This window comes from Psychrobacter sp. 1Y4 (genome assembly GCF_051847555.1).
On record NZ_JBPYDE010000008.1, the window covers coordinates 1 to 115,343 of the forward strand.

The 115,343-nt window shown below is 42.4% G+C and carries 105 protein-coding genes and 3 tRNA genes (1 of these 108 running past the window's edge); 56 read left to right on the forward strand and 52 right to left on the reverse strand.

The window, feature by feature from the left end:
- Window positions 1-141: 141 nt before the first annotated feature.
- Window positions 142-456 (reverse strand): hypothetical protein, encoded by a 315-nt coding sequence (locus tag ACS8FC_RS08220; protein ID WP_439262962.1) that lies wholly within the window; start codon window positions 454-456, stop codon window positions 142-144.
- Between the two features lie 574 nt (window positions 457-1,030).
- On the opposite strand from ACS8FC_RS08220, the gene ACS8FC_RS08225 reads away from it, so the two are divergent.
- Both ACS8FC_RS08225 and ACS8FC_RS08230 read left to right on the forward strand, forming a co-directional pair.
- Window positions 1,031-1,186, forward strand: a complete 156-nt coding sequence (locus ACS8FC_RS08225; RefSeq protein ID WP_439262964.1) for a hypothetical protein — start codon at window positions 1,031-1,033, stop codon at window positions 1,184-1,186.
- Between the two features lie 66 nt (window positions 1,187-1,252).
- Window positions 1,253-1,477: a hypothetical protein gene (locus tag ACS8FC_RS08230; protein ID WP_439262966.1), complete on the forward strand. Its 225-nt coding sequence runs from the start codon at window positions 1,253-1,255 to the stop codon at window positions 1,475-1,477.
- A 3-nt stretch (window positions 1,478-1,480) separates the two neighbouring features.
- Here the strand turns inward: ACS8FC_RS08230 and ACS8FC_RS08235 are convergent, their stop codons facing one another.
- Together ACS8FC_RS08235 and ACS8FC_RS08240 are read right to left on the reverse strand one after the other, a co-directional pair.
- A complete protein-coding gene (locus ACS8FC_RS08235) occupies window positions 1,481-2,146 on the reverse strand; it encodes a hypothetical protein (protein ID WP_439296442.1) in 666 nt (221 codons plus the stop codon).
- A gap of 85 nt (window positions 2,147-2,231) precedes the next feature.
- Window positions 2,232-2,687 carry an Lrp/AsnC family transcriptional regulator gene (locus ACS8FC_RS08240; protein ID WP_439262970.1) on the reverse strand — a complete coding sequence of 152 codons (456 nt, stop codon included), beginning with the start codon at window positions 2,685-2,687 and terminating at the stop codon, window positions 2,232-2,234.
- A gap of 148 nt (window positions 2,688-2,835) precedes the next feature.
- Between ACS8FC_RS08240 and ACS8FC_RS08245 the strand changes: the two genes are divergently transcribed.
- A complete protein-coding gene (locus ACS8FC_RS08245; RefSeq protein ID WP_439262972.1) occupies window positions 2,836-3,753 on the forward strand; it encodes a DMT family transporter in 918 nt (305 codons plus the stop codon).
- A 201-nt stretch (window positions 3,754-3,954) separates the two neighbouring features.
- Here the strand turns inward: ACS8FC_RS08245 and truC are convergent, their stop codons facing one another.
- A complete protein-coding gene (gene truC, locus ACS8FC_RS08250; protein ID WP_439296522.1) occupies window positions 3,955-4,737 on the reverse strand; it encodes a tRNA pseudouridine(65) synthase TruC in 783 nt (260 codons plus the stop codon).
- 315 nt (window positions 4,738-5,052) lie between these two features.
- On the opposite strand from truC, the gene ACS8FC_RS08255 reads away from it, so the two are divergent.
- The 5 genes from ACS8FC_RS08255 (at window position 5,053) to ACS8FC_RS08275 (ending at window position 10,699) form a co-directional block, all read left to right on the forward strand.
- The gene (locus ACS8FC_RS08255) at window positions 5,053-5,940 is read left to right on the forward strand and encodes an ABC transporter ATP-binding protein (protein WP_439296443.1); all 888 of its coding nucleotides are present in this window, start codon (window positions 5,053-5,055) and stop codon (window positions 5,938-5,940) included.
- Window positions 5,941-6,036: 96 nt separating this feature from the next.
- Entirely contained in the window at window positions 6,037-7,719 is a 1,683-nt protein-coding gene (locus ACS8FC_RS08260; protein ID WP_439296444.1) for an ABC transporter permease subunit, read from the forward strand.
- Window positions 7,720-7,801: 82 nt separating this feature from the next.
- Window positions 7,802-8,794, forward strand: a complete 993-nt coding sequence (locus ACS8FC_RS08265; protein WP_439296445.1) for an ABC transporter substrate-binding protein — start codon at window positions 7,802-7,804, stop codon at window positions 8,792-8,794.
- A 37-nt stretch (window positions 8,795-8,831) separates the two neighbouring features.
- Window positions 8,832-9,974, forward strand: coding sequence for a TIGR03364 family FAD-dependent oxidoreductase (locus tag ACS8FC_RS08270; RefSeq protein ID WP_439296446.1), 1,143 nt, complete (start codon window positions 8,832-8,834; stop codon window positions 9,972-9,974).
- A complete protein-coding gene (locus ACS8FC_RS08275) occupies window positions 9,974-10,699 on the forward strand; it encodes an HAD family hydrolase (RefSeq protein WP_439296447.1) in 726 nt (241 codons plus the stop codon). Before ACS8FC_RS08270 ends, ACS8FC_RS08275 begins: the two co-directional genes overlap by 1 nt.
- A gap of 208 nt (window positions 10,700-10,907) precedes the next feature.
- Here the strand turns inward: ACS8FC_RS08275 and glmS are convergent, their stop codons facing one another.
- From glmS to hisF, 7 genes are all read right to left on the reverse strand, one after another.
- On the reverse strand, window positions 10,908-12,752 hold the full coding sequence (glmS, locus tag ACS8FC_RS08280) for a glutamine--fructose-6-phosphate transaminase (isomerizing) (RefSeq protein ID WP_439262980.1): 1,845 nt from the start codon (window positions 12,750-12,752) through the stop codon (window positions 10,908-10,910).
- Window positions 12,753-12,972: 220 nt separating this feature from the next.
- Window positions 12,973-14,355: a bifunctional UDP-N-acetylglucosamine diphosphorylase/glucosamine-1-phosphate N-acetyltransferase GlmU gene (gene glmU / locus ACS8FC_RS08285; RefSeq protein ID WP_439262982.1), complete on the reverse strand. Its 1,383-nt coding sequence runs from the start codon at window positions 14,353-14,355 to the stop codon at window positions 12,973-12,975.
- A gap of 155 nt (window positions 14,356-14,510) precedes the next feature.
- Window positions 14,511-15,092: a phosphatidylglycerophosphatase A family protein gene (locus tag ACS8FC_RS08290; protein WP_439262984.1), complete on the reverse strand. Its 582-nt coding sequence runs from the start codon at window positions 15,090-15,092 to the stop codon at window positions 14,511-14,513.
- A 3-nt stretch (window positions 15,093-15,095) separates the two neighbouring features.
- A complete protein-coding gene (gene thiL / locus ACS8FC_RS08295; protein WP_439296448.1) occupies window positions 15,096-16,121 on the reverse strand; it encodes a thiamine-phosphate kinase in 1,026 nt (341 codons plus the stop codon).
- 2 nt (window positions 16,122-16,123) lie between these two features.
- Window positions 16,124-16,987: a transcription antitermination factor NusB gene (gene nusB, locus ACS8FC_RS08300; protein ID WP_439262988.1), complete on the reverse strand. Its 864-nt coding sequence runs from the start codon at window positions 16,985-16,987 to the stop codon at window positions 16,124-16,126.
- A 206-nt stretch (window positions 16,988-17,193) separates the two neighbouring features.
- Entirely contained in the window at window positions 17,194-17,715 is a 522-nt protein-coding gene (gene ribH, locus ACS8FC_RS08305; protein WP_299221247.1) for a 6,7-dimethyl-8-ribityllumazine synthase, read from the reverse strand.
- A 114-nt stretch (window positions 17,716-17,829) separates the two neighbouring features.
- On the reverse strand, window positions 17,830-18,612 hold the full coding sequence (gene hisF, locus ACS8FC_RS08310) for an imidazole glycerol phosphate synthase subunit HisF (RefSeq protein WP_439296449.1): 783 nt from the start codon (window positions 18,610-18,612) through the stop codon (window positions 17,830-17,832).
- A 186-nt stretch (window positions 18,613-18,798) separates the two neighbouring features.
- On the opposite strand from hisF, the gene ACS8FC_RS08315 reads away from it, so the two are divergent.
- The 3 genes from ACS8FC_RS08315 to ACS8FC_RS08325 are packed head-to-tail and all read left to right on the forward strand — an operon-like array spanning window position 18,799 to window position 21,266.
- Window positions 18,799-19,971, forward strand: a complete 1,173-nt coding sequence (locus ACS8FC_RS08315) for a homoserine kinase (RefSeq protein WP_439262992.1) — start codon at window positions 18,799-18,801, stop codon at window positions 19,969-19,971.
- Between the two features lie 41 nt (window positions 19,972-20,012).
- Window positions 20,013-20,357 carry a putative signal transducing protein gene (locus ACS8FC_RS08320; protein WP_439296450.1) on the forward strand — a complete coding sequence of 115 codons (345 nt, stop codon included), beginning with the start codon at window positions 20,013-20,015 and terminating at the stop codon, window positions 20,355-20,357.
- Complete coding sequence (locus ACS8FC_RS08325) at window positions 20,358-21,266, forward strand: class II glutamine amidotransferase (RefSeq protein WP_439262996.1); 909 nt, start codon at window positions 20,358-20,360, stop codon at window positions 21,264-21,266.
- Window positions 21,267-21,281: 15 nt separating this feature from the next.
- Here the strand turns inward: ACS8FC_RS08325 and ACS8FC_RS08330 are convergent, their stop codons facing one another.
- Both ACS8FC_RS08330 and ACS8FC_RS08335 read right to left on the reverse strand, forming a co-directional pair.
- On the reverse strand, window positions 21,282-21,842 hold the full coding sequence (locus ACS8FC_RS08330) for a YchJ family protein (protein ID WP_439296451.1): 561 nt from the start codon (window positions 21,840-21,842) through the stop codon (window positions 21,282-21,284).
- A 59-nt stretch (window positions 21,843-21,901) separates the two neighbouring features.
- Window positions 21,902-22,618 carry a metal-dependent hydrolase gene (locus tag ACS8FC_RS08335; protein WP_439296452.1) on the reverse strand — a complete coding sequence of 239 codons (717 nt, stop codon included), beginning with the start codon at window positions 22,616-22,618 and terminating at the stop codon, window positions 21,902-21,904.
- Window positions 22,619-22,732: 114 nt separating this feature from the next.
- Between ACS8FC_RS08335 and ACS8FC_RS08340 the strand changes: the two genes are divergently transcribed.
- Together ACS8FC_RS08340 and acnA are read left to right on the forward strand one after the other, a co-directional pair.
- Window positions 22,733-23,770, forward strand: a complete 1,038-nt coding sequence (locus ACS8FC_RS08340) for a DUF3025 domain-containing protein (RefSeq protein ID WP_439296453.1) — start codon at window positions 22,733-22,735, stop codon at window positions 23,768-23,770.
- A 304-nt stretch (window positions 23,771-24,074) separates the two neighbouring features.
- Window positions 24,075-26,882, forward strand: a complete 2,808-nt coding sequence (gene acnA / locus ACS8FC_RS08345) for an aconitate hydratase AcnA (protein ID WP_439296454.1) — start codon at window positions 24,075-24,077, stop codon at window positions 26,880-26,882.
- Between the two features lie 120 nt (window positions 26,883-27,002).
- Here the strand turns inward: acnA and ACS8FC_RS08350 are convergent, their stop codons facing one another.
- The 6 genes from ACS8FC_RS08350 to gltX all read right to left on the reverse strand — a co-directional run bounded on the left by ACS8FC_RS08350 (window position 27,003) and on the right by gltX (window position 33,265).
- Complete coding sequence (locus tag ACS8FC_RS08350) at window positions 27,003-27,656, reverse strand: LysE family translocator (RefSeq protein WP_439263006.1); 654 nt, start codon at window positions 27,654-27,656, stop codon at window positions 27,003-27,005.
- Window positions 27,657-27,744: 88 nt separating this feature from the next.
- On the reverse strand, window positions 27,745-29,142 hold the full coding sequence (locus ACS8FC_RS08355) for a permease family protein (protein ID WP_439263008.1): 1,398 nt from the start codon (window positions 29,140-29,142) through the stop codon (window positions 27,745-27,747).
- 487 nt (window positions 29,143-29,629) lie between these two features.
- Window positions 29,630-30,688: a hypothetical protein gene (locus tag ACS8FC_RS08360; protein WP_439263010.1), complete on the reverse strand. Its 1,059-nt coding sequence runs from the start codon at window positions 30,686-30,688 to the stop codon at window positions 29,630-29,632.
- 454 nt (window positions 30,689-31,142) lie between these two features.
- Window positions 31,143-31,218 (reverse strand) — tRNA-Glu (locus ACS8FC_RS08365).
- A 155-nt stretch (window positions 31,219-31,373) separates the two neighbouring features.
- A tRNA-Ala gene (locus ACS8FC_RS08370) sits at window positions 31,374-31,449 on the reverse strand.
- Window positions 31,450-31,729: 280 nt separating this feature from the next.
- Complete coding sequence (gltX, locus tag ACS8FC_RS08375) at window positions 31,730-33,265, reverse strand: glutamate--tRNA ligase (RefSeq protein WP_439296523.1); 1,536 nt, start codon at window positions 33,263-33,265, stop codon at window positions 31,730-31,732.
- Between the two features lie 262 nt (window positions 33,266-33,527).
- Between gltX and rsmH the strand changes: the two genes are divergently transcribed.
- The 7 genes from rsmH to ACS8FC_RS08410 all read left to right on the forward strand — a co-directional run bounded on the left by rsmH (window position 33,528) and on the right by ACS8FC_RS08410 (window position 43,067).
- Window positions 33,528-34,712, forward strand: coding sequence for a 16S rRNA (cytosine(1402)-N(4))-methyltransferase RsmH (gene rsmH / locus ACS8FC_RS08380; protein ID WP_439296455.1), 1,185 nt, complete (start codon window positions 33,528-33,530; stop codon window positions 34,710-34,712).
- Between the two features lie 262 nt (window positions 34,713-34,974).
- Window positions 34,975-35,451 carry a cell division protein FtsL gene (gene ftsL / locus ACS8FC_RS08385; RefSeq protein ID WP_299221218.1) on the forward strand — a complete coding sequence of 159 codons (477 nt, stop codon included), beginning with the start codon at window positions 34,975-34,977 and terminating at the stop codon, window positions 35,449-35,451.
- On the forward strand, window positions 35,451-37,550 hold the full coding sequence (locus ACS8FC_RS08390) for a peptidoglycan D,D-transpeptidase FtsI family protein (RefSeq protein WP_439296456.1): 2,100 nt from the start codon (window positions 35,451-35,453) through the stop codon (window positions 37,548-37,550). The genes ftsL and ACS8FC_RS08390 overlap by 1 nt, the downstream gene beginning before the upstream one ends.
- A gap of 131 nt (window positions 37,551-37,681) precedes the next feature.
- Window positions 37,682-39,301 (forward strand): UDP-N-acetylmuramoyl-L-alanyl-D-glutamate--2,6-diaminopimelate ligase, encoded by a 1,620-nt coding sequence (locus tag ACS8FC_RS08395; RefSeq protein WP_439296457.1) that lies wholly within the window; start codon window positions 37,682-37,684, stop codon window positions 39,299-39,301.
- Window positions 39,302-39,392: 91 nt separating this feature from the next.
- A complete protein-coding gene (locus tag ACS8FC_RS08400) occupies window positions 39,393-40,823 on the forward strand; it encodes a UDP-N-acetylmuramoyl-tripeptide--D-alanyl-D-alanine ligase (protein WP_439296458.1) in 1,431 nt (476 codons plus the stop codon).
- Between the two features lie 3 nt (window positions 40,824-40,826).
- Window positions 40,827-41,945 (forward strand): phospho-N-acetylmuramoyl-pentapeptide-transferase, encoded by a 1,119-nt coding sequence (gene mraY / locus ACS8FC_RS08405; RefSeq protein ID WP_439296459.1) that lies wholly within the window; start codon window positions 40,827-40,829, stop codon window positions 41,943-41,945.
- A 126-nt stretch (window positions 41,946-42,071) separates the two neighbouring features.
- A complete protein-coding gene (locus ACS8FC_RS08410) occupies window positions 42,072-43,067 on the forward strand; it encodes a putative RNA methyltransferase (protein ID WP_439296460.1) in 996 nt (331 codons plus the stop codon).
- Window positions 43,068-43,081: 14 nt separating this feature from the next.
- Here ACS8FC_RS08410 and cls read toward each other — a convergent pair whose 3' ends face one another.
- Window positions 43,082-44,569 carry a cardiolipin synthase gene (cls, locus tag ACS8FC_RS08415; RefSeq protein WP_439296524.1) on the reverse strand — a complete coding sequence of 496 codons (1,488 nt, stop codon included), beginning with the start codon at window positions 44,567-44,569 and terminating at the stop codon, window positions 43,082-43,084.
- 359 nt (window positions 44,570-44,928) lie between these two features.
- Between cls and ACS8FC_RS08420 the strand changes: the two genes are divergently transcribed.
- Window positions 44,929-46,452 (forward strand): alanine/glycine:cation symporter family protein, encoded by a 1,524-nt coding sequence (locus ACS8FC_RS08420; protein WP_439296461.1) that lies wholly within the window; start codon window positions 44,929-44,931, stop codon window positions 46,450-46,452.
- Window positions 46,453-46,655: 203 nt separating this feature from the next.
- Here ACS8FC_RS08420 and ACS8FC_RS08425 read toward each other — a convergent pair whose 3' ends face one another.
- Window positions 46,656-46,958, reverse strand: a complete 303-nt coding sequence (locus tag ACS8FC_RS08425; protein WP_439296462.1) for a hypothetical protein — start codon at window positions 46,956-46,958, stop codon at window positions 46,656-46,658.
- 464 nt (window positions 46,959-47,422) lie between these two features.
- Between ACS8FC_RS08425 and ACS8FC_RS08430 the strand changes: the two genes are divergently transcribed.
- Window positions 47,423-47,674 (forward strand): hypothetical protein, encoded by a 252-nt coding sequence (locus ACS8FC_RS08430; RefSeq protein WP_439296463.1) that lies wholly within the window; start codon window positions 47,423-47,425, stop codon window positions 47,672-47,674.
- 257 nt (window positions 47,675-47,931) lie between these two features.
- Window positions 47,932-48,177, forward strand: coding sequence for a hypothetical protein (locus ACS8FC_RS08435; RefSeq protein WP_439296464.1), 246 nt, complete (start codon window positions 47,932-47,934; stop codon window positions 48,175-48,177).
- A gap of 95 nt (window positions 48,178-48,272) precedes the next feature.
- Here the strand turns inward: ACS8FC_RS08435 and ACS8FC_RS08440 are convergent, their stop codons facing one another.
- Entirely contained in the window at window positions 48,273-48,488 is a 216-nt protein-coding gene (locus ACS8FC_RS08440; RefSeq protein ID WP_439296465.1) for a hypothetical protein, read from the reverse strand.
- Between the two features lie 395 nt (window positions 48,489-48,883).
- Here ACS8FC_RS08440 and ACS8FC_RS08445 point away from each other — a divergent pair, with 395 nt between their 5' ends.
- A complete protein-coding gene (locus tag ACS8FC_RS08445; protein WP_439296466.1) occupies window positions 48,884-49,828 on the forward strand; it encodes a DMT family transporter in 945 nt (314 codons plus the stop codon).
- A gap of 94 nt (window positions 49,829-49,922) precedes the next feature.
- Entirely contained in the window at window positions 49,923-50,336 is a 414-nt protein-coding gene (locus ACS8FC_RS08450; RefSeq protein WP_299221188.1) for a PaaI family thioesterase, read from the forward strand.
- A 227-nt stretch (window positions 50,337-50,563) separates the two neighbouring features.
- On the opposite strand, the gene ACS8FC_RS08455 is transcribed toward ACS8FC_RS08450, so the two are convergent.
- Window positions 50,564-50,890 (reverse strand): hypothetical protein, encoded by a 327-nt coding sequence (locus tag ACS8FC_RS08455; protein ID WP_439296467.1) that lies wholly within the window; start codon window positions 50,888-50,890, stop codon window positions 50,564-50,566.
- Between ACS8FC_RS08455 and ACS8FC_RS08460 the strand changes: the two genes are divergently transcribed.
- From ACS8FC_RS08460 to ACS8FC_RS08470, 3 genes are all read left to right on the forward strand, one after another.
- Entirely contained in the window at window positions 50,889-51,317 is a 429-nt protein-coding gene (locus ACS8FC_RS08460) for a hypothetical protein (protein WP_439296468.1), read from the forward strand. The genes ACS8FC_RS08455 and ACS8FC_RS08460 overlap by 2 nt on opposite strands.
- 6 nt (window positions 51,318-51,323) lie before the next feature.
- Window positions 51,324-52,085: a M48 family metallopeptidase gene (locus ACS8FC_RS08465; protein WP_439296469.1), complete on the forward strand. Its 762-nt coding sequence runs from the start codon at window positions 51,324-51,326 to the stop codon at window positions 52,083-52,085.
- A 273-nt stretch (window positions 52,086-52,358) separates the two neighbouring features.
- Window positions 52,359-54,908 (forward strand): membrane-bound PQQ-dependent dehydrogenase, glucose/quinate/shikimate family, encoded by a 2,550-nt coding sequence (locus tag ACS8FC_RS08470; protein ID WP_439296470.1) that lies wholly within the window; start codon window positions 52,359-52,361, stop codon window positions 54,906-54,908.
- Between the two features lie 114 nt (window positions 54,909-55,022).
- Here the strand turns inward: ACS8FC_RS08470 and ACS8FC_RS08475 are convergent, their stop codons facing one another.
- The 6 genes from ACS8FC_RS08475 to pqqA all read right to left on the reverse strand — a co-directional run bounded on the left by ACS8FC_RS08475 (window position 55,023) and on the right by pqqA (window position 59,435).
- Window positions 55,023-56,084, reverse strand: coding sequence for a dipeptidase (locus tag ACS8FC_RS08475; protein WP_439296471.1), 1,062 nt, complete (start codon window positions 56,082-56,084; stop codon window positions 55,023-55,025).
- Window positions 56,085-56,094: 10 nt separating this feature from the next.
- Entirely contained in the window at window positions 56,095-57,276 is a 1,182-nt protein-coding gene (gene pqqE, locus ACS8FC_RS08480; RefSeq protein ID WP_439263051.1) for a pyrroloquinoline quinone biosynthesis protein PqqE, read from the reverse strand.
- On the reverse strand, window positions 57,273-57,551 hold the full coding sequence (gene pqqD / locus ACS8FC_RS08485; protein WP_439263176.1) for a pyrroloquinoline quinone biosynthesis peptide chaperone PqqD: 279 nt from the start codon (window positions 57,549-57,551) through the stop codon (window positions 57,273-57,275). Before pqqD ends, pqqE begins: the two co-directional genes overlap by 4 nt.
- 14 nt (window positions 57,552-57,565) lie before the next feature.
- Entirely contained in the window at window positions 57,566-58,321 is a 756-nt protein-coding gene (pqqC, locus tag ACS8FC_RS08490) for a pyrroloquinoline-quinone synthase PqqC (protein ID WP_420884212.1), read from the reverse strand.
- Window positions 58,322-58,358: 37 nt separating this feature from the next.
- On the reverse strand, window positions 58,359-59,270 hold the full coding sequence (gene pqqB, locus ACS8FC_RS08495; RefSeq protein ID WP_439296472.1) for a pyrroloquinoline quinone biosynthesis protein PqqB: 912 nt from the start codon (window positions 59,268-59,270) through the stop codon (window positions 58,359-58,361).
- A gap of 90 nt (window positions 59,271-59,360) precedes the next feature.
- Entirely contained in the window at window positions 59,361-59,435 is a 75-nt protein-coding gene (gene pqqA / locus ACS8FC_RS08500; protein ID WP_201500340.1) for a pyrroloquinoline quinone precursor peptide PqqA, read from the reverse strand.
- 933 nt (window positions 59,436-60,368) lie between these two features.
- On the opposite strand from pqqA, the gene ACS8FC_RS08505 reads away from it, so the two are divergent.
- The 6 genes from ACS8FC_RS08505 to ACS8FC_RS08530 all read left to right on the forward strand — a co-directional run bounded on the left by ACS8FC_RS08505 (window position 60,369) and on the right by ACS8FC_RS08530 (window position 68,723).
- Window positions 60,369-60,554, forward strand: a complete 186-nt coding sequence (locus tag ACS8FC_RS08505) for a hypothetical protein (protein WP_075103527.1) — start codon at window positions 60,369-60,371, stop codon at window positions 60,552-60,554.
- Window positions 60,551-60,736, forward strand: a complete 186-nt coding sequence (locus ACS8FC_RS08510; RefSeq protein WP_439296473.1) for a hypothetical protein — start codon at window positions 60,551-60,553, stop codon at window positions 60,734-60,736. Before ACS8FC_RS08505 ends, ACS8FC_RS08510 begins: the two co-directional genes overlap by 4 nt.
- Window positions 60,737-60,776: 40 nt before the next feature.
- On the forward strand, window positions 60,777-62,573 hold the full coding sequence (locus ACS8FC_RS08515; protein WP_439296474.1) for an N-6 DNA methylase: 1,797 nt from the start codon (window positions 60,777-60,779) through the stop codon (window positions 62,571-62,573).
- A 136-nt stretch (window positions 62,574-62,709) separates the two neighbouring features.
- Complete coding sequence (locus ACS8FC_RS08520; protein WP_439296475.1) at window positions 62,710-64,290, forward strand: type I restriction-modification system subunit M; 1,581 nt, start codon at window positions 62,710-62,712, stop codon at window positions 64,288-64,290.
- Window positions 64,287-65,483 carry a restriction endonuclease subunit S gene (locus ACS8FC_RS08525; RefSeq protein WP_439296476.1) on the forward strand — a complete coding sequence of 399 codons (1,197 nt, stop codon included), beginning with the start codon at window positions 64,287-64,289 and terminating at the stop codon, window positions 65,481-65,483. The genes ACS8FC_RS08520 and ACS8FC_RS08525 overlap by 4 nt, the downstream gene beginning before the upstream one ends.
- 33 nt (window positions 65,484-65,516) lie before the next feature.
- Entirely contained in the window at window positions 65,517-68,723 is a 3,207-nt protein-coding gene (locus ACS8FC_RS08530) for a type I restriction endonuclease subunit R (protein ID WP_439296477.1), read from the forward strand.
- Window positions 68,724-68,926: 203 nt separating this feature from the next.
- Here ACS8FC_RS08530 and ACS8FC_RS08535 read toward each other — a convergent pair whose 3' ends face one another.
- Window positions 68,927-69,376: a hypothetical protein gene (locus ACS8FC_RS08535; protein WP_439296478.1), complete on the reverse strand. Its 450-nt coding sequence runs from the start codon at window positions 69,374-69,376 to the stop codon at window positions 68,927-68,929.
- Window positions 69,354-70,196: a hypothetical protein gene (locus ACS8FC_RS08540; protein WP_439296479.1), complete on the reverse strand. Its 843-nt coding sequence runs from the start codon at window positions 70,194-70,196 to the stop codon at window positions 69,354-69,356. The genes ACS8FC_RS08535 and ACS8FC_RS08540 overlap by 23 nt, the downstream gene beginning before the upstream one ends.
- A 186-nt stretch (window positions 70,197-70,382) precedes the next feature.
- Here ACS8FC_RS08540 and ACS8FC_RS08545 point away from each other — a divergent pair, with 186 nt between their 5' ends.
- Complete coding sequence (locus ACS8FC_RS08545; RefSeq protein WP_439296480.1) at window positions 70,383-72,035, forward strand: RNA-binding domain-containing protein; 1,653 nt, start codon at window positions 70,383-70,385, stop codon at window positions 72,033-72,035.
- A gap of 91 nt (window positions 72,036-72,126) precedes the next feature.
- Here the strand turns inward: ACS8FC_RS08545 and ACS8FC_RS08550 are convergent, their stop codons facing one another.
- Both ACS8FC_RS08550 and ACS8FC_RS08555 read right to left on the reverse strand, forming a co-directional pair.
- Entirely contained in the window at window positions 72,127-73,026 is a 900-nt protein-coding gene (locus ACS8FC_RS08550; protein WP_299187959.1) for an SMP-30/gluconolactonase/LRE family protein, read from the reverse strand.
- A 73-nt stretch (window positions 73,027-73,099) separates the two neighbouring features.
- Window positions 73,100-74,263 carry an iron-containing alcohol dehydrogenase gene (locus tag ACS8FC_RS08555; RefSeq protein ID WP_075103518.1) on the reverse strand — a complete coding sequence of 388 codons (1,164 nt, stop codon included), beginning with the start codon at window positions 74,261-74,263 and terminating at the stop codon, window positions 73,100-73,102.
- Between the two features lie 301 nt (window positions 74,264-74,564).
- Here ACS8FC_RS08555 and ACS8FC_RS08560 point away from each other — a divergent pair, with 301 nt between their 5' ends.
- Entirely contained in the window at window positions 74,565-75,617 is a 1,053-nt protein-coding gene (locus ACS8FC_RS08560; RefSeq protein ID WP_299187953.1) for a TRAP transporter substrate-binding protein, read from the forward strand.
- Between the two features lie 82 nt (window positions 75,618-75,699).
- On the opposite strand, the gene ACS8FC_RS08565 is transcribed toward ACS8FC_RS08560, so the two are convergent.
- From ACS8FC_RS08565 to ACS8FC_RS08590, 6 genes are all read right to left on the reverse strand, one after another.
- Entirely contained in the window at window positions 75,700-75,966 is a 267-nt protein-coding gene (locus ACS8FC_RS08565; RefSeq protein WP_439296481.1) for a helix-turn-helix transcriptional regulator, read from the reverse strand.
- A 151-nt stretch (window positions 75,967-76,117) separates the two neighbouring features.
- Window positions 76,118-77,029, reverse strand: coding sequence for a recombination directionality factor (locus tag ACS8FC_RS08570; RefSeq protein ID WP_439296482.1), 912 nt, complete (start codon window positions 77,027-77,029; stop codon window positions 76,118-76,120).
- A gap of 119 nt (window positions 77,030-77,148) precedes the next feature.
- Window positions 77,149-78,261, reverse strand: a complete 1,113-nt coding sequence (locus ACS8FC_RS08575) for a YqaJ viral recombinase family nuclease (RefSeq protein WP_439296483.1) — start codon at window positions 78,259-78,261, stop codon at window positions 77,149-77,151.
- Between the two features lie 95 nt (window positions 78,262-78,356).
- Complete coding sequence (locus tag ACS8FC_RS08580) at window positions 78,357-79,349, reverse strand: DUF932 domain-containing protein (protein WP_439296484.1); 993 nt, start codon at window positions 79,347-79,349, stop codon at window positions 78,357-78,359.
- 61 nt (window positions 79,350-79,410) lie between these two features.
- The gene (locus ACS8FC_RS08585) at window positions 79,411-79,692 is read right to left on the reverse strand and encodes a hypothetical protein (protein WP_299187944.1); all 282 of its coding nucleotides are present in this window, start codon (window positions 79,690-79,692) and stop codon (window positions 79,411-79,413) included.
- A gap of 145 nt (window positions 79,693-79,837) precedes the next feature.
- Window positions 79,838-80,722 carry a YagK/YfjJ domain-containing protein gene (locus tag ACS8FC_RS08590; RefSeq protein ID WP_299187941.1) on the reverse strand — a complete coding sequence of 295 codons (885 nt, stop codon included), beginning with the start codon at window positions 80,720-80,722 and terminating at the stop codon, window positions 79,838-79,840.
- A gap of 534 nt (window positions 80,723-81,256) precedes the next feature.
- On the opposite strand from ACS8FC_RS08590, the gene ACS8FC_RS08595 reads away from it, so the two are divergent.
- Window positions 81,257-82,288 carry a hypothetical protein gene (locus ACS8FC_RS08595; RefSeq protein ID WP_299187939.1) on the forward strand — a complete coding sequence of 344 codons (1,032 nt, stop codon included), beginning with the start codon at window positions 81,257-81,259 and terminating at the stop codon, window positions 82,286-82,288.
- Between the two features lie 25 nt (window positions 82,289-82,313).
- On the opposite strand, the gene ACS8FC_RS08600 is transcribed toward ACS8FC_RS08595, so the two are convergent.
- Both ACS8FC_RS08600 and ACS8FC_RS08605 read right to left on the reverse strand, forming a co-directional pair.
- Window positions 82,314-83,690, reverse strand: coding sequence for a tyrosine-type recombinase/integrase (locus ACS8FC_RS08600; RefSeq protein WP_299187937.1), 1,377 nt, complete (start codon window positions 83,688-83,690; stop codon window positions 82,314-82,316).
- Window positions 83,691-83,973: 283 nt separating this feature from the next.
- Window positions 83,974-84,064: transfer RNA gene (locus ACS8FC_RS08605), tRNA-Ser, on the reverse strand.
- Window positions 84,065-84,192: 128 nt separating this feature from the next.
- Between ACS8FC_RS08605 and ACS8FC_RS08610 the strand changes: the two genes are divergently transcribed.
- From ACS8FC_RS08610 to ACS8FC_RS08620, 3 genes are all read left to right on the forward strand, one after another.
- The gene (locus tag ACS8FC_RS08610; protein ID WP_439296485.1) at window positions 84,193-85,089 is read left to right on the forward strand and encodes a DNA/RNA non-specific endonuclease; all 897 of its coding nucleotides are present in this window, start codon (window positions 84,193-84,195) and stop codon (window positions 85,087-85,089) included.
- Window positions 85,090-85,164: 75 nt separating this feature from the next.
- Window positions 85,165-85,428 carry a hypothetical protein gene (locus ACS8FC_RS08615; protein WP_439263059.1) on the forward strand — a complete coding sequence of 88 codons (264 nt, stop codon included), beginning with the start codon at window positions 85,165-85,167 and terminating at the stop codon, window positions 85,426-85,428.
- Window positions 85,429-85,636: 208 nt separating this feature from the next.
- Entirely contained in the window at window positions 85,637-86,020 is a 384-nt protein-coding gene (locus ACS8FC_RS08620) for a DUF2147 domain-containing protein (protein WP_439263061.1), read from the forward strand.
- Window positions 86,021-86,167: 147 nt separating this feature from the next.
- Here the strand turns inward: ACS8FC_RS08620 and ACS8FC_RS08625 are convergent, their stop codons facing one another.
- The 4 genes from ACS8FC_RS08625 to ACS8FC_RS08640 all read right to left on the reverse strand — a co-directional run bounded on the left by ACS8FC_RS08625 (window position 86,168) and on the right by ACS8FC_RS08640 (window position 91,000).
- Window positions 86,168-87,430, reverse strand: coding sequence for an ammonium transporter (locus tag ACS8FC_RS08625; RefSeq protein ID WP_439296486.1), 1,263 nt, complete (start codon window positions 87,428-87,430; stop codon window positions 86,168-86,170).
- Window positions 87,431-87,580: 150 nt separating this feature from the next.
- Complete coding sequence (locus tag ACS8FC_RS08630) at window positions 87,581-87,919, reverse strand: P-II family nitrogen regulator (protein ID WP_058369633.1); 339 nt, start codon at window positions 87,917-87,919, stop codon at window positions 87,581-87,583.
- A gap of 602 nt (window positions 87,920-88,521) precedes the next feature.
- Window positions 88,522-89,376: a universal stress protein gene (locus tag ACS8FC_RS08635; RefSeq protein WP_439263065.1), complete on the reverse strand. Its 855-nt coding sequence runs from the start codon at window positions 89,374-89,376 to the stop codon at window positions 88,522-88,524.
- A 124-nt stretch (window positions 89,377-89,500) separates the two neighbouring features.
- Window positions 89,501-91,000 (reverse strand): SulP family inorganic anion transporter, encoded by a 1,500-nt coding sequence (locus ACS8FC_RS08640; protein ID WP_439263067.1) that lies wholly within the window; start codon window positions 90,998-91,000, stop codon window positions 89,501-89,503.
- 653 nt (window positions 91,001-91,653) lie between these two features.
- On the opposite strand from ACS8FC_RS08640, the gene murD reads away from it, so the two are divergent.
- Window positions 91,654-93,090 carry a UDP-N-acetylmuramoyl-L-alanine--D-glutamate ligase gene (gene murD, locus ACS8FC_RS08645; RefSeq protein ID WP_439296487.1) on the forward strand — a complete coding sequence of 479 codons (1,437 nt, stop codon included), beginning with the start codon at window positions 91,654-91,656 and terminating at the stop codon, window positions 93,088-93,090.
- A 241-nt stretch (window positions 93,091-93,331) separates the two neighbouring features.
- Window positions 93,332-94,528 (forward strand): putative lipid II flippase FtsW, encoded by a 1,197-nt coding sequence (gene ftsW / locus ACS8FC_RS08650; protein WP_299221077.1) that lies wholly within the window; start codon window positions 93,332-93,334, stop codon window positions 94,526-94,528.
- A 131-nt stretch (window positions 94,529-94,659) separates the two neighbouring features.
- On the opposite strand, the gene gluQRS is transcribed toward ftsW, so the two are convergent.
- From gluQRS to ACS8FC_RS08680, 6 genes are all read right to left on the reverse strand, one after another.
- Window positions 94,660-95,631, reverse strand: coding sequence for a tRNA glutamyl-Q(34) synthetase GluQRS (gluQRS, locus tag ACS8FC_RS08655; RefSeq protein ID WP_439296525.1), 972 nt, complete (start codon window positions 95,629-95,631; stop codon window positions 94,660-94,662).
- Between the two features lie 275 nt (window positions 95,632-95,906).
- Window positions 95,907-96,347: an RNA polymerase-binding protein DksA gene (gene dksA, locus ACS8FC_RS08660; protein ID WP_439263072.1), complete on the reverse strand. Its 441-nt coding sequence runs from the start codon at window positions 96,345-96,347 to the stop codon at window positions 95,907-95,909.
- A 511-nt stretch (window positions 96,348-96,858) separates the two neighbouring features.
- On the reverse strand, window positions 96,859-97,704 hold the full coding sequence (locus ACS8FC_RS08665; protein ID WP_439296488.1) for a metallophosphoesterase: 846 nt from the start codon (window positions 97,702-97,704) through the stop codon (window positions 96,859-96,861).
- 192 nt (window positions 97,705-97,896) lie between these two features.
- Complete coding sequence (locus ACS8FC_RS08670; RefSeq protein ID WP_439263076.1) at window positions 97,897-98,703, reverse strand: metal ABC transporter permease; 807 nt, start codon at window positions 98,701-98,703, stop codon at window positions 97,897-97,899.
- 89 nt (window positions 98,704-98,792) lie between these two features.
- Window positions 98,793-99,566, reverse strand: coding sequence for a metal ABC transporter ATP-binding protein (locus tag ACS8FC_RS08675; RefSeq protein WP_439263078.1), 774 nt, complete (start codon window positions 99,564-99,566; stop codon window positions 98,793-98,795).
- Between the two features lie 60 nt (window positions 99,567-99,626).
- The gene (locus ACS8FC_RS08680; RefSeq protein WP_439263079.1) at window positions 99,627-100,154 is read right to left on the reverse strand and encodes a transcriptional repressor; all 528 of its coding nucleotides are present in this window, start codon (window positions 100,152-100,154) and stop codon (window positions 99,627-99,629) included.
- 355 nt (window positions 100,155-100,509) lie between these two features.
- Here ACS8FC_RS08680 and ACS8FC_RS08685 point away from each other — a divergent pair, with 355 nt between their 5' ends.
- The 13 genes from ACS8FC_RS08685 (at window position 100,510) to ACS8FC_RS08745 (ending at window position 113,489) form a co-directional block, all read left to right on the forward strand.
- Window positions 100,510-101,301, forward strand: a complete 792-nt coding sequence (locus tag ACS8FC_RS08685) for a metal ABC transporter solute-binding protein, Zn/Mn family (protein ID WP_439296489.1) — start codon at window positions 100,510-100,512, stop codon at window positions 101,299-101,301.
- 283 nt (window positions 101,302-101,584) lie between these two features.
- A complete protein-coding gene (locus ACS8FC_RS08690; RefSeq protein WP_299221064.1) occupies window positions 101,585-101,983 on the forward strand; it encodes an ATP synthase subunit I in 399 nt (132 codons plus the stop codon).
- A 728-nt stretch (window positions 101,984-102,711) separates the two neighbouring features.
- On the forward strand, window positions 102,712-103,581 hold the full coding sequence (gene atpB / locus ACS8FC_RS08695) for a F0F1 ATP synthase subunit A (RefSeq protein ID WP_058369621.1): 870 nt from the start codon (window positions 102,712-102,714) through the stop codon (window positions 103,579-103,581).
- A 33-nt stretch (window positions 103,582-103,614) separates the two neighbouring features.
- Window positions 103,615-103,863 (forward strand): F0F1 ATP synthase subunit C, encoded by a 249-nt coding sequence (gene atpE, locus ACS8FC_RS08700; protein ID WP_010197960.1) that lies wholly within the window; start codon window positions 103,615-103,617, stop codon window positions 103,861-103,863.
- Window positions 103,864-103,980: 117 nt separating this feature from the next.
- Window positions 103,981-104,451, forward strand: coding sequence for a F0F1 ATP synthase subunit B (locus ACS8FC_RS08705; RefSeq protein WP_439263083.1), 471 nt, complete (start codon window positions 103,981-103,983; stop codon window positions 104,449-104,451).
- 13 nt (window positions 104,452-104,464) lie between these two features.
- Window positions 104,465-105,088: a F0F1 ATP synthase subunit delta gene (locus ACS8FC_RS08710; RefSeq protein ID WP_299221060.1), complete on the forward strand. Its 624-nt coding sequence runs from the start codon at window positions 104,465-104,467 to the stop codon at window positions 105,086-105,088.
- A 93-nt stretch (window positions 105,089-105,181) separates the two neighbouring features.
- Window positions 105,182-106,726, forward strand: coding sequence for a F0F1 ATP synthase subunit alpha (gene atpA, locus ACS8FC_RS08715; RefSeq protein ID WP_439263084.1), 1,545 nt, complete (start codon window positions 105,182-105,184; stop codon window positions 106,724-106,726).
- Window positions 106,727-106,932: 206 nt separating this feature from the next.
- Window positions 106,933-107,814, forward strand: coding sequence for a F0F1 ATP synthase subunit gamma (gene atpG / locus ACS8FC_RS08720; RefSeq protein WP_439263086.1), 882 nt, complete (start codon window positions 106,933-106,935; stop codon window positions 107,812-107,814).
- 50 nt (window positions 107,815-107,864) lie between these two features.
- The gene (atpD, locus tag ACS8FC_RS08725; protein ID WP_299221054.1) at window positions 107,865-109,298 is read left to right on the forward strand and encodes a F0F1 ATP synthase subunit beta; all 1,434 of its coding nucleotides are present in this window, start codon (window positions 107,865-107,867) and stop codon (window positions 109,296-109,298) included.
- Between the two features lie 93 nt (window positions 109,299-109,391).
- Window positions 109,392-109,808 (forward strand): F0F1 ATP synthase subunit epsilon, encoded by a 417-nt coding sequence (locus ACS8FC_RS08730; protein WP_021812807.1) that lies wholly within the window; start codon window positions 109,392-109,394, stop codon window positions 109,806-109,808.
- Between the two features lie 546 nt (window positions 109,809-110,354).
- Window positions 110,355-111,071 carry a response regulator gene (locus ACS8FC_RS08735; protein ID WP_075103509.1) on the forward strand — a complete coding sequence of 239 codons (717 nt, stop codon included), beginning with the start codon at window positions 110,355-110,357 and terminating at the stop codon, window positions 111,069-111,071.
- Between the two features lie 353 nt (window positions 111,072-111,424).
- On the forward strand, window positions 111,425-113,113 hold the full coding sequence (locus tag ACS8FC_RS08740) for an ATP-binding protein (protein ID WP_439296490.1): 1,689 nt from the start codon (window positions 111,425-111,427) through the stop codon (window positions 113,111-113,113).
- A 196-nt stretch (window positions 113,114-113,309) separates the two neighbouring features.
- Window positions 113,310-113,489 carry a hypothetical protein gene (locus ACS8FC_RS08745; RefSeq protein ID WP_299221050.1) on the forward strand — a complete coding sequence of 60 codons (180 nt, stop codon included), beginning with the start codon at window positions 113,310-113,312 and terminating at the stop codon, window positions 113,487-113,489.
- 64 nt (window positions 113,490-113,553) lie between these two features.
- Here ACS8FC_RS08745 and ACS8FC_RS08750 read toward each other — a convergent pair whose 3' ends face one another.
- A complete protein-coding gene (locus ACS8FC_RS08750; protein ID WP_439296491.1) occupies window positions 113,554-115,014 on the reverse strand; it encodes an ATP-binding protein in 1,461 nt (486 codons plus the stop codon).
- A gap of 250 nt (window positions 115,015-115,264) precedes the next feature.
- On the opposite strand from ACS8FC_RS08750, the gene rpsP reads away from it, so the two are divergent.
- On the forward strand, window positions 115,265-115,343 hold the start of the coding sequence (gene rpsP, locus ACS8FC_RS08755) for a 30S ribosomal protein S16 (protein WP_299221048.1). The gene runs 194 nt beyond the window's last position; only the first 79 of its 273 coding nucleotides appear in the window; it begins with the start codon at window positions 115,265-115,267; its stop codon lies beyond the right edge, outside the window.

A 115,343-nucleotide genomic window follows, 5' to 3' on the forward strand; every position in this document is an offset into this window, starting at 1 on the left:
CTCAACCAAGGCAAACTCATCATGTCCCATATAACCTTGTTTGAGTTTATCAGTCAGTTCTGGATGAGAGACTTCATAGTAGGGTACTTAGAATTCGTTAACTACAAATTGACGAGAAGCTTCCCCATCTTTCATATCATACTAAATTTGGCGGATTTTACCTTTGGGGTTGGCATTAGTATCACCTTCTAAATATAGTGGGAACTGTCTAACCAATACATTCTCAACCAAGGCAAACTCATCATGTCCCATATAACCTTGTTTGAGTTTATCAGTCAGTTCTGGATGAGAGACTTCATTCCATGACATCCCTTCATTGTTCGAATAAGCAATGACATCACCATATGAGCCACTACCCACGCTTTGAGTAAAGACTAATATCTCATAGAACCCATCTTTATTAAGATCTCCTACCATGGCACTAACGACAGGATCATCAATGGATTTTTCAATCATATCTTCTCCCATTGTCTGAATTTTTAAGTTATAACCACCTTTAATATTAGGCGTACTCACTACACGCGCAGAAAAATCTGCATAGTGAAAGCTTTTATTATAGTTACCGCTTATGTTGGAAGTCGTATGATCCGCTTCAACGGTTATGGATGGTTTTGCGGGTGAGGTATCGTTCTTATCTAAGATATGTGTATTAGTATTCTGACATGCCGTTAAACTGAGTAACAGCGTGCTTAAAAGTAGTGCTTATTTCATACTAGCTTTGTTCCTTTAAAAAATTAGTATCGAAATTAATGACCGAAAAATTTCTGCTTAAGATACAACAGCAGATTGATCAAGCAATGTTGATACTTTAGAGAGCTTAATTTTCAGACTGTCTGCCGCACTAAGAATGACGTTGTCTAAACTGGTATAAACTATCGCAATATTTGCTCGTAATCTGAATTGTCCTGCAAAAAATACAATTATGAATAGTTTGTGAAAAGTACAAACTACCACTCTATTTATTTCCAACTCATATAAGATAGACCCAAATCAATATTGTTGTAGTTGCTTGTTTACTTAGGATCTCTATATGAATATTAAGATGATGATAATAATTGCTGTTACTGTCATTATTGCTTTCTGGCTAGGTATCAAAGCTCACGAATTTTATTATCATGATATTTGCTTGGATTTAGGCGGTGGTCAAAATCCAGGAAACTATCCTATTTGTGTCATTGAACGATAGCGATACTGCAATAATCTTTAAAGAAAGCATGCTTATAATTTTAGTTTATTGTCTAAAGGAGCTTTTATGAAATCTAAACTGTTTATCGGTGGCTCAATCCTGTTAGCGCTTGCTGCGTTTTTTGGACTGATGGAAACTATGTTTTATGGCGGCGTTAATTCTGAAGGTGTACTTCAAGAAAGTCTGTTTTTACCTCTAACTTTTATCTGCTTAGTCTTAGCAGTAATTTTATATGTCTCATTACTGATCAAACAGGTAAAAACAAAACTAGCCCACAATCAAAGCCATTAACGCTTATTTTACGATAGCATCATTAACTAAGATTAACCCCTCATCTACATCAAGCGTTAGCTTATGAACACTTGAGTTGATTTTTTTATTTTGGTCAGTCTCTGTTGGATATTGACGTATAACGACATTGAACGTGTCTTGTCCATTATAATCTATCGTAGTCAGTGTACTGTACTCACCCAAAAGCTGTTGCCCATACTGGTTGATATTATTAGTACGGTAATCTAGCTCAAAAGCACCTAGATAGAGTGCGCTACTAGGTAGATCAGGGCTATCTAGACTGGATTTTTTATCCGAATCAGGATTGGTTAAAGTATAAGGCGCAACAAACTTAAAAACGTTTTTATCATTTGAAATACTCAACGCAGTGATATTAGTATAGTCTAGTGACGCTGAATAATTTTTACTATCTGCTAATACACCTCTCACATAGGGTTTGCTATCTTGACTGTCATTGGCACTGACAAACTCAGTTAACGCCACTTGATTCTTGTGGTCAGGAAAAGTGATATAAAACTGTCTATCAGTTTCGACATTAAACAGTTTCTGAATGACATTAGAAGACTTAGTTTCTAGTGTCTGCTCTAACGTTTTATCGATATGTTGACACCCAGTGAGCGTGGTTAATGTTACTAATGCAACGATTGAGCTGAGTCGTAAAATTTTCATGGCATCTTAAGTTTATTAATTATTTAAGTCATTTAAATGACTGTTTTTTAAATTGAGCATAGACCCTAATAGGCATTAAAAGATATCATGTAAAAATGGGCAACGTTGTTTTATTAACCACTTTTCTTACTGATAAGTGGGTATGTATGTCTTTAACGCTAGTCAGCTTATGCAACTTACGAGTAAACTCTTCATAACCATTGAGGTCTGCGCTGACTACTTCCAATAAGTAATCATAAGGGCCCGAGACAACATGGCCATTAATGACTTCGTCCATCTCAGATAACGCATTTTCAAAAGCGATAATTGACGCTTCTTGATGATTATTGAGACTGACTTCTACAAAAAAGCTCATCTTAATGCCAGTTTTCACTCTACTGACGTTTGCTTGGTAACCCTCTATATAGGATTCATCTTCTAAACGTTTCAGGCGCCTAGCACAAGGTGAGGGTGACAGACCAATGCGCTCGGCTAATTCAGCTGTCGATAAGCGTCCTTCTTTCTGAAGCACTTCCAAAATATGACGGTCGATTTTATCCATGTATTGCCTTTCTGGTGTTTTAAGCCAATAATTCTATATTAATTGGCATTATCCACTAAATAACTATAGATTTGCAATAAAAGAATAGAGATAAAAGCGCGATGTTTGATTGATAATTAGGCTTTGTATACAAGCTTAAGATATCGACATGAACACAATCTTTCAATCATCTCCGCGCAAAAACACCTTATTTGCAATGTCTCCGCTAGCGAAAGGCTATGTGGCTATGATTGCCGTGCTACTTATCTGGTCAGGCTTTGCATTGACTGTCCGAGCTATTGGTGGGTCATCGCTAAGTATTGCTGATGTCATGCTCATTCGATTTAGCGTGCCATTACTTTTATTGACGCCTTGGGCATACTCCAGTTTGAGGGAAATTAAAAGTATTAAATGGATTGATGTCTTATTTATATTATGTGGCGGCGTTCCCTTTCTGTTACTAGCTACCTTTGGCGCAAGAACTGCTCCTGCTGCTTACGTTGGTACTATTTTGACAGGGACGCCAGTATTCTTTGCCGCCCTCTTATCTTTTATTTTTTATCGTCAAAAGATATCGCTAAAAAAGTTTTTGGCATTCATTCTGATTCTGTTTGGTGTAACCGCTATGATTATAGGGAATGCAGGGTCTCCGCCTAAAAGCTTGCTACATGGCGTGGCCTTCTTATTGCTTGCAAGCTTGGTTTGGGCAGGTTATACCTTGGGTCTAAAAAATACGAAGTTGAGTCCGATAGCTGTGGCTATCGTACTTTCTTACACGTCATTTTTTATAGTATTAGTGATGGTTCTAGCTGGCATTTTAAAGACAAATTTAGGGGTCGTTTCTTTTGACGACGCCCTACCTTTTATTTTGGTACAAGGCGTTGGTGTTGGGGTGGTCTCAACCATTGGGTTTTCTTATGCGGTCAACAAACTGGGCTCCATTCGCACCTTGCTGCTTGGCTCTTTGTCTCCTGGACTGACCGCCTTACTCGCAGCATTGATACTTCATGAACCTTTAACAATGGTAGTGGTATTCGGCATAGTATTAAGCTCAATTGGCGTTATTGCATCTAATCGAGTGAAGTAAATGAAAACCAGTGAGCTATGCTAAAAAACCATAGAGCTAATTTTGATAAACGCACGTCTCAATAAACGCACGATTTTTGGTTTGATTATTATCGTTAAGCTATATAACTAAAATCTTCCCAGTTAATATCTATGAATTTGACAGCTATGTCAGCAAGTTAAAATATTGAGACTATTAGCCTATAGCCTGATATTCAAATCCTCAATAGGGAACCAAACCCTCAACACTCTCAACCCAATCAAACGCTTCTAAAATACGCATCCATTGATCGTCTAATCCTGCCGTTAGCATTAAAGACTCACCAATGATTGGATGGCTAAACGCTAAACTTTGAGCATGTAGCAGCATGCGCGTGCAGTCATACTGACTACGGAAAAATCGATTATGCCGTCCATCGCCGTGGCTAGTATCACCCACTATAGGATGAAATAGATGTTTCATATGCCTGCGCAGCTGATGCTTGCGCCCTGTCTCAGGTATTAAGCGTATAAGACTATAGCGACTGGTATCATGCTTTCTTGATACGGAAAAGGGCAGCTCAACTTGGGCCAAACGTCGCCAATGGGTTACCGCCTCTTGAGCTGGTTTGTCCAAGTTGGCAAATTTATCAGCGATGGCATCAGGCTTAAAGCTGAGGGCATGGTCAATAGAGCCTTGCTCTGGCATGTAACCGCGTACTACCGCTAAATAGTGTTTGGTTACCTTGCGCTCAGTAAAAGCCTCAGTAAGGCTGCGCGCGACGCTTGAGCTTTTAGCAAATAGCAACACCCCTGATGTCGGTCTATCTAACCTATGTACTGGAAATACATGACACCCTACCGCATCGCGGGTGAGCTGCAGAGCAAAGCGCGTCTCGTCTTTGTCCAGCCAACTGCGATGGACGAGTAGTCCCGCCTCTTTATTAATGGCTACTAAAAACTCATCTTCATAAATGATTTCTATTTGGTCGGCGTGTTGGTCAGCGTTGCCGTTTTCGATATCCATGTTCATATTTTTGTCTTCAATGCTCATAATGTAGATGCCATCATTATATATTTACTGTCTCTTATACATATCTTTTTATCGCACCCATAATGGCATAATAAATTGGTACTGTATTTATACGCTGTACATAAAGGAACGATTATATTGAAGTATTCTGAAATTATTTATTCATAAATACATAAGCCCCCTTTGTCCTTATTGTAAATTATAAAAACCAATCTAGGCTGACGTCATTGTATTGTCATATCTGATAGATACACTGCAGACTTATGCAAGACAAGTACTTAAATTTTATAAGTGATTAGGTGAGTCGATATGTTAGAGCTAAGGCAGGTTACAAAGAGATATGATGACAAGGTGATATTCGAGGATCTTTCACTCAAAATTAATAAGGGTGAGATAGTTTCAATCTTAGGGCCATCTGGCTGCGGCAAGACTACTTTACTGCATATGATTTTGGGTTTAACTGATATTAGTGGTGGCCGAATTGCCTACAATGGTGAAGATATCACCCGAGTGCCGATGCAGGAGCGAGGATTTAATATTGTTTTTCAGGACTATGCCTTATTTCCCAATCTCAATGTTAAGCAAAACATCGAATACGGTCTACGCAATAACGCCAATCTAAGCACGCAACAAGAAGTCGATGAGCTTGTTGATTTACTTGATATAAAAGCACATCTAAACAAGCGCATTCATCAGCTATCAGGCGGTCAAAAGCAGCGTGTCGCGCTGGCACGTACGCTAGTCATGAAACCCAAGATACTACTATTAGATGAGCCTTTGTCGGCACTAGATGGGGTGATTAAAGAAACAGTCAAAGCGCGTATTCGTGAGATTGCAAAACGCTATCAGCTGACTACCTTGATCGTCACTCATGACCCAGAAGAAGCGATGACGTTATCAGATCGTATCTTACTGCTATCAGATGGCAAAGTCGCGCAATTCGCTGAACCCGCTGAAATCATACACAATCCTGCCAATGATTTCGTCACCAACTTCATTCTAAATCAGCTCAGTATCAAACGTCGCAATATCTTAAGCTTATTTGCCAATGGTATATCTGAAGCTGATCCGCTAAGTAAATACACTCAAACCCAAAACTATGGACAGTATGAGGCTGAGATTAGTCCCCGTATTACTGATTCTAAAGCTATCACTGTCCATGATAAACAAAAGTCAAAAGATACGGTGAAAGGCTGATTTTGTAGAAGCTGACAGTGACTGAATCGGCAACTGAAGTACTGACTATTGATGTCTTTCAGTAAAAACCTGACCATTTGATTGTTTTGGACGTTTATGAAGCTTAGTAATCCACCCCAAGCAAAAGCCATTTGGCTATTTGTGACGATTTTATTCATCGCTTTTCTGTTTGTACCCTTAGGTAAAATGCTGGCGTTATCATTAAATGTCGGCGATGGTATTGGCTTAGATAACTATAAAAGTATCGCAAGTAGTGATAGCTTTAAACAGGTGATGTTTAATAGTTTTTTTGTGGCGACGGTAAGTGCTCTGAGCGCCACCATGCTCGCTTTCATCTTAGCTTATACCGTGCACTGGACCAACTTACCGAACGGCTTTAAAAAGGTCATTAAAGTCGCCGCCTTATTGCCCATGTTGTTGCCCACGGTGACCTATGGCTTTGCTATTATTTATACCTTTGGCAAGCAAGGTTTATTGACGCAAATACTCGGCTTTCAGCTGTTTGAACATATATATGGCTTTCAAGGAATGTGGCTTGGCTATACCATTTATACCTTACCCATCGCCTTTTTATTACTCAATAATACCTTTCAGTATTTAGACAAAAAATTCGTTATCGTCTCAGAATTAATGGGCGATTCGTCTCTGCGCCAGTTTGACATGACGGTGATTCGCCCATTGATAGGCACCTTTGCCGCGGCCATGATTCAGTGTTTCTTTTTAGCCTTTACCGACTTTGGCATTCCGGCGTCCATTGGCGGGCAATATAAAGTCATCGCTACCGAGCTTTATACCCAAATACTAGGCGCGTCGCCTTCGTTTGAAAAAGGGGCAGTGGTCGCATTGTTTATGCTTATTCCATCGATATTGAGTATTGCCATACTCTGGTATGTCGCGCGTTTTAATGTGCGTTACGACACGGTAGCAAATATCGACCTGCCTACTTCGAAAATCAAAGACCGAGCCTTAGCGCTATTATCGAGCGCTATCTTATTTTGCTTACTGATGGTCTTTGCGGTGATATTTATCATTCCATGGATCAAGACATGGCCTTATCAAATGCAGTTCAGCACAGAAACCGTCAGCAAGGTTTTAGAATCTGCCAATCTCATGCGCGTCTATAAAAACTCGCTCATCGTCGCGGTATTGACGGCTATCTTCGGTACCTTAATCACTTACTTTTCAGCACTGTTGTGCGAGCGCTCAGGTTTATTCAAAGTTGGTAAATTCAGTATTCAGAGCTCAGCATTGGTGACCAACACCGTACCAGGGATGGTCGTGGGTATTGCTTATCTGATGGTGTTTTCAGGCTCTGCTGTCGCCAATACTATTTTTATTATCGTGATAAGCAACATCATTCACTACTTTGCCACCCCTTATCTGATGAGTAAAAATGCACTGACTAAGATGAATCTAGGCTGGGAGACGACGGCGAGCTTACTGGGTGATTCATGGTTTGCGACGCTGCGGCGTGTGGTGATTCCCAATTCATTCTTTACCTTAATTGAAGTGGCGTCCTTCTACTTTATCAGCGCCATGGTGACGATTAGTGCGGTTATCTTTATCTCTGGTGCCAAAACCATGGTGCTTACCACCAAAATCGTCGAATTGCAGCATTTTGCGCGATTTGATGAGATTTTTATCTTATCGCTGATGATATTGCTGACCAATATCTGCGCCTTGATCCTGTTTGCCAGCATTCGTCATCTATATAGCAGGCGACTCTACGGCACACCGAAAATAATCACCGAAAAAGCTGTTACCGCAAAGGCTGTTTAATCTATCGATAAGTTTTATGTAAGCCAATTTTAATAACTAATCTCTAATAATTAAACCTTCAATAAAATATATAGGATACATAATGTTTTCATTCAAAACGTTAATGGTGAGTCTTGCTTTCGGATTCACATTGGTAGGCTGTAGCTCAGCCGCTTCTAAGGACAATAGTATAGAGGAAGTCATCATCTATAGTAACGCCGACGAAGAAGCGGTAGAAGTCATCCAAGAAGTATTAGATCAAGCGGGCTATGAAGGTCAATATATCTTCCAATCCTTTGGCACCGGTGAGCTTGGCGGGCGTTTATTGGCGGAAGGTAAAAACACAGAGGCAGACTTGGTCACCATGAGCTCGTTTTATTTAGAGAGCGCGCAGGCAAAGCATTCGATGTTTAAAGAGCTAGCGTTTAAGGTCAATCCTCAAGTGACAGTACCTAATTACTATGCCCCCATTCTCAGTTTTACTGGGGCAATGATTTTAAACACGAAAGAGATGGCTGTACAAAATCTGCCTAGACCAACCAGTGCCAGAGATTTGGCAAATCCAGTCTACAAAAATAAAATTGCGATGGTTGATCCCAATGGCTCATCGACTGGTTGGTTATTTGTTCAAAACATCACATCTGCCTATGGCGAAAATGACGAAGGACAAAAAATCATGAACAGTATTCGTAAAAATGCTGGTCCCAATTTAGAGCTATCAGGATCAGGCCCATTGAAAAAAGTCATAGCAGGTGAAGTGCCTATTGGCTTTGGTATGCGTCATCAAGCTGTCGTGAATAAAGATGAAGGTCTGCCTATTGATTATATTGATCCTAGCGAAGGCAACTATACGCTGAGTGAATCAGTCGCTGTTATCGATAAAGGAAACAAAACCAATCAAAATGCAATGGAAATAGCCGAAATTATCACCAAAAATGCGCGACCACAACTATTAGAGATATATCCAAATGTCGTCTATGACGGTGAAACAGTGGCACCTGAGAACCAAGTCAAAAATGTAAAAACCTATGCTGAACCGCTGACCGCTGAGTTATTAGATAAGCATAGAGCTTTTTTTCACGGTCAAAAGATATAAGTTCTAATTTTTGAGGTTAAAACCAAGGAACATCGCTATGCAGTTATTAACCAAATTATCCCCAAAAAAATACGATGTGGTGATCGTCGGTGGTGGCATCGTCGGCCTTGCCAGTGCTTATGCTGCCGTCAAGAAGGGACTAAGTGTCGCATTGGTAGAGCGTGAGTCACAAAATAAAGATGCGTCAGTGCGTAATTTCGGTTTTGTTACCGTCAGTGGTCAGCAACGGGGCGAGCATTGGCAACGAGCCATGCATACGCGTGATGTCTGGGCAGATATTGCGCCAAAAGCAGGTATTGAGGTGGCGCATCGTGGCCTGCATATGCTCATGCAACGTCCAGAGGCGATGGAGGTCGCTGAAGCATTTTTACAAACAGAAATGGGGGAGTCTTGTCGCTTACTGACTCAATCTGAAATCGTAGAAAACGTACCTTATCTCAAAAAAGGTCTGGGTGTGTTGTATAGCCCTCATGAGCTCAGAGTTGAATCAAAAACTGCCATTGGCAAATTGGCAAATTGGCTCAATCAAGTGTACGGTGTGGACTTTTATAATAAAACGACCGTTCATTCGATTGAGCTGCCGATGGTTCATACCAGTCGCGGTACGCTACATGCAGAGCATTGTGTGGTCTGTCCTGGAACAGATTTACACAGCTTATATCCAGTGACTTTGGCGAAGGCTAAGGCCAAACTATGCACCCTGAATATGATGCGTGTGATGCCAAAAAAAGCGTTTAAGTTAAATGCTGCGGTGATGTCGGATCTCAGCTTTGCTCGTTATGATGGATTTGCCCAATTACCCGAAGCAAGAGGGCTAATCAATTTATTAGACGATATCCAGTCAGCCGAGCGCAAAGCAGGCGTACATCTGATCGTGGTGCAGTCTGCTGATGGCTCTCTTATCATCGGCGACAGTCATGACTATAGCGACAGAGAGCTGCCTTTTAGAGATGTGCGCATTGATGATTTGATTACAAATGAGTTTGATCAAATGATGAATATTGGTGAGAGTGACATTACTCAGCACTGGTTAGGTGTCTATCCCAGCGGTGATGATGTAGTGTTTAAAGCGTCTCCAGAAAAAGGTGTGGTTGTCGGCACTATTACAAGCGGCACTGGCGCGTCAACAGGCTTTGCATTTGGTGAAGAGTTAATTCATTTGGTATTGGAGTCAAAATAATGAAGGAAGATATTAATAGTATTAAAGATCCATTCGAGCAGATCAAGCTATGTGTGTTTGATATGGCAGGTACCACCGTAAATGAAGAAAATTTAGTCTACAAAACCGTACGCGATGCGATCAATCAAGCGCTTAGTTCTGACGATAAAAAGGTGGGTTTAGATCCTTGCTTAGCGTTTGGCGCTGGCAAGGAAAAACGCCAAGCGATCAACGACATACTAAATGAATTGAATATCACAGATGATGAGGTTGAATCACTTACCGATACCGCATTTACGATATTCAAAACCCGATTGACAAAGGCTTATACAGCAGAGACTTTGGCGCCCTTTGAGGGGATGCTGGAGCTGTTTGATCAGCTAAAAGCAACGGGTAGAAAGGTAGTCTTAAACACCGGCTACGATGCAACGACCGCCAATAACATATTGACTATCTTGGGTTGGTCGGTGGGCCGCGAGATTGATGCGCTGATTACAGCCGACGATGTCACTAATGGTCGTCCTGCACCAGATATGATTACGTTAGCGATGGACAAGTTTGGGGTAAAAGACTCAAAACACGTGTTAAAGGCAGGCGATAGTGGTATAGATATTGAAGAAGGCAAAAACGCCAATTGTGGTCTCTGTGTAGGCGTGCTAAGCGGCGCGCAAACCAAAGCACAGCTTGAGACGTATGCGCCAGATATCATACTAGAGACGTTGACTGATTTGGCTGAATTGATGTAGACGCTTAAGTGGTTATCAGCAGGTGTGATAAATGGTTGATAATATATCGACAGCTCCATTGCGATGGAGCTTGTTTTATTTTCATTATTCCAAAAAAACCTCCGCCATTTGTTTTGCATAAGATAGCGGAGGATTCGGTATGTTACTGTAGTATTTAAAATAAAACCTTATTTATTAATAAGTTTTAATTAAAAATCAATAACTTATACTATTCGACTGTGACACTCTTGGCCAAGTTACGTGGCTGATCGACGTCTGTACCGCGCATAACAGCGACATGGTACGACAACAGCTGCACAGGAACACTATAAACGATCGGTGCGAGTATCTCGCAGACATCAGGTACATAGACCACATGCAATCTATCTTCCGCTACCATTTGGCTAGCTTCACTGGCGAATACAAACAGCTCACCGTGGCGCGCATGTACCTCTTGCATGTTGGCTTTAAGCTTATCGAACATATTGTCTTTTGGTGCAAGTACCACAATTGGCATGTCTTTATCTACCAATGCCAATGGACCGTGTTTTAGCTCACCTGCCGCATAGCCTTCAGCGTGGATATAGGAGATTTCTTTCAGCTTAAGCGCGCCTTCTAAGGCAATTGGGAACTGCAAACCGCGACCTAAGAACAGGCAGCTCTTCTTCTCTTCAAAGCTTTCACTCATCGCTTTAATAGGAGTATCAAGCTTTAAGCTGGCATGAAGCTGACCCGGTAGCTTATGCAAGTTTTCTAGTAATGACGTCAAACGCTCATTATCGATACGCTCTTGTACGACTCCAATCTTTAACAATAATAGCACTAGCGCGACAAGCTGGGTGGTAAAGGCTTTGGTAGACGCGACACCAATTTCAGGCCCTGCAAGTGTTGGCAAGAAGATATCCGTCTCGCGTACTAATGATGACGTTGGTACGTTACACAGTGCCAAACTCACTAGACCTTCTGGTTTGTGCTTTTGAATCTCACGTAGCGCCGATAAAGTATCAGCTGTTTCACCAGATTGTGAGATACAAACGACGAGCGAATTATCGACAACAACAGGATTACGATAGCGGAACTCGCTTGCGATTTCGACCGAGCAGGGCAGACGTGTTAAATTTTCAAACCAATACTTTGCGACCATACCCGCATGATAGCTGGTACCACAAGCGAGTACTTGAATGTGTTTAACACCAGCGAGCTTGGTTTCGTGACGGTCTAAAAAGTCATCGCGTAGTTTGGTCGTTTCACCATTATCTACTGCCATCTCAACCGTACGAGCGACCGCATCTGGCTGCTCATAGATTTCTTTGAGCATATAATGCTTAAACTCGCCCTTATCGGCGTTGTGCTGCTTGGCATCTATCTCATGTACTTTGCGACTGACTTCTACGCCGTCCGCATAAACACGAATATGTTCACGCGTAATATTAGCAATATCGCCTTCTTCTAGGTACATAAATCGGTTGGTAACTGGCAATAGCGCCAATTGATCTGACGCAATAAAGTTCTCACCGATACCCACACCGATGACCAAAGGTGAGCCCAAACGTACAGCAATGAGCTCTTCTGGACTGTCTACATGGACGATGCCAAGGGCAAATGCACCATGTAATAACGGCGTAACTGTGCGGACAGCTTCTAGTAGATCAGATGTTTTTTGATAAACATCATTGATCAGATGCGCGACTACTTCGGTATCTGTCTGTGATGTAAACTCATAACCTTTGGCCATCAAGTCTTCTTTTAGCTCAGCGTAGTTTTCAACGATACCGTTATGAACGACCGCGATTTTACCTGAGACGTGGGGATGCGCATTACGTTGTGCAGGCTCGCCATGAGTTGCCCAGCGTGTGTGCGCAATACCAATATGACCATCAAAATTGGCTGGATCATTCGCGACTGCATTAACCAATGCCAGTACTTTGCCTACTTGACGTTCACGATGTAATTCACCATTACGAATGACCGTCAAGCCCGCAGAATCATAGCCTCGATATTCCAAACGCTTTAGGCCTTCAAGTAAAATATTAGCGATATTACGCTCAGCAACTGCGCCTACAATTCCGCACATAGCTATTCCTTAAGTTAAATTTTTAATGATGTTAGACAAATAAAAGTGAATCAAAAACAATGTATACAAATCAGTAGTAAGTAAATAAGCTTTGAGTATTCAAAAGTTATTTAATATATAAGTCATATTATTAAGCAGCACCGCAAAATTGCCGCGCTGCTCAAGTTGGTTATAATTTCGCTACTAAACGCTTAACTATAAACTTACTACTATCAGCTAACTATTTCGACTTTTTAGTTGGACGTTGAAAATCTGCTTTTTGTACCTGACGAGCGCGACCCAAAGCCAAGGCATTACTATCAACATCTTCTGTAATTACAGATCCTGCCGCAACTACCGCAGTATCGCCAACCGTTACTGGAGCAACCAGACTCACATTGGAGCCAACAAAAGCATTATTGTTAATAATAGTTTGCGACTTATTCACACCATCATAGTTACAGGTAATGACTCCAGCACCGATATTGACATCAGTACCTACGGTCGCATCGCCAACGTAACTGAGGTGATTGACTTTACTACCATGACCGATAGTCGACTTTTTAATCTCAACAAAGTTGCCAACTTTACTGTTGTCAGATAATACGGTTTCAGGGCGCAAGTTTGCAAAAGGACCAACATCAACACCAGCACCGACCTCAGCGCGATCAAGCACGCAGTACGGTTTGATATGACAAGCATTGCCAATCTGAGTATTTTTGATAACACAACCAGCTTCGATATAAACATTGTCGCCTAAAGTACAGTCACCTTCAAAGACCACACCGACATCGACGAATACGTCTTGCCCCACGCTTAGCGTACCACGTATATCAACACGAGTCGGGTCAGCAAACTGTACACCAGCTTCTTGCAAGTCAGCGACTAGCTTATTTTGCCAAGTACGCTCCAAGCTGGCCAATTGTTGACGGTTGTTAACCCCTTCAATCTCAAACGTATGTTCAGGCTCGATCGCTGCAATCGTTACACCATCAGCAACCGCCATTTTTACGATATCGGTCAAATAATATTCTTGTTGCGCATTGTCATTTGATAATTCAGGCAAGTATTTATGAAGCAGAGCGTTATCAACGCAATAAATGCCACTGTTGATCTCTTTAATACGCTGTTCATCGGCGCTAGCGTCTTTTTGCTCAACGATGGCTTCAACATTTCCTGATGCATCACGCTTGATACGACCCAATCCAAATGGATTATCCACTGTTAACGTCAGCATCGACATGCCATCAGTGTTGGCTGTTTGTAGTGTCGCTAAAGTCTGACAGCTTACTAAGGGTACATCACCATATAAAATAAGACTTTGGCCATCTTTTGGCAATTGCTCTAAGGCAACTTTAACGGCATGACCTGTACCCAACTGTTCAGTCTGCGCGACCCATGTAATTGGTAAATGCGCATATTGACTATCCATCGCTGTCTGTACTTGATCGCCGCCAAAACCATAAACCACAATAGTTTTAGTAACAGTCAACTCATCACAAGTGTCTAAGACGTGTCCTAATAGAGGTTTGCCTGCTAATGTCTGCAAAACTTTTGGCTTAGCAGACTGCATACGCGTGCCTTTTCCGGCAGCAAGGATAATTACAGAAAGGGAATTTGTCATAAGTACTCTATAATAGGTGTAACAGAATATGATAAGATTATAACGCAAATGTCGAGAAAAACATATTCATTTAAGTGAATATTATGATACTTTGTTATCGTTGGGTTTATAGTAATGAGGTAGTTTGTAACATAATTCGCTAAAATAGCAGTTATTTATACTAGCATGCCTATCATAACAACAATCCAAACAGCTGCGGCCATAATACCGGCAATAATGTCGTCGAGCATAATACCAAGACCGCCTGAGACTTTTTTATCTGCCCAACCAATGGGTGGTGGTTTAATGATATCAAAGAAGCGGAAAAGTACAAATGCGATTACAAGAGCAATAATAGACAAACTTTGTGAAATATCGTGCCAAAAATTCGTAACAGTAATACCTGTATAAGAAAACGGCAATAAAGTAATCCACATACCAGCCCACTCATCCCAAACGATATGCGGATCATCATGTCCTTGCATCAAATCAGAGGTACGACCGCATATCCAGATACCAATAATGCAAGATAGTATTGTGATAATCAGAAACGGTACAAAACCTAAGCTCATAAGCGGTATCGCAATGATCAAACCACCAACCGTTCCCCAAGTACCCGGAGCACGGCGAGGTAGACCGCTTCCTAAACCAATACCAAGCCAATAAACAATACGGTCAAGTAGGCTGGCATTAGCAGGTAGCGGTGGGCAATCGTTTGCTTTACGAATATCGGGCTTAGATAAGTCATGATCCGTCATGGATTAACCTGCAAAATGTTGGTAACCAGTAAGAGTAGGCCAAGTGGCAAAGGGGGTAGGGTTCGTAGGCGTTACTGGTTGGCCCTGATACAAAAGCTTTGGCCGTAAACTATCTACAATATCTGCCTCGTTTACGGCTATCACTTCACCAATACAGGTGACTGGCGTGTTACTGCTGTTAATAGTAGGCGGCTCAATATGAGCAGGTAAGGTAAACGCCAATTCATAATCATCGCCACCTGTCAGCTGACATAATAAGCGTTCAGCTAAATCAACGCTTGCTAGGGGTTGGCTAGTCGGCAGCTGCTCCAAATCAATGCGCATACCAACAGCGCTCTGCTTGCAGATATGTCCAAGGTCTTGATATAGACCATCTGAGATATCTATCATCGCCGTTGCGCCAATCTGTGCCAACGCTGAACCTAAGGCAATACGCGGCGTAGGCGTATGCAAACGATGAGCCAGCTCTAAACCTTGGCGGCTGTTGGAGTGCTGTAAAGCGTAGGCGGCATCACCAAGGGTGCCTGAGACATAGACTTTGTCACCGACTTGGGCGCCCGAGCGGTAGACTGCTGGCGTGCTTGCGGCTAATAACCCTTGTGCGCTAACGCTGAGTACTAAGTTCTCACTGCGCGTGGTATCACCGCCAATAAGGGTCACGTCAAACAGCTGGCAGGCATGAAATAAGCCTTTAGCAAAGTTTATGAGCCAAGTCTCAGTTGCCAAACGCTCAGGCAGTGCTAGCGCCAGCAAAATACTATGCGGCGTTGCCCCCATAGCAGCGATATCTGAGACGTTAACGGCGACAGCCTTGTAACCGATGGCAAACGCCAACTCGTTAATTTTCTCCCAATCGGCACTAAAGTGTCGACCTTGAACCAAGGTGTCAATACAGCTAACCAAGCGCGCGCCTACAGGTAATGCCATCACCGACGCATCATCGCCGATGCCTTTTTCGACATCATCAGCTAAAGAATGTGCTGCTTGCATTTGTGTAAATATGCGCTCGATTAGCTCAAATTCATTCATGGTCAGTCTTGGCTTTTTTCATCAGAGGTAATATCATCTTTTTTGGCATTATCTTTTTTACTCGCCTTAAAGTCACTAATGTTTGCACTGGCTTTACTAGCGCTATTGCGTTTGACGTTGGTATTATTAGCACTGATACGTGGCTTATTTGAAGCAGTTGGTTTTTCTTCAATGCTACGTGTATCGGCAGTGTTATCTATATTCGCATCAGTTTTTACTACAGGTTTAGCAGCCGTTTTTTGTGAGGTGCGTAGATTGGCTTTGGTATCTGCTTGTACTTCCACTTCGCGTAGCTCAACTGCCATTTTATCAAGAACAGCGTTAATTAATTTATGGGCGTCAGTCGCACCAAAGTGATTATTGAGCTTCATGGCTTCATCGAGCACGACTTTATAAGGAATCTCTAAGCGGTTTTGTAGCTCGTAAGCTCCAATCAATAAAATAGCGTGCTCAACGGTGTCTAATTTGTTGATGTCACGATCAAGATGCTGACTGATAAGTACGTCCAATGCCTCGATTTGCTCTGGAATATCACGCATCATTTCATGATAGTAGCCAATATGGACGGTATGCATGGCATTAGTAGCGCGCGTACGGGCAGCGATATCGTGCGGCGCATTGTCCTTCCAGCCAAGCTTGCCATCTATATCGAAACGGCGGTCAGTCACCAGCCATTCGTACAGGCCTTGCATAGCAAAACGTCGTGCTTTACGGACAGCAGTATGACTGGTCTTATAAGAAGACTCACTCATATCAAAATTTTGATCACCCGCACTACTGCTCGCTATACCGGTTGCTTTAGCTTGTTCAGTATGGGATTGCTCGGTTTTTGCCGCATTAATAGCACGTTTGAGTTGGTCAGTCATAAGGGGTTTATACCTAGTTTTAAAATAGTAAGGGTAAAAATAAGATGTTAAATAGTGGTCGACAGGCAGATATCACCAGTCAGTTTTAAATGTTTACTACAGTTTTATCAGAGCCATAGTTATGACCATCGCTCCAATAAAAATAACCGAAAATCATATGTATAGGCTAATTGATACAATTAGCAATCAATCATTTTGAAAATGAATTAAGCGTCGTCGCTGTCGTCGTCGATATCTAGCTGTGATAATACCGCCAACATCTCAAGCACCACCATTGCTGCTTCAGAGCCTTTATTACCCGCTTTAGTGCCAGAGCGCTCAATCGCTTGCTCGATACTATCGGTTGTGATCACGCCATTGGCCACAGGGATATTATAATCAATCGCAACGCTGCTAAGACCTTTGGCTGATTCGCTAGCGACAAAGTCAAAATGCGGCGTGCTACCACGGATAATTGCGCCTAGCGCAACAATAGCATCAAAGCGATCAGACTCAGCAGCACGCTGGGCAACCAATGGCAACTCAAACGCGCCCGGCACACGAATGACAGTAATATTGCTACCTAATACACCATGACGTAGTAGGGCATCGATAGCACCATCGACTAATGACTCAACGACAAAACCATTAAAACGACCGACAACGATACCGATACGGGCGTTTTCATTTTGGTGTAAGTTACCATCGATGTGGGTAACGTCATTGCGCTGCTGCTGTAAGTTTGACATAAAAAATCCTTCGCTGAATTGGTGGTAAATGAAAATATATGAATAATGAACGAAAATAAGTGGTTAGCGCTATGATAACATTTTTTACAGAGGCATTTGTATTTTACAAACGTATTATAGTCGCATCTGTATACCCTGTGCTGCCATATAGGCTTTGGCTTCTTGTACAGTGTACTCGCCAAAGTGAAAAATGCTGGCAGCCAGCACCGCATCGACGCCGCCTTGTAATACCCCTTCCGCTAAATGTTCTAAATTACCAACGCCGCCAGAGGCAATGACAGGCACATTAACGCGGCTGGTAATTTCACGCATCAGCGCCAAATCATAGCCTTTTTTGGTACCGTCACCGTCCATCGAGGTGACGAGTAATTCGCCTGCGCCAAGATCGGCCATTTTGCTCGCCCAAGCGACCGCATCAATACCCGTTGGCTTACGGCCGCCATGAGTAAAAATCTCCCAACGCGGTGTGATGATGCCATTCACTTCGATATCCGTGACGCGCTTGGCATCGATAGCGACGACGATACATTGGTTGCCAAATTTTTGCGCAGCTTCACCGACGAACTCCGGAGTAAATACGGCTGCTGAGTTAATGGCGACTTTATCCGCGCCCGCGTTGAGCAAATTACGAATATCGGCGATTTTGCGCACGCCACCGCCAACGGTTAAGGGCACAAACACCGTCTCAGCCATGCGCTCAACGGTATGATAGGTGGTATCGCGTTCATCACTGGTGGCAGTAATATCTAAAAAAGTAATCTCATCGGCACCTTGTTCATTGTAACGCTGCGCCACTTCGACAGGGTCACCTGCGTCTTTGATATCGACAAACTGTACGCCTTTGACCACGCGTCCATTGTCCACGTCCAAGCAAGGGATGATACGCTTTGCTAACATAGGGTCTTTCACCTTATAATCAATTCATTCTTTAAGCGCTAGTCTAGCAAAATCACCGCCATATCAGGCAGGTTTTCGCAAGATTATTACGCTTTTCATCATAGTTTTGTCATACGCGGTACAATTGCTGTCGTTAGCGTCTAAATTTACCTTATTTCTTTATTCTATTGCCAAAAGTGAGATGTCATGTCCGTCTATACCCAGTTAACCGATGATCAATTTGCCGCCTTTTGCTCAAGTTTTGGCGTGTCATTTAAACGCGCTATACCTATTACCCAAGGCATCAAAAACTCTAACTGGTTTATTCAGACCACTGATGACCACGACGGTCAGCACTCCTATGTTTTCACTTTATTTGAGGAGCGACCACCAGAAGATATCGAAAAAATGGCCGTTATTCTCAATCAGCTAACGGGCAAGTTACCGGTAGCCGCGCCACTAGCTTTGCTTGAAGGTCACGAAAAGCCTAGCGATAGTCAAGATGATAAACGCTATGTCATCCGCTATGAAGATAAAGCTATTACGATCGTACCATGCTTGGCAGGGGCGCACCCCAAGCAGACTACGCCGGCGATGTGTCACGAGATTGGTGCAGCGTTAGCGATGTTGCATGAGACCCTGCAAGCGCTACAGCCTGCGCAGGATTACGGCGTGCCACTTTATCCATGGGGAGAGGTACGCGACCGTGAGATGCAGTTTATGCCAGGTGATGAAGCCAAATTAATGCGCGATATTTGGCAGGCTTACTCGAACTTACCACTTACCAGCTTACCAAAAGGCTTGTGTCATCTCGATATGTTTGCGGATAATACTTTGTGGAATTTGCAAAAAGATAATGAGACATTAACGGGCTTACTTGATTTTACTGAGGTCAGCGTTGAGCATTATGTGATGGATATTGCTATTACCATTAATGATTTTTGTACCACGTGGGGTGACGCTGAGCAAAGCGAAACGGTCAATTTTGATCGTCAAAAAATGAACGCCTTTTTGCAAGGGTATGAGTCTAAACGTGCGCTTGGCGAAGATGAAAAACGTGCATTGCCAGTGATGCTTGCCAAAGCGGCCGTGATTTTTTGGCTACTGCGTCTCAACGTCATTTACTATAACCGCACTGAGGGACGGACTGGCGACAATATCATGGTCAAAAACCCTGATTTGATGAAGCGTCTGGCCGCTTATCACTGGTCGCATGTCGAAAAAGCACAAGAGACAGTATTTGTATTATTAAATGGTGAAAGCAATAATCACGTCGAGGGCATATTTAGTGATATTACCCAAGCTGAGCAAGCGTGTGCTACTTTAAACGATAATAGTAATGTTATCATCAAAGAGTATGCGCTCGATCAATTGGTATAGAGTGTTTTAACGATTTCTGTCTTAACCCCAAAGGTAACCCTATGACCGATCAAGTTGACAACTGGCACAAACTAGCACGCTATGACACCAACATCCAAGGTGAGCTGCATGCCAACCTGCTACGTAATAACGGTATTACTGTGTCTTTACAAGCCCTTAGCGCCATTCCGGGTATGAATTCTGGTATCGTGCTTTGGGTGCAAGATGAAGATTTGGCGCACGCACAGAGTATATTAGATAATATCGATAGCGAGACGGCAGGTGAAGTGCTACTGGATAATATGAGCGATGCAGAGCTTGGTATTACAACAGTGACACAGGACAATGTCATGCAAGAATACAAACACAGTTTAGACAATCAAAGTAACAAAGGCGGTAAATCATAAATGTGCCAACTCCTAGGAATGAACTGTAATACCCCAACCGATATCGGTTTTAGCTTTGCAGGGTTTCGTCGCCGCGGCGGTATGACCGATAGCCATGAAGATGGTTTTGGTATTGCTTTTTTTGAGCGTAGTGACTGCACCAATAATGGTGAGGGGGCAAATGACTCAACGGGACTACGCTTGTTTCATGACAATCGCCCAAGCCATCTGTCACCGGTGGCTGATTTGGTCAATAATTATCCGATTAAAGCCATGAACGTCATTGCTCATATTCGTAAAGCCACTCAAGGGCAGAATTGCTTAGCGAATACGCATCCATTCGTCCGTGAAGTCTGGGGTGAGCAGTGGGTATTTGCCCACAATGGACAGATGAATAGCGAATTTATCAAGCGCTGCCAGCGTCTGCAAGACAATGGTAACGCCACACACTGCCAGCCTGTTGGCTCAACGGACTCTGAAATGGCATTTTGCTATCTGGTCAATCGCTTAAAAAGCACTTTTAAGACCCGTCCTGACGACAAGACGCTGTTTAACTTTTTGACCACCCAATGCCGTTATTTATCCGCCAATGGTTTGTTTAATTGCCTAATATCCAACGGACGCTGGCAACTGGCTTATGCAGGTAGCTTGTTATTTTATTTGACCCGCCAAGCGCCATTTGGTGAAGCAAAATTGGCGGATGACGATTTGGCGATTAACTTTAGTGATGTGACTACAGATACGGATAAAGTAACGATACTAGTTACCGTACCACTCACTGAAAATGAAAAATGGCAACAATTGGCCGTCAACGAATGTCTGATATTTCAAGAGGGTGAAATTATTTATAAAGACAGCCCAAGTCAGCGTAAATTTTTGACCATTGACGAAGGCATTGCGGTGGCACGCGCGGTTGGGGCGAGTGTGTAAGGCAGTCAGTATTCGTTAAACATATAGTGCACAACAGCGTTTAAACTTCTCGCCTGAGCCGCAAATACACGGCTGCTTTTGCGTCACCGTCATGACAACCGTTGGATCTAAAAAATACCAACGTTCGTCTTTTTCTTTAGCAGTTTCATTTACTACCTTTACAAAAGCAGATAGCTCATGGTGTGCTGCTTGTTCTCCGTCTGGCTTAATATAAAATGCTTTAAACTCGACCTGCGCATGACGTTTGCCAAGCTTTGGCGTGTGTTCTACGATTTCTAGTCCTGCCCAATCGGTCTCGGTGGCCCATGTCTCAATCGCCTTGATATCAAGCAAGCTTTGCTGCGCGAGCAGGGTGGTTTTGGCAATATATTCTGGCTTGATGAGCACAAAAGCGCTATAACGCGTGCGCATCAGACGCTGCGCTGACTCCGCTCTTATACTATCTACTTTATCAACGTTGTCATTATAAAAGGCATCATGATAAGGCTGGCAGCAGTCTTGATAGGATAATAGAGCGTCTGTCGTCTCTGCTGTTGGATTGGTTTGGCAAGGGCAAGGATGTAGGGAGGTCTGCATGTTTTACTCTAATTTTCGTTTAGGCTTATTCGTTTAGGCTTAATGGTCTTATGATAACTTTATTGCAGCATACTTTTTACTAATTCTGGCAATATACCAACTCTTAGCTGTGCCCATGCTGATGGGTCACTTAACCGCGACCAAAAAATCTCAAAAGGCGGCGCTATATATATCAAGAGCAAAAGAATAGCGTACAGTAGCAGATACCACCATTTGTCTTTGTGTTGATAAAACTTCATGGCCGTGCCCGATGAGCGTTTCATTTTCATATTTGATAAATTGACGCTATACAGCTCATCCAGTGTCAAATGCACCATTGCACCGCCGAATAAAAACAGCCCATAAAACCAGCTGGCGGTCAGCGGCATCTGTAATCCATAATAGCTCAGACAAGTCATCCCAAGTCCCATTATCGCCATATAAGGGACAGAATGGATGACACCGCGGTGCACCGTCATATTGGTAAAAATATGAAATACCACATAACGCATAAAACCATAGCCTGCCAGCCATAACGCCATCAGGGCAAGTAAACTTAGCTCACTGCGCCAATGCATCACCAAACCAAAGGCAAAGACAAAAGAGATGATATTAAACCCAAGCTTGATCGGGGTTGAGTGATCAGAGTCCAAATCAGGCAATAGCCCGCCGATGGTGCCGAGCGTCACACACATCAAAAAACCTGAGTCGCCAACCAATCCAGCTTTATAGACTGCCAAACTCAGCGTGCCACTGACCATAAATGCAACATTTAAGTGGGTGTTAAAATTTGCCATAAAAACTCATTAATAAATAGCGCGCGAAAACATCGTTTCGAGCTGCTTGTCTAGCCGTAAAAAAGCGCACCATGATACCATAGAGCCGCCAGCCGCCTAATAGAGATCGTCAATATGACCGCTAGTAATTTGCCACATCTGCATCGTGCTGATGCTCTTTTTGACCAACCTTTGGTAAATGGTTCGTCTGCCCATGAGTCCGTTATATTTACCAGTAAGCTTGATGACAGCTTTGCTCAGATTGACTGGCAAGCCCCGTGGCTTAGTCATTTAAGTCAATTGAACGACATTAGTAAAAGTATAAATGAGCTAAGTCATTCACCTCAGCAGGCAGAGGTTTCGATAATCAATGACAAGTCTATAGATATTGTCGCAGGTATACTTAACACTGCCTCAAAGAAGCAAAGCGAAACTGCGCAAAGGCCATTACCGACCACTAAACCCATTAAAAATCAGCGAGCGCATACTTTGAGTTTTGTCTCACAGGATGCGCTACCAGAAGGCGAGGCTTACGAGAGTTTCATCGCCATGACTGGCAATATTCCGACGCGTGATAACTTACATGACTTATTTAACGGTAGTATTTGGCTGACCTTTCCCAAGACCAAAGCCCTGCTAAACCACTATCATATGCTTGAGATTGAACAGCAAGGGGTCAGTGCCAGTCGAGGCCGCGTCCGCGATACCATCACTGTCTTTGATGAAAATGGTGCGGTGCTAGTCACAGCTGACCCTAGTATTGGCGAGGCATTGATTGACTTTGATTGGCAGGGCAGTTTGGTACAGCCGCGTAGGCAATGGGATGACCCTATAAGTCCTAGTCCAAAGGCGCAAGCGGCGGTTTATATCTTTGGTCATGCCCTGCTTGAGCAATTGATAGCACCGCGCAAGCCTTTATGCGCGCATAGTGTGATTATCAACGTCAGCCAAGATTTCTTTGCCTTATCATTATCTGAGCGTCTGCAGTATTTAGATGATAGAGTCGCTGATTATATGAACGAGTTGCTATCATGCAATGAGGTCACACCGCGTCATTTATCGCCATTGCCTATTTTAGGCGTACCGCATTTTTGGGCGAAGAATGCAGATGCTGACTTTTATAAGGACGCTTATGTGTTTAGGAGCGGTCGCCGTAAACAGGGTAAAAGCTAAGATATATAAAGTTAATTACAATCATACTGTTAGAGCCTGGCGACGGTTACGATTGTGCCACGATTTGACTACGTCTAAGCGTTAACAAAGTCTTGAATATTTGTTATGGTAAAAACAGGTGAATATTAAATTCTAAATACGAAGTTATGTTTAGGTTTAATTGAAACTTATACCTAATTGTTTTATTACTTTACATTGCACTATTTTTCATCAAAACAATCAATAAGCTATTTAGCCACCAGTCACAAGCATAAGTTCATGATAATTTATGTTCAGGATTTATAACAACGATAAGGAAGCTACCATGAGCGATATCTTTAACGTAAAAGACACTATTTCAGTCGATGGCAAAGAGCATGCCTACTACAGCTTGCCCAAACTTGCTGAGACTTACGATAATATTAATACGCTACCATACTGTATGAAAGTAGTACTAGAGAACCTGCTGCGTAACGAAGATGGCGGCCAGTCTGTCGGTAAAAACCATATTGAGGCAGTCGCCAACTGGGATGCAGCAGCAGAGGCCTCAAAAGAGATCGCCTTTATGCCAGCACGTGTAGTACTGCAAGACTTCACCGGTGTACCATCGGTCGTCGATCTAGCAGCGATGCGTGATGCGGTAGTCGAGCTTGGCGGTAAAGCTGAGCAAATTAATCCATTTATTCCCAGTGAGCTCGTCGTTGACCACTCGGTGCAAGTCGATGTGTATGGCCGTGAAGACTCGCTTGATTTGAACGAAAAAATCGAATTTAAGCGCAATAATGAGCGTTATGAATTCTTGCATTGGGGTAAAAGTGCTTTTAAAAACTTTGTCGTCGTACCTCCAGCGACCGGTATCGTGCACCAAGTTAACTTAGAATATCTTGCGCGCGTCGTCATGGCAGCGGAAGTTGATGGTGAGTTGACTGCTTACCCTGATACCGTGTTTGGTACCGATAGTCATACCACAATGATTAATGGTATTGGTGTGCTTGGTTGGGGTGTCGGTGGTATTGAAGCGGAAGCGGCGATGCTAGGTCAGCCCTCTTCAATGCTGATTCCACAAGTCGTTGGGTTTGAGATGACAGGTGAGCTGTCTGAAGGCGTTACGGCAACTGACTTAGTATTACGTGTGGTTGAGATGTTGCGTAAACATGGCGTAGTTGGTAAGTTCGTCGAGTTTTACGGTGAAGGCTTACATCAAATGCCGCTTGCTGATCGAGCGACGATAGCCAACATGTCTCCAGAATATGGCGCCACATGCGGTATTTTCCCAGTTGACCAAATGGCGATTGATTATTTACGTCTATCAGGTCGTGACGAAGCACAAATTGAATTGGTTGAAAAGTACGCCAAAGCGCAAGGCATGTGGCATGATGCCGATACTAAAGCGGCAACCTATTCAAGCAATTTGTATCTAGATCTCAGTACTGTCCAACCAGCTCTTGCGGGTCCTAACCTACCGCAGCAGCGTATCAATCTATCTGATATGCATGAAAAGTTTGGCGAGACTTTACTAGAGATGACTAAAGGTCGTAAAGCTGAAGTCGAAGCCAAGGTGCGTTTTGATGAAGAAGGCGGTAAGCAAGAGCAAGCTAAAAAATTAGCAGCCAAACCTAAGCCTTTCTGCGCTGAAGGCAGTACCTCTTGTAAGATTACAATCGAAGACGAAGAATATAGACTGCGTGATGGTTCTGTCGTGATCGCGGCTATTACCTCTTGTACCAATACTTCAAACCCTGCCGTTATGATTGGTGCAGGCCTAGTTGCCAAAAAAGCAGCGGCTAGAGGGTTGACAGCTAAGCCATGGGTCAAAACCTCTCTTGCACCAGGCTCAAAAGTTGTGACTGATTATCTCGAAAAGTCTCAGCTAATGGATGAACTTGAAAAAGTAGGTTTCTATCTGGTCGGTTATGGTTGTACTACTTGTATCGGTAACTCAGGACCGCTGTTAGATGCGATTGAAGAGGCTATCGAAGAAAGTGATTTGGTTGCCGCAGCCGTCCTATCAGGTAACCGTAACTTTGAAGGTCGTATTCACTCACATGTAAAAGCCAGCTACTTGGCTTCACCACCATTAGTTGTCGCTTATGCGTTAGCAGGTACGGTCGATATTGACTTGACGACTCATCCACTAGGCCAAGATTTAGAAGGTAATGATGTCTTCTTAAAAGACATCTGGCCAACTTCGGAAGAGATCAACGAGCTGATTGCCAATAATATCGATGCTGAAATGTTCCGCAAAAACTACGGTGAAGTATTTGACGGTAGTGCAGCATGGAACGCTATTAGCTCGGCGGATAGCCAACTGTATCCATGGAGCGAAGAGTCTACTTACATTAAGAACCCACCGTTCTTTGATGGTATGACCATGGAGCCAGAAGGTATCCTAGATATCGAAGGCGCACGTATCCTAGGTCTATTTGGTGATTCAATCACCACTGACCATATCTCACCGGCTGGTAATATCGATGCCGAATCACCTGCTGGTAAATACTTGCAAGAGCGTGGTGTCATGGAAGCCGACTTTAATAGCTATGGCTCACGCCGTGGTAACGACGCGGTCATGACTCGCGGTACATTCGCCAACATCCGTATCAAAAACAGCATGATGGATGGCAAAGAGGGTGGTTATACGTATTACTTCAAAGACGACAAAGCCACGCTACAAGACGGTCAAGAAATGGCCATCTATGACGCGGCAATGAAGTATAAAGAAGATAAGCGTCCGCTAGTAGTACTTGGCGGTGCAGAGTACGGTTCTGGATCTAGCCGTGACTGGGCAGCGAAAGGTACGATTTTGCTTGGTGTAAAAGCAGTACTGACGACTTCGTTCGAGCGTATTCACCGTTCAAACTTAGTGGGCATGGGCGTGTTGCCATTGACCTTTAAAGATGGTGAGAATGCAAGCACTTATAACCTCGATGGTTCAGAAGTCATTAGTATCACAGGGCTTGACAATGGCGAGAGCAAAACTGCCAAAGTCACTGCTACTCGTGCCGATGGCTCAGAGGAAGTCTTTGAAGTTAACGTTGGTTTACAGACGCCGAAAGAGCGCGAATACGTGCGTCATGGCGGCGTATTGCACTATGTGCTGCGTCAGCTAGCTGCTGAGAGTAAAGAAGCTGCGTAGTGATTGATTAGAGTTAGAATAATATAAAGCCCAGTCTCCTTAATGTAGGGGACTGGGCTTTTTTTATGAGTAGGTAGATTTTATAAAAAGTAGCTTATTTGGACATTTATAGCAGTTTTCTCAACCCTTCTCAGTCAACAGCTTAATACCTAAGCCAATAAACACCACACCACTTATTTTATTCAAAATAGATTCAGTTGTTGGGTTTTCTCTCAGGCTTTTACTAAACTGTGACGCCAATAATGCCAAACACGTGCACCATATTAGGCCAGTTACGGCAAAAGTAAGCCCTAAAATTAAAAAGGACAACATGCCATGAGCGTAATTAGAATCGACAAACTGAGGAAAGAAAGCTAAAAAGAACAAAGCCACTTTAGGGTTAAAAGTATTGGTCAATACGCCTTGCTTATAGATTCGCCTATAATTCAAAGACTCAGCTTGTACAAGTTTTCCGTTATTGGGCAAACTGTCTGATAGGATAGATTTCGATTTACTGGTTAGCATTTTAAACCCTAAATAGCATAGGTAGCTGGCACCAATATATTTAACGATAGTAAATGCTAGTGGAGAGTTGGCTAAAATGATTGATAGTCCTAATGCCGCCAATACCGTGTGTACTAGTATTCCAGTGACAATGCCCAGTACAGAATAGAGACCGGCTTTGTTCCCTTGTGAGACACTACGCGTAATGATATACATGCTATCTGTGCCAGGTGTCAGGTTTAGTAAAATAGCTGCCAAGATAAAGCCCAGATAGTTTTCAATACCAAACATAGTCAACATACCTTTTAAACATCATAAAAAAGCGGGTATCAGAAGAACAAAAATGCTCTTCTGATATCCGCTTAATCAAAGCATTTTATCAATAGTCTTTATCAACAGAGTCAATTTTACTGTCTGACAGAGAATTTGCTTGCATCTCTTTGCGCTGTCTAGCATTTGGTCTTTCGATCAAGATATAGAGCACGATACCAATGGCAATAGCATAAACAGTTGACTGCGCCGCTGGCATGGCCAAAGTTACTGCTACAATACCAGCAACCCCGCGCTCAGCTGAGGTTTTTAGCTGCTCTATACCTACCATGATACAAATATAGGCAGTTAATAGTAGCGTTAGTGACAGCGCAATGGGGAGTACCGGTCTAAAGAGCGTGACCAGCGGTAATATAAATATAGCGGCAAGGCCTGTCCACCAAAAGGTGCCACCGCCGCTATAGATCGAGTCCATGGCTTTACGTCCAAGCGCATAACGCTCAGCAAGGGTAGCATGAGCTGCAGTCCAAATAGGTCCTGCTAGCCCCGGCCATGGGGCAAAAAAGGCCAGCACACCGTTACGAATACCCGTGACGATATGGATACGCGTGATATTGGTCTCAATTTTTTCATCAGGACGGATTTCATCGACACGCTCACTGAGCGCTTGACCGACCAAAATATCACCAAAAGCAATTACATAAGCGATCATCGCGGTCGGGAAGGCAAGTAAGAAAACACTGATATCAGGCAGGCCGACATTAAAAATCAGAAAGTCAGTCATCGCGCCAAAGTTAGGCTGAGTAATACCCCATTCAATATCAGGTAGCGGATACTCACCGATAACCCAGCCAATAATCATCGCCACGAACATACCTGAGATCATACCTAGGTTGGCAACCACTTTTGCGAAACGGCTGTATTGAACCATATATTTAAAAGAGACTGAGAATAGCACGTAACCGGAGATAATAGCGCCAATGATCAACGAGATCGGTGTGGCTTCTACGCGGCCACCTACTTGTATCTCTCCCATCAAGGCGGCGATACCCGCGCCAATAATGACCCCGGCTTTTAAGGAATTAGGGATAAAACCTACTATACGATTACTCAGTCCAGTGATACCAAAGAAGATAAATATCAAAAATACTTCTAATTGCAGCACAAACATTGCTTGTACCGCTTGCGGTCCTGGCTCAAAAGCTTGCAAATATAAAATGACAATGGGAATAGCTGGGGTAATCCAGCCGGGCACAAGCGGCACGCCAAGTAAGGAAGGCAGTAGATACATGAGGCCAGCAATCACACAAAATGCTAGTGCTGCATCGTACGGCATGCCTAGATACTGTTCCAGCAGTGGGATCATGGCAAGGCTAACCATAAACATGAATAATCCCTGAAGCATTTCAGGGATCTCCCAGCGGTAGTGTATAAAGGGCAGGCGTATTTTGAAGGGGCCAGCAGGCCAATAAGGCTGTTCTTCACCGTGCTTGCGAACGATAGCCATCGTCTTAAATCCTTTTAAGTGAGTTTTTTATGGAGCTAGCTTTAATTTAAATTGGTTAGAATTTTTTATTGAAATAAGGAAGAATCTCTTTGAAGAATATTGGCCAATTATAAGTACTGTTTGGCTAGACCTTTTAAAGATAAGAATTCTTATTCGAAGATTGATTATGGCTTTATTAAAATTATTCAATAAAATCAATTGTTAAATGACTTTTGGGTATTTTTCGAAAAACATAATACGTGGTTGAAATAATTAAAGCAACGATGCTTGTAAGGAAAAAACCAGTGTAAATTGGATTAGTTAAAGTGTACCCCACTATCGTGACCAGTCAAAGGTTATATATTAAATGATAAACTGGGAACAATTAAGCAGACAAAAAAAGCCCAGTTACAATATATTGTAACTGGGCTTTTTTCTATAACTAATAACTATTAATAAGCTCTATCAGAAATAAGTATTTTACAACTTCCTTATTCTTCCTAACAGCTTATCTAACATTGTCACCCCAAGTAACGATAGGCTTATCTAAACGATGCTTAGTAGCAGCGCTTTTGGCACCCATAGTAGCAGCGATGAAAGTTAAAATAGTGCTGATTAACCAAAATAGACCACTATACAAGGCAGCTTTACGAGCAACGTCTTCAGCTTGTTGTAAGTTTTGATCAACGGTTTGTTGGGCTTGCGCGATATATTGCTCAGTTTGTGTTTTATACTCATTAAATGACTGTACTACTTCTGAACGTACTTCAGTCGCTTGCGCTTCGCTCAATCCTTCTTGCTGTAAGCGGTTGATTAGCTCAGGACCTTTTAATGTCTGCTCAATAGACGCCATGCGTTGTTTTGCATACTCATCAATATTGCGCCATGTGTCGATACTGGTGAAGTCCATATCAGTAACGTCAGTTTTGGTTTCGTTAATCATCTCATCCAATACATTAGTCGTCGCTTGGATTTGTTGATCGTTTAAATCTTGAGTATTCTTGGCTACCATAGCGCTGATATCTGCTTTGCTGATGTTACCAGATACGGTTTGGTAAACTTCTTGCGCTTTTTGCTGAACCTGCGTAACAGTACTATCAGGTGCAGTGATGGCTGCTGTACTTGCCGCTGATGTACCAGCCGCTGCTACGCCACCTGCAGTTTTTGCTACTGTACTAACCGTACCACCAACAGCATTACCAGCCGTCGCTAGGATGCCAGTTGCACTACTAAAAGTGAAAAACGTGGTTACCAATACAATTAAAGCAGCAGTCAACATACCAGTCAACGTAGCGTCTTTTTGGTCGACATCTGTACCATCACCAAACAAGGCTTCGGGTGCAGAGTATTTGATAGCAAAATAGCCTGCAACATAAGCACTGACTAAGGCAGTAATAGCAGCATAGATACCAGCAGCAATACTAGTACCTTTTAAGTCAAACGGTATAAATGAGCTTAGGATTAAAGCGATGGCAATCATCGCCATGACTACGAGCAGTCCCATAATAAGACCTGCTAGCACGCCGCGCCATGAAGGGCGACGTTGAGGCGTATAGGTAGGTAACATAACAATTCCTTATCACATATTATTTAACGCTAATTTGCATATCATTATTGTTGATTTCTATAAAGAAGCTTATACAAGTCTTCACTAGGTACAAGGCAATCATAATTAATAGAGAAATATATTCATAATAGCGTTAAGTAGAGAAACACTGACTTTGTGTATAAGGGTGTTATTTTGTGTCACCAAATCCGCTAATTGTAAGCTTGTGTGGCTTTGTCGTTAAAATAGTTAAACTATTGATTGTAAAGTTAAAATTTATTACTTTTAGGTTTTTTCATATAAGAATTCGAAAATTATCAGATGTGATAGCAAGTTTGTGTCTCTATCGTACTTGTAGATAAACAGGCATAAAAAAGCCCATTCACAATGAATTGTGAATGGGCTTTTTAGTGGTGCGATTATTAGTCTAATCTAATACAAGTCTGTAAAAGTGCTAATAATTGACGCCGAATAGTGGCGTCCCCAGGGGGATTCGAACCCCCGTTACCGCCGTGAAAGGGCGGTGTCCTAGGCCTCTAGACGATGGGGACGCATAGAGTGTTATAACCTATGGTTACAACGGTACTTCACAATATCAGAGTGCTTATCTATTAATAGAACAAGCATTGCCTAGGTGCTGATATCGTCCTACTAGCGAGTATTTATGGTTACGTTTCAGTCGTACTGAGCGTTGCTATAAATAGTATGGTGGAGCTAAACGGAGTCGAACCGTTGACCCCTTGCATGCCATGCAAGTGCTCTACCAACTGAGCTATAGCCCCTCGCTAAGAGTGTGCGTATTTTAGGTAAGAGCAGCTGTCTTGTCAACTGCTATTTTAAAAATAATTCGTAAATATATAAAAAAAAGTGTTTATAGCTATTTTCTCTACTAATTCAGACCAAAATAACGCAAACTTTGCTTAATAACATGCATTAAAATTCAGAACTTCCTCCTATGCACTACTAAAACGTCAGAAGGGGTCAGCTCAATATGATCTGACCCCGGCTTTTATTCACTAGCTATGTCGTTACTCAGCAGGTTTGTTAAATGATAGTTAAAAACTACTTAGCAGCTAAAAAGTCCGGCAACTCTGCCGCTTGTTTTTCAAGTTTCTTCAGTTTCTTTTTACCGAGGCCACCTAGTACATCAACAGCATGACGCAAGCGAGTTAGGGTCATATCAGCGCCGATAATCGCCATAGAGTTCATGACGGGCGTCGATGAGGTGCTACCCGCGATAGCGATAAAGAACGGCGCCATAAAGTCGCGCATCTTAATATCGAGATGAGCAGCGAGACCTTTTAGCGTGGCATAAATATTTTCTTCCGACCATGTTGGCAAGGTTTCTAACTGCCAAAGTGCCAGCTGTAGCATCTCGATGATTTGCTCAGGCGCAAGCGACTTATGCGTAAAGCTTTCCGCGTTGATATCAGGTAAGTTCTGGAAATAAAAGCCACCCCAATTGACCGCATCAGACAATAGCTCAATACGCGGCTGAATCGCCGCTGCGATAGCAGTCAGCTTGTCGCTGTCACTGGCCCAGTCAAGAATTTTATTTTTTAGCTCTTCAGGTGTGAGCGCGCGTAGCCATTCGCTATTTAACCAATTAAGCTTTTCGATATCGAAGATAGGCCCGCCAAGTGACACACGCTGGATATCAAAGCTGGCAATCATCTCATCTAAGGTGAATTTTTCAGCTTCGTCAGGCGTTGAGTAGCCCATACGGCCTAGATAGTTGAGCAGCGCTTCAGGTAGTACGCCAGCATCACGATAGTAGGTAATCGAGGTTGGGTTTTTACGTTTCGACAGTTTTGATTTGTCCGGGTTACGCAGTAATGGCATGTGGCAAAGGGTCGGCATCTCCCAGCCAAAATACTCATAAAGCAGCTGATGTTTGGGTGCTGAGTTTAGCCATTCTTCGCCGCGCATGACGTGACTGATGTCCATTAAGTGGTCATCAACGACGTTGGCAAGATGGTAAGTTGGCATGCCGTCGGTTTTTAGTAAGACCTGCATGTCTACTTGCTCCCAAGGAATCTCAACAGTACCGCGTAGCATGTCCTCAACGCGGCAGACGCCTTCGGTTGGTACGCGCATACGAATCACATGCGGCTTGCCTTCAGCAACCAATTGCTCGGTTTTCTCTGGCGCAAGATGAGCACAGCGACCGTCGTAACGCGGGGTCTCGCCATTGGCCATTTGCTCAGCGCGCATGGTATCTAGCTCCTCGCTAGTACAAAAACAGCGAAATGCATGATTGTTATCCAATAATTTTTCGGCATGTTCTTTATAAATATCGCTGCGCTCGCTCTGACGATAGGGGGCATGTGGACCACCAATATCTGGCCCCTCGCTCCAGTCCAGACCGACCCAACGCAGTGCATCCAAAATCATTTGTTCAGACTGCTCAGTTGAGCGGGTTTGGTCAGTATCTTCAATACGTAAGATAAATTCACCACCATTGGCTTTAGCAAAGGCTAAGTTAAATAGCGCAATATAAGCGGTGCCGACATGAGGAAAGCCAGTCGGTGATGGTGCAATACGAGTACGGACAGGACGCGTGCCGTTAACAGTGGTTTGGGTAGAGGTTTGCATGATAAAGTTCTCAAAAAGTTATTTATGATGAAAAGTGACAATCAAAAGTACGCGTGAGTAAGAAATACGAATGAATAGACGTTAAAGTAGAAAAATAGCGTAAAATATAGCGCTAGTATAACAGAGAGACATGATATTTTTAACGAAAAGGCCTTCTAGCGCTTGACTACAGATGTATCCTTGCGATAATAACGCTAGACAAGTCATAACTTGTTTATTTTTATCTAATTATTGGCCTTGTTGGTCGTCATCTATTGAGTTGTTTGTGTCTGTGCCAAAATATAAGCCAAAATCTAAATTAACATCGTCAGATACCAAAGCCAACCCTTCTTCTACTACCGGAACACCTGAATCAATGGTTAGCTCATCTTCTATAAAAAACGCCTCTACTAAAGCGCCCGCCCAGCAGCTTGATCAAACGACTCAAGCGTTTAGTCAAAGTGATACAGTGGTTGATGATTCAAGCTTTGTCCATGATGCGGTGCTGCTACAAGAGACCGTCGCTGCGGTGCTCGGCGTAAAATCACTGCCCAAACAGACAGACAACGATGACCAAAATAGCTTACAGTTAAGTGGTATTTACGTTGATGCGACTTTTGGACGTGGCGGTCATAGCAGGCTACTACTAAGCCAGCTTGCTGATGATGCGCAGTTGATTGTCTTTGACAAAGACCCGACCGCTATTAGCGTGGCTCGTAAGCTTGCAAGTGAAGATAGCCGCGTACATGTCATGCATGATAGCTTTGCTACGTTGACCGATAGTCTGGCAGCCATAGGCATCATGGAAGTTGATGGGCTAATGGCAGACTTGGGTATTTCATCACCGCAGATTGATGATGGTAGTCGCGGCTTTAGTTTTATGCGTGATGGCGCGGTCGATATGCGGATGGATACCAGTCGTGGCCAGTCGGTTGCCGAATGGCTCGAGCAAGTCGATGATGAGACTTTGGCTAACGTACTTTATGAGTTTGGCGAAGAGCGTCATAGTCGCCGTATTGCGCGCGCTATCAAACAGATGGATAGTTACAAGTCCACACTTGAGCTGGCAGAAGTGATTAAAGTTGCGCACCCTAATTGGCAACGCGGTAAGCATCCAGCGACGCAAAGCTTTCAAGCCATGCGCATTTTTATTAATAACGAGCTTGGCGATGTCGATGACTTTTTAGTACAAAGTATTCCGATTTTAAAAACGGGAGGGCAGCTGGCTGTGATCAGCTTTCACTCATTAGAAGATCGGCGTATCAAGCAGTTTTTGCAGCGTCATAGTAAAGGTCAGTATCCAGAGGATGAAAACTTGCCTATGCCGCCCAAACGCCCACGTTATTTTAGTAAGCCCAAACGTATCGGCCCAAGCAAAGCTGAGACGAGCCAGAATCCGCGTGCTCGTAGTGCATGGCTACGTATGGCAACGCGTACTGATACAGCTTATCAGCAGACAGATGCATCTTAAACCTTAGGTGAAATCATTGGACGAACCACGTATGGTTGCTAATGTTTATCTAAATGGTGCGCGAATGTGTTAATCGCTACGCCACTGTTAAAAAGCTGTAAATATTGTCTGCTAGGCTCAGCAGTTAACTTTTCGTTTGGTTGTTTTTTGGTCAGTTGGCTGAGATATTTGATTTTATGTTTTATTGATGGTGCTGATAAGTTATTTGTAAATCTAAAACAGTTAGCGCTTTTATACTTCAAATCCACTTTTTGAGATCTTCATGGCAATATCTGACAAACCTGCAAACCACCACGCCGCTATGTCCAATACGACCGATGTTGGCGAACTATTCGCGCGTCGATTCAATGTCGTCAGTATCTATGTGGTTGTACTGTTGCTATTGGCAGGTGCAATCGTATGGAGCGGTATCAAAACGGCTGAAAATGTTCAGCAATATCATCAGGATTATAGAACCTTGCAAGACATGAAGAAACAAGAGCGTAAGCTACAAGTAGAACACCAGCGTTTGCTTATTGAGCAGCAAACCTTTAGTGCCACACCGCAGATTGCCAGTCGCGCTGTCGCTGAGTTAGGGATGTATTCACCAACGCTAAAGGACAAGCTGATTATTCAGCCAGGCGTCGCTACTGCGTTGGAACCAGTGGTAACTGACTCAGCTGAGAATGGTTCGTACGATATGGGACCACGAGCCACTACGGATTTATCTCCTGAAGTACCGGCTGTGGAGGCAGAGTAATGAGTGATAAAAAACCAAAAAGCACTGGCAAAAGCACAACAAAAAATACCAACAAAAAAACAGCCAGTGGTAAAGTGATTAAGCCTCTACGCCGTACTAATACTGCCAAATCAGGCAGTAAGACTTCAAACACGACATCTTCCAAAACGGGAACGAATAATCGTGCTGGTAAGCTATTTGGACGCCTAAAGAACAACGACAATCAAGGCGCTTATACCAGTGTCAAAAACCGTAAAAAAGTCATTTTTAGCAAAGCCTCTGGCGCCTCCTCACGTGGCGGTTTTGAAAACGACAAAAACCGTTTTCGTACTATTTGGGCTATTGCCTTAGTCATATTCGGCTTGTTGATAGCACGCGCCTATTATCTGCAAGTAGCCAACGCACAGTTTTATCAAGATAAAGGTAATGAGCTCATCACGAGCGTACGCACACAAAAATCCTATCGCGGTATGATTACCGATCGCAACGATTTGCCTTTAGCCGTCAGCGCACCGCTTGCGACTGTATCGTTTAGCCCGCATGATTATGCGCGCGAATACTATGAGCTCAATCGTGTCAAAATCGCCAATCCTGATAGTCCGCAGCTACAAGCGCGTATGCAAAAGCGCTTAGACAATATGGATCTAACCCGCTTAGCGGCTGCTGCCAATATTCCAGTCGCTGAGCTTGAAAAAGCGGCCGCCATTGATGAGAGTATTGACGTCACTGATGAAGAAGCGGTCAAAGCGGCACTGCCATCGGGCGCCGGCTCGCATTATTTGCCGTTGTTAAATAAGGTCACGCCTGAGATTGCTCAAAGTGTCAGCTCACTTGATTTCCCTGGTGTTTATGAAAAAAACTTTTTTCAGCGTTATTATCCTCAGCCGCAGCCCAATTCACAGCTGCTCGGGTTTATGGGGCAAAATGCCAGCGATTCTGAGGGAGGTTACGAGGGTCGTGCCGGTATTGAGCGTCAGTACGAAAAAACATTGGCAGGGGATGATGGCAAAGTTTTGGTGTTAAAAGATGCCAAACAAAACAGCCTAAGAGAAATCAAACAAGTCGAACCAGAAATCGCAGGACAGGACGTGGCGTTGACCATTGATTCGCGTTTGCAGTATTTGCTTTATAAAGAGTTAGAGAAAGCAGGACGCTTACAGCAAGCACGTTGGTCGACTGGTATGGTGGTCGATGTACAGACTGGTGAAGTGTTGGCGTTATCGACATGGCCATCATTTAACTCTAATAATCTCAATGAGATGACTGGTGAAAACCAACGTAATCGCGCGTTACTTGATGTTTTTGAGCCAGGTTCGGTGATGAAGCCGTTTACGGTCGCGGCTGCGTTAGACTCTGGTAAATATACGGCCAACTCTTTAATCGATACCAATCCAGGTTCTATCCGTGTCCGTGGTTACACGATTCGCGACCATAATAATCTAGGCAGGATTAATATGGCGACGCTACTACAGAAATCGAGTAACGTCGCCTCGACCAAGATTGCCTTATCTCTACCGCCTGATGCCATCACCAACATGCAAAAACAATTTGGCTTTGGGTCCAAAACCCCGCTTAAATTTCCAGGTGAGGGCGCAGGCTTGGTGACTACACCAAAAGAAAAAGAAACGGCTCGCCGCGCGACGGTCAGCTATGGCTATGGTCTACAAGTGACGCTTGCTCAAGTAGCACAGGCTTATGCAGCATTGGCTTCTGGCGGTGTCATGCACCCGTTAACTTTGACTAAAACTGATAAGGCACTGCCCAGTAAGCGTATCATGGAGCATGAGCAAGCGATGTCGATTGTCAAAATGCTTGAGGCAGTAACAGAGCCAGGTGGTACCGCGAAGGCAGCTGCTATTGATGGTTACCGTGTCGCGGGTAAAACAGGGACGTCGCGCCGGATTAACCCAGATGGTGGCTACTATACTGACCAATATCGCAACGTATTCGCTGGCATGGCTCCTGCATCAAATCCAAAGTTAGTCGGTGTCGTTTTGATCGAAGACCCTCGTAGTCAAATTTATGCAGGCCTGACTACAGCTCCAGTTTTTCACAACGTAATGAAAGAGGCTTTGCGCTTGTATAATGTGCCTTTAGATAAGCCATTAAAGACTGAATAAGCCTAGCAAACAGGTGTCTTTTTGGTGATTTATAAAGGACACCTGTCACAAAGGTCACCTGCGGTTTTAACGCATGACTTATGTATGTTACGTCTTAATTTTTCATTTTCTCAATCGTTTAGGATTTGCCCATGACCCCATCAGCCCATAATGCTGTTACGTTGCAACAACTTATAGAGAGTAGTAGTGAGGCGTTGGGGCAGCAATTATCACAGATGGTGCACAGTGCTAAAAATCCAGAAGTTATAGCAAATACTGCTTTTAATAAATTACGTTTAGATAGCCGTCATGTTGCTGACAATGATGCGTTTATACTATTAAAGAGTCAGACGCAGCAAGGTCAAGACCCGCAAAAGATTCGTGATTATCTATCACAAGCTGGCAAACGGGCAGCTCTTATCTTTTCAGAGATCAATCCATCAGCACTGTTTGATAATACCGATATATTACCTTGCCCTATCTTGTACGTACCTAACATTCGCCATTTTTTAGGAAGCCTGATACAAGCACGTTTGCAATATCAGCAGCCAATCACATTGCCAACAGTCGTCGCGGTCACCGGTACCAATGGTAAAACCACGATCAGTCAACTTGTCGCACAATTGGCACAGCTGGCTGGTAGCGATAGCGCGGTCATGGGCACAGCAGGTAATGGTAAGCTTGACGCATTGTTACAAGCGCGCCATACCACGGGTGATGCGTTAGCAGTGCAGCAGTTTTTGTATCATATGGGCGAGCAAAATGTTGACTTATTAGCACTTGAGGCCAGCTCGCATGGATTGGATCAACAGCGGTTACAAGGTGTACCCGTCAAAGTCGCTATTTATACCAATCTAAGCCGAGACCATCTAGATTATCACGCCGATATGGCAGAGTATGTCGCTGCAAAAGCCAAACTATTTGATAAAGCCCATTTTCCAACCTTGACGCACGCTATTATTAATATCGATGACGAGCATGCGAACGTAATGATTGATACGGCTAAAGCCAGTAATTTGATCGTATGGACATATAGTTTGCAGGCTGATAATACGTCAGAGGTTGCTACTTTTGTCGCTACTAAGATTGAGCCTAGTCTACAAGGCGTAAAAATTGCTTTACGAAGTGTACTAGATGCCAGTCAAGGTAACGATGTGAATAATATCAACATTATCAGCCCTTTGTTAGGGCGTTTTAATGTTGCCAATCTGCTGGCGGCAATTGCAGCAGCGGTAGCGTTAGGCATCAGCCTTGAGCGCGTTGCCAGCTTGGTACCACAGCTACAAGGTGCAGTTGGACGTATGCAGCGTGTGCCATCGACCGATGGATGCTTTATCGTGGATTACGCGCATACTCCTGATGCGTTGACACAAGTGCTAGATAGCTTAAGAACGCATTGCCAAGGTCAGTTATGGGCGGTGTTTGGTTGTGGCGGCGACCGCGATGCAGGTAAACGTCCATTAATGGCACAAGCAGGGTTGTCTGGTGCTGATCAAGTAATATTAACTGCCGACAATCCGCGCACTGAAGATCCCAATATGATTTTGCAAGATATGCAGGCTGGCATGAATGAAGAGCAGTATCAGCGTACGCATATTGAGCCTGCCCGCCAACGAGCGATTGAGTATGCAGTAAGTCACGCCAGCGCCAATGACATTGTGGTTATTGCGGGCAAAGGTCATGAGACTTACCAAGAGATCAACGGTGTCCGTCATGATTTTGATGACAGCGTTGTTTTGCAGCAGGCGCTACAACAAGCGGGACGCATATAAATATAGGGTTTTATGCATAACCAAATATAACCATCAAGCCAAGACAAACAAAAATAACGAAATACCGTAGTCACCATATAGGGCAATCATTATGACAGCTGGCAACAACAATACCATTCAGTCGCAAGGGCTTTATGTCTGGCAAGCAGACAACTTGCTGGCGGCTACAGAGGCGCTTAGCAGTCACTGGCAACAAGACCAATCAGACACAGAGATTGGCGTTACAAGCAATCGTATCACAACCGACACGCGCACCATCAAGGCAGGTGATATATTTTTAGCACTCAGTGGCGATAATTTTGATGGACATGACTATATCAATGTCGCTGCTGCTCAAGGCGCAGTCGCAGCAATCGTATCACGTCCAATTTCTACAAGTATTCCACAGTTGGTGGTAAGTGATACCCGTTTGGCTTTGGGGCATCTGGCCGCTTATCGTCGTCAGCAGCATCAAAACTTGACGGTCATCGCCATTACGGGCTCTAGTGGTAAGACAACTTGTAAGGAGATGCTCGGTAGTATCTTTGGCCGCTTGGCACCGACGCTTATTACTCGCGGCAACCTTAATAACGATTTGGGGGTTCCGATGATGCTGCTTGAGCTGTCTGATCATCATCGTTATGCCATACTAGAGCTGGGCGCCAACCATATTGGCGAGATTGCTTATACGACTGAGATTGTCCGCCCTGATGTTGCCTGTATATTAAATATCGGTACAGCGCATTTAGGGGAATTTGGTAGTCGTGAAGGCATATGTCAGACTAAAGCTGAAATCTATCACACGTTAACGGACGCTCAGTTTGCTATTGTCCCTGATAAAGATGATTTTACCAACCAACTGCGCCGCATCGCCGAAAAGCATACTTCACACGTGATTGGTTTTGGCAACACTGTTGTCAGTGCCAGCCACTTAGACGTAGAGCCTGAGCGCAGTGAGTTTAAGCTACATGTGGGCGATCAGGTCCATGATATCAATTTGCCTTTGGCAGGCGAGCATAATGTGAATAATGCTCTGGCTGCTGCTGCTTGTGCTCATGCGCTAAATATCGATGTCAGCGATATCGTCATCGGTTTAGAAAATGCCCGACCTGCTAAGGGGCGTTTAAACAGTCAGCTATTAGGTATGCATAGGCTCATCGACGATACTTATAACGCCAACCCACACTCAGTACGTGCTGCCGCTAAAGTATTGGCTGCACAAACAGGTACGCAAGTCATGGTATTGGGCGATATCGCAGAGCTAGGTGATGCTGCTGTCAGTGAACATCAAAGCCTTGGACGGACTATTGGTGCCACGGGTATCGATGTACTGCTCTGTGTAGGCGAATATGCAGCCTATAGTGTTGCAGGTGCAAAAGAGGTGAGTGCGATCAGTGCTCATGCCTTTGATGACAAAGAAAGTCTACTACAATACTTGCAGACGTTTTTGCAAGCGCAGCAAGCCAAGCCTTGTACCGTATTGTTCAAGGGTTCTCGTTCCATGCAAATGGAAACACTTATTGATGCGCTAGTTGAGGAGTAGACGGTGTTAGTTTGGTTGTTTGAATGGCTTGGTCAGTATTACACACCGTTTTTTGCGGTTTCTTCGTTGACACTACGGGCATTACTTGCGGTTATTACCGCGCTTAGTTTTAGTTTGTTTTTTGGCGGGCGGGTTATTCGTCATCTACGCTCACTTAAGTATGGTCAGGCGGTCCGTGATGACGGCCCTCAGTCGCATCTAATCAAGACCGGGACGCCCACCATGGGCGGCGTTTTGATTCTGACTTCCATTGGGGTAGCCACACTGCTATGGGCAAGGCTGGGCAATCCTTACATTTGGATTTTGCTGATTGTAATGATTATCTTTGGCGCTGTTGGCTGGGCAGATGATTGGCTCAAGATTAAATATAAAAATCCTCAAGGTCTCATTGCTCGCAAAAAGTATTTTTGGCTGTCTGTTGGTGCGTTATTTGTCGGGGCTTCCCTTTACTATATAGCTACGCTACAGCCTGATATGGCAACGACGCGTGAGATGCAGGATCTGCTGATTCCCATTTTCAAAAACTTAACGATTCCATTTTCGGCCGTGCCATTTGGTATCGGTTTTATTGTCTTTACCTACTTTGTCATTAATGGTGCCTCTAACGCAGTCAATTTAACGGATGGCTTAGATGGCTTGGCTATTTTGCCCATAGTGCTCGTCGCAGCAGGTCTGGGTGCGATGGCATATGTGTCAGGTGATGTTAGATTTTCTGAGTATTTGCATGTTCCCTATATAGCCTATAACTCTGAAGTTATTATCGTTTGTGGTGCGATGATTGGCGCCGGTCTTGGGTTCTTATGGTTTAATGCGCATCCAGCACAAGTCTTTATGGGCGATGTAGGTGCGCTAGCGCTTGGCGCAATGCTAGGTACGATTGCAGTCATGACGCGGCAAGAGATTGCTTTTGCTATTATGGGTGGTCTATTCGTCGCTGAAGCAATGTCAGTCATGATTCAGGTAGGCTCATATAAACTACGTAAAAAGCGCGTCTTTCGTATGGCACCATTGCATCATCATTTTGAAGAGATCGGTTGGAAAGAGACCCAAGTGGTCGCCCGTTTTTGGATTATTGCCATTGTATTAGTGGTATTAGGTTTAATGACGCTCAAGCTACGCTAATCTAATCTAGCGTCTTAAATTGTCCAATAAAAAGCCATCTTTAATCTGTCGAGATGGCTTTTTTATTATTTAATGAGGGTTAATATCATCCGCTGTCCATAAATTTTGCTAATATGCTCATCAACTATGTCTGATCTTGAGTTGCCTGTGTCTTTATTTACTTGTCCTATTTGCCACTCACCTCTACAGCCTGCTAAAGATACATGGCGCTGTGATGGTAGCCTGCATCCTAAACAAACCTCGCATCCATTTGACGTAGCACGGCAAGGCTATGTCAACCTATTGCCAGTCCAACAAAAAAAATCCAAAGCACCGGGTGACAGTCAGCAATCTATTGATGCTCGCAAGCGGTTTTTGGACGCAGGATACTATCAGCCTCTGCAAACGCTTGTCTGTCAGCAAATGACCCAGTTATTGGCAGAAAACAGAGCAGCAATTGAGGAGGATGCACAGCCTATACGCTGGCTAGATATTGGTTGCGGAGAAGGCTATTATACGCAAGCAATGGCGCAAACTGGACTGGACGCTTTAATCGCTGCCGATATTAGTAAGCCTGCGCTTGCCAGCTTGGCCAAAGTCAGTAAAGCGGCAAACAGTCTTTGGTATCAACAAGGCGCTGAAACTAAACAGATTGATACTAAACAGATTGATACTAAGCAGACTGACACGAAGAAGGCAGCTATTTATCCAGTAGTGACCAGTGCCGCGCACCTACCGCTACGTCCTTATAGCATGACAGGTATTAGTAGTATATTTAGTCCGATTCTACCAGAAGCCTTTGCAGCAGTGCTGCAAGATGAGGGGTATTTATTGATTGCCAAGCCAGATGCCGGGCACTTGGCGAGTATGCGTGAAGCCTTGTTTGATAGCGTACGTGAGCATGACTCCGATAAGTTTTTGCCGGCTTTGGCGCCTTATTTTGAGCTGATAGACACGCATAATATTAGCGTCTCATTAACCTTACCAGTAGAGGCGCTAACCGATCTGCTAACCATGACACCTTATGCTTACCGTGCTCGTACTGAGAGTCGTCAAATATTACTGACTAGTGCTGAAACTACACCTTTTATAACCGAAGCAAAATTTGTGGTATATGTCTTAAAAAAACGCACAACTTTATAGTGAGATTAGTCGCTTTATAATATAGGCCCCATGGTAGCGACGATATTATTCCAAATCTGATAAGGTAGCGGCCAGTCTTTGACTTGTGCTAGCGTTACTTTATCCGAGTCAGCGATATACTGGTATTGACGCTCGATAATATCTGCAGTCAGCGCTTTATTACTAAATACAATGTTGTTTTCATAATTTAGATCAAAGCTACGCAAGTCTAAGTTGGTCGAACCAATTAAGCTAATTTCACCATCAACGGTCAATGTCTTAGCGTGGAGCAAACCTAGCTTATATTCATAAATTTTTACCCCTGCCTGTAGTAATTGCCAATAGTAACTGCGACTGGTCGCTGCTACTACCAATGAATCATTGTGTTTTGGGAAAATCATCGTGACCTCTACCCCGCGATAGACCGTCGCGCATAAAATACTGACTAGCGAATAATCTGGTACAAAATAAGGAGTAGAGATAATTAAGGTGTGCTGAGCTTGACTGATAAGGGCACCTAAAAACTGCGGAGTTGAGCCATGTTGCTGAGTCGGTCCATCTGCAAAGACTTGCGCGGCAAAACCATTTTGTTTTGAATTTTCCTGACATTTAGGATAAGACTCGTTACTGTTTTTAGTATGAGATTCAGTATAATAAGGAAAACTATCAAAAGAAGTATCTGGGTTTTCAATCAACCAGTCGCTCGCAAACAGCATTTGATTTTGTGCAACCACAGGCCCTTCAACTCGTAGCATAATATCTACCCATGGCGCAAAGTTTGGCTTTACTCGAAACTCTGGATCCGCACAGTTGCGACTACCAGAGTAGCCAATCTTCCCGTCTATGACTGTAATTTTGCGGTGATTGCGCAAATCAATACGGCTAAATAATAGCACCCTTATTGGATTGCTAATCGGTAAGGCAACGCTGACTTGTACACCAGCATCCTTCATTTCTTGCCATATCTTGGAGCCGATCATCTTACGCGAGCCCATCCCATCGACCATTGCACGGCAAGTAACCCCTCGCTTAGCAGCACGTATCAGGGCTTTAGCGGTATCAACTCCCATACCGTCGATTAGCCAAATATAATACAGCACATGAATGTGATCGGTCGCTGCATCGAAATCTGCAATCATACGCTGACGTGTATCCGCTGCATCTTTCATCAGCTCAGCACTATTACCTAAGGTAGTATGAAAGCCTGTGATATTGGCTGAGTATGCAAAGGCAGCTCGGTACTCCGGTTTGACAGCCTCTGTTAGCGCGCCCTTGCAGCCGAGTACTTCAGGGTTATTGTGATGCAGATCGTCAATGATTTTTTTATAACGCTGTGCAAAGCCATTTCCTAAATGGACTTCACCGAACATCCAGTAGACAACCACGCCAATGTACGGAAGCACGAACAAAACAACCAACCAAGCAAGCCTAGCTGGTGACGTTAATTCAGGACGTGAAAGTACTCGTAAAGATATGATCAGTAATAATATAAAGTGAATAACGAGTAAAATATCCAATACTATAGAGCAATCCGTTGTTATTGTTTTTAAATGCGTTGTCGAGATAGATGAGATGTTTAGTATAACTTACTCCAAACATTCGTGTGGTTAGCAAACGGTTAAGGCAGCAAGCTTATTGTATTAGACAGCAGCGAATTGGTTATTTAAACGATAAGAAACGCTATCGTCATGCGCACTTTTATGACATCAAACTTAAATATATGCTAATTCAAACACAATCGTTGAAAAAACTGTCTAGTAATTATTTTAATTTTATGCCAAATTGCAGTCTCTTTACGGTATAGAAAATCTACGATTAAATAAAAGGCCAAACAAATCACTACTGCCGTTATATCTATAGCTATAGTAATAGGAACAGATACATGGAAGATTTTGTCAATACAATAAACGGCATCATTTGGAGTTCAGCGCTAATCTACTTGTGCTTAGGAGCAGGTCTGTTCTTCTCGATAGTCACACGGTTTGCTCAAGTACGTCTCTTTGGAGAGATGTTACGTCTCATATTTAAAGGCAAAGCAAGTCGTAATGGTATCTCTTCCTTTCAGGCATTGACCTTATCGTTAGCGGGACGTGTGGGGATGGGCAACATAGCAGGGGTTGCCGCAGCTATCGGCTTTGGTGGACCAGGCGCTGTATTTTGGATGTGGGTGGTTGGATTCTTAGGCGCGACTACGGCTTATATTGAAGCAACACTAGCGCAGATATACAAAGAAAAAGATGCGACTACTGGAGAGTATCGTGGTGGTCCGGCTTACTATTTTGAAAAGGCACTGGGACAACGCTGGTACGGTATCGTTTTTGCGATTGCTGCTATCACCGCTTTAAGTATATTTTTACCCGGCATTCAAACAAATGGCGTGGTCAATGCTGTCACACAGGTAATGGGTGAGGGAACTACGCTAAACATCTTAGGCACAGACGTCAGTAGCATGAGGCTTGGGGCAATAGCGCTTATCCTCATTGTCTTTGGTGTCATCATCTTTGGTGGTATAAAGCGTATTGCAACGTTTACCGAAATTGTCGTACCGTTTATGGCAATCGGCTATATTGTCTTAGCCTTAATAATTATGCTCATCAATTTTGAGCTGATTCCGCAAGTATTTGGGCTAATCGTCGGTGATGCTTTTACCGCGCAGGCAGGACTGGGAGCCGCCCTCGGTTGGGGTGTCAAACGTGGCGTCTATTCAAGTGAAGCCGGTCAAGGCACGACCCCTCATGCTGCTGCTGCCGCTGAGGTCGATCATCCAGCGCAGCAAGGATTGGTACAATCATTTTCTGTCTATATCGATACCTTATTGGTTTGCTCAGCAACGGCTTTTATGATTTTGACGATGGGGACCTATAACATTCAAGGAACGTTACCTGAGGGTCAATACCTTGTACAAAACGTCGTGGCAGGTACTGAAATCAATTCTCCTGCTTTTACGCAGCTGGCAATGGAGTCGGTCTATGGCGCATTTGGTGATACATTTATTGCTGTTGCCGTCTTCTTTTTTGCTTTTACTACCATTTTAGCCAATTATTATATTGCTGAAGTCAATGTCGCCTATCTGACACGCTCTATTAGTCCTAGGGTCAATAGAATAGGGTTATTGTTGGTTAAAGTATTGACGATGTCGATGATTGCTTATGGCGGACTCAATTCGGCAGGCTATATCTGGGCGGTTGGCGATATTGGTGTCGGTCTGATTGCATGGTTAAATATCGTTGGTATCTTGCTGATCTTTTTTATGGCACGTCCTGCGTTCAAAGCGCTCAAAGACTATGAAAACCAGCGTAAAGCAGGGGTGTCTCGCTATACATTTGATCCTAACAAACTGGGTATTAAAAACGCTCTGTACTGGGAAGAGCGGCGCTCAAAAGAGCAATTAGATGCTAAAGATTAATTCATAAGCACACAACATCAATAGATACTATAGATAATAGATATTATAGATGGCAAAATTGTCAGGTAAATAAAATTGTCTTTCGTTTGTCTAGACAAGACAGGATACCATTAAGTTTAATATAAAGAGGCAGACAACTAGGGCAACCGTGTCTACCTCTTTATTTATTATGCTCGATTAGTTGTTTACTACTCAATTGCCATTTATTGTAAGCCCTCAGCATCTGTTTTATCGATATTTGTGTTCTCCGCAGAGTCAGTCATCATCTCATCGGTATTTGTGTTATCAGGCATGGTATTGTCCATCAGTTCGGATGGCTCCTCCGTGACACTTTCTTCTTTAGTCATCGCCGTTGACTCTACATTAGCAGTGGATTGATCTACTGCTACCGTATCATTCGCCTCTTCTGTCTCACTATTACAAGCGCTTATTCCTACGACTGTAGTGACAAGGGCTATTCCTAGTAAGCGCGTAATCCTTTTCGATTTTAGCAATATATGTCTCATTGTAGACTCCTTAAATAAGTGACGTCTGGTTTTCTTAACAGACTCATATCGTATTGATCTCAATACCAATCTAAACTCAAGTAACAGCTGTCAATAGGAGTGTTTTGTCTGTTTTTATTGACTATTTATTAAAATTGATAAACTTATTGGTTTTCTGAACCCCATATCCAAGGGTTGAAAGATATGAAGAACTTCCCTAAGGTGTACTGTTCTTGATAAAAATTGTTTGTTTATTTAGATAAGTCGTATCTATGCGTCAATAATAAATTCATTTAAGTAACTGTATTTAAATAAATAGAATTTAAGCAACTAGATTTTTTAATTATCTGCTTGAACTTTGTATAAATAGTGTGAATGGGCCTAAAAGAACAAGACACAAAAGTGTACATTCTATAAACATAAATCGATACTATAAAGAGTATGCTTAAAAATAATGACGATTGTCCATTAATAAGGATATATATATGAACAATAATTTAGTAGGTAGTGATCTAGCACGTGCAATGTTAAATCGCGGTGATAAGCAGGTATGGTGCGCGGTAAGTAACGATAGTGATGGACAAGCTCTGACTACTATCAATGAAGCTGACTATAGCTGTATCTATCCTATTGTTACTTATACAAATGACTATTTTGTTTGTAATAAGGGAAAACCATGGAAGTATGCAGTTCCTGTTCGTAGAGTTGAGCTTAGTCAAAATGAAATAGGATTTTGAACAATATTAATTCAATAATCGTAGCAACAATTACAAACAGCCGTTCGAACCAAGGAAAGGACCGTTTATACAATTATAAATAGATAAAAGAAACAATAGCTTATAACATTCTATTTCATCATATTTACGATGTTTTTGCAATTATATAGCATTATTACAAAATCATTCTAAATGCAATTAAAGACGCTTGTTTATTAAAATATTAAACGACACGAAGTATTTTAATATTTAATAGACTGTAATTAGGAGGAATTAGAATGTATAAAGAATTAACTGGTAGTGAACTAACACGTGCGATGTTGGATCGCGGTGACACACAAATATGGTGTGCAGTAAGTGATAACAGTGACGAAGAAGCTATGTCAGATCAAGTCGACAACGACTTTACAGCTCGCATTATATCTTTTGATGACAATGGTTTTTATTGTACGGCTGGTATGGCATGGTCATTCGCGGTACCTATCAAGATTAGTCCACTAACACAGGATGAGGCAGGGTTTTAAGTCTCTTATATCTTCATTAACCAATCAGGGAGTGATGGTTAATAAGTTTAATCATTGTAGCAAATCGAACCGCTATACAATGATATGCAAATTTATCAAAACTCTGAGAGTTTTTTTTGTATTGAATCGATGACATCCAGCTGCATTCTGTCATAATCCCCAATCCAAACCTCTTCTCCGTCTTCTGTCACTTCTTTAAGAGACTTAAAACGGTTTATCAGATCTCGTTGAAGATTACTTAATGAAGTATGTATCAAAGATATTTCATGATCAGTAAGTGAGATGTCATGTACCTTTTTTTCCATTGCCATACATCCTTTTTTATCGTGTATATTCATAAGGACGAATATACACGATAATGTCAAAAATGCAAACTATAGTTTATTAATAATTAGGTTGTCAACAATATTTGTGACGATTATTCAAAGTAACGCAAGAGATAAACCGCCTCTTTTAAACCTCTGTATAAGCAGTAGTACCGCTTATATTGAAAAATTATTATAAAAACGTTTCAGTCATATAATTGGATAATAGTCAGGTCGTATGACCATGAGCTTTATCTGTTTGATTCATTCTTAAAGAAGGTAGAGCAGTTGGTATAGATAAGTAAGCGATTGATGATATTGGTTTTTACTTGGTCATGGTTCAGGTAAAGTTATAACGAACATTGATCAATCAATTATGTTTTAAGTAAGTAGGATAAGCGATGAATCAATTGAGCCGACCAAAAATATTGCACCATAGGCCTAACTGGTTTGTTCCTTTGATTTGCCTGTTGGCTGGCGGTGTATTAATTGGGGTGTCTACCAATTTAGCAAAATACGCGGGTGAGCTTAAGCTGGCGCCGTTGGCTTTTTTATTTTGGTCGATCACAGGGGCGGCAATTATTTTATTCATCATCGCCTTGGTAAGAGATGAGTTGCCGCCTTTAAACAAACGCAGCTTTGAATATTATCTGGTGGCAGCGCTGGTGAGCGTTGCAGGTTCCAATCTCATATTTTTTTCAGCCGTGCCACAAGTTGGTGCAGGTTTTGTCGCCTTGATTATCGCTCTACCGCCGCTCCTTACTTATCTTGGTGCCATACTACTGCGAATAGAGCGCTTTAACGCGCTTCGTGCGGTTGGTGTCGTGGCAGCTCTTTTGGGTGTGGGCGTGTTGGCAGCACGCAAGTTCTCTACCCCAGATGCCAGTGTGTTTTGGATTTTATTGGCACTTTGTGGTCCTGTTTTGCTCGCTATTGGCAATCTATACCGTACTTTACGCTGGCCAAATAACGCCTCTCCTAGCTCGCTTGCCCCCGGCATGCTGATTGCCGCTGCAATACTGCTGGGTATCGTCAGTATGTTGCCTAGCTTTTCAATCGCGGTGCCGCTGACAGAGTCTAAGTCGCTTTGGTTAATCGCTATACAGGCATTGATTTTTGCTGGTCAATTTTTACTACTGTTTTTACTACAAAAAACAGGCGGACCCGTTTTATTGAGCTTGTTAGGCGCAGTAGGGGCGATCGTTGGTGTCCCTGTGGCTATCTTTTTACAAAGTGAAGCGCCGCCTGAAGGGTTGTTATTGGGCGCCTTTTTAATCGGTATTGGCGTCGCGCTTGTCACCTGGGGCGGTGTAAAAATAGCAAAGGTATCGATAGAGGAGATTTAAAGGTGTGGATTTAAAAATTTGTTATGATGATTGAGAAAAAGACTGTTTAATAAAGAACAGACAGGGAAATAACAACCAAACTCAAGGAAGATATATGTCTGCAACCAAAGAAGAAATCGTCGCGTTTATAACATCGGAGTTTCCTCAGACCAAATGTATCATCGAAGCCGTAGATGATAGCGGTGCGACTTTAGCCCATGATATTGGCATAGACGAGCTGCGCCCAGGTGGTACGGTCTCTGGGCCAGTATTAATGAGTATCGCTGATGTCGCCATCTATGTGGCGATACTGGGTAAAATAGGCATCGTCCCGTTGACCGTGACGACGAGCCTTACCATCAACTTTTTGCGTAAACCCTCTGCCCAAGCACGTATCATTGCTAAGTGTACGCTGATAAAAGTAGGGCGCACGCTCATAGTGGGCGAGGTCGCTTTATATTCAGAAGGCTCAAGCGACATGGTGGCTCATGTCGTTGGCACATATTCTGTACCGCCGCAGCTCAACTAAATGACGAGTGTGAGCTGCGCGAGGTAACAGATAGGGCTCTACTGATCATGTATTTTTGGCTCGCTACATCACCTAGAGACAGGGTATCTTGTAGAGGTCAGCTCACTTTTCTCATAAGTATTTATTAATAAATATCTAGTAATCAGTATCTAATAAATAGTCCACAGTCAATCGTTTACCAGCAGCTTTCTATAAGCAATTGTCTATGGACTATTTTTATAGATAAACTACTGACTAACCAGTGTCACCGTCTTAGTCGCATTTGCAGACGGCTGATTTAGTACCACCTTGCTAGCTAAAATATCCCCTTGGGAATTGATTTTATAACATTCTGCTGCTCCGTCTTCAGTGCTAGTAGTCAGCAATAGGTTTTCTGAAGTAGTGATACACAGCCATGCTGTATTATTGGTCTCTTGCGTCAGTGACCAGTCTTGCTCATACTTACCTGTTTTTTTACGCATACTGCTGTCGGCATAGACGGTTTCAGTGATAAATTTGCTTGAGTCGCCGACTGTTGCCAAAGCGATGTTTGATGCGCCCGTGAAGCAGTACATGATGTTTGCTGACTTTGAGCAAGCCGTCAAAGACCGTGATGTCGCTGGCATGCCGAATGACTTTATCGATGATAACGGCAAATTAAACAAACATGCGCAGGCATATTTTGGTCTGTTTAAGCATTTATTTGACGCTGCTGGTGACAATGATCACTTAGCGGATACAGAGCTGGATAATGACAAGCTGGTCGCTTACGCCTTTGAGATTGATGACGTGGTAAAAACCAATGTGGCAGAATACTCACTCAATCCGAGTGAAATTGAAAACGCCATCAATCGACACTTACTGCCCATGCTGTTTGCTGACTTGGGTATTGATAAAGCGCAACAGCTGATTGAAGAGGTGTTAAAAATTACCCGGCTTGGGCTATCGAGAGAAGCAAAAAGCACGAAAGAGACAAGTAGCCCACGAGCAGCAAGAGGGTAGTAAGCAATGACTGAGAATGGCGATTTTTATTATGGTGACAATAAAATCCATTATGAAGTAGTGCGTAAAGACGCAAAAAGTAAACCTCGTAAAGTTGTTATTAAAGTACATCCAGATTCGCGCGTGGTCGCCACAGCACCTAGCGATGCGTCAGATGAGAGGATACATGACGCCATAATGAAGCGTGCGCGTTGGATATGGCAGAGCCTACAGGACTTTGCCAAGCAACAAGATCATGTGTTGCCCAAGCGTTATGTCAGCGGTGAGACTCAGTTTTATCTGGGTCGTCGTTATGTGTTAAAAGTGCTTAATAACGCTGAAAATGCCCCTAGTGTGAAGCTCAGTCGCGGTAAGCTCAATGTGATATTACGCCAAAGTGCTAATGAATTCGACGCGGATAAACGAGCGATTAAGGTAAAAAGGCTACTTGATCATTGGTATCAAGATAAAGCCAAACTTGTCTTTACAGAGCGCCTAGAGGCGGTGCTGCCTAAAGCCTCATGGGTCACAAGCATGCCATCATTTAGACTCATGACCATGAAAAAACAGTGGGGTAGTTGCTCTACTAAGGGCAACTTAATACTCAATCCGCATTTGATAAAAGCGCCCAAAGAGTGCATTGATTATGTGATACTACATGAGCTGTGTCATATCAGCGAGCACAATCATAGCGAACGCTTTTGGCGACTACTCACGCAAATAATGCCAAACTGGAGGGAGGTAAAGGCTCGGCTTGATGGGATGGCGGAGTTGTATTTGAATGAGTGAACCTGCCAGCGATATACGCAAATCGACGCCTGTCTGTGCTGACTGCGTTACGCTTGTGCTACCGAATAGTTTCAAGTTTTATACTCGTTTGCTATAAAATGACGTCGCTACAGCTAAAATTACTTTTTTGCTAACCTAAAAACTATCGATCGACACGCCGCTGCCATAAATGTTATGGCGGCTGAGTGTTTTTATTTTTAAAAAACATAAGGACACACAGGTGCGCAAAGTATCTGTGTGTTTTTTAGCGTTAAAGGCACACTTGGAGCAGTTATGATTAGAGTTATACTCGCCATCCTGATTCTCATACTTGGGGTGGCACTTGCCATCGGCGGCATATGGCTGATTAGCCTTGGCGGCAGTTGGGGCTATGTGATTCTCTCCATTCCCATGATAATATCCGCGATTTTGTTATTGCGTCGGCAGCGTTCTGCTTTGGTCGCTTATGCCATTGTGATTATAATCAGCTTGATTTGGGCACTATGGGAAGTTGGGTTTGATTGGTGGGCGATGGCGCCGCGCGAGGGGCTGATTGTGCTGCTTGGCATCATTATGCTACTGCCGCCTGTGGTGCGCAGCCTAGAGTCAAAGCGCGCCGGCCCCGGTCAGTACTCGATTGAAAGTAAGTCGCTCATGGGCGTGATGGTCGTTGGGGTGGTCATCGCGGTCATCTCTTTTGTCTCAAAACCGCACGAGATTGACGGCGACTTGGCAGCCGAGCGTATGGCGTCAGGCCCTGCACCAGCAGATGATGTTGAGCCGGGTGAGTGGGCCGCTTATGGGCGCACGTCTGCCGGACAGCGCTACTCGCCGCTTGATCAGATCAATACGGACAATGTCGGTAAATTAGAGAAAGTGTGGGAATATCATGCTGGCGATGACATCCATCCGGACTTGCCGGGGAGCGCGCTTGAGTCTACGCCGCTCATTGTCAACGATACGATGTATGTGTGTACCCCAAAAAGTGAAGTCATCGCGCTTGATCCGGTCACAGGCGATGAGCGCTGGCGCTTTGATCCCAAACTATTAGACTTGCCCTCAGGGCTTGCGTCTTATACCACGTGCCGCGGTGTCAGTTATGATGATGGTAGCAATATATCCGTAATTGCAGCGAGTGCGCCACTGGCAAGCGCTGATGAGGCGGATGCGCTGCTTGAGGCCAGCCGTGCGAGCGCCACGCAAAAAGCAGCAGGCGTGGCTCAAAACATTTTGGTCGATAGAGCCAAACCTAACGACCCCAATCCTCTGGTACCTGGTAATACGACGAGCGTTAACGCCTCTATTCGTCAAGATTGCCGTCAGCGCGTTTTTATCACCACACGTGACGCGCGCTTGATTGCATTAAGCGCTGAGACGGGCGTTATTTGCCCCGGGTTTGGCGGTGATGATGGTACGGTCAATCTGTGGCAAGGGATGCCTAATATCTCCCCTGGCGCTTATTATAGTACCTCGCCCGGCCTTATCGCCGATGATGTGATCGTCGTTGGCGGCGCTATCAATGACAACGTGTCTACCACCTTGCCATCAGGCGTGGTTCGCGCTTTTGATCTGGCGACAGGGGATCTGGTGTGGAACTTTGATGCCGCAAACCCAACAGCGACCGCGCCCATTGCTGATGGCGAAACCTATACCGAAAACGCGCCGAACAGCTGGAGCGTGTCAAGCTATGATGCAGACCTGGGTCTGGTCTATGTGCCCTTTGGTGTCGGCTCGCCTGATCAATATGGCGTGGGCCGCTCAGAGGCTGAAGAGGAGTACTCAACCTCCATTACCGCGCTTGACGTCGCAACGGGTGAGCCGCGCTGGACCTTCCAAACGGTGCATCATGACTTATGGGATTACGATGTGCCGGCTCAGCCAAGCTTGATTGACTTGACCATTGAGGGCAAAAAAGTGCCCGCACTGGTGCAGCCCACCAAGCAAGGCGAAGTGTTTGTGCTTAACCGCGCCACAGGGGATCCTGTGCTGCCAGTCGAGGAGGTCGCGGTACCACAAAGCGGCGGTATCGAGGGCGAGCCGTTATCACCCACGCAGCCGGTCTCAAAAATCTCTTTTGCACCCAAAGAAGTCACCGGCGCGCAGATGTGGGGCATGACGCCAGTCGATCAGATGCTGTGCCGTATTGACCTGGCCAAATTGAACTACGAAGGCCGCTTCACCCCGCCAAGCGAGAATGGTACGCTCACGCATCCCGGCAGCTTTGGGGTCTTAAACTGGGGCGCGGTCGCCGTTGACCCTGCGCGCCAAATGCTGTTTTCCATGCCGGTGTATTTAGGATTTACCGCGCAATTGGTCGAGCGTCCTGACAGCCTAGAAAAAGTCGTCTCACGCCCAGGCGATGATGTGCCGATAGGCAATGAAAACTTCGGCGCACCGTATGGCTCCATCGTTAAGCCCTTTATGTCACGCGTTGGACTGCCATGCCAGCAGCCGCCTTGGGGCTACGTGCAGGGTGTTGACTTGACCAACGGCGAGACCGTCTACCGCCGTGTCAACGGCACCGTGCGCGACATGGCGCCTGTGCCGCTACCCTTTAAGACCGGCGTACCTGGTATTGGTGGCCCTATCGTCACCGCAGGCGGCGTTGCTTTCTTGTCCGGCACGGTTGATTATTATGTGCGCGGTTATGATTTGGCCAATGGCAATGAGATCTGGCGCGCGCGTCTGCCAGCGGGTGGTCAGTCCACACCAGCCACTTATCTAGGTCGTGATGGTCGTCAATACTTAGTCGTCGTGGCAGGTGGTCATCGCTATACCGGCACTAAAACTGGCGATTCGGTTATCGCTTATGCGCTACCTGAAGGCGCGACTGCTACCCAGTAGTCGTCGCTATTTGATAGCATAAAAAAGCGGGCATCTACTGATGCCCGCTTTTTTATGCTATCAAATTAAATATAAAAGAATAAAGTAAGTTTGAAAATCAAAGACGCTTTACCCTCACTGCCAAATCTTATCCAACACCCGAAACCAATTTTTAGCCATGATTTTCTCAATAAGGGTATCTGAAAAATGACGCTGCTGCATTCGCTCAATGAGCTTGTCGATATCACTGACACCCGCTAGATCATCAGGCAATAGGCACCCATCAAAGTCCGAGCCAAACCCCACGTGATTGTCCCCCAAATGCTCAACCAAATAAGCAAGATGTTCGACGATCACATCAAGCGAGGTGTGCGTATCGCGCTTGCCATCGCTACGCAAAAACGCCACATCGAAATTGACCCCAACCATACCATTACTCTCTTTAATAGCGCGCAGTTGCTCATCGGTTAAGTTCCTTGCCTGCGCACACAACGCGTGGGTATTGGAATGGGTCGCGACTATAGGCTGATCAATAATCTTGGCAGTGTCCCAAAACGCGCGCTCATTCATGTGCGAGACATCAATGACCATCCGCTTTTTGGCACATTTTTCTATGAAGTCTTTACCGTCGTTGGTAAGTCCCGTACCCGTATCAGGAGAGTGCGGAAAGGGCACGTTTAAGCCATCGCCAAATTTGGTTTTTCGGTTCCAAAGCAGGCCAATACTTCTAAGCCCCGCCTCATAAAACTCGTCCAATAAATCAGGGTCAATAGCAAAGGCTTCTGCGCCCTCTAAATGCAGGACGATGGCGAATTGTTGGTTTTGGATACAGGTTTGAATTTGCGCAAGTGTGGTACAAATTTTGATTTGACCATTCGAGCGCTCTTGTAGCTGCTGGGCGAGCTGTAATTGCGCACGGCAAATATCAATGATTTGCTGCGGCGTAAAATCGGCGCCTGAATCTAAGCTTGAGGCGTTGGCTAACTTATCCGGATGGTTACTTTTCACATAATTAAACGGCGGCAAAAATATTGAGAACAATCCACCCATCCATTCTGCTTGACGGCAGCGCGGTAAATCCAAGTGCCCAGGGAGCGTGCCATAAATAAAATCATGAACGGGATCATCGGCATTGCTCAGCCATAGGCGGGTCAATAAATCGTTATGCCCATCAAAAATATGTCCATCAAAAATCATAGGTAAACCATTACTCAATTAGCGTGCGCGTGGGAATCAATTGCTTATCATTAGACGATTTTTCGTTTAGCAGCTTTTCGTTTGCCAGCTTAGAGTTCTTTGGATTTCTAAATAACAAATCGTCAAACGGAGTCGGTGCGTGACTGTTTGCGCGCGCTTCTTTAATCAGATGATGGTATGGCGATTTGCCACACACCGGATCGGCGTTGTTAGCATCACCTGTCAGCATAAAGGCTTGACAGCGACAGCCACCATAATCGCGCGCTTTGTCTTCGCAGTTCTGGCACATATCCGGCATCCAAGCGTCACCGCGAAACTCATTAAAGCTTGGCGAGTCATACCAAATATGGGACAGCTTAGTATCGCGCACGTTTGGAAACGTTAGCGGCAACTGGCGCGCAGCGTGGCAAGGCAGCGCGGTACCATCGGGGGCGACGGTCAAAAATATTTTGCCCCAACCATCCATACACGCCTTTGGGCGCTCTTCATAATAATCAGGAACCACAAAGATCAGTTTGCACTTAATGTTTTGCGCTTCGATTTTTTGCCGATACTCATTGGTGATGCGCTCAGCTCTCACTAACTGCGCTTGGGTAGGCAGTAACCCTTGCATGTTTTCAAACGCCCAACCATAAAACTGACAAATGGCAAGCTCGACCGTATCTGCGCCAAGCTCCAAACACAGCTCAATAATCTGATCAATCTGATCGATGTTTTGCCGGTGAATGACAAAGTTGAGCACCATCGGATAGTCGTACGCTTTGACCAGTTGCGCCATCTCATACTTTTGTGCAAACGCCTTTTTTGATCCTGCCAAGGCGTTATTGACCACAGGGTCGCTCGCTTGAAAGCTGATTTGAATATGATCTAGACCGGCTTGTTTTAAGTTTGCAATTCGCGATTCATTTAGCCCCATGCCAGAGGTGATAAGGTTAGTATAAAATCCCTTGTCATGCGCATAAGCGACCAGCTCTTCTAAATCCTTACGAACGAGCGGCTCACCGCCAGAAAACCCCAGCTGCACCGCGCCCATCTGCCGCGCTTGATCAAACACGTCATACCATTCATCCGTGGTCAGCTCCTCTTGATACTGCGCATAATCCAGCGGGTTGGAGCAATACGGACATTGCAAGGGGCAGCGGTAGGTCAGCTCAGCGAGCAGCCACAGCGGTAGCCCAACGTCATGGGTCATAATAAATCAATCCAATGTTCACGCTGCGCGACCAGCATGTATTCGACAATGTCTTGTTTGATTTCAGGCACATTGCCAAACATAGCGCTCACCTTTTCGATAATATCACTGACGGACGCCTGACCATCGATTTGTTGACCGATGATGCTCGCACTCTCATTGAGCTTAATCATACCCTCAGGGTAGAGCAGCACATAAGCGTCTTGTGCCGGTTCAAACTGCAAGCGGTAGCCATGACGCCATGTCGGCACAAGCGATAAATCAAGATCGGGCATTAAGTTAGAAGTACTCATTTAAACAATCCTCTATGCCATACCTTATCTGTAGTCACACTCTGATAAGGCGCTTGATCATGGACATACGCTAGGCTCAGCGCATCCAAAATTGACCATAAAATATCAAGCTTAAACTGTAAAATCTCCAGCATGCGTGTCTGCTCTTCGACCGTGGTAAACGAGTCTAAGGTAATGGTGAGACCATGCTCGACATCACGGCGCGCTTGACTCAGACGCGAGCGAAAATAGGTATAGCCTTGCTCTTTTATCCATGGATAATGCTTGGGCCAAGACTCAAGGCGCGACTGGTGAATCTGCGGGGCAAACAGCTCGGTCAATGAGCTACTGGCCGCCTCACGCCACGTTGCCCGCCGTGCAAAATTAACATAAGCGTCCACCGCAAAGCGCACGCCGGGTAGCACTAATTCTTCAGACAGGATTTGCTCGCGGGTCAGTCCTACCGCCTCACCAAGTCCCAACCACGCCTCGCGACCCCCGCCATCAGGATAGACACCATCTTGGTCAATCATGCGCTGAATCCACTCTTGACGCACACGGTGATCGGGGCAATTTGCCATGATCGCCGCGTCCTTTAAGGGAATATTGATCTGATAATAAAAGCGATTGGCCACCCACGCTTGGATCTGCTGCTGGGTTGCGCGCCCTTCATGCATCATGATATGAAAGGGGTGGTAGATATGATAATACTGACCTTTAGCCAAGATCGCTTGCTCAAATTCTTTGGCGCTTAGGGCTGTTTTTTCTGGCATTGTTTTCACCTTATGATTGTTTTTAGTTTGGACTTGATTACAATTCAAGTTCCATACCATCAAATGCCACCTCAACCCCGTGCTGATCTAAAATAGCCGCTTGCTCGGAGTCGTCATCTAAGATGGGATTGGTGTTATTAATGTGGATCAATACCTTGCGGATGCCTGTGAGCTGGTCTAAATAATGTAGTGAGCCGTCCTCTCCGCTAATGTGCAAATGACCCATGTCTTGACCGGTCTTAGTGCCAACGCCGCAAGTTTGCATCTCATCATCAGTCCATAACGTGCCATCAATCATCACGCAATCAGACGCTTGCATAATCTGCATGATGCGCTCATCAATTTTGGCCAGTCCTGGCGCATAAAACAGCTGCTTTTGCGTACTTAAGTCTTTGACAATCAGGGCAATATTATCACCATCGTGTGGATCGTTGCGGTGCGGAGAGTAGGGAGGCGCTGAGCTTTTTATAATTAAAGGCGTCAATTCTAGATTATCAAAGCCTTTAATATGAAATCGCTGATTGGGGTCAATTTGATGGTGTTGTAGCCCGCCATTCCAGTGCGCTAGCATATTAAAAATAGGAAATCCGGTGGTGAGATCTTGATGCACCATATCGGTACACCACACATCAATCGGGCACCCTTCGCGCAGGGTCAACAGCCCCGTGGTGTGATCGAGCTGGCTGTCCATCAGCACCACCGCATTAATCCCCGTGTCTCTGAGACCGCGCGCGGGGTGCGCCGCCTTAAAGTCAAACAACTGCTGGCGAATATCGGGAGAGGCATTAAACAAAATCCAATCTGTACCATTTTCGGATATGGCAATCGAGGATTGAGTGCGCGTCTTAGCATTAATCGTACCTTGACGCACACCCTGGCAATTATGGCAATTACAATTCCACTGCGGAAATCCGCCACCTGCCGCTGAGCCCAAAACATGAATATACATAAGTTAATATCTCCAAAAAAACAAAAGCCCTAGTCATCTAGGGCTTTTAACAAATCGAGGTTTGACAAATTTTAACGCGCTTTAAAATACCTAGCGTGCTTCGAAATACATAGTAACTTCAAAACCAATGCGAATGTCTTGAAAAGCAGGTTTGGTCCATTTCATAACGGTACTCCGAGAGTGTTTTATTGGTTAATAGACAAAATTATTAATAGTAATTTTCAATGGTAGTATAATCTGACACTTGATGTCAAATCAGTAGAAACGCTTTTGAAAGATACAGTTACATAACCTGATGATTGCTACAATGAATGACAATTAAGCAATCAGTTTTAGCAATCAACAGACCAACACAAGCCACGGGATAGGTAGGTTATGTTCGGTCAGATTAGGAAAACGTTAGACATAAAAAAAACGCTAGATGCGTTATTTATACAGGATTACAAAGGTATATAAGAGTGTTTAAAAAAGCTAGGAAAATTGAGTAGCTGTTATAAACAGAATAAGATTGGCGGTGAAGGAGGAAGTCTAACTATATGTTTAAGTTATTGATATAGATGTATTTAATATACTGTAGCTAATTATTAGACCATCAAATAGACCAACAGCTTCACAGTATTGGAGGCAAGGCAAATAATGGGATTTTCTCTCGATTAATTGTATCAAGATATTTCCAATCAACTATTTAATTTCAAACATATATTATCACCAAAAAACCATTTCTAGTATATCTATTTTTCTACCTCATTGCTTAATACTATTTACTACCGCCTTAAGCAACCCAAGAGACCTTCTGACAAAGAAGCACGTCTAATTCTTACTGTGCATGCAAATAATGATATGTTTTTCTTATAAATATAAAGCGATAAAATCACCCTTGTCTACTAAATACTTCTCCAAACGTACCCTCTCATAATCTAGGCAATACCCTGTACAGCCTTGCTTGATAACTGAAGATAAGCCTATTGACAGAGTTATAAAGCCACCAATATCTAAAAATTATATATGAAATATAAAAATATTATATCAATACTATTTACACCACTAAATTTATATGAGACACTACTTGCATCAAATAATGATCGCAAGGAAATTCTTATGAAAGCTTCAACGCATTTAGTATCGAGGATGGGTCAACGGGCTATAGGTAAAGCCGAACTAGATATTGTTATGGCTTTTGGAGAAGTAAACGGGGATAAGGTCATTGTGAACAAGCGACGCGCAAAAGAACTACTCGTAGAATTCGAGTTTCTTCTGGCGTGTAAAAAGGAGAGAGTAAGATGAAACTAAGCTGTTATGAGAAAATAAGTTCTGGCGCAGATCTTGATGTTAAAGAGATTCAAGCGGCTATTAAGACACTGAAGAATATCTTAAAAAAAGGTGGAGTCGTCGTCGTTTCTGAAAATGACACATTGATTACTACCTATAACTTAGACAGCTATGATCGAAGACTTGCTTTTAAATAGCATGTCTTTCAACACTAAAAATTAAAGGTAATTTCATCTTATGCAAAAATATAAAACTAAAGAGCTGGTCATAAGCTTATATGATCTAATGCATCAATATGGTATTAGAAGACACAATGAAAACGAAATCGCACTGAAGCTAGCGGCTATTTTAGTGTTATCAAAAGAAAGCAAGCTTCCGAAGGGTTTAAAGCTAAGTCAAAGTTTAGCGGAGTATAAAAACGAGTGGCTAGCGCTTGTGGAGGCTCTCAAAGCAAGTGAGGATAGCCAGATACAGCGGGTTTTCTCACACGATAATGCTCTAGAGGATCTGCCATTACCATTTCTTCATAGCGCAATAAATACGTTGTTGAAGTATGAAGACATCACTCTAGAAAGCCCAGCAGTTGATTCAATCAGAACAATAATTTCAAACTTCACCTTATCGACTAGTGAGGGTTTTACAGACTTTAGCGTATATATGCTAGCAAATGCATTATTAGGTGACACAAATGGTAAGACGACCTATCTCATGTCACCAGCTTCACTTCCTCTAGTTACTATAATTAGCGAAGAGTCTGAAAACGTTTATTATGAGACAATCAATCAGTCAGGAATGATAGCAGATGCTTTATCATTGATGAGCGAAAATGAGTTTGAGGTAACGTATTCTGATGCATTAGATAAACCTAGTTATACAAAGTCCAAGAACGAATTAGAGACTTTCGATTATGGTATCAGCTTCTCGCCAATGGGCGTAACAGTACCAAAGCATATCTCTGATAATATTGATACTTACGATCGATTTATCATACCAACTAAGAAAGTAGAATCAGCTAATATCTTACATTTGCTTAAACAATGCCGTGAAACCGTCATTGTCTCAGTAACTGAAGGGTTTTTATATTCCACTATGGAAAAAGACTTAAGAGAGCATTTAGTTGCTAACGGTATGCTCAAAGCAGTCATATCTTTACCGTCAGGGATCTGGACAGGAACTGCTGTAAAGACATCGTTATTAATCATTGAGCCAAATGGTCATAACCAATCGGTAAGATTTATAGATGTAACTGGTGAAGCGTTCATTAAAAAGACAACCAAGCGATTACTTAGCTTAAGAAATATTGATACTATTTTAGAGTACTTAGCATCTAATGAGCAATTAGCTTGCGCAACTACAGTGTCAGTCTCGACTCTCAAAGAGCAAGAATATCGTCTAGATGTTGGGCGTTACCTGTTAGATCCAGAGGAAAAGACGGTCAATAAAATCCTTGAAGAGGCACAGACTGTCACCCTTGATAGTATCGTTCGTTTCGAGCGTGGCTTGCCTGTCAAGCCAGACGAAGGTGACTATACTGTCTTAGAAGTGGGCGCTAGTGAACTAAACGACATTGGTGATATCTCTACACCAACTAGAAAGGCTTACATATCAGAGTCAGAGCGTGCGAAGAACCAATCAGGTTTTTTACAGCCAAACGATATTATTTTTATTCTAAAAGGTTCTGCTGGTAAGCTTGGTATCGTTCCCGAAGATGTACCAATAACAGGTGATGGATGTTGGATGGTGAACAGATCAGCGATAGTGATAAGGCCAATCTCTGATAAAGTAAACCCAAAAGTTTTATATGCTTATCTAAAATCGCATATTGGGCAGACTCAAATTGCTAGCCTGATTAAAGGTGCTACTATACCCAATATATCACTGAAAGAGCTCAAGCAGATACCTGTTATAGTACCGTCTGATGATGAGCAAGAACAGGCAATTGAATGTGTAGATAAGAGCCGAGAGACTCAGCAAGCCATCCAAAAACTAGTATTAGAACAGCAAGCACGACAAGATCAGCTCTGGAAGCTCTAAACTTCAAATCATACTGTCCAAGCTAGTGCGATAGAAGGTATGCTGATGTGGTTTTAACTTTCATGATCAGCTTACCTTTTACAGTGCAACATAGAAGCAGTAATCATTCAAATATAGATTAGGAAAACAACCGTTCATGGATATTTCAATCAAACAGCTCGAAAGCGACCTATGGGGCGCAGCTGATAATTTGCGTGCGAATTCAACGCTTACTGCCGCTGAATATAAAGACCCTATATTAGGCTTGGTGTTTTTACGATTTGTACAAAACCGCTATGAAGATGCCAAGATCAGTATTGAAGAGTCGTTACCTATCAACCCTCGTACTGGTCAAAAGCGTGAGGTAACCAAAGATGATTTTGTTGCCGCAGGGTCTATTTTGCTGCCTGAAAAAGCAAAATATGATTACCTTGCAGCGTTGCCTGAAAGTGAGAATATCGCTGAAGCCATCAACAATGCGATGAAGCTCATCGAACAAGAATACCCTTCTTTAGTAGGTATACTGCCAAAAAACTATCAAGCATTTGATAGTAAGTTATTGCGTGACCTTGTTCGTGTGTTCAATAAAGACGCAGTAAGAAAAGCTAAAGGAGACGTTTTTGGTCGTATTTATGAGTTCTTCTTGATGAAGTTCTCCATGCAAGGCGCGGGCGCACAAGAAGGTGGTGAGTTCTTCACACCGCCATCACTGGTTAATCTAATCGTTAACTTTATACAGCCAGACCATGGTGTCGTTCATGATCCAGCTTGTGGCTCTGGTGGTATGTTCGTACAGACGGCTCACTTTATTCGAGATCATAACCCAGATAAAAGCGTCAATAAAGCCATCACGGTATACGGTACAGAGCTTAAGAATAATAATACTAAGCTAGCTAAGATGAACCTTGCTGTCCATGGCATTGAAGGCGCTATTATTGAGAGCAATAGTTTTTATACCAATCCGCATAACCTCACTGGTAAATGTGATTTTGTAATGGCAAACCCACCATTCAACGTGAGCGGTATCGATGGTAAGAATAAGTTTCTCACAGAAGATGCTCGCTTGCCGTTTGGTGCACCGTTGACTAAAGGCGGAACGATAGGTAACGGTAACTATTTATGGATTCAGTACTTTCACAGTTATCTGAATGAGTCAGGTCGGGCAGGCTTTGTTATGGCATCGTCAGCGACTGATGCAGGTCATGCTGAGAAGCTGATACGTCAAAAGCTAATAGAAACGGGCGACGTCGAGTGTATTGTCTCTATCGCCAACAATTTCTTTTATACCCGATCATTGCCATGTCATGTGTGGTTCTTTAATAAAGATAAGAAGGCGGAAAATAAAGACAAAATCTTGATGATTGATGCACGTAATACTTATCGTAAGGTCAGTAGCACGATTCAAGATTTTAGTGATGATCAATTAGAAGGCTTAACCGCGCTAATCAATGCTTTTCGAGGTGATGAGCTTGGCGTGAGTAAAGATAATAAGTGGTTTGCTGAACATTTCCCTGATGGCGCATATGCTGATATTGAAGGGCTATGCAAGGTAGTGGATCTGGATGATTTAAAAGAGCAAGACTATAGCTTAACGCCAGGGCGCTATGTGGGCGTAAATATCGATATCGATATGGACTTTGATTATAAAGGGCGTATGACTGAGATCCGCTCAGAGCTTAGTAGTCTGAATGAAGAAGCAGTTGAGCTTATGAAAAAGATTCAAGGGGTTGAGCTGTGAGAGATGGTTGGACACAATATAAAATGGGTGAATTAGTTTCCTTGAAACAAGGGTTTGCGCTGAATAAAAAAAGCGATCACCATATTTCAGAAGTAAAAACAGCATATCCTTTATTAAAAATTTCTGATTTGCTAAATAATATAGAATCACTATATGTAAAAGATACAATTCCCAAGCAATTTTTAGTAAAACCAAGTGAAATAATCTATAGTCGTACAGGACAGGTAGGCTATGCTTTCATGGGTAGACGTGGTGTTATCTATAATAATTGTTTTAAGGTCACACCTAACAATTTAATTGATAATACTTTTTTACTGCATTTGCTTAACTCTCAGCCAGTTAGAGAGCTTGCAAGAGTTTTGGCTACAGGCACTGCCCAACCTGATTTGAATCATGGTGCGTTTAAAAGTATTAAGGTAACCATTCCACCACTACCAACTCAAAAGAAGATTGCCAATATCTTATCCGCCTATGATGACTTAATCGAAAATAATATAAAACGTATTGAGCTATTAGAAGAGCAAGCACAGCTCATCTATGAAGAATGGTTTGTGCGTATGAGATTTCCTAATTATGAAAATACAAAAATTGATGCAGAGACAGGTTTGCCTGAGGGTTGGGAGCATAGAACGTTTGCAGATATAGTAGATATAAACCCTAAAACATCTATTAAAAAAGGTGTAGTTGCTCCTTTTATTCCTATGGGCTCTATTTCAACTTCCTCTATGATTATAGACCCGATAGAAGAAAGAGCTGTATCTGGTGGTACAAAGTTTAAAAATGGAGATACTCTTTTTGCAAGAATAACACCTTGTTTGGAGAATGGTAAAACTGGGTTTGTACAGTTTATGAAAGACAACGACTCTATAGCCACAGGTTCAACAGAATTTATCGTTTTAAGAGAAACGAGTAGCTGTGGAAAATACTTTATCTATTGTACTTCGAGAGAAGAAGGATTTCGTGAGAATGCTATAAAAAGTATGGTTGGTTCAGATGGTAGACAACGAGTTAATACAGATTGCTTTGAAAAATATATGGTTAATTTCGCTCCAAACGAAGTCAGGTTAAAGTTTGAAAAATTGTGTGAACCTATGTTTAGGTCAATTCAAATATTTATAGAACAAAATAATAAGCTTAGAGAAGCTCGAGATATCCTCTTGCCACGTTTAATGATGGGTATTATTGAAGTATAAAAATAAGAATAACTATAACTTACAGGTGTAATCATGAGCTACGAATATTCAGAAGATGGCATGGTTGAGGAAGCGACCAAAGACGTATTGATTGAGCTTGGCTGGCAAGTCGTTACAGCTTGGCATAACGAAACCTTTGGTAAAGATGGTCTACTCGGCAGAGAAGACAAGTCAGAGGTTATTCTCACTCGTGAGTTACACCATGCTTTAGTTACCCTAAATCCTGATCTACCAGACACTGCTTATGAGCAAGCCATTGATACTATTATCCAAAAGTCGGCTGATAAAACTCTAGGTAGGATCAATCAAGAAAAGTATAAGCTGCTCAAAGATGGCGTCCCCGTTAAGTTCACTAATAGCGATAATGAGCTTGAAGAGCGTCATCTAAAAGTCTTTGATTATAATGACTATACCAATAATAGCTTTTTAGCAGTCAGGCAATTAGAGGTCATAGGCGATCTTTATAACCGTCGTCCTGACATGGTGGGTTTCGTCAATGGTATTCCATTGGTGTTCTTTGAGCTAAAAGCCCATCATAAAGATTTACGTCACGCTTATGATGATAACTTTACTGATTATAAAGACACCATTCCTACTATTTTTCATTGTAATGGCTTTGTCATTCTAAGCAATGGTATAGATACCAAAGTCGGTACGATAACCAGTCCTTATAAGTACTTCCTTGATTGGAAGCGTATAGAAGAAAACGCAGAAGGTGTAGTTAGCCTAGATACCATGATTCGTGGTACATGCGATCCCAAGCGCCTAATGGATATTTTTGAGAACTTTTTATTGTTTGATACCTCATACGGTGAGGTTGTCAAAATAATGGCAAAAAACCATCAATATATTGGCGTTAATAAAGTTATCGATCAAGTAGATGACATTGAAGACTTACAAGGCAAGCTTGGCGTGTTTTGGCATACCCAAGGTAGCGGTAAGTCTTATTCGATGGTTTTTTTATGCGAAAAAATCCATCGGACGATGGGCGGCTCTTATACCTTCCTGTTAGTAGTCGATAGAAGTGAGCTGGAAAGTCAGCTTTATGACACGTTCTCAGGTGTTGGCGTAGTAAACGAAAAGCATCTAATTGCAGGTAACAAATCTGGTATAACGGGACGCGAGCACTTGCGTGAGCTGTTATCAGAAAACCATCGCTATATATTTACCTTGATTCATAAGTTTTCTATAGACCCCAAGAAAGAGAGCGAATATCCACTCATTACCAATCGAAAAAATGTCATCGTTATCTCAGATGAAGCCCACCGTACACAAGGTGGCATCTACGCGCGTAACATGCGTTTTTATGGCTTACCTAATGCTTCATACCTAGGCTTTACAGGTACGCCTATTATCAAGGATGAAGAAGAGCTTACCAAAAATATATTTGGTGATTACGTATCCGTTTATGACTTTAAACGTGCGGTTGAAGATGGGGCGACGCTACCACTACATTATCTAAATAAAGGCGAGCTACTCGAGATTGATAACCCAGAGCTCGATGAAAAGATGGCTGAAGCGCTAGAAGACGAGAACTTAGATGAGGAGCAAAGACAAAAGCTCATCTATAAATTCAGTAAAAATTACCCCATATTAACCGCACAGTCACGACTGGAGACCATTGCTAAAGACTTGGTATGGCACTTTAATGAGCGTGGCTATCAGGGTAAAGGCATGCTAGTGACTCTTGATAAGCCGACTGCGGTTCGTATGTATGATCTGATCAAAAGCTATTGGGATGAATATCTGGTCGAGCTGAAAAAACGTATCGATGACGCTGAGGATCTGCAAGAAGCTCAAGAGCTACGCCGCAAATACAAAAGAGTTGCTGAAACTGAGGTTTGCGTTGTAGTCAGTGGTGAGCAAAATGAAGTTGATAAGTTTAAAAAACTGGGACTAGATATCGCGACCCATCGTAAAAAAATGGTAGAGCGTGACCTAGAAAAAGAATTTAAAGATCCTGATAATCCGTTCCGTCTCGCGATTGTCTGTGCCATGTGGATCACAGGGTTTGATGCTCAGTCTGTCTCTACCGTATACCTAGACAAGCCAATCAAAGGTCATACTTTGATGCAGACCATAGCTAGGGCGAACCGTGTATATGATGATGAAAAAGAAAATGGCTTAATTGTTGATTATGGCAATGTCTACGAGCAGCTAGAAAAAGCATATTCTGTATATGGTGAAGGTGGCAATACTGGTGGCGGAGGCAAGGGAGAGGGCACTGGTAGCCCAATAGAAGATCTATCTGAACTAGAAGAAGAGCTCAGAGCTGCTATTGAAGAGACGACAAAGCATCTTCACTCACTAGGCTTTGATCTTGAGTCTCTCAAGAATGCTAATCCAATGATGAGGATAAGCAAAATACAAGAAGCTGAAAACTGCGTGTGTTTAAACGAGGATACTCGCGCTACCTTCGAGGTTATGGCGAGGAATGTTTTTAGAAAATACAAAGCTCTTTTTCCTGAACCGCAAGCCAAAGCTCATACCAAAGACCATAACGCAATTGACGCTATTTATAAGCGTCTCAATAAAAGTGTCAAATCTGCTGATATCACCGAAGTCATGCAAAAGCTACAAATATTGGTGAGTGATAGTATCAGTGTCAAACAAAGTGATCATGTAGACGGTATCTATATTGACCTAAGCAATTTAGATTTTAATAAATTAAAAGGTGCATTTGCTAAGTCTGAGCAAAAAAATACGATCACCTACACCCTGCAACAAATCATTGAGAATAAGCTAAAGCAAATGCTGAAGGAAAATCCTTCAAGGGTTAAGTTCTATGAGCGTTATAAAGAAATAATAGACGATTACAATGCAGGTAAATCTCTAGAAAATACGGTGAAGGTTTTTGATGACCTGAACGATTTCGTTAAAGACTTATCTGCTGAAGAGCAGAGAGCTGTAAAAGAAAACTTAGGTGATCAGGAAGTATTGGCAATTTTTGATCTACTGACTGAAGGTAAAGAGCTGAGCAAGAAAGACGTCAAAGAAGTGAAGAAAGTGGCTAAGAAGACACTAGACGTATTAAAGGCTGAAAAGTTAAGTATTGAGCGCTGGCGAGAAAGTCGTGAAGTAATAGCTCAGATTAAGATAGTCATTCATGACAATCTGCTATGGCTACCTCAAGAATCATATAGTGATGAAGAGGTGAATATAAAGGCTGTAGACGTTTATCAGCATATCTTCGCTAGCTATAGAGGCGGTAACGATAGTGTTTATGAGATGAGTGCTTAGATCGAAGCGAGTGTTTAGATATTTATGTTAACAAATTGATCTTAGAAGCTATCTTTAGAGATATAGATAGAGCCTTGATGTTAAATGATTTGTAGCCAAAAACTTTAAGTTGTTTAGCGATAAAAGTTACTAATTAACTTTTTATCGCTAAACAGCTCAGTGGCACGGTATTTTATATTGATTTTGCTACTTGCAAAATTTAGTTATTTATTAGGTTCTATATGCTTAAAAATCTGAAAAAACTTATAGGCTGTTCGAAGTGAGTAGATGGCAGTAATTAAAGTAGCACCAATAGAAATTAAAAATGCAGAGGATTGTCGAACTGTTACCATTAATGCTACAAGATAGATAGCGATACTGATGAAATACAGTAATGACAGCAACTTACTACTCATCAAAAGATTGTTATAGTGACCTGATTTCACCATATTTTTAATCAAACGCTTGTCTATTAAGCTTATAACAATTGCCATTAAAGTAAGAACAAACCCTAACATTGTACCAAACAGGGTGATTAAAGTTTTTAACACCTCGTTGATCATTATAGAAGATGTGTTAAGAATTTCATTGTACAAGAGAATACACAACGCAACTGAGATGATTAAGCTCAAAGCTAACCATTTTAATATCTCAGCATACTTGTTCAATTTCATCTAGCTTCCCTAGATAAGCAGTCACGATCTTATCGTATATATTACTCGGTTGAAGAGCATCTTTAGTATATGAATAGGTTTCATCTTTATATACTATTTTATCAGCAATAAGGTCTATTAAGTCGTATTTGCCATCGATATCTTGAGTCTTTACGACAGCTCGTGTCGGGTTATGTGATAATAGATTTCTGATATTTTCAGCAGCTTTTGAAATCATCCCACGCTCGCTTTTACGCAAATCGAGACCGATTTGCATTTTTAGGACGTCTCCACCTGAATTATCAACAGCTTTCATTGCTTCATCAGACCATAATTGACCATTGTTCGTTGCTTGAGCTGAGCTAATAGGCACAGAAAAGTCTATATTTACTACGGTTCGGTTTTGAAGTATTTGGTTAAGAGATCCAGCATTTATTAAGGGAGAAACTACGACATCTCTACCAAAAGCTTCTGACAAGCAACTTTCAAGGCGTTTATAGTGATTGGCATGCACATTTCTGATATAACCAAGAATGCTATATTTAGGAAAGAAAACAAGATGATTGGTCTCTAACTTACCTTCACCTTTGGTATAGCTTAATTTTTTGCCAGCAGCTCCAACTTTGCCAGTTTCGATGATCTCATCAGTTCTTATTTTTCTAAAGACGCCGCCATAGTATTTTGCTTGTACTAGATTGAAGTTATAGAAGTCTCTGTCGTACTGATCCTTAAACCCAAAAGACTTACTCACTAATGAAGTAAAATACTTCTCTAAGGTCTTAGGGTTTTGAGGATCTTCTTTTTTAAAAGTTACTTTATAGAACTCAACTGTAGTCGCCATATTCACCCTTTATGCGAATTAATAACCAAATTTTAATTAATAATATTTATTATGGAAAATTGTCTGGTATAAGAGTCAATAGCTTAGCATAAACAAAACCAGACGATACACTGCTTTTGCACAATTCGCAGCGTATAATAAATAAAACAAAATCATTCATACTTAATTATTTCTAGCGCTCTTACTATGCCTAATCACTACCAAAGCCTTGTCCTAAACCTAACTCAGCAGCCTACTGAGCAAGAATGGCTTGAGTTTAAGCATAACTTTCACAGTCCAGATGAGATCGGTAAGCGAATATCTGCGCTTGCCAATGGCGCGTGCTTGACAGGCAAAAAATTTGGCTACTTAGTTTTTGGCGTAGAAGATGAAACGCACGATATTGTTGGCACAAGCTTTAACCCGAAGACAAAAAAAGCAAAAGGCAATGAGGACTTAGAGCATTGGCTAGTTGAACGCTTAAGCCCTAAAATTCACTTTACTATTCACGAGCTACAGATTGACGGTAAAGCCGTAGTGCTGTTTGAAATCCCCTCAGCGACAGATACGCCGATCAGTTTTTTGCATGAGCCTTATATTCGTATAGGTAGCTTAACTAAGCAGCTTAAACACTACCCAGATCAAAGCCGTAAGCTTTGGCAAAACCAAGCCAATGACTGGAGCGCTGAGATTTGCCATGAGGCAACGCTTGAAGATCTTGATCAGCATGCCATTGCGGTTGCCAGACAAGTCTTTGCTGATAAAAACAAGCGTTTAGCTCAGGATATTCAAGATTGGGACGACATCACTTTTTTAAATAAAGCTAAAATTACCATTCGTGGTCAGATCACCAACACCGCAATCATTTTACTTGGTCTTCCAGAGTCCACGTATTTTCTAAGCCCAGCTCAAGCACACATCACTTGGATTTTGAAGGGCGTCGATGGCATTGAAAAAGACTATGAGCATTTTTCACCACCATTTTTATTAGCCTTAGACGACGTGTATCAAAAAATCCGTAACCTCAACTATCGCTACATGGCGTCTGGATCTTTATTTCCTGAAGAGGTGAAACAATACGATCCTTACATCATTCGTGAAGCGTTAAGCAATGCTATTGGTCATCAAGACTATCGCCTTGGTGGTCGCATTACCGTAGTCGAAAAAGAGGACTCAACGCTATTGTTTCAAAACAGCGGTGAGTTTATTCCTAAGACGATTGAAAATGTCCTATTACAGGATGCGCCTGAAACAAGCTATCGCAACCCGTTCTTAGTCAATGCCATGGTTAATCTAAATATGATGGACACCATCGGTAGCGGTATCAGAAAAATGTATCAGATTCAGTCTAAGCGCTTTTTTCCATTGCCAGATTATGACTTGACTCGTGAAAGAGTACTCGTAAAGTTTACAGGTAAAGTGCTTGATCAAGAGTACGCCAAGCAGTTAGCGACAGTCGATAATCTCACACTGCACGACATAATAGCGCTGGATAAAGTTCAAAAAGGGCAGTCGATCACTGAAGAGGAAGCCGACGCGCTACGCAAAAAGTCATTAATAGAAGGACGTAAAAACAGCTATATTATTGCCGCTAATGTTGCTAAGCATACTGAGCAGCAAGCAGAGTATATGCAAATGCGCGGCTTAGATGACATGCATTATCAAAGCTTGATTATAGAATATCTTAAGACGTTTGAGCGAGGCAGACTAGCTGACTTTGATAAAATGCTGGCTAATAAGTTACCGCAAGTGCTAGATGATAAACAGCGTAAGAACAAAGTACGTAATTTATTGCAGAAAATGCGCCGTGATGGTCTAGTGACTTCCAAAAACCAAACATGGTATCTTAAAGATAGCTAAAGGCAGCTAAACGTAGCTAGATGCAGCTAAAAGCAGCTAAGTGTAGCTAGATCTAGTTGAAGGCAACTAGATTTAGCAGGCTAAAAAATAATTATGGCGTACCAGCATGACCTACTTTAACTTGTGTAGATAACATCCGACCTTTGGTTTCAACCTTGCGAGACGCTTCATCCCAGTCAGGTGCAGCACACATAAAGAGTGTTTTCCCCTCTTGTCCACCTAGGGCAACAGCAAAAATACCATCAGGGGCAGTATCGACAATTTCTAGAACTTCGCCACCTTCCGCAATACGGACGGCGCGTTGATTCAGCGTGTCTGCAATCCAAACCGCACCTTCAGCGTCTAAGGTAAGGCCATCTGGTAAAATACTTGCGCCTTCTATGCGCACACCGAGGTTTGGCTCATCACCCAATTCACCAAAGTTTGCAAAGTCACGCTTTTCTCCGAGGCTACCATCTTCTTTGATATCAAATTGCGTGATTTTATTGCCAAACAACTCGTTGACGATTAATGTTTTTTCGTCGGCCGATATCACCATACCATTAGGGAAGGATAGACCTTCTGCAACAACTTGCGAGCTTCCATCTGGTTTGACCAATACTAGACCGGCATGGCTATGGTCAGCACCGCCCATCAAGTCAAAACCAAAATTACCAACATAAGCATTGCCATTGGGAGCAACTACCATATCGTTGGCATGACCATCGCAGTGCTCCCAAATATCAGCATGAACGACTAATTCACCATCGTCTTCTAAGCGTAAGACTTTACGGTCTTTCATCGACACAACCAGCATACGCCCGTCAGGTAGCCAACCTAAACCAGAGGGTTGCTGTTCAATATGGACGATCTTTTCTGCCACACCTTGTTCATCAACGCAATAAACTCCTCGTGTATAAAAATCAACAAACCATAAAGCATCGTTATACCAGCGCGGTCCTTCTAAATAATGAAAGCCATCAACAACAACGTCTAATTTATATTCTGACATGATTATTTCCCTTGAGTAGTGGTTATCTTCCTTGATAAATAAATACAACTGTTTTAAATAATGACAGCTTTTATTAAAGTATTTCCTTATATATGTTTGTTACCTCTTCTAATGACATATCCTTTGGGTTAGTCGCAATAAGACGAGCGTAAGTATTGGTAACGATATCAGCTAGAACCGGAATATCCTGTTTTGTAATATTTAATTCACTTAAGCGATACTTGAGACCGCTTGTTTCCAAAAATTTTCTTAGTTCAGCAATGAATAAGCCTGCTGCATCTAAGTCTGTTAGGTCAGCGGTTTGACTAGGCATAACGGCATGAGCCAGTTCTGCATAGAGTGGTGCGGCTGTTGATAAATTAAATGAAAAGACGCCACACATGACAAGTGCATTAGCATGTCCATGCGGTACATGAAAGTTAATACTAAGTGGGTAGGAGAGTCCATGAACAGCTGCTACTGATGAGTTGACGAAAGCAATACCAGCCAAGGTTGAGCCCAATAACATATTAGAACGAGCTTCGATATCATCGCCTTGATTCATAACCTGTTCAAAATTACTCCAGAGCATCTGTAGTCCTTTAACAGCTAATGCATCTGAAATAGGGTTTTTCTTAGTGCGACTTGTATATGCTTCAACACAGTGAACCATAGCATCCAAAGCGGTTGCCGCGGTAATATGACGTGGGAGTTTAAGTGTCAGAGTGGCATCTAAAATGGCAACATCAGGCAAGATGTTTGGAGTGTAAATGGCTTTTTTACTACCATCTTGCGCTGTGATAACAGAGACAAAGGTAGATTCTGCTCCAGTACCAGCAGTAGTGGGAATGGCAAATAAAGGCAGTCTATCAAATTCACTAACATCTTGATCCAAAATATCATTTATAGACTCAAAATTGTTAGGATGTAAGGCGACGATTTTTGCAGTATCGATAGAACTGCCGCCACCTAAACCGATAACCAGATCACAATTGCTGTCTCTGGCAGTTTTAATAGCATCATTGACGATCTCAATAGGTGGATCAGCAATGACACTATCGAATACAACAACATTAATACCAGCTTCTTCTAAAGATTGCTGAGCAATATCGACATAGCCTAGATTAGAGATTCCAGTATCCGTAACAATAATAGCTGACGTCGCACGATACTGTTTAGCTAATGTACCGAGCTTCTGACGCATGCTGTCAACTTCACTGATAATATGACTATTGGTATAAAACTCAATCCCTGTCATTTTGTTCTTCCTTGTGTAGATGTATTTTATATAAAATAACGCTAAGTTCGAAGTGCTAGTAACAGAAATTTATCTTATATTAATTTTTGTCATTTAACGTACTAGATAACGTTCAGTTTAATAGCAGAAAGTGTTAGCGACCTTTAAAAATAAAACTTGAGTATCTACGGATTATACACACATTCAGGCATACGTAAAATGATTTGACTGGTATCACTATAACTGTTATTTTTAAACGATTCATACCATACGTTATGTCAAATGATCTCCTACTTGCAATCACTATCAAAAGGAATTAATAGTGAAACTTTTCTCTTTATTTTCTATTACTGCATTTGCAGCTATCAGCTTAATCGGATGTTCTGGCGAAACCGTTAAGAGTAGTGAGGTTGCCTCATCACAAGATACCACCGTTCTACGTTTTTCACATTTTTACCCAGCGACATCTGACATTAATGAACAGATTTTTGAACCATGGGCCAAGCAAATTGAAGCAGACTCCAATGGTCGTCTTAAAGTTGAAGTATATCCTTCAGCAACGATTAGTAAAGCAGATACAGCTTATGAGTCTGCCGTAAAAGGAACGATTGATATTGGCTCTCAAGTGCAAGGTTATACGAGTGGTCGATTCCCACTATCCCAGATTGCAGAACTTCCAGGATTGTCTAACTCGTCGACACAAACAGGCTGTATGTTACAAACCCTTTATGAAAATGGGACTATCTCTAGTGAGTACGAAGATTCACATTTGCTTTTTATGTTCGCTACGGGGCCTGGGACTTTACATAGTACAGATAAAATAATAAAAACTCCTGAAGATATGAAAGGTATGCGCATACGTAGACCTTCGGCAGTGGCAGGGGATATCATTGAAAGTATGGGCGCTTCACCTGTGGGGTTACCTGCTACTGATATATATACCTCCTTACAGCGAGGTGTTGTTGATGGTTTAAGCTTTCCATGGGAAGCCATGGAAACTTTTAAGCTTAATGAACTGACGAAGTATCATACTAACATGCCATTTTATAGCTCTGCTTTAATGGTAACTATGAATAAAGATAAATACGAAGGTTTGCCAGAAGACTTGAAAAAAGTCGTTGATGACAATTCAGGTATGGCGCTTAGTAAAAAAGTAGGGGCAATGTGGGATGAAACTTACTCGACACAAATACAAGCAGCGATTGAGAGAGGGGATGAAGTAGTTAATATTCCAGACCCACTCAATGATCCGGATTGGAAAGGTCCACTTGAAAAAGGTACAAAAAAATATCTTGATGACGTTAGTGCTTTAGGGCTAGATGCTTATGGTGTTTATGAGGAAGCTAAAGCAGCCAGCGTAGCATGTAAGGTATAATTTATTTAGAATAACTGGTTCAGTTATAATGACTGATATCAAAATATAACCCCAGTTCATTTATCAAACTGGGGTTTATTGCTTATAGTGACTGTGTTCTGGCTATTATTTTATTCTCAATCCACTGAGAGACTTCGCTCTCAACCCATGCCACTCTACCTTTTGATAGCTTGACCTGAACAGGAAAGGTCGAATCATAACGATCTGATCTTTTATCGAGCATATCGTAAATAGTTGTGCTACTAAGTCCCGTGTAGTGTACGACTTGTTTAAGCGGTAGCATTCGTGGTATCTGTGGCATGCTTGGTGTCGATAAGTTTTGTTGTGTGCTTACGGTTAAATTATCCATGATTTTCTCCTTATAAGTGAATGAGAGCGTGTCCTCTCATATACTTAGCGAGTCCTATATTTTTTTACGGCATCCTATGTTGTCCTGCTTAAATTGAGTGCATAAAAAAAGAGCTGAACGAATCAGCTCCCTTTTATGCTGTGGCTTTAACTTAGCTCACCGCTGTCACGCTTTGTTGCAGCCCCTGCTTTATGCTTGTCACGTCATGCATGGGCAAAGGCTTTGATGAGTTGTCTTGTTGACCATCAGCATTTTGATCGCCACCGTCGCCAATAGTAAACTCTTCTACCTCATAGGCCTCCTCACTATCAATCTCAAAGCATGAATCGACGTAGCCTTGCTTTGCTGTAGTCTCTAGAGCCGATTGATCAAAGCCGTGTTCGATCAGCTCATTGTCAATCGCTTGTGCATCTGATACCGCCTCTTTAAGCGTTACCCCATCGCGTAGCGTTAAATCCACAAAGTAGATGGGCGTACGATAGCTTTGCGTCGTGCTTTTACCACGTAGGGTGAGTTGCAGCGGCAAGCAGGACAGCTTGTTGCCTGATACCGCAGCAAAGTAGCGTAAACGAGCGGCCAGCGTTCTAATACTATTAAAGCCAGTGGTACGAAAGACAAAGGTGCCAAGCTCATCGTCTTCACTTAGATTCACGTAGAGACGACCGTATGGTTTACAGGCTCCGCCTTGTGCGAGTGGACAGCGATCAGGCGAAGGACAAGGCAGCTGCTCTACACCGTTGTTGGTTCGACGTTGGCACTGTTCACCATCACCGACGCATAGCGGTCTGCCTGTTTGCCGATCGAACAGTGTGTATTCGGCTCGTAGGTTTAGCTCAGGATCGTTAAACAGCATACGCACGGGTATTTGTCTGAGCTTATCGGTTTTACTTTTACGCAGCTTCTCGTCTAGTGGATGATTGATCCAGCCGTCTTTGTTTTGCACTTGGCTGGTGATGGTGAATTGATCGTCTTTAGCTGGCAGACGTTTGCCATCTTTATTGATGACGCGTCCAATGCTGATACGACCGAGTACAGGCGGAGTTATGGTTAGACCTTTAATCATAGTGGTATTCCTTGTGTTTAATAAATTGAATAAAGCAAATAAAAAGCCCACCTGTGAGAGTGGGCGTTTATGCACTTAATAGATTGGTTGTTGTGTCTACTACTTGGTGAGATGAGTGCTTAGTCGGTTAAGACGACAAAACGGCGACTGCCTTGCTTGGTTTTACTAAACTTGGCTAATAGCTCTGGATGCGCCTTGATCACCGATTTACTATCAAGGCCAATACTGTCCTTACTTCGCTTCCATGAGATCGCGCCTTGGTTAAAGACAGCAACCTCATTGTCTTTGATCAGCGTTTGCAATTGATGCTTCACCTGATCGTGGCGATGCTCAAGATCTTCCATTGACACACGATAACCAAGCAATTTATCAAACAGCTTATTCGCACCTTCATCCTCTCGTAGATCAACCTTGCTTGAGGGCTTAGGCGTTGGATAAAGTAGCTTTAATGCTTTAGCTGCCGACTCGCTATGATCAGGCATTGGTGGGGTGTCCGTTTCCACGTACTGCCAGAACAGACGCTCTTGCTCGATGATCGATTTAATCAAGCGCTCATCGCGCTCAACCTTATAGATCTTCGCTTCGTGTCCGCATAGCAGAACACAAATATGAGCCGCTTGTTTGCCTGTGACCGCTAACTGATGCTGTACTTGGCAAGTGACGTATAGCGGTACGCCATCTCGCCATAATTTCGCGCCATGCTCACCAGCGGTTTTACATTCCAGTACTTGTACCTCATCGCTACCTGTCACTGCATAGTCGAGATTGGCTAGCATAAAGGCTTTATCAGGCTCAGGGTGTTGCAAGATAGCATTAACGCGCCGTACCTTATTGCCTGTCTTTTCTTGATAGTATTTAGCCACCATCGGCTCTAAAGTATTGCCCCAATACAGTGGCGCATAACCTTCTATGCTCTCATCGATATCTGAGCTCATGCGTCCCGTCTTAATCAGCCATAGCTCTAGCATCGATAGGTACGGATGGATACCGCAAGCAGCGGCGGCATCACTACTGCCGACCCCTTGACGGCGTACCTCAAGCCACTCGTCACGGCTTAAGTCTTTTGTGCTGATCAGGCGCTTAGGGGTTAGCGGCGTATTAGACTCAGTAGCAGAGCTATCGACTGGTTTAATCTCTACCTGAGCTTTATCAGTTACAGGCGCTTTAACCTTAGCGCTTAAACGCTTAGCGCGTCTTACTGGTGTGCTGGTGTTTAATGCGATCATGTTCATAATGAACTCCTTCGATAAATTGATTGAAATGAAATAACAGGCATAAAAAAACCACGCGCTAAGGCGTGGTTTAATTGGTTAAGTTTGCTAGTCAGTTAGGCAATAAGTGCAAAGGCTTCCTCTAAGCTCTTGTCTTTGAGCTTAGCGCCTGCGCCAAACCAAGCTGAGTCTAGTCTGTGATCGGTAGACATAGCACGGCGCTCATGATCCACATACTCGGTCATAGCAGACAGTAAGCCATAAGCGGTATCACGTGCTGAATCGAGATCGGCCCCGCGACCTTGACCATTAAACATACTCATCACCTGATTCATGGCGCGAGCATTAGGCACGGCGTCCTTTTCCTTTTTAGCGCTGTTAAACAAGATGATGTCGTTATCTTGATCGTTGAACACGCGGTTGAGATAGTTCGCCGCTTCTGCCTGAGTAACGCGGCGTTGGGTTAATTGCTTCATCTCATACATGTGCTCATTCCACTGCTTAACCGATACGCCTAGCTGCTGCTTGACGCGATCAGCATCAAAGGAGGTACTATGCGGTACTTTCACCACACCGCCACTACCATCAGCAAGGCTTACCGCTAAGGTGTTATTACACACCACACGGATATTGGTGAACTGCGCTGTGGTTGCTAGCGTCCCATCACAAGCGGTTGCCAGTAAAAGGTAGCCATTACTGACATCACCGCCTTTAAGGGTCATAGACTGACCTGTACGAGCAAGAGCCCACATCTTACGACCACCCTTTAAAATGCCAGCGGTCTCAAGCTCAAAGTGTGAGAGCTCGGTTAAGTCACGATAGAACTCTAGAATTTCACGCGGTTGTACTTCTTGGTAGCGCTGACTGACTACCGATAACGGCTCAAGCGTATCTGAGCGATATAAGACTTTATTGCTATCAAAGGGCATGATCAAGCTTTGCCCTTTATCATTATTTGCCATATAGCTGACATCGGAGGACTCAATACGCCAATCAAGACCTGCCTCACGTGCCCAAATCTCAAGTGGCTGCTTAGGTGAGAGCTTATTGCCAAGACCATGCCAAGGGGTTTCGCCTACGTACGCCATACTTTCGACTAAATGTGCCATGATAATATTTCCTTTTTATTGATAGTTTATAACTGAATAAGTTAGAGGGTTGAGTTGAGAGTTAATGAAGTGAGGTGAACACATGGAAGCACTCATCACAGCGATATTGCTGATTGACTAGCATCGGTGGCGCTTGATGAGACTGAGTCATCTCAATCAGTGCTGCGACTGTCGTACCTACAACCACGCCTATAGCAGGATGAACCCTAAGCGTCTTACACAGACTAACGCCAAGGCTGACTAGAACCGTAGGAGACAACAGCTGGTCGATCAAATTGTTACTGATGCCATCAGTCATCTCATAGACCGCAGTTGACTGACAACATGGACAGATGGTTTTCATAAACACTCCTTTTATTTTGGGCATAAAAAAGGCCTGCACGAGGCAGACCTAAATTAATTGGATGAGCAGTAAACGATCTATACCCGATCTCATAAAGGTAGTATGTATTTGAAATTAGTTTGCTATTGCTAAAAATCCTCCACACCTAAGAGTAACTTCCATGTCCAAAGCTACGCATATTAGGTAGCGACACTTTGAGACGCTGCATATACTTATTAGGTCGAGTTAAATACAACGCCGTGTTCATAGCATTCTTGACCTCTAAAGGATTGTCTTTGTGGATCATGCCTATGCCAAGAGTGCCTTGGTGATCGTAAGCTTGTTTGTGCTTAAAGTTATTACAGTTGTAGTAGGTACCTAAGGCCTCTGTAATTTCAACCCATTCATTACCAACGGCATCGCCTAGAAACCAGTCCTGTCTATGCTTATCACCGTTGTAGATTAATAACAGGTGACAATGTAGACCACCATTAATTTCTCCTTGCTCTAAAGCCCAAGCGTTACCTCTTAAATTTTTAAAGCAGCCTCTTTTACGTCCTAGTTTCTTTCTCAGATCATTTATAAAACTGTGAAAAGTTTCAATGTCGACAAGATGTGTAAAATCAGGTTTTATTTTGAGGTCTATTCTTACGATAAGTACACGCGAATACTCGCTCAGAAAATAGTTCATATATTGATGAATTGATTTGCTATTACGTTGTTCTTGCAAAGCAAAGTTATTAATAGGAGTGTCAAATTCATATTGATAAGAATTTAGAGTATGCAAGAATCTCTGCGTCCTTTCTTCATCCCAAATAATTTCATCGGGATAGTAATTGTCACAAACAAGATAAGCACTACCTATAAACCATTTTATCGAACTAGTATATTCTAATTCGTGATCATAAAGTAATATCATTGACTGACAATAAAAGCTCAACTGTTCACTTATTTTTTGAATATTAATTCTAGTTTTAGAATTAAGTATATCGGTCACGAGTTTATCTACTTTAGTAACTACGACTTCATGGCTCAAAGTTGAAATGATCATTTTACTTTACCTAAGATTATTGGTTCATAATGTTAGGTAAGTATGTAAATTATTATTACTATTGATGAAGGTAGCTAGTTACATAGTATTAGGATTGTTACATATAATATTAATATAACCGGATTTTAAAGCTGATGAATATATCGATACAGTGTGACTTTGATTTTTAAAAAAGCCTATACAGGTGGGGATTTATGGATGGGGAGTTACGTAGGCATTGAGAGGCATGAGCATTAGATTTAGATATCAAGTCATATAAAATACTTGCGACATCAAACTATGGTTTTTTATATTCTATCGTAAAAATAATCCTAATAATAACTAAATTACAAACTCGTTGACGATCGAAAAACCGAATATAAAAACCTTTAAACAACATTATCTGTGACATAATATAAGAGTTTTCGTACTGGTAATGGCTATAAATTTACTACTAGAAGCGATGATTTCACTATATACAGCTATAAAATTACTAAGTATGCAATAGATTTACTACTAAAATATACATATTTACTAAGCATCAGGATTTTCTATATGAGTAACAATCACCATATTTTAGAACAACAGGCGCAAACGCTTGGTCCATTTCAAAATGTTCAACATCAATATATAAATCAGAATAGCCAGCCACATGTAATTATTACAAGAGAGGATATTTATAAAAAGGTTAAAAAGATAGATATAGAAGCTGTTAAACAGTTTTTATTTTATGATTATCTATCAATAGGAAGAGTAAAACTCTTCTATGATTTCGATGATGATGACGCTTATAACCTTTTAACTGATCATTTACTTACAAACTCTAGCCCATTCCAAAAACTTGATTATTTAGTATCGTTGAAAACATATAGTTCTATCCCGAACTCTTTTTTAAATTGGTTTGCTAGTGATTTAAGGGCAGGTTTGTATTTTTCAGCTTATGTGGATACTGAGTTTGTTCAAGATTGTTTTTATGGAGGTATAGAGTTTTTATACTGGATAAAGTCAATTATAAAAATATCAAATTTAGAGGTGGAAAAACATATTACTATTAGACCGAACCTTAATACTGACCAGAGTCTAAAAGAAATAAATATTGGAAACTTAAACATGATGAAAAGAAGGTATTTGAATCGGAGGACACCTTCAAAAAAGATAGATTGGATTAATTTAGAAGATGTTGAGCAAATTCAATGGGGATACAATTATTTAGATGATCGTAAAAATCTCGTATTAAGTAGTATTTTTTTTCCTAAGACGATCAAGGATAAGTATAATTTAATTTTAGCTAGTATTGATATTGCAGATGATAATGATTTCGAATATAAAGTACCTAATGGAGATAAGGAATTGCTCTTTACTGCAAGAGGTTATTTAATTTATAAAATGCGTAGAGCATGGGATAGTATTCTGAGTACGCGAAAAAAAGCTGAAGATAAGTCTAAAAGAGTAGTTACTATCACTCAAAAAAATTATAAAATATTAATTAAACTTAGTTTACATCAAAAGCTATCGCTTAATAAGATGGTTAATAAATTAATTGAAGACGAATATTCTTTAATTAAAGAACATCTGGATAGCGATTGAAGTTCAGACTATTAGTCTAATAACTTTATTTATTATTAAGCTTATCATTCTTAATAAGTGATAGTAGGTCATCAATAGTAACTCCTTTACTGAGTAAGGCTTCAACAAGCACTTGTTTGTTTGCACTCTGTAACGTCTCAGGTTGTTGATTTTTCAAGGTATTTTCAATCTGCTTACGAGCAGTTTGAAAGTCTACAACTTCACCTGTATCTCTGAGCAGGTCTAAAAAATCCGCCCAAACCTGCATAATTTTACGACGCTCTTCCAAATGCTGTGCATGATTATATACCGCTCTAATACTGCTTTTTTTATCATGGGCCATTTGCTTTTCGATAGCATCGCCCATATAGCCAAGCTCGTTTAAGTTGGTTGAGGCGATATGGCGAAAGCCGTGACCTGTCTGTTTGCCTGCGTAGCCTAAGATATCGAGCGCGTTATTAATAAACTCTTCACTATAGGGCTGATGCATGCCTGTATGGTAGAACACGTACTCATACTGCCCTGTGATGTCTTTCATCTCTTCTAGCACTGCGAGCATCTGATCTGACAATGGTACAACGTGCTTACGTGCAATTTTAAGATTATCGATATCAACACGCCATAAGCGGTTCGCAAAATCGATGTGTGACCATTTCATCATACGTAGCTCGATAGTACGACAAAATGAATAGGCTAAAAACTTCATACCTAAACGAGTCTGATCATGACCATGATAGCCTTCGATAGCTTGTAGTAGCGCAGGCAGCTCATTAATATCCACGTGCTTCATGTGCTGACTTTTGGCTTTAGGGTAGAGCGCTTTTAGATCATCGATTGGGTTTTGCTCGATAATACGTTCACGTTTGGCACGCCTTAGGACATTAGCAACCAAATCGATAGTACGTCTGGTGACTTCACGCGGTGGCTCACCGTCTTTGTTCACACGCTTTTCGATCTCATCTGCCATTGAACGGCAATCTTCAAAGCTCACGTCCTTTAAAGCAATACCTTTAAAGTGTGGCAACACGTCTTTATGCATACGATTATAGTCTTGCTGATAGGTACGCGGTTTGACGTTACGCTGACGCTCATTAAGCCAATCTAATGCGTAGTCATTAAACTTCTGCGCTTGGATATTGGCAAGCTTGTCTTGACGCTTTTTATTTTTTGGATCGATACCATCGGTGAGTAGTGCCTTGATCTCAGTATTAGCCTGCCTTGCTTCAGACAACGACATAAGAGGATAAGTGCCAAGTGTCATTCGTGTTTGCCTACCATCAAAGCGATAGGCGCTTATCCATGTCTTTGTGCCAGTATTGCGTACTAATAGCTGTAAACCTTGCTGATCACTGTATTTGTCAGGACGCGCAGGCGTGCATTTCTCACTAGGTTTAAGCTTACGGATCTTACTATCGCTTAACATGTTGGTCTATTCCCTATGGCTATAAGCTATATAATTCAAGTGATACAACAAATACGTTGGTCTAATACTGAATAATAAAGCTTAAATGTTGGTCTTTTTGAGGTCTAATGAAATCATAGACCAACAGATAGACCAACACAAGCTATGGGATAGGTAGGTCATGTTCGGATAGATTAGGAAAACGTTAGACATAAAAAAAACGCTATAAGCGTTATTTATAAAGGGTTGCAGAGGTGTATAGGAGTGTTTAGGACAAGATAGGAAAACTAGCATTTGATAAGATTGGCGGTGAAGGAGGGATTCGAACCCTCGATACGCTATGAACGTATACACACTTTCCAGGCGTGCGGTTTCAGCCACTCACCCACTTCACCGTTTTTAGACGGCTTAGTATAGCGGATAACATTTAAAATGTCACCACTTACGCCTTATCTTTCTTTATTGCTACACCCCTGCTAGGATAGCGTATACGTAATAGCGAGCATAGACGGTTGAAAGCTGCATGATAAGTTTTGGCAAATATAAAGACATTTTAAAAGACAGCACAATGATGGCGATATTTGTCATTGTAGTAGGATTATCATCGGCGCAAGCAGCTGAATTCACTCAATGTAACCAGTCTTTTTATGGCGGTATCTACCCTGAGTTTACTAATGATAAGCTTAGCGCCAAGACTCAGCCACTTTGTATGGACGGTTTTGCCGTCATGTATTCAGGGGTGTCACGTACACCACTTTGGTCGGCAGAACATTTGACTCGCAAGCGCTTGCAGCAAGCCAAAGACATCGACCGCGAAGACAGCTTTCATGAAGAAAGCCGAGTGCCGAAGTCAGCGCGTGCTTCACTGTCAGATTATTCAGGTTCTGGTTACGATCGCGGCCATCTGGCACCCAATGCCGATATGGCCACACGCAGCCAGCAATACGACAGCTTTAGTTTGGCCAACATCGCCCCGCAGTCACCACGCAATAACCGCTATATTTGGCGCAATATTGAATCTGCTACGCGTTACTTAACGCAGCAATATGGTGAAGTTTATACGGTCACAGGAGTTGCATTTACCAATAAAAAAACTAAACAGCTCGCTGGACGAGTATTGGTACCCAGTCATTTTTTTAAGGCGGTTTATATTCCAGCAACCAATCAGGCAGGTGTATATTATGCTCCCAACGATGAATCCGAGCGTATAGAAATCATCAGCGTTGATGAGTTAACAGCCAAGACAGGCATTGATGTTTTACCAGCGCTTGATATTCAAACCAAAACGCAAGCTTTAGAGTTGCCACTAAAGGCTGGCGAAAGTACAGATACACCGAGCGACGCATCAAATGACGAGCCTACTTGGCTGCTGTTTGTATGGGCAATTCTTGAATGGTTGGTCGCACAGCTGCAAGCATAAATCAAAGTCAGCTTAAATAATGTCCATTATTTATCTATAGGTAATGTCCAATGTTACCCAACCATGGAGAGTAAAATGATTGATCCATTCGCAAACAATCATCAAAGTATGCAAATTGGTGAGCTGATCGTAGAAAACCAAAAAGATAAAGTTATCATTTATGGAGATCTTGATTTATTGTTTGATGAGACAGGCTATGAGCAAGCGAAACAGTTGCACGAGTTGACGACTAAAGTATTGCAAGCTTTCGAAAATTCTGATCAAAACAATAAAAAAACGCTTTCGTCAAAACAAGAAAATGACCAGCCAGACAATGATATAGACAATCCTTTTATGTAACTATTTGATATAGTTTTGATTTTATAGAAACAATTATCTATAAAAAACTACTAGGCAAAGTTCGGATTTTGTCTATAATGAGTGCAGAAGGGGTTATTGGAGTTGATTGTGTTGTCTGATGGACTAATAAAGCGCAACAAACAACCAATGACCTAGGATAAGCACAAAAAACGTTGTTTTTGAATCATCATACGAATGGAGTCGATCTATGAAACTATTTACAAAATCTGTGTTAGCAGTTGCTGGTATTAGCATGGCCACCATGGCAATGGCGGCCGATCCACTGGCCAATACTACTTGGCAGACTTTTGACGATGGCAAACCGAAAGGTGTGGTCAAAATCACTGAGTCAAACGGTGTTTTAACAGGTAAGCTTATTAGTACCGTATCAGAAAAAGGCAAAAAGCACGTCGGTATGACTATTATCTCCGACTTAAAAGCGGATGGCGGCGGTAAGTATAGTGGTGGTACTATCACTGATCCTGCGAAAAACAAGACCTACCGTATGACTGCCAGTTTGGAAGGTAACACGCTTAATTTAAAAGGCTACCTAGGACCATTTTCACGTAGTCAAACTTGGAAAAAGAAATAAGTAATATCTGTATCTATACAACTGTTTAATATCTACTATATGATTGTATGGCACAAAAAATAATACAACCCGCATCGCCAATAGGCCATGCGGGTCTATTTTTAGTAAATTTTTATATTACTCAAACAAGCTTGCTGTTGAGTACCATTAGTTAGTAAATTCAGGGTAAGCCTCCATACCACATTCTGCGATATCAGCGCCTTCGTACTCATCTTCTTCAGAGATACGCAGACCGATAGTGGCTCTAATAACTGCCCATACAATGGAGCTGGCAACGAACACCCAGATAAAGATAGTTGCGGCGCCCGCTATCTGCCCCAGCAAGCTAGCAGCAGGATTGGTAATAGGGACGATTAGTAGACCGAACAGACCAACAACACCATGGACAGAGATAGCACCGACAGGATCATCGATTTTTATTTTATCTAAAGCGAGAATAGATAATACAACAATTACACCTGCAATAAGACCAAAGAGCGTCGCTTGCAATGCAGATGGGGTAGAGGGTTCTGCAGTAATGGCTACTAGACCTGCCAATGCACCATTTAAGAGCATGGTCAGATCTGCTTTACCAAAGATGAGACGTGCCAGTAATAAAGCGCCAATTGCGCCACCTGCTGCCGCTGCATTGGTATTCAAAAACACCATGGCGACTGAGTTAGCACTAGCGATATCGCCCAGTTTCAATACTGAACCACCGTTAAAGCCAAACCAGCCCATCCATAGTATCAATGTACCCAGTGCTGCTAATGGCAGATTGGCACCAGGAATCGCTCGTATCTCACCATTGGGTCCATATTTGCCTTTACGTGCGCCCAAAAACAATACACCGGATAATGCCGCTGCAGCCCCTGCCATATGAACGATACCAGAGCCTGCAAAGTCAGAAAAACCCATAGCAGTTAAGCTAAATAGTCCAAAGACATCGTTGCCACCCCATGTCCAGCTACCTTCTAGTGGGTAGATAAAACCTGTCATTACTACTGCAAACGTTAAAAAAGCCCAAAGCTTCATGCGCTCAGCGACAGCGCCTGAGACAATCGACATACAAGTGGCCACAAAGACAACTTGGAAGAAAAAGTCAGATGCTGCAGAATAGACAGAATCACCTTCAAAGCCATTTTCGGCTGAGGTTGTTAAAGCGTCTTTTACTAAAGTCTCACCACCTGCAATACCACTTAAAAACCAGTCGCCACCATACATAATGGCATAGCCACATATCATGTACATAGTGCAAGCGGTTGCAAAAAGAGTAATATTCTTGGTTAAAATTTCGACAGTATTTTTTGATCGAACCAGTCCAGCTTCCAACATAGTAAAGCCTGCGGCCATCCACATGACCAGTGCGCCACATACCAAAAAATAAAACGTGTCGAGTGCGTATTGCAGCTCAAAAATCTGACTTTGCATCTTAATTCCCCCTTGAATTGACAATGCGGTAGATTGGTTTGCTTTTAGACGTACATTACAAAGTAGCTGTCCTTATGACATGATGTTTGTTAAAAAGATACTTGCACCAATCGTGTGCAAAACTGCTTATTTATGGTTTAACTATAAAAGTTAAATCGCATCTGGCCCGGTTTCGCTGGTACGAATTCGGATAACCTGTTCGAGTGCTGTCACAAATATCTTGCCATCACCGATTTTGCCAGTGCTGGCGATACGTGTGATAGCCTCAATAGCTGGCTCAACCATCTCATCGATAACCGCGACCTCGACTTTTACTTTCGGTAAAAAGTCCACTACGTACTCTGCACCGCGATACAGTTCAGTATGTCCTTTTTGACGACCAAACCCTTTAACTTCGGTGACAGTGACGCCTTTGACGCCAATATCAGACAGTGCTTCACGCACATCATCAAGCTTAAATGGTTTTAAAATCGCAGTGATTAACTTCATAAAAAATTTCCTTATATGAATGATGTCGCAGGCCGTTGCATACTTCTAATGCATCATAGCTTTGCCATGCTTGTGATAAGTCATTCAAAAAATGTGCCAGACGTACTCAAGGGGGAGGAACGTTTGGACTTACTTATCTCAAAAATGACCGCCACTATAACGGAAAAAAGCTTTAAATTCTCATCGTATATGATGCAATAAAAACGAGATAGTCCTGATAATTACTTAGTAATTTTAGGATAAATACAGCGGAGTTACCTGTGACGTTAGGTGCAACAAGAACTTTATTATAACCAACTTTCATACCCTACGGGGAGGGTATCCTGTGATGATTTGCGAAAATCTTACAAAGAGTGGAGTCTAGATGTCAAAACAGAATTAAGATAAAGACAGCTAACTCAACAATGGAGATAATGAGAGGCTGTAGAAGTCAGTAGATAATAGTGTATAGAAATAAAACCAGGGCGGGATTTGTGGTCTAATTGTCCGATAGCCAGACAGTAGATTGGCTTGTCAGTAAGATGCCGCCTACGTTAAGCGCTACGCAACTAGCATCTATACTAATGATAAACTATGTGTGGTAATAGCAGATATAAAGAAGCTTAAGCTTTAGGAAAAAGTAAATAAGGCGTTTTAGTAGTGCCCAATAACTTCTCAGTTTCGCTCCCTTTGAGTAGCTCACGTAGCCGCGATTGTCCAAAAGCACCAGTCATCAGCAGGCCAATATTATGCTCGCTTTGATAATAGTTCAAAGCAGCACAAACATCACGGCAGTTCAATAAAGTTTTTTTACAATTGATACCGGCTTGCTTGAGACGAGCATAAGCCTCACGCAGTGCATCGCAGTTTTCGGAGGTGTCTTTACCAACCATCACAATATGAATGGTTAATGCTCGAACCAGCGGTGTTTTACATAGCCAATTAAGCATTTTATGAGAAGTGGCGCGATTATCAAACGCAAATAAAGCGGTAGTAGGGGGCGAAAATGGTGCATGAGTCACCAAAGTGGGGCAGTGGCTTAAACGTATCAACTGACTCAAGGTAGATTTACAGGTAACATGATGGCCGATAACTATCAATTGTGATTTTTCATCAACGTAATCGATACTATTGCCTAGGGTCTCATGACGATGCAGCGTATAGACCTTATGTTTATGCAAATTTTGCTCACAATAAGCCGCTGCTTGATGTAGCAAAAGCTTGCCTTGAGCTTTAAGCTCTGAGTTGCTCAGATGCTCATGGCTTGTAAATTGATCAAGTAAAAGATTTTCATCGTCGATATTTAAGCAGCCTGAATAATTGATAGCCGCCTTTTGCTGTACGCTTGGGACTGCATGTAGTAGACCGACGGGCGTTTGCATACGTTTTGATGCCCACATACTAGCATCCAACACGGCTTGTACATGGTCAGGACAATCTAGACAAGCAATAACACTATCTGGTTTTAAGTTACTCATAAGGGCAACCACATCATCTCAAAGAAAAGTACAGTTAAGCCAAACAGAAGGAGTACAGCAGCTATGATTGATAGCCACTGTCAAGCAAAACCTGAGGGCAAAACTAAACGTTTGAGCCTATTTGCTAATCCAATAGGCCGATATCGCGGCGATCATGAATAGAGAAACGATCGATCAACGTGCGACTGGCGTTATTTAAACCAACTACTTTGACATCAATACCCTCGCGTTGCAAGCGCATGACCAACTTATCTAAAGTATCGACCGCACTGATATCCCAAAAATGCGCGTGACTGACATCGATCTCAATATTATCTACAGCTTCTTTAGTGTCGAAGCTTTGCAAAAATTGCGTTGTCGAGGCAAAGAAAACCTGTCCTTGGACATAATAATAACGGGTATTGCTACTGTCGTCATAATCACTAAATATGGTTAAGAACTGACCAATTTTGTTAGCAAAAGCTAAGGCTGATAGTAGGACGCCAACCCCAACCCCATACGCCAAGTTGTGAGTAAAGACAGTGGTCAAGACGGTTGCTAGCATGACAATGTTAAACGACATAGGATGGGTTTTAAATTCTCGAATAGACTGCCAGTTAAATGTACCGATGGATACCATAATCATAACAGCAACGAGAGCCGCCATTGGAATTTGACTGACCCAATCGCTTAAAAAGACCACCATAATCAATAAGACTACACCCGCCATCAACGTTGATAAACGCGTACGTCCCCCAGATTTTACATTAATCATGGATTGGCCAATCATCGCACATCCTGCCATACCACCAAAAAAACCTGAAACGACGTTGGCAATACCCTGACCACGGCATTCACGGTTTTTATTACTTGGCGTATCAGTCAGCTCATCTACAATCGTAGCGGTCATCATCGATTCAAGCAAACCAACAATGGCTAACGCAATAGAGTAAGGAGCAATAATCAGTAACGTATTTAGATTAAGTGGAATATCGGGCAGCAAAAACACTGGTAGCGAATCGGGTAGGTCGCCCATACTACCCACATTACGAATGTCTAAATTCATATACAATGCGACAGCTGTCAGGCCAACGATACACACAAGCGGCGATGGTACAATACGGCCGATCTTGGGAATAAGCGGAAACAGATAGATAATGGCTAGGCCGGCTGCTGTCATCATATAGACAGTCAATCCAACGCGTTCAGTCGCAGGATTGAGCTCTGGTAGCTGAGCGGCAAATATCAAAATCGCCAGCGCATTGACAAAGCCAATCACCACTGAGCGAGAGACAAAGCGCATCAGATTACCAAGCTTTAAGATACCCATGATAATTTGGATACCACCGCACAGCAGTGTTGCGGCAAGCAAGTACTGTAATCCATGCTCAGCGACTAGGTCGACCATAACGAGTGCCATCGCACCTGTGGCAGCTGAGATCATGCCTGGGCGACCACCGACAAAGCTGATGACCACTGCAATACAAAATGAGGCGTACAAACCAACCTTTGGATCGACGCCTGCGATAATAGAAAAAGCAATGGCTTCAGGAATCAGAGCCAATGCAACGACGATACCTGACAGCACATCGCCGCGCACATTAGAAAACCACTCATCACGTAAGCTATCAAAAAAAGATGTCATAAGTAAACTGCATAGATTTGGAGGCAAAAAAAGTAATCATTCGCTAGTAGCCATATTATCTGTCAATAACAACTGTCTACGGATAATGTCGGCTGCTAAGAAAGCTACCGCGTCGCTCAACAGACTAAAACTGTCAAACGGTCTTGCACTTTCGCTATCTCAAAGATTATAAATATCCTACAACATCTGGCTACTGAGTTATTTGCAGTATCGCCAATAGCAAAATAAGATAAAAACCTAAGATAGTACACAAATGGCTATGATGATGTATCACAGCAGATAGATTGTCAGGTAAGATAGACAGAGTAGCTATGAACAAATAAATAGCTATAAACAAGCATCTGCCGTAACCTAATGACAGTATGATTCGCTACTAAGGGTTAATAACCATGTGATAAATACCGTAATATAGGTCATCACACGCTCAATCAGCGTACAAAACTAAATTATCAGTTAAGACCCTAGTAACTTAATATAAAAACATGCGCATAATAGCACAAAGTGATGAAAAAGCAGTACCGAAACATGCACGATACCGTTATCATGCTTACCATTATTATGATTAAAAAATATCATATCGCCTATCTAACCAATATAGTATCGTCAACACCCACATTTGATAGCCAAACCCTAGCCTCAAAAAAGGAAGATATATGATGCCCCTTGCTGCAACAGAAACGTTAATCCATAAAGGTAGTGGCCTACAAGTGGTGGTCGGGTTGGGTCAATCAGGGCTATCGGCAGCACGTTATTTGACTGAACAAGGCTATCAAGTAGCAATCACAGATGGCCAATCAGCACCCGCATTAGCAGAAAAGCTTCCCGCTGCAATCGAAATTCGTCAGTTTGGCGCTATTGATGCAGAGCTATTGCAACAAGCCGCACGTATTATTATTAGTCCTGGTATATCACTTGAAACTCAAGCAGTGGCAGCGGTGCGGCAAGCCAATATTCCGGTAGTAAGCGATATTCAGTTGTTTTGTGAGGCTTGTGATGTTCCTATCATTGCGATTACTGGTTCTAATGCCAAAAGCACCGTGACGACACTGGTTGGAGAGATGGCTGCAGATGCTGGTATCAATGTTGGCGTGGGGGGGAATATTGGTGTGCCAGCGTTAGACCTTTTAGCCAATAATGACATGGCTTTAGCTGTCCTTGAATTGTCTAGCTTTCAATTAGAAACAGTAACCAATCTGGGTGCTCAAGTAGCCACAGTGCTCAATATGTCTCCTGATCATTTAGATCGTCATGGTGACATGCTGGGTTATCATCAGGCCAAGCACCGTATTTTTCAAGGTGCCAAGTCGGTAGTAATCAACCGTGAAGATGCGCTTACTCGGCCACTGGTTGCTGATGATTTGCCACGTTTAAGCATTGGTATTCATGCGCCAGATAGAGATCAGTATGGTTTGATAACTGACGTTAATGGACAGATTTATCTGGCTCGTGGTACAGAGCGGTTGTTATCAGCAGACAAGCTGATTATTAAAGGTCGCCACAATTTACTCAATGCTCAAGCAGCTCTCGCACTAGGCGAGCTTGCCGGTCTGCCTATCGATAGTATGCTTACTACCCTACAACGCTTTGCAGGGCTTGATCATCGTTGTCAGTATATCGAAACGGTTAGAGGGATTGATTACTTTAACGACTCTAAGGGTACCAATATTGGCTCGACCATCGCTGCTATCAAAGGTTTGGGTGCAGTGTATGCGGCCAAAGATGGTAAGCTACTTTTGATCTTAGGAGGTCAAGGCAAAGGTCAACAGTTTGGTGAGTTGGCACCCTTTATTAATCAATATGTCAGTCAGGTTTTATTGATTGGGGAAGATAGCCAGCAAATTGAGCAGCATTTACGTGCAGCCAAGCTAAGTAGTGATGTGCTACTTAAGCAATGTCAGACACTAAAAAATGCTTTTACTGCTATTCAGCACGTGACTAGTAGCAGTTTGTCGCAAGTACAAGCAGTGTTATTATCACCTGCATGTGCAAGCTTTGATCAGTTTAGTGGTTACGCCGCTCGTGGCGATTACTTTAGTGAGTTAGTAACGCAATTGGTTACGGACACTAAAGCTGATAATACGCTTGGTTAATTCGTCTATTAAGACGATAAATGATTGTTTTGCTTATAAATTACTGCTACTGTCAAACACAGTTAGCCAGCCCTAGTTTACTGAGAACTTTCTTTTAGTGGTCGCCAGCTAACGTCTACTAAAAGTAATGGTGCGTTTACTGGTTGTGATGGCTATTGAGCCTGTTTTTTATTTGGTTTGGTTTAAACGGTGGCGTCGGATAGATGTCGTGTTTTTTTGTTTATTAATATACTTGAATATTATGGCCCTCTCTTTTTTTTCTCGTTCTTCTCAAAAATCTCAGCCAGCTTCTGGCGCAGATGGTGTTCTCTCTTTACCTTCAGCACGCGCGATCTTGTTATCCAGCGTTGGTTGTATGATGGTACTTAGTTTACTGATGGTGGCTTCAGCCTCTATTCCTTTCGCATTAAGTCGCGGCATGAGTGAGCTGTATTTTTTTGAACATCAGCTGTTATACATGGGCATCGGGCTAATCGCTGCAGCGATACCATACTACTTTGTACCACTAAAAACGCTCTACCAGACTGAAACACAGTTTATATTGCTGGGTGTGACTGGTGCGCTCTTGATAGCGACACTATTTGGTACGCCCATTAATGGTTCAAAACGCTGGCTAAACTTGGGTGTGATTAACTTTCAGGTCGCAGAGTTAGCGAAACTTGTGGTCATCGTCTTCGTTGCGGACTTTGTAGTGCGGCGCTCGTTTGAAGTCCGTAATGGTTGGGATGGGTTTTTACGCATCTCTTTAGTGATCGGCCTGCTGACTTTTTTACTGTTATTGCAGCCTGATTTTGGCTCATTGGTGGTCATTGTCGGTACAGTATTTGCCATATTTTATATTGCTGGGGCTCCCTACAAGCAGTTTGTCGCGCTAGGGGCTGTCGTAGGTGTACTTGGCGTACTGGCAGTCACTATGGTTCAGTATCGCCTGACAAGGGTGTTGTCGTTTTTAGATCCCTTTGATGATATTCAAGATACAGACTATCAATTGGCACGCAGCTTAATCGCCTTTGGTCGAGGACAGTTTACCGGTGTGGGTTATGGTGAAAGCGTCCAAAAACTATCACATTTACCTGAGGCACATACAGATTTTTTGTTGGCCATCACTGGTGAAGAGCTTGGCTTTGTTGGCGTGACTATGATCCTGATATTAGAAGCACTTATCATCGGTAGTGCGATGCGTATCAGCTACAATGCCCTAAAACGTCGGCAAATGCGTATGAGCTATACCGCTTTTGGTATTGGCATTATTTTTATTGCACAAACGATTATTAATGCTGCTATGAATATGGGAGCGATGCCGACCAAAGGGTTGACGATGCCGTTCTTTAGTTATGGTGGGTCATCGATGTTGATTAGTTTGGTGATGGTTGCGTTGCTCCTCAAGATCTACAAAGAGAGTCCCGAGATAGAAAAAAGCCAATGTCGTTATTTTTAAGAAGAGCATCAATATAGCAAAATAGAATAGTAGGTATTACCGAATAACCGTCAACAATCTATAGTAATTATTAACATAAAGATAATAAAAGCGTCGCCGTTGGGTGGCGCTTTTTATTTTTAAGCGACTGGTTAATGAGTGGGGGTATTTAGCGTATCTTTACCTTGTAAGGGCGTATTATCCCATTGAGCAATAGCTTGCTTAAGCATGCGTGCTGGAGTATCTATGTCGACAGCAGGCTGCTGTAAGAGCTGCAAAGCCATCGCAATCAGTTGACTGGGCTTGCGAGTATCTATAGGTTGGGCAAGGTTTTGTTTGGAGAACTTTTGTCCATCAGGGTTGCATATTAGTGGCAAATGATACCACTGATCTATAGCTGGTAAGCGTGCAGCTCGCATGATGCTGATTTGTGCAGTCGTCATAGGTAAGATATCTAAACCGCGCATGATATGAGTGACTCCTTGTAGCCCATCATCAAGGCTTGCTGCCAAAATATAATTGATCATGCCATCTTGACGACGAACGACCATATCGCCCAAGGTTTGCTGCGGATTATCCCATTGTAACCCTTGAATACCATCTTGAAAACCTATGAGATAATCTGGTAGCTGCAGGCGTAGTTTATATTGGTCTTTAGCAAGATTTGCCTCTATACAGCAGCGTGGGTAGCGCTGTCTATTAAGAAGTTTTTGAGTGGCGTTTTGCAGGTTGGCGCTTTCTATTATAGCTTTTCGCTCCCAATAACGCTCAAGGCTTTTACGTGAGCATAGGCAACCATAAGTTAGCGGGGCCAGTATGGAAGATAGATATTCATCATAAATATCAATGCGCTCAGACTGATAAACGACATCCCCATCCCAATGCAAATTTAACGTCTCTAAATCTATTAATATTTGCTCACTAAATTGCCGATCACAGCGCTCAGTATCAGTATCTTCAATACGTAGGAGCCAGTCGCCACCCAGCGATTTGATATGACAGTAACTTGCCAGCGCGGTAGTCAAGGAACCAAGATGCAGCTCGCCGGTAGGTGAGGGGGCAAAACGCCCGATAGGATACGTTGACAGCGACGTCGGTTTAGACGTTGGTTTAAATAGTGTCATTGCATGGGTATTAGTAGTATGAATGGGTGTCAAAATAAGCCGCTATAATAATAAAAGAATAAGAATAGCGTAAAAGAAATACAGGGGAAAAGATATTTATTAAGTTAAGAGGTTTTGTTACTTAATTTTGAGCTTTAAGATGGGGTACAAAATACAATAAGCGACCAACTGTGTGGTCGCTTATTACATCAAATACTATTAGGTCGACCGATTTTAGATTAATTAAGTAAGTAAACTAATCAATGATATCAGTCTTACAAAGTAAGAACAGCGTATTAAGTATGGCCTTGGTTTTGACGCTCTTTCATCTCAGACAACGTTTTGCAGTCAATACATTGCGTTGCTGTTGGTCGAGCTTCTAAACGACGCAGACCAATCTCTACTCCGCAAGTTTCACAAAACCCATAGTCTTCGTTTTCGATCTCTGACATAGATTTGTCAATTTTGCGAATCAATTTGCGTTCACGATCACGCGTGCGTAATGCTAGTGCAAACTCTTCTTCTTGAGTGGCCCGATCATTGATATCTGGCATGGCACTAGACTCATCTTGAATATAGGTCTTTGTACGGTCAGCTTCGCCAATCAGTTGATTTTTCCAGTCCAATAAAATAGCTTTAAAATGCTCTAACTGCGCATCAGACATATACTCTTCGTCTTTGGCAGGCTCGTAAGGGGTGAATTTGACATCACTCGGATTATTAGTCAGGGTGCTCATATGGGTATCCTACTTTTTCAAATTAATTCAATGAAACGACGCTTTAAGGGATAAAACTTGGATAAGTGTCAATAAAGATTATTACTTATCTTTTATAGAACGCTTTATCACAGGGTAACGCAAGTAACACAGCTGCTCTAAAGGTACGCTCATATCGATATAACAATAATAATGAACATTATCATCTAGGTATAAATAATACTGTTCATGAGTACATAGCAGGTTGCGGCTACTTGGCTAATCGTCGTCTCAGCTATCCTAGCCATTATCATTTGCCTAACACTTAACGCTAGGCGCTCCTATTCCATCTTATTTTAATATTCGTCTAATCAAAGTCTATGTAGCTTATATCAATATTTGCAGTATCGTCTATTCTATGACTATTGCCTAGTACTATTTAATAAAATGTCTCACACACTATACTAAAAGCCTAAGCGCTACAAATAACAACAATCGGTAGATGACAAAGTTTTATAAACAACGATACGCACTGAACGGTTAAAACTGGCCGCTAAGTATCCAATCTTTTGACCCAGCTTGCAACCTGCCCAGTGTTGGCTAATTGCAACCAACGGTAACCAGGTAATGCACTTGTATCATAAGCGAAGTCATCTTCGTAAGGCTTAAACTGATAGCAGGTTGATGGAGTGGTATACACGGTCACCCCATTTTGATAGCGAACTTGATCCTGATGCGTATGACCACTAATAATCACGCGTAAATGTGGAAATGCTGCCATACGTTGCCAACAAGTAGATACATTGTCTGCAATGTGAGCATCTATCCATTCTGAGTGCATAAGCATTACATGATGATGCAATGCGATAAGGGCAGTTTTATCACAAGCACTCAATTGCGCGCATAACCAGTCAATATCTGTATCGGTCACCTCACCTGCAACCTTGCCAGGAATGGCAGAATTTAGTAGCAAAAGTTGCCAGTAGTCTGTATGAATCACATGGCGACTGAGTAGACGCTCGTCTGCAGGCTGAGGGATAAGTTGGCGCTGAGAGTAGGGCTGTTTGCCATCGAGCTCATCTGTTACATCATGATTGCCAGCGATACAAGCAAAAGGAATACCAGTATCGTGCAATAACCTAAAAATGTAATCGTAAATAGCGGGCTTGACCACATTAACCAAATCACCTGTGACTAAAATCAAATCACAGCGAATATCTTCGCTCAACGCTTGTGCTAATACTGCTTCAAAACTGTAGGTACAGCAGCATTCAGAAGTTGGATGTTGGTCAGTTGTTTCTTGTACTGCTTGTACAGTAGATAAATGCATATCCGTAATCTGTAGTACATTTACCTGACCATCTGGGCTGCTGATTTCACGAGCAGGATAACTTGGCATAAGGTCCCCTTTACGTCAAGACAATTAAAGCCTAAGAAAACCACTATAAAGAATAATAATGCAAACTTATAGCACAAAAGTTATGTAATCTCTAGCTTTAAATGCCAGACAAGGTTCATAAGTTATTAACGAATAATGTCAAAAAATTCCGTTGCTTAAAACCACTTTTTAAATTAATACCATTTAGTGAAACTAAGTACGTATTTTGGTCGCTATCTTGGTGGTTAATAGAGCCATAAAAAACAAGACCGCCAATACTAAAACTATAGCAAGCCCCGTCTGTATATCAAGCCAAATACTGCTCCAAACACCTAGCGTCACGCCGACTTGCGCTATGATGAGTGCAAAAATGACCATCTGTTTGGGAGCTGTTGACCATAAACGTGCCGTTAAAGCGGGCAGCACTAGCAGGCCACTGATCAATAAACTGCCTACTGCTTGTAATGCAATGGCACAAAAACCCGCCAATACACCCATAAAGAACAGGCGCTGTTTTGTCGGATCAACCCCTTGAATGCGGGCAAGAGCTTCATGAGTGGCAAGTTTTATTTGAGCAGGCCATATATAGGCCAAAAATACCAATCCTACTAACACACTACCAGCAATTAATGGCAAATCAGCCCAATCAAGTTCAAGTAAATTGCCAAACAAAAATCCTAAGACATTTGCTTGCTGATCAGTAAGCTGAGTTAAGGTTAATAGCCCTAAACACAATAAAGACACTGCTACTACTGCCAGCACCGCATCGGTCGGTAAGCGTTCATCTTCCATTAATATCAGACCTAACACTACTAGCACGCTGACTATCGCAATACCGATACCCGTTGGCAATTGCCACCAAACTGCAATCGCGACCCCTAATAGTGTTCCATGAGCCAAAGCATCAGCGAAAAAAGCCATTCGTCGCCATAATACCAAACAGCCAAGTGGGGCTGATAATAGGCCTAAGATACTGCCAGCAATCCAAGCAGGGGCAATAATAGCTAACCAAGCAGTCATAAAAGATATATCCGTTTAGATGTTAATAGAGTTTTTAGTAGTTTATTAGGTGCTATTAATCGATATAGAGTATGTTCTGATTTTGGTTATTAAAGCTCGCTGGGCGCATGATGCTCGCAAGCGTGCGGCTGATGTACATAAGGCTGCTCATAATGATGACCAAATAATTTTTGAAATTCAGCAGTAATGGCAAGCTCACTGGGTTGACCTTCGCAGCAAATATGCTTATTTAAGCAAATAACGCGTCGGCTGCCTTTCATAACCCAGTGCAAGTCATGTGACACCACTAGCATAGCGCAACGCAAAAAATCTGGCAGCTCATCGATAAACTGGTAAAGCCAAACCTCAGTATCGGGATCTAACCCTTGCATTGGCTCATCTAAAATGAGTAGATTCGGCTTATCTAGTAAGGCTCGTGCCAGTAGTACGCGCTGAGTTTCACCGCCAGAAAGATGCAGCATCTGCCGCGATAACAGATGATTCAAAGATAAGTTATCAAAGATGAACTGACGTTGTTCTGATGTTAAACGACGTTTATCTGCCTGCGCCAATAAATCTTTTACACGTAATGGCAAAATAGGTGGCACTGTAAAACGCTGCGGCACATAACCAAGTTGTAGTGGTTGATGAGTGACAATCTTACCCGCTGTAGGCGTGATGAGACCTAAGATAAGTTTGACCAAGGTCGACTTACCAGCACCGTTTGGACCGATTAGACTGACAGTTTCATTAATAGCAATATCGATATTGATGTTCTTAACCAAGCACTGTGGACCAATATGGTAATTAATACCATTTAGGCTCAGTAAAGGTAACCCATCAGAGGTGAGTTGCTTATTGGACGATTGCGCTAAAAGGCTCATAGAATAACAGCCGAAAATTAAATAAAAGTAGACAAAAGGTCTATACAGAACAGAGATATTTTATTGGCAACTTTGACAGCGACCGCTAATCTCAATGACACTACGAGAAACCATAAAACCAGCATCTTGCTCTGCAAAGCTCATCATCTCTTGTACTGGCAGGCTACTACACTCTTGTACTCGCTGGCACGCTTCACAGATTAAAAACGCAGCAGTATGCTCGTCACGTGGATGGCAACAAGGGACGTAAGCATTGATCGAAGTCAATTGATGAATCAATCCCTCACCCAACAAAAACTCTAAGCTACGATAAACAGTTGGCGGTGCTACATTTTTTCGGACCTGTTCTTTTTCATTATTAGCACTCGCCGTCGTACGCATTTGTTGTAGCTCTGTGATTAAGTCGTATGCACCTATTGGCTTGTTGGCTTGTAATATCAAAGCATATATCTGCTGACGCAGCGGAGTAAAGCGTACACCGCGCAATCGGCATTGAGCTTTAGCAGTCTCTAAACGTTCAGTCACATCACGTGACGAAAAGTGCTGAACATCATGCAAGTGTTCGCAAACAGATGAAGTGGAAGACATTGTGTAGACTCCAAAAAGTATAGACTCCAAAAAACGATACTACAGCTAAAAAGATCAAAACTAATAACAATGAATTATGTTAGCCATTTTTATTGTTATAGTATAACATAATAAAAATTAAAAAATCAGTATTGCTGATGATTGAATTGTTTTTTCAGACCCAAACTTTTTTAGACCATACTTATAGGGCAGTTATCCGATGAATGCTAATCCCCAAAACCTTAGAGAACCAGATAATGAAAGTCAGTACTTTCAAGGTAGAGTGCGTCCTTTCTTTTTTTATAGGTTAGGACAGTTTTTGTGTCAACCCAAATACATATTGACAGTCGTATTGATGCTTTTAAGCTCGTTCATAATGACTGTGCAAGCAGCGACCGTCAGCGTCAGTAACTACCCTTTATTTTTATTAAGTGAAGCGGTCACTGAGGGAGCACCGTCAGCCAATCGATTATTGCAAGCAGGGGAGGTCGGCCACCATGGCAGTATTAGCCCTAGTGATATCAAAGCAATTCAAGAGAGTAAGTTTGTTGTATGGTTTGGTGAGCCGTTGGAGAACAACCTTGCATCAAGCTTAAACACCGCACCGAATGCCATTTCCTTATTTAGTTTTGATGCCTTTAACCGTCATCCATTACGTGATGTTAAAGGCCAACTTATCGCAAACACTTTAGACCCGCACATTTGGCTCGACCCTGAAAACGCCAAAGCCATTACTCGAGCACTGGCAGTGATTCACAGTCATGCAAACCCTCAGCACAAGAATTTGTATCAAGCCAATGCAAAGAAGTTTGCCCAGCGACTGGATAGAGCTGTAGCATCAGCACAGTTGAATGACCAAAAAGCCTCTCCTTATTGGGCTTATCATGATGCTTACCAATATATCGAAAAAGCGTTGCAATTACAGCTTGCTGGTAGTTTAAGCATGGATCATCATTTGGCACCTAAAGCCAGTCAGATACGTTGGCTTAACGAGCAGCGTCCAGTCAAGCAAATGTGTTTGGTGAGTCCTAGCGTTCCGGCTAAAGGCTTGCTTGCTAAGCTTCAGCCAGTAGATACGACTGTGCAGCCCGAGGATATGAGTAGTAGTAAAGACTTTGTGAGTGGCTGGAGTGATATGGCGCAAGAAATACGTAACTGTATGTCTTAATATTTAAAAAACGTTACAATATCTAAAGTGATAAGTGGGCCAATTTGGTATTTAAGGATTGTTTAATATGTCTATAACGTGTTAATTAACAATAACAAATTAAAGGTTTGATATTTGCCATATATTACTTGCTAATTATCTGGTTGCTCCTTATAATAAGTGGCGTTTTATTTTGGTTAAAAGGTTATATCTATATAGTGAACCGTTCATAGAGAAGTATGCCATTTACACGCTACTATCATCTAAATGCTACGGTTATTATTCTAATACTATAGGTAAGCTAATGACCAAACCTGCCAAACGTACGCAAAGAGATCAAATCGGCGTCTATATTAAACGCCAAGCGTGGATACTATTTATCCTTATTATCATCGCTTGGATTGTAGATGCCAGTTGGCTGAGCAGTGATCTTGTCGTAGCAAAAAGCGCTGCCATTGGTGCGCTATTAAGTTTTGTTACTCAAGCTGTATTTGCTGGATTTATCTTTTGGTACACAGGATATCGCGCGCGCGGGCACATTGTCAGCCAGCTATATCGAGGTCAAATGGCCAAATGGTTATTGACTGTGTTTGGTTTCGCACTAATTTTTATTACCATACGACCCCTGTCAGCGCCTGCGCTCTTCATCGGTTTTATGGTAATGCAGATTAGTCACAGTTGGATGTTGTGGCATATACGTTAATAATAAATGACAGTCGCTTATGATAATTTTCTAAGCTTTTGTATTTATCCAATATAACGTCATATTTATTCTATAAATATAATGCTGTTCATAGCATAAAAATGTCATCCTGCCGTCCAACTTCTCTACGACTAAGTCGAAAATTGATAAATGATGTGTTTTGGAATTTTGCAAAAAATACTAACTACTATAAATATGATTGCTTAATAATAATGTTTTACAATTTAATTAAGGGCGCAAGACCATATTGTTAAACGTTACAAGCTGGTATAATGATTACATAGCAGATAAAAAACACATAATTTCCTTTACACGAATACTACGCTGCATTAAGATAGGCAGCTAATTATTTTGCTTAAACGTGCTGTATTAAGCACATATCTTGCAAATCAAGGTATCGGCAAACACTAATATGATAACTTTAAGTACGTTTATGTGCAGATGCTAAGGGCTAGTAATGAATACTCATAAGCCCTTTTTTGATAACTAAATTTTATTGAAGTCTGTCAAAAAACCAGTAACTGCACCAGAAGTATGGGTTGGATGTTGTTGATTACATGAGAGTGCGAACACGATTAATTTGTAAATAATATGAACGGATAAGATGTTATTAATCTTCTTAAAAGTTCAGTTAGGTTTATGCAAACATTGTTGTTAGTATGCTTATCAGATGACAACCGTATTCTTTGGTAGTTGATTCAATCGTTGATTAATAAGAAGCTTATATTATGGCAGCCGAGCAACAAACATCATCAGAATATATCTCTCACCACTTAACGAACTGGACGTATGGCTATTTGCCAGGCGAAGGTTGGAAAGTTGCCTATACTGCTGAAGAAGCGGGACAAATGGGCTTTAATGCTATCCACCTTGATTCTATGCTATGGTCAATTGGTCTGGGTATTTTATTTTGTGCCATCTTTTGGATGGTTGCCAAAAAAGTAACTTCAGGCGTGCCAAGCAAAACTCAAGCGGCAGTTGAACTAATCGTTGAGTTTGTTGATAATAACGTTCGCGATTCTTATAGTGGTACCTCAAAGTTGATTGCACCTTTGGCATTGACCATTTTTGTATGGATCTTCTTGATGAACCTAATGGATTTATTGCCTATCGACTTTATCCCAAGTCTAGCAGGCCAAATTGGTGCCGCGATGGGCCATGATCCACACCATGTGTTCTTTAAGATTGTGCCAACAACTGATCCCAACATCACGCTTGGCATGTCATTCTCTGTCTTTTTGTTAATTCTTTTTTATAGCATCAAAGAAAAAGGCGTGGGCGGTTTCGTTGGTGAGTTAACACTACATCCGTTTAGTGCCAAGAATCCTATCTTACAAATTATTTTAATCCCCATCAACTTCATCTTAGAAGCAGTTACCTTAATTGCAAAGCCTGTCTCATTAGGTTTGCGTTTATTCGGTAACATGTATGCTGGGGAATTGATTTTCATACTGATTGCTCTAATGCCGTTTTGGATTCAATGGGCGTTATCGGTACCGTGGGCTATCTTCCACATTTTGATTATTACACTTCAAGCGTTCGTATTTATGATGTTGACGATAGTTTACTTATCGCTTGCATCATCAACTGAACATTAATTAGACATTCAATAGGTAAATGAGGATACATCAATGGATCCAGTATTAGGTGGTTACACAGTTATCGCAGTAGCGTTACTTATCGGTCTTGGTGCACTTGGCACAGGTATTGGTTTTGCTATTCTAGGTGGTAAGTTCTTAGAAGGGGTTGCACGTCAACCAGAGCTTGGCTCACAATTGCAAACTCGTATGTTCATCGTAGCAGGTCTTTTGGATGCTATTCCGATGATCGGTGTTGGTATTGCTATGCTATTGTTGTTCGCTAACCCTCTAGCAGGTTAATCCGAAAGCTCAGTTGTAAATGTTTGGTACTTAGATATTTTCTATCAAATATAGTCAAGATCTGACTGCCAAACATGATCAATGAAACTGATTTTTCATTAACAAAGAGGTGATCACGTGAATATCAATTTTACCCTCGTCGGTCAAGCCATTGCTTTTGCAATATTTGTGATTTTTTGCATGAAATTCGTGTGGCCACCACTTATTGGGGCCATTAACGAGCGTCAGCGTAAAATCTCTGAAGGCCTAAACGCCGCAGAAAAAGCAAAAGCAGATTTGGCAACCGCGGAGCAAGATGTCCAGCAGGAACTTGATCTTGCAAAGAATAAAGCTGCTGCTTTAATCGAGCAAGCTAATAAAAGTGCCAACCAGCTTGTCGAAGATGCAAAAACGCAAGCGCAAGCAGAAGGCGAGCGTATTCGTCAACAAGCGCAAGCGTCTATCGAGCAAGAAATTAACCAAGCGCGTGAATCATTACGTGCTCAAGTAGCTGAACTGGCTGTACTTGGTGCAGAAAAGATTTTGCAAGACAAAGTCGATGAGCAAAAACATGCCAGTATGTTAGATCAACTGGCGGCGAAGCTGTAATTGTGAGGATATCATGGCTGACTTATCAACCTTAGCACGACCGTACGCTAAAGCCGCGTTTGACTATGCCAACGAAAATGGGGTAGTAAATGAGTGGGAAAACTTCTTGTTTATTGCCAGTCACGTTGTCAATGACAAGTCGTTCAGTACTTGGCTGGAAAATCCAGCTGTTTCTGCTGAGCATAAGTCAGCTGCGCTGACTGATCTTTATGACTCACAAGTAGCTGGTGATAGCGACTCTGCTTTTAAACAGCTACTAGGCGAGAGTAAAGGCTCTCACTCTGGTAATAGTATTAGCTATTCTAAAGTGTCACCAGCCCTTGATAATTTTATTAAGCAGTTGGCACAACAAGAACGTCTGGCACTGCTTCCTGAAGTTTATGAGCATTATCGCCGTCATAAGGCCATAAGCTTAAAACAGCTGGACGCATATGTGACTTCTGCCTATCCATTGACTGATGCTCAGCGTGACATGATTCAGACGCGTCTTGCTGCATCGCTAAATGCTAGCGTAGTAATCCACGAGTCAGTTGATCCAAGTTTATTGGCAGGTGCTACGATCAAAGTCGGTGACAAAATTATCGATGATTCAATGCGCGGCAAGTTACAACAGTTAAAAACACAGCTAACTGCCTAATGCCATTCAGTGGCGCGATCTTATAAGATCTGCGTGAACATAAGAGCATTTAAGTCAGTGGGCGGGTTATCATAAATTAAAGGAAACAAGGCAATGCAACAATTGAATCCAGCGGAAATCAGTAACCTGATTAAGCAGCGTATTCAAGACCTTGATGCGGGTGCGACTGCAAAGAATGAAGGCACGATTGTCAAAGTATCTGACGGTATCGTGCAGATTCATGGTCTTGAAGATGCCATGTACGGCGAAATGATTGAGTTTGAAGGCGAAATCTATGGAATGGCGCTTAACTTAGAGCGTGATTCTGTCGGCGCGGTAGTACTTGGTGATTACCTACAGCTGCAAGAAGGTCAAAAAGCCTATTGTACTGGTCGTATTCTTGAAGTACCAGTAGGTCCTGAGCTGCTAGGCCGTGTTGTTGACGCCTTGGGTAATCCTATTGATGGCAAAGGTCCTATCAATGCTAAAATGACTGATAAAGTCGAGAAAATCGCCCCAGGCGTTATTGATCGTCAATCAGTCGACCAGCCAGTAATGACCGGCTATAAAGCTGTTGATACCATGATTCCAATTGGTCGTGGTCAGCGTGAGCTTATCATTGGTGACCGTCAGACGGGTAAAACCGCGATGGCTATCGATGCGATCATTGCACAGAAATCATCTGGTATTAAGTGTGTATACGTGGCTATCGGCCAAAAACGTTCTACGATTGCTAACGTTGTACGTAAGCTTGAGCAGACTGGTGCCTTAGAATACACGACAGTTGTCGTCGCTTCAGCGTCAGAGCCAGCAGCACTTCAGTATATCGCACCGTACTCAGGTTGTACGATGGGCGAATATTTCCGTGACCGCGGTGAAGATGCATTGATTGTATTTGACGATTTATCAAAGCAAGCAGTCGCTTATCGTCAGATTTCACTATTGTTACGTCGTCCGCCAGGTCGTGAAGCGTATCCTGGTGACGTATTCTATTTACATTCACGTTTACTTGAGCGTGCCTCACGCGTAAACGCGGACTATGTAGAAAACTTTACCAATGGTGAAGTAAAAGGTAAAACGGGTTCTTTAACTGCACTACCTATTATCGAAACCCAAGCAGGTGACGTATCAGCATTTGTACCGACTAACGTGATCTCGATCACTGACGGTCAGATATTCTTAGAGTCAAGCCTATTTAACTCAGGTATTCGTCCTGCTGTTAACGCTGGTATCTCAGTTTCTCGTGTTGGTGGTGCTGCTCAGACAAAGATTATCAAAAAGCTCTCTGGTGGTATTCGTACCGCGCTAGCACAGTATCGTGAATTGGCTGCGTTTGCTCAGTTCGCCTCTGACCTTGATGATGCCACTCGTGAACAGCTTGATCATGGTGAGCGTGTCACTGAACTTATGAAGCAAAAACAGTATCAGCCAATGTCTGTTTCTGAGCAAGCAGCGGTTATCTATGCTTCAAACGAAGGGTTCTTAGCTGATGTGCCAGTAGAAAAGATCGGTGCTTTCGAAGAAGCTTACTTACGCTACATGCATGATGAGCAAAGTGAATTGATGCGCGAGATTGATGATACTGCGAATTACAACGATGATATCGCAGGTCGTTTGAAGTCAGCAGTACAGACTTTCAAACAAAATCACAGTTATTAATTTAATGGGTTAGGCCGGATTGGTTATAATTTAGTCGTTAAAAGTGGCGCGTTGTTTAAACAGATACTTGCGCCACTATTCTAACCATTAACGGTATTAGTCGCGTTATGCAAAACAGATAATGATTATTCTGATAAAGTGATACTATATCTTGATTATATGTTGCATGCGCAAATGCTTTTTAACCCTCTTATATTGGAATCATTATGGCAAGCTTAAAAGAGATACGTGCCAAAGTCACCAGTATTAAAAGCACCCAAAAAATTACTCGCGCTATGCAAATGGTAGCGGCAAGTAAGATGCGCCGTGCTCAAGAGCGCATGGAAGTGGGTCGCCCGTATGCTGATAGTATGCGCCGGGTTATTTCACATTTGGTGCATGCTTCATCAGACTACAAACATCCATATATGGTAACGCGTCCGGTCAACAAGGTTGGCTATATCGTCATTACCTCTGATCGTGGTTTGGCGGGAGGTTTGAATATTAACCTATTCAAAGCTTTATCCAAAAGTATCCAAGATTATCAAGACCAGTCTGTGCAAACTGAGTTTGCAGTTATTGGCGCTAAGGGTGTGAGTTTTTTCAAAAACTTTGGTGGTAAAGTGACGTCAGCGGTGACTGACTATGGCGATAAACCAACGTTTGAGCAAATAAACGCACCCGTTCAAGCCATGCTTGAAGATTATAGTAACGGCAATATTGACCGTATTTACGTGGTATATAACCAGTTCGTTAATGCCATGACTCAAAAGCCAACCGTTAATCAATTGGTTCCTCTGCCAGAGCACTCGTTTGATGATGAAGAAAGTGGCATACAGACAGAGCTTAGCTGGGACTATATCTATGAGCCTGATATCAAGACATTGATTGATGAATTGCTTGGTCGCTATATTGAGTCGATTGTTTATCAAGCGGTAATGGAAAATATTGCTTCTGAGCAGTCTTCACGTATGGTTGCGATGAAAGCGGCAACAGATAATGCTGGTGACCTTATTAATGATTTACAGTTGGTTTATAACAAGCTGCGTCAAGCGGCGATTACCCGAGAAATCTCGGAGATCGTCGGCGGTGCTGCTGCTGTTTCATAATTGAAACCCTTTATAAAACCTACTATATACAGAAGTTCAAGGAGAACGCAATGAGTAGCGGTCGTATTGTACAGATTATTGGCGCGGTTCTTGACGTTGAGTTTGACCGTAACGAAGTTCCTCAAATTTTTGATGCCTTGCAAGTAGACGGTACCGAAACCACCCTAGAAGTACAGCAACAGCTAGGTGATGGTATCGTACGTACTATTGCAATGGGTTCAACTGAAGGCCTAAAGCGTAACCTACCAGTGACCAATACTGGCGCGGCTATTTCTGTGCCAGTTGGTACAGGTACGCTCGGTCGTATTATGGATGTCCTTGGTCGTCCTATTGATGAAGAAGGTCCAGTTGTCGCTGACGAAAAATGGTCGATCCACCGTGATGCACCAAGCTATGCGGATCAGTCAAACAGCACTGAGCTGCTAGAGACTGGTATCAAGGTCATCGATTTGCTTTGCCCGTTTGCTAAAGGTGGTAAAGTTGGTCTATTTGGTGGTGCTGGGGTTGGTAAAACCGTCAACATGATGGAGCTGATCAATAACATCGCCCTTAAGCATGAAGGCCTATCAGTATTTGCTGGTGTTGGTGAGCGTACGCGTGAAGGTAATGATTTCTATCACGAAATGCAAGAAGCGGGCGTTGTAAATACTGAAGACTTTAGTAAATCTAAAGTTGCGATGGTATATGGTCAGATGAATGAGCCACCAGGTAACCGTCTACGTGTTGCATTGTCTGGTTTGACTATGGCTGAGTACTTCCGTGATACCAAAGATCCTGCCACTGGTAAAGGTCGTGACGTATTGCTATTTGTTGATAACATCTACCGCTATACACTAGCCGGTACTGAAGTATCAGCACTACTAGGTCGTATGCCATCAGCGGTTGGTTATCAACCAACACTTGCTGAAGAGATGGGTATGCTGCAAGAGCGTATTACCTCAACTCAGTCAGGATCTATTACTTCAGTTCAAGCCGTCTATGTACCTGCGGATGACTTGACGGATCCATCACCAGCAACAACGTTTGCTCACTTGGATGCGACTGTTGTACTAAGCCGTGATATCGCGTCACAAGGTATCTATCCTGCGGTTGATCCACTAGATTCAACGTCACGTCAGCTAGATCCACAAGTAATCGGCGAGGAGCACTACAATGTTGCTCGCGGTGTTCAGGAAGTTCTACAGCGCTATAAAGAGCTAAAAGACATCATCGCTATTCTAGGTATGGATGAGCTGTCAGAAGAAGATAAATTGGTTGTTTATCGCGCTCGTAAGATCCAGCGTTTCTTATCACAGCCATTCCACGTAGCAGAAGTATTCACTGGTGCACCTGGTAAATATGTACCACTGCGCGATACTATTGCTAGCTTTAAAGCAATTATTGCTGGCGAATACGATGATTTACCAGAGCAAGCGTTTTATATGGCTGGCGGTATTGATGAAGTAGTCGCCAAAGCGGAAAAAATGAAATCTACTGCAGCGTAAGTTGTATTAGCATTTGCTAAACTGCGAGTAGGCTGACGCCAGTCTACTCGCAAGTAGATAACGCATCGCAGTTTTGATCGTAAGGAGTTAAATATGGCAACGTTACAATGTCGCGTCGTAAGTGCTCGTGAAGAGTTGTATTCGGGCGAAATCAGCATGTTAATAGCTACGGGTACCGAAGGCGAGATTGGTGTATTGCCAGGTCACACACCGCTTATTACTTTGCTAAAACCAGGTGCGATGCGAGTGCAAACACCAAATGGTGAAGAAGAAGTGATTTACGTATCAGGCGGCGTGTTAGAAGTACAGCCAAAGATGGTCACTGTATTAGCAGATACTGCTATGCGTGCACATAACCTTGACGAAAGTAAAATCGTTGAAGCACGTAAAAAAGCGGAACAAATGCTGGTCAACCAATCTGATACCGTACAAACTAATGCGGCCTTGGCTTCATTAGCAGAATCAGTAGCCCAGCTGCAAACGATTCGTAAATACAAAAACCGCGCTTAATTTGTTGTCTACAGTATTGAATGGTAGTTTTTATTCAGTATTTGACAATAAAATAGTAAAAAAACAGTCCATAATGGGCTGTTTTTTTTTATGGTGTGCAGAGTGTTGGTAAATATAATTAAGGATTTAATAAAATACTTCTACCCAATCAGTATATTTGGTTGGCATAAGTAGGTATTTCATATTCTCTGTTAGGTTAATAATAGCGGTATCGACGATAAAAATAAGCTCTTTTGGTGATATTGTAAAGAATGGTGTTAGCCTACAATGAAAACGCTTTTTTTATCATGTTTCACTGCTAGTCGATTAATGCTACTCTTCATTGAGCAAATAACTAAATAGTTAAAAGTACTGGACGTTAACTAAACTTATAGGATATGTTCTTTATAGGTTTTGTTAACGACAATAAGCTATAGTATAGGAAGCTGACTATTTGATAGTATACTGTGTTACCACAATTGCATCATTCATAAGAACATCAATTGTTCCATTTTATTGTGCTACTAATTACCTGCTATTAATTTTTATACATTATAGGACACACCAATGACAACGACTGAAGAAGACAACACACTCCGAATTTTGATTGTTGAAGATGATGAACGTTTAGCTATGTTAACTCAAGATTATCTGGTTAAGAATGGCTTAGAAGTAGCGATCGAGACTGATGGCAATCGCGCCATTCGCCGCATCGTTAATGAACAACCAGATTTAGTAGTACTTGATGTTATGCTTCCTGGTAGTGATGGTTTGACTGTTTGTCGTGAAGTGCGTCCCCATTATCAAAATCCAATTTTGATGCTGACGGCGCGTACAGAAGATATGGATCAAGTATTGGGTCTTGAGATGGGCGCTGACGATTATGTCGCCAAGCCTGCTCAACCACGTGTATTGTTGGCACGTATTCGTGCGTTACTACGTCGTTCTGAAAATGCGCCATCAGAAGATGTGCCACAACGCCTAGAATTTGGTGAGCTGGTCATCGACAATGGCGGTCGATCTGTGACATTGAGCGACGAGTTAGTCGACTTTACCAGCGCTGAATATGACCTACTATGGCTACTTGCTTCTAATGCTGGTCGTATCTTATCGCGCGAAGACATTTTTGAGCGCCTACGCGGCATTGAATATGATGGTCAAGATCGTTCTATTGATGTGCGTATCTCACGTATTCGTCCTAAGATTGGTGATGATCCAGAAAACCCTAAACGTATTAAAACAGTACGTAGTAAAGGTTATTTATTCGTTAAAGAGGGCAATTGATCTTGTCTTAATGACAGTCATAGTCAGTAATTATCATTTTCTTCACAAGAAACCAGCTCCTTGCTGGTTTTTTTGTGGCTAAAGTTTAAGTTTTTGAACTTAAGACAGGTGTTATGTGGTTTAATTGAGCGGTAATTATTGAGCAGTAATTATGGACGCCAGCTCAATACACATTATATAGATATGGTTTTAAGTCGGTCATTGTATTATGGTTAGGTTGTTTATATATAATGATAAAATACGGTCTTCAATCTTTCATCTTTATCTAACAGTGCTTGATATCGTTTGCGATGGAGAGGTTTTGGTCAAAGCGATACTAGCGATTATTACTCAACAGTTTGGTCACGGCACGTATGTCATTAGTTTCTTCTTTAAAACACAGTATTTTTGTTCGAATTTATGCCGGTCTATTAATAGTCTGTCTATGCGTGGCCTTATTTGCCCAATTATTAATGGATACTATTAATAAGGAACGTGTACAAACCTATCGTGAAGATATGGCTACAGGAGCCTTTTATTTAGTTAGTGAAGGTGTGGGCCGGCAGATAAGTGACACCCAGCGCGACTATTGGTTATCAGATGCCAGTAGTTTGTTTGGTTCAACCTTTCGTATTGTACCTGTTACCGACATCGACTTTAGCTCAAGTGAGCTGCGTCGTTTTGATAATGGGAATACTGTCGTGCGCTATAACAGTCAGCCTACTTATGCTGATGTGTATCATCGTCTGTCAGATGCCAAAAGCGTATTAACTGTTAGAATATCACAAGTCACAGAGCAACAAGTACGAGCAATGGCCGTATTTTTGTTAGATGATTTGTCTTACTATACGACGTTGTCTGCTAAGCGTACGCGTCTAAAGGAGTTAGAAGAGAAATTCTTTTTTCCGCTAGAGCTTAAGGGCGTAAATGCTTTAGGCTTAGACACTGATCAGATGGCGCGCCTACGTCGCGATGAAGTCGTTATATTGTTTCAAGATAGTAGCACCAGCCGCGGCAACTCTGCCATCAGAATAATTGTGCCTTCTGAAATCAATGATATGGCTGTTGTAATGGGTCCTGTTTCCTTATTTAACTGGTTTCCATTAAATTTAATTATCAGTATGGTACTGATAAGTATGTTCTTAATTAGCTTAGGTGTTTACGCGCTAATTTTTCCACTTGAGCGTAAATTACAGCTGATTCAAGTAGGGGTTAACGAAGTTAGTCAAGGCAATTTGGATATTCAAGTACAAGTCATTGGACAAGATGAGATCGCGCGTTTATCTGCCACATTTAATGCAATGACAGAGCATATTAAACGTCTGATTGAATCACAGCGCGAGCTGACGCGCGCGGTCTCGCATGAGCTGCGTACGCCTGTTGCGCGTATTCGCTTTGCGGTCGATATGCTGGCCGATACCGATGACGAGGACTCGCGCTTTATGCAGCGTGATTATATCGACGAAGATATCGAAGCACTAAATGGATTAATTGATGAGATTTTGACCTATGCAAAGCTTGAGGAAGGCTCTCCTAAGCTAGACTTAGAGCCAGTAAACCTTCGAGAGCTGGTTGAGCAGGTGGTACGCGAGACCAATGCATTAGGAAAATCTATCAAGGTCGTTGGACAACTTCCAAATGCAAAAGTCACTGCAATAGCAGATCGTCGCTATCTTCACCGCGTTATTCAAAACCTTGCTGGTAATGCACTGCGCTATGCAGAAACAACCATAGTTATCAGTGCTGGTGTCAAAAAAGGTAATGCTTTTGTGAGTGTTGAAGATGATGGACACGGTATACCGGAGGAAGATCGTGAAAAGGTGTTTATTCCATTTTCTCGTTTAGATGATAGTCGTACCAGAGCTTCAGGAGGGTATGGGCTTGGGCTATCTATTGTCTCGCGTATCGCGTTTTGGTTTAATGGCAGTATGAAGGTAGATGAAAGTAACAGTCTTGGCGGGGCCAGATTTGTCATGACTTGGCCCATTAAACCGTTAACACAAGTGCTTGCTGCTGACGAGTTGACCCAAGAAAAAAGTGATCGTGACATTAGTGGGGAGTAAACCAAAGATATAATTAACCACTAATTGATTCGTATGATAAGACTTTATCAACTAGAATTATTTAGAATTGTTGATAGAATCGACTATGTGACCTACTATAAGAGTAGTAGGTCACATTTTGATGAATTATAGTTTTATCCACGGTAATATTAGGTTTACCGTTCTTTTGAGTTTGAGGCTGTATAGGAGAGATAAGATGCCTTATTTATTTGGCGGTTTAGTATTACTAAATGCTTTAATGCTTGGCTACTACTTGTTTATACAGCAACCTACTCCGACTGCAAGTTTACAGGTTGCACAAGCGGAGCTTACGCAGCCAATAACGTTTACGAATAGTGCCAAACATGTACCACCGTTGATTGGGACTAAAGAATAGCCCGCCTTTCAAACCATCTCTTTATGATGGTTTTTCGATGAATTGTCTCATATTTGTTCTTTTTTTAGCCCCCGCCATCGATTGCATTATCTGGTGTAGTCAAGTTGTCCTCAATGACCGTTTCATCGGTAACCTTAGATATCAGAGGTAGGCGTACACAAACCTGTAGTCCGCCCTCAGGATGATTGATAGCTTCTACAGTACCATGATGCAGACCTGCGATACGATTGACGATAGCCAAGCCAAGTCCACTTCCTTGCGTGGTACGTGCTGTCTCGCCACGCTCAAATGGTTGCATGATTCGCTCTAACTGATCCTCCGCGACTCCTTCACCGCAGTCACGTACACATATCATCAATTGCTCTTGAGCTTCTTGATTTACCTCGCTTTCGGTCACAATATCAGTATCTTCTGTAACAACCGTTTCAATAAAGGTCGGTACGATACTGGCAGACAAATAAATCGGCGGCTTACCGTAACGATTTGCATTGTTCACAAGGTTTATAACTAAGCGCTTTATGGACAAGGGACGTATTGGTACAGCTTTTTGAAGCTCTGATTGGTAAATAAACGGCATAGGCGCAAACTGTACAATAATCTCATTAAATATCGTGTCTAAATTGGTAAGGCGTACAGGCTCATCAGATCCATCTTTCATAAAAGAGATAAACTGCTCTAAAATTGCATCCATGTCTTCAATATCATAAATCAATCCCTCACGGAAAAAGTCATCAGGCAACATCTCAGCGGTTAAACGCATGCGTGTTAGCGGTGTGCGTAGATCATGTGAGATACCAGCCAGCATGATCGTGCGTTCTTTTTGCGCTTGACTAAGCGTTGTAAATAGACGATTGAACGCCGTATTGACCTGGCGTATCTCGGTAGGTCCTGTACGCGTTGGCAAAGTAGTCGCATGACCGAGACGAATGTAATTGGTTGCAGCACGTTGTAAGTAACGAAGCGGGCGGTTTAGCTGACGTGCTAGTAAGATGATCGTTAACAAAGTCAAAATTGGCAAACCTAACAAGAATAACGCCAATAATGTTGGGCTATATTGTGAATAATAGACAACGGGCTCACGAATCCAAAAGCTTTGGTCGCGGCTGTCTTGTACCCATAGCTGAGGTGTGGGCTTAAATTTAAAATATACTTCAACTGGTCGTCCTAATTGTGCTCCAATTTCACGTTGTAAAACGTCAGTAAATACCCCCACAAAAACTTTGTTTTCAACTTGTGGAAAGTCACTAGGATTATCAACGACTACCACGTGTGAGTTGCGATACAGCCATTGTTGTATCTTTGGATTGTCCTGCCAGTCTATTCTCGCACTATTCATCAAACGCAGCTCGCTGGTTAAATAACGCGCATGGTTTTTAAGCTCTGGCAAATACAAACTGCGCCAAAAAAACCAAATAGACAAACCGACGCTGATTATAACAATAAAGGCTACCATTAAGGTTGTAAGCCAAGTACTAGAGTACGAACGTGGCAGCCAAGCAGTGCGACGAGGAGTTGGAATAAACATAGGGATCTAACGCTCTTACAGTATTGCAATAAAGTATAGTGCAATACTGCAGTAGGCGCTATGAGCTGGCTAAAAGTTATCGTTGAATATTAGACTTTGATCAGTAAATAGGTTGCGATATTTGTGGCCCTTGATTGCTTTTAAACCATTGTTATAATAGTCATTAAATAAACACAGTTTATGTTTTCAACAAATCAAGACTGTGATATAATTATGCCCTTTTGGTATACCTGCGAAAGAGAGAATTCACATGGTTGTTATTCGTTTAGCACGGGGCGGTGCCAAGAAACGCCCATTTTATCAAGTAGTTGTTGCTGATCAACGCCGCG

Excerpts from the sequence above, each read along its gene's own strand:
- ACS8FC_RS08355 (WP_439263008.1), bottom strand. The coding sequence starts at position 29,142 with ATGGCTATCGTTCGCAAGCACGGTGAAGAACAGCCTTATTGGCCTGCT.
- ACS8FC_RS08545 (WP_439296480.1), top strand. The coding sequence starts at position 70,383 with ATGCCTAATCACTACCAAAGCCTTGTCCTAAACCTAACTCAGCAGCCT.
- ACS8FC_RS08430 (WP_439296463.1), top strand. The coding sequence starts at position 47,423 with ATGAACAATAATTTAGTAGGTAGTGATCTAGCACGTGCAATGTTAAAT.
- ACS8FC_RS08315 (WP_439262992.1), top strand. The coding sequence starts at position 18,799 with ATGTCCGTCTATACCCAGTTAACCGATGATCAATTTGCCGCCTTTTGC.
- ACS8FC_RS08595 (WP_299187939.1), top strand. The coding sequence starts at position 81,257 with ATGAGTAACAATCACCATATTTTAGAACAACAGGCGCAAACGCTTGGT.
- ACS8FC_RS08565 (WP_439296481.1), bottom strand. The coding sequence starts at position 75,966 with ATGGATAATTTAACCGTAAGCACACAACAAAACTTATCGACACCAAGC.
- ACS8FC_RS08710 (WP_299221060.1), top strand. The coding sequence starts at position 104,465 with ATGGCTGACTTATCAACCTTAGCACGACCGTACGCTAAAGCCGCGTTT.
- ACS8FC_RS08260 (WP_439296444.1), top strand. The coding sequence starts at position 6,037 with ATGAAGCTTAGTAATCCACCCCAAGCAAAAGCCATTTGGCTATTTGTG.
- glmU (WP_439262982.1), bottom strand. The coding sequence starts at position 14,355 with ATGACAAATTCCCTTTCTGTAATTATCCTTGCTGCCGGAAAAGGCACG.
- ACS8FC_RS08675 (WP_439263078.1), bottom strand. The coding sequence starts at position 99,566 with ATGAGCCTTTTAGCGCAATCGTCCAATAAGCAACTCACCTCTGATGGG.
- ACS8FC_RS08515 (WP_439296474.1), top strand. The coding sequence starts at position 60,777 with ATGCAAAAATATAAAACTAAAGAGCTGGTCATAAGCTTATATGATCTA.
- ftsL (WP_299221218.1), top strand. The coding sequence starts at position 34,975 with ATGGCAATATCTGACAAACCTGCAAACCACCACGCCGCTATGTCCAAT.
- ACS8FC_RS08570 (WP_439296482.1), bottom strand. The coding sequence starts at position 77,029 with ATGATTAAAGGTCTAACCATAACTCCGCCTGTACTCGGTCGTATCAGC.
- ACS8FC_RS08290 (WP_439262984.1), bottom strand. The coding sequence starts at position 15,092 with ATGACGGATCATGACTTATCTAAGCCCGATATTCGTAAAGCAAACGAT.
- pqqC (WP_420884212.1), bottom strand. The coding sequence starts at position 58,321 with ATGCCAGAAAAAACAGCCCTAAGCGCCAAAGAATTTGAGCAAGCGATC.
- ACS8FC_RS08630 (WP_058369633.1), bottom strand. The coding sequence starts at position 87,919 with ATGAAGTTAATCACTGCGATTTTAAAACCATTTAAGCTTGATGATGTG.
- atpG (WP_439263086.1), top strand. The coding sequence starts at position 106,933 with ATGGCAAGCTTAAAAGAGATACGTGCCAAAGTCACCAGTATTAAAAGC.
- dksA (WP_439263072.1), bottom strand. The coding sequence starts at position 96,347 with ATGAGCACCCTGACTAATAATCCGAGTGATGTCAAATTCACCCCTTAC.
- ACS8FC_RS08510 (WP_439296473.1), top strand. The coding sequence starts at position 60,551 with ATGAAACTAAGCTGTTATGAGAAAATAAGTTCTGGCGCAGATCTTGAT.
- ACS8FC_RS08465 (WP_439296469.1), top strand. The coding sequence starts at position 51,324 with ATGACTGAGAATGGCGATTTTTATTATGGTGACAATAAAATCCATTAT.
- ACS8FC_RS08470 (WP_439296470.1), top strand. The coding sequence starts at position 52,359 with ATGATTAGAGTTATACTCGCCATCCTGATTCTCATACTTGGGGTGGCA.
- ACS8FC_RS08395 (WP_439296457.1), top strand. The coding sequence starts at position 37,682 with ATGACCCCATCAGCCCATAATGCTGTTACGTTGCAACAACTTATAGAG.
- ACS8FC_RS08445 (WP_439296466.1), top strand. The coding sequence starts at position 48,884 with ATGAATCAATTGAGCCGACCAAAAATATTGCACCATAGGCCTAACTGG.
- ACS8FC_RS08585 (WP_299187944.1), bottom strand. The coding sequence starts at position 79,692 with ATGAAAACCATCTGTCCATGTTGTCAGTCAACTGCGGTCTATGAGATG.
- ACS8FC_RS08625 (WP_439296486.1), bottom strand. The coding sequence starts at position 87,430 with ATGCAAAGTCAGATTTTTGAGCTGCAATACGCACTCGACACGTTTTAT.
- ACS8FC_RS08235 (WP_439296442.1), bottom strand. The coding sequence starts at position 2,146 with ATGAAAATTTTACGACTCAGCTCAATCGTTGCATTAGTAACATTAACC.
- ACS8FC_RS08230 (WP_439262966.1), top strand. The coding sequence starts at position 1,253 with ATGAAATCTAAACTGTTTATCGGTGGCTCAATCCTGTTAGCGCTTGCT.
- ACS8FC_RS08635 (WP_439263065.1), bottom strand. The coding sequence starts at position 89,376 with ATGAGTAACTTAAAACCAGATAGTGTTATTGCTTGTCTAGATTGTCCT.
- ACS8FC_RS08530 (WP_439296477.1), top strand. The coding sequence starts at position 65,517 with ATGAGCTACGAATATTCAGAAGATGGCATGGTTGAGGAAGCGACCAAA.
- ACS8FC_RS08540 (WP_439296479.1), bottom strand. The coding sequence starts at position 70,196 with ATGGCGACTACAGTTGAGTTCTATAAAGTAACTTTTAAAAAAGAAGAT.
- ACS8FC_RS08400 (WP_439296458.1), top strand. The coding sequence starts at position 39,393 with ATGACAGCTGGCAACAACAATACCATTCAGTCGCAAGGGCTTTATGTC.
- ACS8FC_RS08665 (WP_439296488.1), bottom strand. The coding sequence starts at position 97,704 with ATGCCAAGTTATCCTGCTCGTGAAATCAGCAGCCCAGATGGTCAGGTA.
- glmS (WP_439262980.1), bottom strand. The coding sequence starts at position 12,752 with ATGTGCGGAATTGTAGGCGCAGTTGCTGAGCGTAATATCGCTAATATT.
- ACS8FC_RS08615 (WP_439263059.1), top strand. The coding sequence starts at position 85,165 with ATGATTGATCCATTCGCAAACAATCATCAAAGTATGCAAATTGGTGAG.
- nusB (WP_439262988.1), bottom strand. The coding sequence starts at position 16,987 with ATGACTGACCAACTCAAACGTGCTATTAATGCGGCAAAAACCGAGCAA.
- murD (WP_439296487.1), top strand. The coding sequence starts at position 91,654 with ATGATGCCCCTTGCTGCAACAGAAACGTTAATCCATAAAGGTAGTGGC.
- ACS8FC_RS08740 (WP_439296490.1), top strand. The coding sequence starts at position 111,425 with ATGTCATTAGTTTCTTCTTTAAAACACAGTATTTTTGTTCGAATTTAT.
- ACS8FC_RS08735 (WP_075103509.1), top strand. The coding sequence starts at position 110,355 with ATGACAACGACTGAAGAAGACAACACACTCCGAATTTTGATTGTTGAA.
- ACS8FC_RS08320 (WP_439296450.1), top strand. The coding sequence starts at position 20,013 with ATGACCGATCAAGTTGACAACTGGCACAAACTAGCACGCTATGACACC.
- ACS8FC_RS08240 (WP_439262970.1), bottom strand. The coding sequence starts at position 2,687 with ATGGATAAAATCGACCGTCATATTTTGGAAGTGCTTCAGAAAGAAGGA.
- ACS8FC_RS08575 (WP_439296483.1), bottom strand. The coding sequence starts at position 78,261 with ATGAACATGATCGCATTAAACACCAGCACACCAGTAAGACGCGCTAAG.
- ACS8FC_RS08535 (WP_439296478.1), bottom strand. The coding sequence starts at position 69,376 with ATGAAATTGAACAAGTATGCTGAGATATTAAAATGGTTAGCTTTGAGC.
- gluQRS (WP_439296525.1), bottom strand. The coding sequence starts at position 95,631 with ATGACACTATTTAAACCAACGTCTAAACCGACGTCGCTGTCAACGTAT.
- ACS8FC_RS08685 (WP_439296489.1), top strand. The coding sequence starts at position 100,510 with ATGACTGTGCAAGCAGCGACCGTCAGCGTCAGTAACTACCCTTTATTT.
- ACS8FC_RS08265 (WP_439296445.1), top strand. The coding sequence starts at position 7,802 with ATGTTTTCATTCAAAACGTTAATGGTGAGTCTTGCTTTCGGATTCACA.
- ACS8FC_RS08580 (WP_439296484.1), bottom strand. The coding sequence starts at position 79,349 with ATGGCACATTTAGTCGAAAGTATGGCGTACGTAGGCGAAACCCCTTGG.
- ACS8FC_RS08745 (WP_299221050.1), top strand. The coding sequence starts at position 113,310 with ATGCCTTATTTATTTGGCGGTTTAGTATTACTAAATGCTTTAATGCTT.
- ACS8FC_RS08680 (WP_439263079.1), bottom strand. The coding sequence starts at position 100,154 with ATGTCTTCCACTTCATCTGTTTGCGAACACTTGCATGATGTTCAGCAC.
- pqqB (WP_439296472.1), bottom strand. The coding sequence starts at position 59,270 with ATGTATATTCATGTTTTGGGCTCAGCGGCAGGTGGCGGATTTCCGCAG.
- ACS8FC_RS08255 (WP_439296443.1), top strand. The coding sequence starts at position 5,053 with ATGTTAGAGCTAAGGCAGGTTACAAAGAGATATGATGACAAGGTGATA.
- ACS8FC_RS08225 (WP_439262964.1), top strand. The coding sequence starts at position 1,031 with ATGAATATTAAGATGATGATAATAATTGCTGTTACTGTCATTATTGCT.
- thiL (WP_439296448.1), bottom strand. The coding sequence starts at position 16,121 with ATGAATGAATTTGAGCTAATCGAGCGCATATTTACACAAATGCAAGCA.
- ACS8FC_RS08620 (WP_439263061.1), top strand. The coding sequence starts at position 85,637 with ATGAAACTATTTACAAAATCTGTGTTAGCAGTTGCTGGTATTAGCATG.
- ACS8FC_RS08220 (WP_439262962.1), bottom strand. The coding sequence starts at position 456 with ATGATTGAAAAATCCATTGATGATCCTGTCGTTAGTGCCATGGTAGGA.
- ACS8FC_RS08455 (WP_439296467.1), bottom strand. The coding sequence starts at position 50,890 with ATGTACTGCTTCACGGGCGCATCAAACATCGCTTTGGCAACAGTCGGC.
- ACS8FC_RS08600 (WP_299187937.1), bottom strand. The coding sequence starts at position 83,690 with ATGTTAAGCGATAGTAAGATCCGTAAGCTTAAACCTAGTGAGAAATGC.
- atpE (WP_010197960.1), top strand. The coding sequence starts at position 103,615 with ATGGATCCAGTATTAGGTGGTTACACAGTTATCGCAGTAGCGTTACTT.
- hisF (WP_439296449.1), bottom strand. The coding sequence starts at position 18,612 with ATGTTAGCAAAGCGTATCATCCCTTGCTTGGACGTGGACAATGGACGC.
- acnA (WP_439296454.1), top strand. The coding sequence starts at position 24,075 with ATGAGCGATATCTTTAACGTAAAAGACACTATTTCAGTCGATGGCAAA.
- ACS8FC_RS08555 (WP_075103518.1), bottom strand. The coding sequence starts at position 74,263 with ATGACAGGGATTGAGTTTTATACCAATAGTCATATTATCAGTGAAGTT.
- ACS8FC_RS08325 (WP_439262996.1), top strand. The coding sequence starts at position 20,358 with ATGTGCCAACTCCTAGGAATGAACTGTAATACCCCAACCGATATCGGT.
- ACS8FC_RS08750 (WP_439296491.1), bottom strand. The coding sequence starts at position 115,014 with ATGTTTATTCCAACTCCTCGTCGCACTGCTTGGCTGCCACGTTCGTAC.
- ACS8FC_RS08435 (WP_439296464.1), top strand. The coding sequence starts at position 47,932 with ATGTATAAAGAATTAACTGGTAGTGAACTAACACGTGCGATGTTGGAT.
- ACS8FC_RS08425 (WP_439296462.1), bottom strand. The coding sequence starts at position 46,958 with ATGAGACATATATTGCTAAAATCGAAAAGGATTACGCGCTTACTAGGA.
- ftsW (WP_299221077.1), top strand. The coding sequence starts at position 93,332 with ATGGCCCTCTCTTTTTTTTCTCGTTCTTCTCAAAAATCTCAGCCAGCT.
- ACS8FC_RS08270 (WP_439296446.1), top strand. The coding sequence starts at position 8,832 with ATGCAGTTATTAACCAAATTATCCCCAAAAAAATACGATGTGGTGATC.
- pqqE (WP_439263051.1), bottom strand. The coding sequence starts at position 57,276 with ATGACCCATGACGTTGGGCTACCGCTGTGGCTGCTCGCTGAGCTGACC.
- ACS8FC_RS08350 (WP_439263006.1), bottom strand. The coding sequence starts at position 27,656 with ATGTTTGGTATTGAAAACTATCTGGGCTTTATCTTGGCAGCTATTTTA.
- ACS8FC_RS08590 (WP_299187941.1), bottom strand. The coding sequence starts at position 80,722 with ATGATCATTTCAACTTTGAGCCATGAAGTCGTAGTTACTAAAGTAGAT.
- ribH (WP_299221247.1), bottom strand. The coding sequence starts at position 17,715 with ATGTCAAACTTACAGCAGCAGCGCAATGACGTTACCCACATCGATGGT.
- ACS8FC_RS08505 (WP_075103527.1), top strand. The coding sequence starts at position 60,369 with ATGAAAGCTTCAACGCATTTAGTATCGAGGATGGGTCAACGGGCTATA.
- atpA (WP_439263084.1), top strand. The coding sequence starts at position 105,182 with ATGCAACAATTGAATCCAGCGGAAATCAGTAACCTGATTAAGCAGCGT.
- ACS8FC_RS08440 (WP_439296465.1), bottom strand. The coding sequence starts at position 48,488 with ATGGCAATGGAAAAAAAGGTACATGACATCTCACTTACTGATCATGAA.
- ACS8FC_RS08360 (WP_439263010.1), bottom strand. The coding sequence starts at position 30,688 with ATGTTACCTACCTATACGCCTCAACGTCGCCCTTCATGGCGCGGCGTG.
- ACS8FC_RS08275 (WP_439296447.1), top strand. The coding sequence starts at position 9,974 with ATGAAGGAAGATATTAATAGTATTAAAGATCCATTCGAGCAGATCAAG.
- ACS8FC_RS08460 (WP_439296468.1), top strand. The coding sequence starts at position 50,889 with ATGATGTTTGCTGACTTTGAGCAAGCCGTCAAAGACCGTGATGTCGCT.
- ACS8FC_RS08340 (WP_439296453.1), top strand. The coding sequence starts at position 22,733 with ATGACCGCTAGTAATTTGCCACATCTGCATCGTGCTGATGCTCTTTTT.
- ACS8FC_RS08330 (WP_439296451.1), bottom strand. The coding sequence starts at position 21,842 with ATGCAGACCTCCCTACATCCTTGCCCTTGCCAAACCAATCCAACAGCA.
- ACS8FC_RS08690 (WP_299221064.1), top strand. The coding sequence starts at position 101,585 with ATGACCAAACCTGCCAAACGTACGCAAAGAGATCAAATCGGCGTCTAT.
- atpB (WP_058369621.1), top strand. The coding sequence starts at position 102,712 with ATGGCAGCCGAGCAACAAACATCATCAGAATATATCTCTCACCACTTA.
- ACS8FC_RS08730 (WP_021812807.1), top strand. The coding sequence starts at position 109,392 with ATGGCAACGTTACAATGTCGCGTCGTAAGTGCTCGTGAAGAGTTGTAT.
- ACS8FC_RS08610 (WP_439296485.1), top strand. The coding sequence starts at position 84,193 with ATGATAAGTTTTGGCAAATATAAAGACATTTTAAAAGACAGCACAATG.
- pqqD (WP_439263176.1), bottom strand. The coding sequence starts at position 57,551 with ATGCCCGATCTTGATTTATCGCTTGTGCCGACATGGCGTCATGGCTAC.
- ACS8FC_RS08450 (WP_299221188.1), top strand. The coding sequence starts at position 49,923 with ATGTCTGCAACCAAAGAAGAAATCGTCGCGTTTATAACATCGGAGTTT.
- ACS8FC_RS08335 (WP_439296452.1), bottom strand. The coding sequence starts at position 22,618 with ATGGCAAATTTTAACACCCACTTAAATGTTGCATTTATGGTCAGTGGC.
- ACS8FC_RS08640 (WP_439263067.1), bottom strand. The coding sequence starts at position 91,000 with ATGACATCTTTTTTTGATAGCTTACGTGATGAGTGGTTTTCTAATGTG.
- ACS8FC_RS08410 (WP_439296460.1), top strand. The coding sequence starts at position 42,072 with ATGTCTGATCTTGAGTTGCCTGTGTCTTTATTTACTTGTCCTATTTGC.
- ACS8FC_RS08390 (WP_439296456.1), top strand. The coding sequence starts at position 35,451 with ATGAGTGATAAAAAACCAAAAAGCACTGGCAAAAGCACAACAAAAAAT.
- ACS8FC_RS08420 (WP_439296461.1), top strand. The coding sequence starts at position 44,929 with ATGGAAGATTTTGTCAATACAATAAACGGCATCATTTGGAGTTCAGCG.
- ACS8FC_RS08550 (WP_299187959.1), bottom strand. The coding sequence starts at position 73,026 with ATGTCAGAATATAAATTAGACGTTGTTGTTGATGGCTTTCATTATTTA.
- ACS8FC_RS08520 (WP_439296475.1), top strand. The coding sequence starts at position 62,710 with ATGGATATTTCAATCAAACAGCTCGAAAGCGACCTATGGGGCGCAGCT.
- ACS8FC_RS08245 (WP_439262972.1), top strand. The coding sequence starts at position 2,836 with ATGAACACAATCTTTCAATCATCTCCGCGCAAAAACACCTTATTTGCA.
- atpD (WP_299221054.1), top strand. The coding sequence starts at position 107,865 with ATGAGTAGCGGTCGTATTGTACAGATTATTGGCGCGGTTCTTGACGTT.
- ACS8FC_RS08670 (WP_439263076.1), bottom strand. The coding sequence starts at position 98,703 with ATGACTGCTTGGTTAGCTATTATTGCCCCTGCTTGGATTGCTGGCAGT.
- truC (WP_439296522.1), bottom strand. The coding sequence starts at position 4,737 with ATGGATATCGAAAACGGCAACGCTGACCAACACGCCGACCAAATAGAA.
- ACS8FC_RS08475 (WP_439296471.1), bottom strand. The coding sequence starts at position 56,084 with ATGATTTTTGATGGACATATTTTTGATGGGCATAACGATTTATTGACC.